This window comes from Ruminococcus sp. CAG:330 (assembly GCF_000437175.1).
Taxonomy (GTDB): Bacteria; Bacillota; Clostridia; order Oscillospirales; family Ruminococcaceae; genus Ruminococcus_C.
This window is the reverse complement of record NZ_FR898089.1, coordinates 57,672-139,240: the sequence shown is the minus strand read 5'-3', so window position 1 is coordinate 139,240 and position 81,569 is coordinate 57,672. Positions and strand designations below refer to the sequence as shown.

Annotated in this window: 71 protein-coding genes, 2 tRNA genes and 1 other annotated feature (2 of these 74 cut by a window edge); of the genes, 61 read left to right on the top strand and 12 right to left on the bottom strand. The window is 47.8% G+C overall.

Annotation, left to right across the window (positions count from 1 at the left end; translation table 11 throughout):
- Nucleotides 1–184, bottom strand: a binding site (T-box leader) (it extends 95 nt beyond the left edge of the window).
- A gap of 265 nt (nt 185–449) precedes the next feature.
- The gene (locus QZL66_RS10840) at nt 450–1,316 is read left to right on the top strand and encodes a dockerin type I repeat-containing protein (protein ID WP_022411739.1); all 867 of its coding nucleotides are present in this window, start codon (nt 450–452) and stop codon (nt 1,314–1,316) included.
- Between the two features lie 266 nt (nt 1,317–1,582).
- Here the strand turns inward: QZL66_RS10840 and QZL66_RS10835 are convergent, their stop codons facing one another.
- Nucleotides 1,583–2,506: a S1 RNA-binding domain-containing protein gene (locus QZL66_RS10835; RefSeq protein ID WP_022411738.1), complete on the bottom strand. Its 924-nt coding sequence runs from the start codon at nt 2,504–2,506 to the stop codon at nt 1,583–1,585.
- A 370-nt stretch (nt 2,507–2,876) separates the two neighbouring features.
- Between QZL66_RS10835 and QZL66_RS10830 the strand changes: the two genes are divergently transcribed.
- The 7 genes from QZL66_RS10830 (at nt 2,877) to QZL66_RS10800 (ending at nt 8,223) form a co-directional block, all read left to right on the top strand.
- On the top strand, nt 2,877–3,068 hold the full coding sequence (locus QZL66_RS10830) for a DUF951 domain-containing protein (RefSeq protein ID WP_022411737.1): 192 nt from the start codon (nt 2,877–2,879) through the stop codon (nt 3,066–3,068).
- 394 nt (nt 3,069–3,462) lie between these two features.
- Entirely contained in the window at nt 3,463–4,542 is a 1,080-nt protein-coding gene (gene prfA, locus QZL66_RS10825) for a peptide chain release factor 1 (RefSeq protein ID WP_022411736.1), read from the top strand.
- A 6-nt stretch (nt 4,543–4,548) separates the two neighbouring features.
- On the top strand, nt 4,549–5,562 hold the full coding sequence (locus QZL66_RS10820) for an L-threonylcarbamoyladenylate synthase (RefSeq protein WP_022411735.1): 1,014 nt from the start codon (nt 4,549–4,551) through the stop codon (nt 5,560–5,562).
- On the top strand, nt 5,559–6,203 hold the full coding sequence (coaE, locus tag QZL66_RS10815; RefSeq protein WP_022411734.1) for a dephospho-CoA kinase: 645 nt from the start codon (nt 5,559–5,561) through the stop codon (nt 6,201–6,203). The genes QZL66_RS10820 and coaE overlap by 4 nt, the downstream gene beginning before the upstream one ends.
- 106 nt (nt 6,204–6,309) lie before the next feature.
- Nucleotides 6,310–7,719 (top strand): aminopeptidase, encoded by a 1,410-nt coding sequence (locus tag QZL66_RS10810; protein ID WP_022411733.1) that lies wholly within the window; start codon nt 6,310–6,312, stop codon nt 7,717–7,719.
- A gap of 80 nt (nt 7,720–7,799) precedes the next feature.
- A complete protein-coding gene (locus tag QZL66_RS10805; protein WP_022411732.1) occupies nt 7,800–8,030 on the top strand; it encodes a hypothetical protein in 231 nt (76 codons plus the stop codon).
- A 7-nt stretch (nt 8,031–8,037) separates the two neighbouring features.
- On the top strand, nt 8,038–8,223 hold the full coding sequence (locus QZL66_RS10800; protein ID WP_293615075.1) for a DUF4250 domain-containing protein: 186 nt from the start codon (nt 8,038–8,040) through the stop codon (nt 8,221–8,223).
- Between the two features lie 50 nt (nt 8,224–8,273).
- On the opposite strand, the gene QZL66_RS10795 is transcribed toward QZL66_RS10800, so the two are convergent.
- On the bottom strand, nt 8,274–8,801 hold the full coding sequence (locus QZL66_RS10795; protein WP_022411730.1) for a shikimate kinase: 528 nt from the start codon (nt 8,799–8,801) through the stop codon (nt 8,274–8,276).
- A 201-nt stretch (nt 8,802–9,002) separates the two neighbouring features.
- Between QZL66_RS10795 and QZL66_RS10790 the strand changes: the two genes are divergently transcribed.
- Genes QZL66_RS10790 through cls form a run of 3 tightly spaced genes read left to right on the top strand, consistent with a single transcriptional unit; the run spans nt 9,003 to nt 12,078 of the window.
- Nucleotides 9,003–9,749: a FadR/GntR family transcriptional regulator gene (locus QZL66_RS10790; RefSeq protein WP_022411729.1), complete on the top strand. Its 747-nt coding sequence runs from the start codon at nt 9,003–9,005 to the stop codon at nt 9,747–9,749.
- Nucleotides 9,750–9,753: 4 nt separating this feature from the next.
- Nucleotides 9,754–10,509, top strand: coding sequence for a putative ABC transporter permease (locus tag QZL66_RS10785; RefSeq protein WP_022411728.1), 756 nt, complete (start codon nt 9,754–9,756; stop codon nt 10,507–10,509).
- 36 nt (nt 10,510–10,545) lie between these two features.
- The gene (cls, locus tag QZL66_RS10780; protein ID WP_022411727.1) at nt 10,546–12,078 is read left to right on the top strand and encodes a cardiolipin synthase; all 1,533 of its coding nucleotides are present in this window, start codon (nt 10,546–10,548) and stop codon (nt 12,076–12,078) included.
- A 70-nt stretch (nt 12,079–12,148) separates the two neighbouring features.
- Here cls and QZL66_RS10775 read toward each other — a convergent pair whose 3' ends face one another.
- The gene (locus QZL66_RS10775; RefSeq protein ID WP_022411726.1) at nt 12,149–12,787 is read right to left on the bottom strand and encodes a LexA family protein; all 639 of its coding nucleotides are present in this window, start codon (nt 12,785–12,787) and stop codon (nt 12,149–12,151) included.
- A gap of 629 nt (nt 12,788–13,416) precedes the next feature.
- Between QZL66_RS10775 and fumC the strand changes: the two genes are divergently transcribed.
- The 19 genes from fumC to QZL66_RS10680 all read left to right on the top strand — a co-directional run bounded on the left by fumC (nt 13,417) and on the right by QZL66_RS10680 (nt 34,301).
- The gene (gene fumC / locus QZL66_RS10770) at nt 13,417–14,793 is read left to right on the top strand and encodes a class II fumarate hydratase (protein ID WP_022411725.1); all 1,377 of its coding nucleotides are present in this window, start codon (nt 13,417–13,419) and stop codon (nt 14,791–14,793) included.
- A 45-nt stretch (nt 14,794–14,838) separates the two neighbouring features.
- Nucleotides 14,839–15,618, top strand: a complete 780-nt coding sequence (locus QZL66_RS10765) for a CoB--CoM heterodisulfide reductase iron-sulfur subunit B family protein (RefSeq protein ID WP_022411724.1) — start codon at nt 14,839–14,841, stop codon at nt 15,616–15,618.
- Nucleotides 15,619–15,630: 12 nt separating this feature from the next.
- Nucleotides 15,631–16,011, top strand: a complete 381-nt coding sequence (locus tag QZL66_RS10760) for a 4Fe-4S dicluster domain-containing protein (RefSeq protein ID WP_022411723.1) — start codon at nt 15,631–15,633, stop codon at nt 16,009–16,011.
- A 12-nt stretch (nt 16,012–16,023) separates the two neighbouring features.
- Complete coding sequence (locus QZL66_RS10755; RefSeq protein ID WP_022411722.1) at nt 16,024–18,024, top strand: CoB--CoM heterodisulfide reductase iron-sulfur subunit A family protein; 2,001 nt, start codon at nt 16,024–16,026, stop codon at nt 18,022–18,024.
- Nucleotides 18,015–18,455: a hydrogenase iron-sulfur subunit gene (locus tag QZL66_RS10750; protein WP_022411721.1), complete on the top strand. Its 441-nt coding sequence runs from the start codon at nt 18,015–18,017 to the stop codon at nt 18,453–18,455. Before QZL66_RS10755 ends, QZL66_RS10750 begins: the two co-directional genes overlap by 10 nt.
- The gene (locus QZL66_RS10745; RefSeq protein WP_022411720.1) at nt 18,440–19,417 is read left to right on the top strand and encodes a 4Fe-4S dicluster domain-containing protein; all 978 of its coding nucleotides are present in this window, start codon (nt 18,440–18,442) and stop codon (nt 19,415–19,417) included. Before QZL66_RS10750 ends, QZL66_RS10745 begins: the two co-directional genes overlap by 16 nt.
- On the top strand, nt 19,414–20,445 hold the full coding sequence (locus QZL66_RS10740) for a 4Fe-4S dicluster domain-containing protein (RefSeq protein WP_022411719.1): 1,032 nt from the start codon (nt 19,414–19,416) through the stop codon (nt 20,443–20,445). Before QZL66_RS10745 ends, QZL66_RS10740 begins: the two co-directional genes overlap by 4 nt.
- Nucleotides 20,442–21,302 (top strand): FAD/NAD(P)-binding protein, encoded by an 861-nt coding sequence (locus QZL66_RS10735; RefSeq protein ID WP_022411718.1) that lies wholly within the window; start codon nt 20,442–20,444, stop codon nt 21,300–21,302. Before QZL66_RS10740 ends, QZL66_RS10735 begins: the two co-directional genes overlap by 4 nt.
- 18 nt (nt 21,303–21,320) lie before the next feature.
- Nucleotides 21,321–21,995: a 4Fe-4S dicluster domain-containing protein gene (locus QZL66_RS10730; protein ID WP_022411717.1), complete on the top strand. Its 675-nt coding sequence runs from the start codon at nt 21,321–21,323 to the stop codon at nt 21,993–21,995.
- 15 nt (nt 21,996–22,010) lie between these two features.
- The gene (locus QZL66_RS10725) at nt 22,011–23,612 is read left to right on the top strand and encodes an FAD-dependent oxidoreductase (RefSeq protein ID WP_022411716.1); all 1,602 of its coding nucleotides are present in this window, start codon (nt 22,011–22,013) and stop codon (nt 23,610–23,612) included.
- Between the two features lie 248 nt (nt 23,613–23,860).
- Nucleotides 23,861–25,276, top strand: coding sequence for an alanine/glycine:cation symporter family protein (locus tag QZL66_RS10720; protein WP_022411715.1), 1,416 nt, complete (start codon nt 23,861–23,863; stop codon nt 25,274–25,276).
- Nucleotides 25,277–25,490: 214 nt separating this feature from the next.
- A tRNA-Leu gene (locus QZL66_RS10715) sits at nt 25,491–25,573 on the top strand.
- Nucleotides 25,574–25,607: 34 nt separating this feature from the next.
- A tRNA-Ser gene (locus tag QZL66_RS10710) sits at nt 25,608–25,699 on the top strand.
- 67 nt (nt 25,700–25,766) lie between these two features.
- A complete protein-coding gene (gene hydE, locus QZL66_RS10705; protein ID WP_022411714.1) occupies nt 25,767–26,828 on the top strand; it encodes a [FeFe] hydrogenase H-cluster radical SAM maturase HydE in 1,062 nt (353 codons plus the stop codon).
- A gap of 80 nt (nt 26,829–26,908) precedes the next feature.
- Nucleotides 26,909–27,748, top strand: coding sequence for a tRNA lysidine(34) synthetase (locus tag QZL66_RS10700; RefSeq protein WP_226942479.1), 840 nt, complete (start codon nt 26,909–26,911; stop codon nt 27,746–27,748).
- Between the two features lie 20 nt (nt 27,749–27,768).
- Nucleotides 27,769–28,587 (top strand): HesA/MoeB/ThiF family protein, encoded by an 819-nt coding sequence (locus QZL66_RS10695; RefSeq protein WP_022411712.1) that lies wholly within the window; start codon nt 27,769–27,771, stop codon nt 28,585–28,587.
- Nucleotide 28,588: 1 nt separating this feature from the next.
- Complete coding sequence (locus QZL66_RS10690) at nt 28,589–29,752, top strand: cysteine desulfurase family protein (RefSeq protein ID WP_022411711.1); 1,164 nt, start codon at nt 28,589–28,591, stop codon at nt 29,750–29,752.
- A gap of 288 nt (nt 29,753–30,040) precedes the next feature.
- Nucleotides 30,041–32,020 carry a DNA gyrase/topoisomerase IV subunit B gene (locus tag QZL66_RS10685; protein ID WP_022411710.1) on the top strand — a complete coding sequence of 660 codons (1,980 nt, stop codon included), beginning with the start codon at nt 30,041–30,043 and terminating at the stop codon, nt 32,018–32,020.
- 28 nt (nt 32,021–32,048) lie between these two features.
- Complete coding sequence (locus tag QZL66_RS10680; RefSeq protein WP_022411709.1) at nt 32,049–34,301, top strand: DNA gyrase/topoisomerase IV subunit A; 2,253 nt, start codon at nt 32,049–32,051, stop codon at nt 34,299–34,301.
- Nucleotides 34,302–34,380: 79 nt separating this feature from the next.
- Here QZL66_RS10680 and QZL66_RS10675 read toward each other — a convergent pair whose 3' ends face one another.
- Entirely contained in the window at nt 34,381–36,921 is a 2,541-nt protein-coding gene (locus QZL66_RS10675; protein ID WP_022411708.1) for a glycoside hydrolase family 44 protein, read from the bottom strand.
- A gap of 431 nt (nt 36,922–37,352) precedes the next feature.
- Between QZL66_RS10675 and QZL66_RS10670 the strand changes: the two genes are divergently transcribed.
- Genes QZL66_RS10670 through QZL66_RS10655 form a run of 4 tightly spaced genes read left to right on the top strand, consistent with a single transcriptional unit; the run spans nt 37,353 to nt 40,651 of the window.
- Complete coding sequence (locus QZL66_RS10670) at nt 37,353–38,417, top strand: SGNH/GDSL hydrolase family protein (RefSeq protein WP_022411707.1); 1,065 nt, start codon at nt 37,353–37,355, stop codon at nt 38,415–38,417.
- A 20-nt stretch (nt 38,418–38,437) separates the two neighbouring features.
- Nucleotides 38,438–39,718, top strand: coding sequence for an SGNH/GDSL hydrolase family protein (locus QZL66_RS10665; RefSeq protein WP_022411706.1), 1,281 nt, complete (start codon nt 38,438–38,440; stop codon nt 39,716–39,718).
- Nucleotides 39,719–39,732: 14 nt separating this feature from the next.
- Complete coding sequence (locus QZL66_RS10660) at nt 39,733–40,398, top strand: HAD family hydrolase (RefSeq protein ID WP_022411705.1); 666 nt, start codon at nt 39,733–39,735, stop codon at nt 40,396–40,398.
- A complete protein-coding gene (locus QZL66_RS10655) occupies nt 40,391–40,651 on the top strand; it encodes a hypothetical protein (RefSeq protein ID WP_022411704.1) in 261 nt (86 codons plus the stop codon). Before QZL66_RS10660 ends, QZL66_RS10655 begins: the two co-directional genes overlap by 8 nt.
- Before the next feature lie 43 nt (nt 40,652–40,694).
- Here QZL66_RS10655 and QZL66_RS10650 read toward each other — a convergent pair whose 3' ends face one another.
- The 3 genes from QZL66_RS10650 to sigG form a co-directional block, all read right to left on the bottom strand.
- A complete protein-coding gene (locus tag QZL66_RS10650) occupies nt 40,695–41,561 on the bottom strand; it encodes a pyridoxamine kinase (protein ID WP_022411703.1) in 867 nt (288 codons plus the stop codon).
- A complete protein-coding gene (locus QZL66_RS10645; protein WP_022411702.1) occupies nt 41,558–41,953 on the bottom strand; it encodes a metal-dependent transcriptional regulator in 396 nt (131 codons plus the stop codon). The genes QZL66_RS10650 and QZL66_RS10645 overlap by 4 nt, the downstream gene beginning before the upstream one ends.
- Before the next feature lie 122 nt (nt 41,954–42,075).
- The gene (gene sigG / locus QZL66_RS10640; protein WP_022411701.1) at nt 42,076–42,855 is read right to left on the bottom strand and encodes an RNA polymerase sporulation sigma factor SigG; all 780 of its coding nucleotides are present in this window, start codon (nt 42,853–42,855) and stop codon (nt 42,076–42,078) included.
- Nucleotides 42,856–43,578: 723 nt separating this feature from the next.
- Here sigG and QZL66_RS10635 point away from each other — a divergent pair.
- The gene (locus tag QZL66_RS10635; protein ID WP_293615059.1) at nt 43,579–46,695 is read left to right on the top strand and encodes a DUF2339 domain-containing protein; all 3,117 of its coding nucleotides are present in this window, start codon (nt 43,579–43,581) and stop codon (nt 46,693–46,695) included.
- A gap of 1 nt (nt 46,696) precedes the next feature.
- Nucleotides 46,697–47,557, top strand: coding sequence for a tRNA lysidine(34) synthetase (locus QZL66_RS10630; protein ID WP_022411699.1), 861 nt, complete (start codon nt 46,697–46,699; stop codon nt 47,555–47,557).
- A 48-nt stretch (nt 47,558–47,605) separates the two neighbouring features.
- Here QZL66_RS10630 and QZL66_RS10625 read toward each other — a convergent pair whose 3' ends face one another.
- The gene (locus QZL66_RS10625; protein ID WP_226942468.1) at nt 47,606–48,496 is read right to left on the bottom strand and encodes a hypothetical protein; all 891 of its coding nucleotides are present in this window, start codon (nt 48,494–48,496) and stop codon (nt 47,606–47,608) included.
- Nucleotides 48,497–48,531: 35 nt separating this feature from the next.
- On the opposite strand from QZL66_RS10625, the gene QZL66_RS10620 reads away from it, so the two are divergent.
- From QZL66_RS10620 to pyk, 4 genes are all read left to right on the top strand, one after another.
- Entirely contained in the window at nt 48,532–48,765 is a 234-nt protein-coding gene (locus QZL66_RS10620; RefSeq protein ID WP_293615053.1) for a hypothetical protein, read from the top strand.
- A gap of 14 nt (nt 48,766–48,779) precedes the next feature.
- Nucleotides 48,780–51,149: an ATP-dependent helicase gene (locus QZL66_RS10615; RefSeq protein ID WP_022411697.1), complete on the top strand. Its 2,370-nt coding sequence runs from the start codon at nt 48,780–48,782 to the stop codon at nt 51,147–51,149.
- Between the two features lie 33 nt (nt 51,150–51,182).
- Nucleotides 51,183–51,989: an amidohydrolase family protein gene (locus tag QZL66_RS10610; RefSeq protein WP_022411696.1), complete on the top strand. Its 807-nt coding sequence runs from the start codon at nt 51,183–51,185 to the stop codon at nt 51,987–51,989.
- A 141-nt stretch (nt 51,990–52,130) separates the two neighbouring features.
- Nucleotides 52,131–53,549: a pyruvate kinase gene (gene pyk / locus QZL66_RS10605; RefSeq protein ID WP_022411695.1), complete on the top strand. Its 1,419-nt coding sequence runs from the start codon at nt 52,131–52,133 to the stop codon at nt 53,547–53,549.
- A 116-nt stretch (nt 53,550–53,665) separates the two neighbouring features.
- On the opposite strand, the gene QZL66_RS10600 is transcribed toward pyk, so the two are convergent.
- From QZL66_RS10600 to QZL66_RS10585, 4 genes are all read right to left on the bottom strand, one after another.
- On the bottom strand, nt 53,666–54,598 hold the full coding sequence (locus QZL66_RS10600) for a PP2C family protein-serine/threonine phosphatase (protein WP_022411694.1): 933 nt from the start codon (nt 54,596–54,598) through the stop codon (nt 53,666–53,668).
- Nucleotides 54,599–54,903: 305 nt separating this feature from the next.
- A complete protein-coding gene (locus QZL66_RS10595) occupies nt 54,904–55,515 on the bottom strand; it encodes a DnaJ domain-containing protein (RefSeq protein WP_022411693.1) in 612 nt (203 codons plus the stop codon).
- A complete protein-coding gene (locus QZL66_RS10590; RefSeq protein WP_022411692.1) occupies nt 55,515–56,342 on the bottom strand; it encodes a DUF5685 family protein in 828 nt (275 codons plus the stop codon). The genes QZL66_RS10595 and QZL66_RS10590 overlap by 1 nt, the downstream gene beginning before the upstream one ends.
- A gap of 9 nt (nt 56,343–56,351) precedes the next feature.
- Nucleotides 56,352–56,756, bottom strand: a complete 405-nt coding sequence (locus QZL66_RS10585) for a zinc ribbon domain-containing protein (protein ID WP_022411691.1) — start codon at nt 56,754–56,756, stop codon at nt 56,352–56,354.
- Between the two features lie 263 nt (nt 56,757–57,019).
- Here QZL66_RS10585 and QZL66_RS10580 point away from each other — a divergent pair, with 263 nt between their 5' ends.
- From QZL66_RS10580 to pyrR, 21 genes are all read left to right on the top strand, one after another.
- Nucleotides 57,020–57,517 (top strand): NUDIX hydrolase, encoded by a 498-nt coding sequence (locus tag QZL66_RS10580; protein ID WP_022411690.1) that lies wholly within the window; start codon nt 57,020–57,022, stop codon nt 57,515–57,517.
- A 201-nt stretch (nt 57,518–57,718) separates the two neighbouring features.
- The gene (locus QZL66_RS10575) at nt 57,719–58,714 is read left to right on the top strand and encodes a glycosyltransferase family 2 protein (protein WP_022411689.1); all 996 of its coding nucleotides are present in this window, start codon (nt 57,719–57,721) and stop codon (nt 58,712–58,714) included.
- A 24-nt stretch (nt 58,715–58,738) separates the two neighbouring features.
- Entirely contained in the window at nt 58,739–59,674 is a 936-nt protein-coding gene (locus QZL66_RS10570) for a WG repeat-containing protein (protein WP_022411688.1), read from the top strand.
- A 109-nt stretch (nt 59,675–59,783) separates the two neighbouring features.
- A complete protein-coding gene (purE, locus tag QZL66_RS10565; RefSeq protein ID WP_022411687.1) occupies nt 59,784–60,281 on the top strand; it encodes a 5-(carboxyamino)imidazole ribonucleotide mutase in 498 nt (165 codons plus the stop codon).
- Nucleotides 60,282–60,369: 88 nt separating this feature from the next.
- The gene (gene purC, locus QZL66_RS10560) at nt 60,370–61,089 is read left to right on the top strand and encodes a phosphoribosylaminoimidazolesuccinocarboxamide synthase (RefSeq protein ID WP_022411686.1); all 720 of its coding nucleotides are present in this window, start codon (nt 60,370–60,372) and stop codon (nt 61,087–61,089) included.
- 3 nt (nt 61,090–61,092) lie between these two features.
- On the top strand, nt 61,093–62,514 hold the full coding sequence (locus QZL66_RS10555; RefSeq protein WP_022411685.1) for an amidophosphoribosyltransferase: 1,422 nt from the start codon (nt 61,093–61,095) through the stop codon (nt 62,512–62,514).
- The gene (gene purF / locus QZL66_RS10550) at nt 62,475–63,953 is read left to right on the top strand and encodes an amidophosphoribosyltransferase (RefSeq protein ID WP_369677375.1); all 1,479 of its coding nucleotides are present in this window, start codon (nt 62,475–62,477) and stop codon (nt 63,951–63,953) included. Before QZL66_RS10555 ends, purF begins: the two co-directional genes overlap by 40 nt.
- Before the next feature lie 30 nt (nt 63,954–63,983).
- On the top strand, nt 63,984–65,018 hold the full coding sequence (gene purM / locus QZL66_RS10545) for a phosphoribosylformylglycinamidine cyclo-ligase (RefSeq protein WP_022411683.1): 1,035 nt from the start codon (nt 63,984–63,986) through the stop codon (nt 65,016–65,018).
- Nucleotides 65,019–65,043: 25 nt separating this feature from the next.
- The gene (gene purN, locus QZL66_RS10540) at nt 65,044–65,670 is read left to right on the top strand and encodes a phosphoribosylglycinamide formyltransferase (RefSeq protein ID WP_022411682.1); all 627 of its coding nucleotides are present in this window, start codon (nt 65,044–65,046) and stop codon (nt 65,668–65,670) included.
- A 49-nt stretch (nt 65,671–65,719) separates the two neighbouring features.
- A complete protein-coding gene (locus QZL66_RS10535) occupies nt 65,720–66,433 on the top strand; it encodes an IMP cyclohydrolase (RefSeq protein ID WP_022411681.1) in 714 nt (237 codons plus the stop codon).
- A gap of 12 nt (nt 66,434–66,445) precedes the next feature.
- Nucleotides 66,446–67,627 (top strand): phosphoribosylaminoimidazolecarboxamide formyltransferase, encoded by a 1,182-nt coding sequence (locus QZL66_RS10530; RefSeq protein WP_022411680.1) that lies wholly within the window; start codon nt 66,446–66,448, stop codon nt 67,625–67,627.
- A 14-nt stretch (nt 67,628–67,641) separates the two neighbouring features.
- On the top strand, nt 67,642–68,928 hold the full coding sequence (purD, locus tag QZL66_RS10525; RefSeq protein ID WP_022411679.1) for a phosphoribosylamine--glycine ligase: 1,287 nt from the start codon (nt 67,642–67,644) through the stop codon (nt 68,926–68,928).
- A gap of 40 nt (nt 68,929–68,968) precedes the next feature.
- Nucleotides 68,969–70,810 (top strand): excinuclease ABC subunit UvrC, encoded by a 1,842-nt coding sequence (gene uvrC, locus QZL66_RS10520; RefSeq protein ID WP_022411678.1) that lies wholly within the window; start codon nt 68,969–68,971, stop codon nt 70,808–70,810.
- Nucleotides 70,723–71,394: a 16S rRNA (guanine(966)-N(2))-methyltransferase RsmD gene (gene rsmD, locus QZL66_RS10515; RefSeq protein WP_369677376.1), complete on the top strand. Its 672-nt coding sequence runs from the start codon at nt 70,723–70,725 to the stop codon at nt 71,392–71,394. Before uvrC ends, rsmD begins: the two co-directional genes overlap by 88 nt.
- 2 nt (nt 71,395–71,396) lie before the next feature.
- On the top strand, nt 71,397–71,894 hold the full coding sequence (coaD, locus tag QZL66_RS10510) for a pantetheine-phosphate adenylyltransferase (protein WP_022411676.1): 498 nt from the start codon (nt 71,397–71,399) through the stop codon (nt 71,892–71,894).
- A complete protein-coding gene (locus tag QZL66_RS10505) occupies nt 71,891–72,343 on the top strand; it encodes a hypothetical protein (protein ID WP_022411675.1) in 453 nt (150 codons plus the stop codon). The genes coaD and QZL66_RS10505 overlap by 4 nt, the downstream gene beginning before the upstream one ends.
- Before the next feature lie 173 nt (nt 72,344–72,516).
- Entirely contained in the window at nt 72,517–72,966 is a 450-nt protein-coding gene (locus QZL66_RS10500) for an Lrp/AsnC family transcriptional regulator (RefSeq protein WP_022411674.1), read from the top strand.
- 92 nt (nt 72,967–73,058) lie between these two features.
- Entirely contained in the window at nt 73,059–76,415 is a 3,357-nt protein-coding gene (locus QZL66_RS10495; protein WP_022411673.1) for a PD-(D/E)XK nuclease family protein, read from the top strand.
- Nucleotides 76,415–80,095 (top strand): helicase-exonuclease AddAB subunit AddA, encoded by a 3,681-nt coding sequence (gene addA / locus QZL66_RS10490; RefSeq protein WP_022411672.1) that lies wholly within the window; start codon nt 76,415–76,417, stop codon nt 80,093–80,095. Before QZL66_RS10495 ends, addA begins: the two co-directional genes overlap by 1 nt.
- 1 nt (nt 80,096) lies before the next feature.
- The gene (rsmA, locus tag QZL66_RS10485; RefSeq protein ID WP_022411671.1) at nt 80,097–80,963 is read left to right on the top strand and encodes a 16S rRNA (adenine(1518)-N(6)/adenine(1519)-N(6))-dimethyltransferase RsmA; all 867 of its coding nucleotides are present in this window, start codon (nt 80,097–80,099) and stop codon (nt 80,961–80,963) included.
- Nucleotides 80,964–81,178: 215 nt separating this feature from the next.
- Nucleotides 81,179–81,569: the 5' portion of a bifunctional pyr operon transcriptional regulator/uracil phosphoribosyltransferase PyrR gene (pyrR, locus tag QZL66_RS10480; RefSeq protein ID WP_022411670.1), read on the top strand. 164 nt of this gene lie beyond the right edge of the window; only the first 391 of its 555 coding nucleotides appear in the window; it begins with the start codon at nt 81,179–81,181; its stop codon lies beyond the right edge, outside the window.

Sequence of the window (81,569 nt, the reverse complement as noted above, 5' to 3'; positions counted from 1 at the left end):
AAACACCGCACTCATTGCTGCACAATAACGGGTGCATCCGGCATCGACTACTCACTTTCATTCCGAAAGCTTCCCCAATGCTGCTCCAGAGCTACCTTCCTCCACCTCGCTCAAAAACTCGCACCGACCGTTTTCTCTCTGTATCGCTGATGTATGGAGTACTCTTCTCTTTCTTTGCATTTGTTCTATTTTTCATTATACCGAATTTTTTTCCGCTTGTCAAGAAAAAATTCGAGAAGATGCGTTTTAATACGAAATGTGCATGGGATGAAAACCGGAGACAGCTTTCAAAGATGTTTAAAATTTCTAGAAAACAGTTGACTTTTTTGTGGAAGCATGCTATAATGAAACTGCGATTTTAAGAACCGATGCTTGCAGAAAAAGAAATATCGCCGGAAATCCGGCTTTTCTGGCTGCATTGGTTCGAAAGTGAAGGAATATGATTGTTTATGAAATTTTTGGAAAAAATGCTTTCTGTAGCACTTGCTGTTGCAATGGGAACAGGATGCATGGGATTTTCTGCATTTGCAGCAGATGACACAGCAACAGAGGCCACGCCAATTGCATGGATCTGCATTCAGGCAGGCAGCGATACACAGCGGCATCCGGCAGGCGCTGATAATCGTGATGAAGAAACCGAGAATGCAATCGGTTCCGCAGTAGAGCTCACTGGCGATGACAAATACACCGCATCTGTTACCATGGCAAATGGTTCCTCCACTGTGGAACTGCTGTTCCTGGAAACAACACTGAACGCTTGTGCCTATGCACCGGAGGGAACAGATGACCCCATTGCAAACGGCAGAATCAAGATGACCATTGAGTCGATTGAGGTAGTACATGCTTCCGGCGACACCACGAAGCTGGACTACATCGGACCGAGCACCGGCGCATTCCGCACCTCTGACGATGGTGGTTCTTTCATTTGCTACAACATCTGGAACACCCAGACTTCTCCGAAGGTTCGGGATATCCAGAGTGAATCCAAGAGCAGCTTCGAACCGGAAGGCGGACTGGCTGGTGGTGATACCATCAATATCGTGTTTACGATCACTGGCATGGATGCACCGGAAGTCAGCAAGGGTGACGTGGACGGCTACGGCGATATCACCATCGATGACGCTTTCAAGGTACTGCAGGAGTACTCCTATATTGCAGCAGGCCGTGGCGCATCTTTCACAGATGAAGAAAAGGGCGCAGCTGACGTAGATGGCGACGGCGATGTAACCCTGGACGATGCATTTGCAATCCTGTCCTACTACTCCGCAAAGGCAGCCGGCAAGGATGTCAATCCGAATGACTTCTTCGGAAAGTAAGAACCCGTCTTCACAAGCGTATACACGTGTCTTTTCGGCAAATTTTGCTGCATCCTGCGTGAAAAATACTTGCCGGGCGACAGCCCGCCTGCGTATTTTTGCCTTGTCTGCAACAAAATTATGCTCGAAAATCCACATATATTTCTTGTGAAGACAGGTTCTAAGAATGCTTTTTTGACAGCAAATAATTTGTGACAAAATACAGAAATGGCTCTCTGGCAGAATTGCGCAGGGAGCCATCTTAATATGTGCGTATATGGAAATGCTTAGGTAAAGTTTGTTTCAATGATGCGGGGTGATTCCGGCGGTGTGTACCGCCAGCAGTCGAGGTGTGTGGAAGATACGTAATAGCGAGGCGGTTCCGGCGGTTCACTGTTGTCAAAGACATCGATCAGAATCAGTTTGATTTTCAGCTTTTCCGGCAGAATGGATTTGATGTATACGCTGGCGTGCTGCCCCTGATGAGCGCCTTCGAACGGCTCCGCCAGTCCGGAGAGATTCGGGGTCAATTCCACAAACACCCCATACGGCTCAACCGAGCGAATGATGCCGGCAACCGTCTGTCCTGCGGAAAACAGCGCTGCATTTTCCGCCCATGTTCCCAGCAGCTCCCGATGTGTCAGGTGCAGCCGGCGAGGTTCTGTCTGCCGAATCATCACACGAATGGACTGCCCGACTGCAAAGCGATCTCTGGGGTGAGAGATGCGGGAAACCGAGATCATGTCAATGGGCAGAAGTGAGGGGATTCCGCAGCCGATGTCCACGAATGCGCCGAACCGCTCCAGATGTGTTACCACTGCCGGAATGATATCTCCTGCACGCAGCTGGGAGAGATAGTTTTCCCAGCACGCCTCCTGTACTGCACGGCGGGATAGTACCGCATAGGGTTCGCCATTGTCGTCCGTTTCGATGCGGAGAATTCGAAAGGCAACGGGTTTTCCGGCACGTGCAATCAGCGCAATATCCCGTGTCGTTCCATCCGAGATTCCGATTGCGCCTTCTTCCCGCGGAATCCATCCCCGCATACACGGGAGCTGCAGCATGAGATTGTGTTCATTGTCGCAGAGCGTTGTCCGTGCTTCTAAAATCGTTCCGTCCCGCATGGCACGTTCCATGGCGGAAACGCTGCTGAGCGCAGCACGGTTTTCTGCGGTATACAAGAGAGCGCCTTCCGGCAAATATTTGATCATTTTTGACCTCCTGACAAATCAATCGAATCCAGAAAATTTAGGTGGATGCAAAGCGCATGTAACTTGCTTTCAGTGTATGTGTATGCTACCGAAGTTATGACGTGCACTTCCAAAAACAAGAATTGGACATCACAAATTCTCGGAGCATTCACAGAAACAGAGGCTTCGTTTTTGCGGCAATTTTGACGTTCTCGAAAACGTCTGAAATTTTTATGGAACTTCACCGGATTTGTACCGTGTCTTTTATTGCTTTTGTACAAATACAAAAAATATCCCTCGAAAATATTGCCTTATGCAAAAAAATGGGGTATAATAGAATGTACTCATGATTTATTTGAGAGCACGTAAGATGGAAAGGATGGAATGGCACATGGATGTTCGTCCGGGAGATATTCTGACTATGAAAAAGCCGCACCCGTGCGGATGCAATACCATGCATGTCATCCGATCTGGAATGGACTTTAAGCTGCAGTGTACCAAGTGCGGCAGAGAGTTCATGGTGCCACGAAATAAAATAGAACGATACATCAAAAAGATTCAGAGAGATGCGGTAGAAGATTAAGCACCAATGTGAAGCGGTTACATTGCATGGAATACGGGATGTTCTGCAAAACTGCATGCTCTTATGTTATAGTATATATACATAAGTTAAACAAGACGACCGCAGGTGGTAAATGTATGGGATTTGATGAGTTATTAGGCATTGTCGAAAGCTTCTGCAATAGAGCTTCACAGGTAGCATTTGTGACTGTAGAAACCATCAGCACATCAGCAGGGATCGGTGGCCTCATCTAAAGTGATCGTATCTTTATGATACCAGATTTTCCGATTTTGTGCAAGTTTTATTTTTCAGGAGTTGTTTTGCGTTTTCGTGCATATACCAAACGAGAAGGAGTTCGCTCCGGGCAAGAACGGCAGTTTTCTGCTGAAACAGAAAGAAAGGTGAGAAAGTTCCTATGTTGGAAAAGCTACAGCAAATGGAAAAGAAATACCTCCAGATGGGGGAGAAGCTGATGGATCCGGCAGTTGTATCTGATCAGCAGGCATATGTGCAGCTGATGCGGGAGTACAAGCACATGCAGCCGATCATCGAAAAATACCATGAGTATCTTCAGGCACAGAAAAATTTCGAAGAGGCAAAGGAACTTCTCTCCGGCGGAGAAACGGATGCAGAACTACAGGAGATGGCGCAGCTGGAGTATGACAGCAGTCGGGAAGAGATGGATGCGCTGAAAGAAAAGCTGAAACGGCTGCTGCTGCCCAAGGATCCTAACGATGACCGCAATGTGATCATTGAAATCCGTGGCGGTGCCGGCGGAGAAGAAGCATCGCTGTTTGCCGGTTCTCTCTATCGGATGTATACAATGTACGCCGAGGCGCATGGCTGGAAACAGGAACTTCTCAGCGCCAACCCCACAGAGCTGGGCGGTTTCAAGGAAGTGAGCTTCTCCATCGTTGGAGAAGGCGCATATTCCCGCTTGAAATACGAGAGCGGTGTGCACCGTGTGCAGCGTGTTCCGGAAACTGAGTCACAGGGACGGATTCATACGTCTACGGTAACTGTGGCAGTTCTGGTAGAAGCGGATGAGGTGGAGCTGGAAATCAATCCCGCCGATCTGCGAATTGATGTGTTTCGGGCAAGCGGTGCCGGCGGACAGCATATCAATAAGACAGAATCTGCCGTCCGCATTACACACATTCCAACGGGATTGGTGGTGGAATGTCAGGACGAGCGAAGCCAGTATAAAAATAAGGATAGGGCAATGAAGATTCTGCGCTCCCGCCTATACGAGATGATGCTTCAGGAGCAGAACGAAAAAATCGCATCGGAACGAAAGATGCAGGTGGGAACAGGCGATCGTTCGGAACGAATCCGCACCTATAATTTTCCGCAGGGACGGATGACCGATCACCGCATCGGATTGACCTTGTATCGTCTGGAAGATATTATGAACGGCAATCTGGACGAAATATTAGATGCTCTTGCAACGGCAGATGAGTTGGCGCGTCTGGCAGGGCAGCAGGAAGAGGCGTAAAAACACGTGGAGACAAAGTTACTTTCAAATAGCACAGCAGACCTGCAGGAAGCAGCGCATCTTCTGAAAGAGGGAAATGTCGTCGGAATTCCGACAGAAACTGTCTATGGACTGGCAGCAGATGCCAGAAATCCGGAGGCGGTTCGGCAGATTTTTGCAGCAAAGGGAAGACCGGCAGACAACCCGCTGATTGTGCACATTGCAAAGCTGGAGGAATTGGAGAGCGTTGCAGTTTCCGTACCGGAACTGGCGCTGAAGCTGGCAGAAAAATTCTGGCCCGGCCCGCTGACCATGATTTTGCCGAAGCACCCTTCAATTCCCACCATTACATCGGGCGGATTGGACACTGTTGGCGTGCGGATGCCCTCGCATCTGGTGGCACGAAAGCTGATCGAACTCTCCGGTGTTCCAATTGCAGCACCTTCCGCCAACATCTCCGGCTATCCCAGTCCAACCACTGCACAGCATGTGATGCGGGATATGCACGGAAAAATCGCAGCTGTGGTAGACGGCGGGGATTGCTGTGTGGGCGTAGAATCCACCGTGATTGCCTTAGAGGGGGAGGATTCTGTACGGATTCTCCGCCCCGGCTATGTGACAAAAGAGATGCTGGAAACGGTCGTTCCGCATGTCACGCTGGACAAGGCGATTCTGCATCAGCTTCAGGAGGGACAGACCGTTCGTTCTCCCGGCATGAAATACCAGCATTATTCTCCCCATGCGCACGTTACCTTAATTGAGGGGAGGTGGCCGGAGTTTGCCGCATGGGTACAGCAGCACGCAGAAGCGGGAACTTATGCGCTGGTGTTTGACGGTGAGGGTGCTGATCTCTCCGTTCCGTATCTGACCTATGGAACCGGGGATGCAGAACAGGCACATCAGGTTTTCGCAAAGCTGCGGGAACTGGATGACATCGGTGCAAAACGGGTTTTCGTTCGGGCACCGAATCCCAATGGAATTGGACTTGCTGTCTATAATCGTTTGATTCGTGCGGCAGGATTTGAGGTGATACAGGTATGAACAGTTTAGACGGCGTGATGGTAGTCGGGCTTACCGGCCAGACAGGTGCAGGAAAAAGCACCGTATCTCGTGTGTTTGTCGAAAACGGATTCCGTTTGATTGATGCGGATGCCATTGCGCGTCTTGTTGTCGCATGCGGATCGCATTGTTTGGCAGATTTGCGGGAGTGTTTTTCCGATGTGATTTTGAAAGCCAACGGAGAACTGGACCGGCAGGCATTGGCAGCAATTGTTTTTTCGGATCACCACAAACTTGAGATGCTCAACACGATTATGTATCCATATATTGTAGGAGAGATTCTCCGCATGATCCACCACTTTTCCCAGCAAAACCACAAGATGATCCTGCTGGATGCGCCGACGCTGTTTGAGAGCCGTGCAGATGACTTCTGTGATCTGATTGTTTCGGTGGTGGCAGATGAGGAAATTCGAAAAAAACGAATCATGCAACGGGATTCCATTCCGGAAGGAGCTGCGCTCCAGCGTATGGAAATGCAGCTGCCGGAGTCGTTCTTTCGTTCCCATTCGGATACCGTGCTGGAGAACAATGGGAGCCTTCAGGAACTCTACGATTCGGCGCAGGAACTGGTGACGAAAATGATCTGCTATTATGAGAGCCAGTACGGCGCACTTTTGTGCTGAGATGAAATAAGATGGAAACGGGTGTCTGGGACACGCCAAACACCCGTGACATAGATTGGTAGAAGCGTCCTGCTTTTGCTGCAAAATACGATAGGAGGAATTATTTATGGAACAGGAACAGAAAGTGTCAGAAGCAAAGAAGGCCAAAGATGCACTGTTTTATCAGACAGAGCATGCTGCAAAGCGTGTTTCTCCGCAGGAGCTGGAGGCAAGCAATGCCTTTGCTGCGGATTATATGGCATTTCTGAATGTGTCTAAAACCGAGCGGGAAGCCGTTCATTTTGCAGTTGCGGAACTGGAAAAGCACGGCTTCGTTCCGTTTCAGCCCGGCATGGCGCTGAAAGCTGGCGACAAGATCTACCAGAATAACCGTGGCAAGGCAGTGATCGCTGCCGTTGTAGGCACTGCGCCGATTACAGATGGCGTGCGGCTCTGCGCAGCACATATCGACTCTCCCCGTCTGGATCTGAAGCAGAATCCTCTTTACGAGGACAGCGAGATGGCACTGCTCAAAACGCATTACTACGGCGGTATCAAGAAATACCAGTGGACTACAATTCCTCTTTCTCTGCATGGTGTGATCGTCAAGACAGACGGCAGTTCTGTCGAGGTCAACATCGGCGAGGATGCCGGCGATCCGGTTTTCTGTGTGACAGATCTGCTTCCGCATCTGGCACCGCAGCAGATGAAGCGTCCTGCAACGGAAATTGTCAGAGGAGAAGAGCTGAACATTTTAGTTGGTTCGATGCCGTTCAACAACGACAAAGAGAGCGAACAGGTCAAGCTGAACATCCTCAACATTCTGAATGAGAAGTATGGCATGAAGGAAGAAGATTTCCTCTCAGCAGAACTGGAAGCTGTACCGGCATTTCCGGTTCGTGACCTCGGCTTTGACCGCAGCATGATTGGCGGATATGGCCATGATGACCGTGTTTGCTCCTATCCGGCACTTCGTGCAATTCTGGATAGCGGCACGCCGGAGCACACAGCAGTGGTTATTCTGACCGATAAGGAGGAAACAGGAAGCGACGGCAATACCGGACTGTGCTCCTCGTATCTCCCGTATTTTCTGGAAGATCTGGCAGACTGCTTCGGTGCAAAGGGTCGCCATGTGATGCACGCATCCCAGTGTCTCTCGGCTGATGTCAACGCAGCATTTGATCCGACGTTCCCGGATGTCATGGAACAGAAGAACTGTGCATTCCTGAACCACGGCGTTTGCGTGACAAAGTTTACCGGCGCACGCGGCAAGTCCGGCACGTCGGATGCATCAGCAGAATTTGTGGGCACCATTCACCATCTGCTGAGCAAGAACAACGTGGTATGGCAGACCGGCGAGCTTGGCAAGGTAGATGCAGGCGGTGGCGGAACGGTTGCAGCATACATTGCAAATCTGGACATTGACACCATTGATGTTGGCGTTCCGGTGCTCTCGATGCACGCCCCCTATGAGGTTGTGGCAAAGCTGGATGTCTACATGACCTATCGTGCATTCTGCGCATTTATCGCTTCGTAACTTAGAGCTGGCATAGGCTCTGGAAAAAGCGCTGGCGGAAACAGAATCCGCCGGCGCTTTTGAATGAAGAGGTGTAACAAATGGGATTTTTTCACAAGAAGAAAAATGTGCTGCCGATTCCGGATGGATTTGCACCGGATTCCATTCGGGTGGAGTCCAGCATCTGTACCGGAGAAACCACCATCGGCTTTTATTCTCCGTCAGAAAAACGGCTCTGTTATGCGGAGCTTGTGAAAAGTCCGGCGGAAATTCAAGCATTTTATGCCAAATACGGGGTTCCCCTACCAGTGCATTGTGAGAAGAAAGGGTGAAGAAAAAATGGAAATGCCAAACGATCCGTTCATTTTGATGAGCTATTTAAACACACAGCTGCGAGATCACTATGATTCCTTTGCAGAGCTTTGCAAGAGCGTGGGTGCTGATGCAGCAGAAATCGAAGAGAAAATGAAGACCGTCGGATATTACTACTGTGCGGAGCAGAATCAATTCCGTCCGGGAAAATAACACAGAAAAGGGCGTGGCTGGAAATTCCGGCTACGCCCTGATTGCATTCTTTAACTTTTGCTCTGCTGACCCAAATACACCTTGACAGCACGTAGCAAGCGCCGGTTGCACTCCTGCACGGAGCATCTGGTCAAATCAACGGTGATGTCTGCGTATTTCTCGTACAGCGGACAGCGCTCCTGATACAGATCCATCAGCGTCTGACATCCGCCACGGCAGACAACTCCGCGAGTCACCATATTTCCGACACGTGCCGTCAAATCGCTGTAAGCGTGCTTGAGATAGATCACTGCACCTGTTTTTTTTAGATACTGCATCGCCTCGTCATGGTAAATGGCGCTTCCGCCAGTTGAGATGATGGCGTGATTGGTATGGATGGACATCAGAACTTTTCCCTCTCGTTCGATGAACCCCTCTGTCCCGTGAGCTTGGATCAACTGCATCAGCGTGTGATGATAGGTGTCCATGATCACATCGTCGGTATCAATGAAATGATAGGAAAGCTCGTCCGCCAGTGCTTGTCCAAGTGTGCTTTTTCCGGAACCAGGCATTCCGATCAGAATGAAGTTCTGTGTCATATCTGAAAACGCTCCTTTGCAAATATTGTGGATATCTTATTTATTGTATCATATTACAGCGGGAATTTCAAGTGCTATTTGCTGTTTTTTTGACGCTTTCGCCTTTGAAATAAAAATGTGTGCCGGATTCTCTTTTCAGAATCGGTTGCATTGCTGGATAAAGTATGGTATAATAGATGAAAAAGAAAGGAGAAGGTTATCATGCGTGAGGAACAGGCAGCGTATCGCTGTATCGTGGAGGAACTGGCGAAGCAGATCTGCTCCGGCACTCTGTGTCAGGATGCTCCGCTTCCGTCTGTGTCTGTCATTGCCAAAGAACTGTCCCTGAGAAAGCGTACGGTGCGCAGCGTGATCAAATCACTGAAGACAATGGGAGTGGTAGAAACCAGAAAGGGGAAGGGCGATTTTCTTGTAGGGAATGTCTCAGAAATCCTGAGCAATTTGCTGCACGTTATGCTGCTCTTGCAAAAAATTTCTCCCATTGAAGTGTGCCAGCTTCGCTGTGCTGTGGACACTGCTGCTTATCCGCTTGCGTTTGCCAGACGTGACGAATTGGATTTGGAGGAACTCAGAGAACTGCTGGAACAGATTCAGCTGGGGAGCTTGTTGGACAGCATTGCAGCAGACCAGAAATCCCATCAGTGGCTGATGAAAGCCTCCGGTAATCAGCTGATGATTTTTATGATGGATTCCGTCTGGGAGATTTGCTCCACACAAATGAACCTGATTTTGTGCGATGGCACAGAGGAACTGCACCAAAAGCAAAAGAATACCCACGAGATGCTCTATAAAAGCTTTTTGATGAACGACATGCAAATGGGCTTACGTGCCATTCAGCTGCACTACGAAGAAATTAAACAAGTTATCAAACGACTGGAAGAACGGAACGCCGGAAAGATTTGGCTCTCTGGCGGAAAGCGTTCGGAATTGTCTGAAAATCACAGGTGAACTTATGAACTTATTTTTGACGCTCGCTTTTTTGTTTTGTATCGGCAGTGTTCTGGGCTGGGGCTTAGAAGTGCTGTTTCGCCGATTTTTTTCCGCCCATCACTGGGTGAACCCCGGTTTTCTGGTAGGGCCATACTTGCCGCTGTACGGCTCTAGCCTGTGCATCCTTTATCTCTTGGCGATGTTGGAACCGCTGATTCCTGTGGAGAATGCATGGGGGAGAAAGCTGCTGCTGTTTGTGCTGATGGCGCTTGCCATTACGCTGGTGGAATACATTGCCGGTCTGATTTTTATTCGTGGCATGAAAATCAAACTCTGGGACTACTCGGAACGATGGGGAAATATTCAGGGGATTATCTGTCCGCTGTTTTCTTTCTTCTGGGCGATTCTCAGTGCAATCTACTATTTTTTGATTCATCCGCACATTCTCAGCGCACTGCACTGGCTTGCGGAAAATCTGGCGTTTTCTTTCTGTATTGGTTTTTTCTATGGTGTATTCGTCTTGGATTTGGCATACTCTACGCATTTTATGGTGAAGATTCGTGCATTTGCAGCAGAGAGCGGAATCGTTGTCCTGCTGGAGGAATTTCGTGAGGATGTCCATGAGGCGTTCCGAAATCATCGAAAGAAACCGCGCTTTTTCTTTTCCATGCACACCGGAAAGCCTCTGAGAGAAACATTAGAACAATATCGGAGTACACATTTCACCTCAGAGAACCGAAGCTGGAGACGAATCTTGCCGCAAAAGAAAAAGAAGTAGACAGACTAATCTGTGCGAAAAAAGGGGGATCGACACGTGAAACGAGCAATAAAACGAATTCTAAAAATGATGACGAGTCGGGTTGTTCTGACTGGATTTCTGATTTTGTTGCAGCTGGTCTGGTTTTTGGTTCTGTTTTTTCAGCTGACCAAATACGCCTCTTGGATTGATAAGGGATTGGTTGTTTGCAGTGTGTTTGTAGAACTGTATATCATCAACAAATCCGGAAATCCCTCTTATAAAATCCTCTGGCTGCTGCTAATCGGCACGCTGCCGGTGCTGGGAACGCTGCTCTACCTGCTGTTTGGCGATAAGCGTCCCTCCAGACGGATGCGGCGGTATCTCTATCATGGAAAGTGCGTCATCTCCTCCAAACGAACATGGAATGACAGTGCATTGGAGCAGATTTCGCCTCGGGTATCCTCGGTCAGCTATTATCTGGAACGAAGCGGATTCCCCGTCTGCGAAAATACCCAAGTGCAGTATTTCTCTGTTGGAGACGACATGTTTCCGGAGCTGCTGCGGGATTTGCAGCGTGCGAAACATTATATCTTTATGGAGTATTTCATCATTTCCGACGGGGTGATGTGGAACTCCATGAAAAAGATCCTTAAGGAGAAAGCAGCAGCAGGTGTTGAGGTGCGGTTTATCTACGACGACCTTGGCACCATTGGCTGCATTCCAAAGAATTTTCGAAAGGAACTGACAGAGGCTGGAATTCAGGTAATGGCATTCAATCCGTTCCGTCCCGCCCTGTCTGCGGTGATGAACAATCGCAGTCACCGGAAAATTACAGTCATTGACGGCTATATTGCCTATACCGGCGGACTCAACCTTGCAGATGAATATATCAATCGCAAGCAGCGTTTTGGCCACTGGAAGGACACAGCAGTTCGTCTGTATGGAGATGCTGTTTTCAATCTGACGGTGATGGAACTGGAACTGTGGAACGCTTTCCATGAAACCACAGACAAAGTGGAAGATTACCGGCCGCATCGCTATCATCCGGAGCCGTTTCCAACAGATGGCTTTGTGCAGCCCTACTGCAACTCACCCTTTGAAAACGAGACCTTGGCGCAGGACGTCTATCTGGATTTGCTCTCACAGGCGGAGCGGTATGTCTACATCTTTACGCCATACCTTGCCATTGACGACGAGATGCAGCGGGCACTCTGCCGCACATCCATGCGCGGTGTTGATGTGCGCATTGTAACGCCGGGAATTCCGGATAAGAAAATCGTGTATTCGCTGACACGCTCCTATTACGAAACACTGATTCGGGCAGGCGTGCGAATCTATGAGTACACGCCGGGCTTCATCCATGCGAAGAGCTATCTGGTGGATGATAAAATCGGCATTGTCGGAACCATCAATATGGATTACCGAAGCCTCTATCTGCACATGGAATGTGCGGTAATGCTGATCGAGTGCAGCGCACTGGAAAAGCTGAAACTGGACTGCATTTTGACACTGGAACAGAGTCATCGTGTCACATTGCAGGACTGCAAACGGCGTCGGAGAAGCCGGCTGTGGTACGCCATTCTTCGGACGATCAGTCCGCTGCTTTGATTTGCGGCAAACGAAAACGGAGAGGATTTTCCAAGAAATCCTCTCCGTTTTTTTGTGTTCTCGTGGATTATTACAGCAGACTCATAAAGGCGATTGCCTTGCCGAGAATGTGCACGGTTTCTAATTCCTCTCCTACGTACACCAGAGGCGGGTACGCCGGATTTTCTGCCACCAGCTGAAGCCGTGCCTGCTTTCTGTCGAAGTAGACTCGTTTCAGCGTTGCCTCGTCGTTGATGATCACTGCGGCGATCTCGCCGTTTTCCACCATGGGCTGACTGCGGATGAACACCGCATCGCCGTCATAGATTCTTGCGCCGGTCATGCTGTCCCCGTGGGCGAGCAGGCAAAAGTCTGCGTGGATCTCGTCGCTTGCCATCAGAAAGCTGCCGCGCTCTTCCTCGGCGAAGATCGGCTTTCCGCAGGCAATCTCGCCCAGAATAGGAAACTGTTTCAAGTGGACAGGACGAATGTTCGGGAACTTTTCGACGAGCTCCGCAGTGCTGTTTGGATTCTCGTACCCCAACAGCCAGGCTTCGTTCACCTCTAAGGCCTTTGCGATACGGCGCAGCTTGTCCTCCTTTGGACGGAATGCGCCGGAATAGTACTGGCTCATCGTAGAACGTGAAATCCCAGTCATTGCGCATAGTTCGGCTTGAGTGATGTTCATTCGCCGCATTGCTTTTGCAAGACGTTCTTTGAATGTATCCATCCGTGCGTTCCTCCTGTCTGAGAGCCTGTGTGCTCTTCAAGAATAAAATCATTTGCATTATACCATATCAGCAGCGAAAAAACAAGTCTGTTTCTGAAAAATTCAACAGCATTTGCCAGAAGTGTTGCTTTTTGTTCTTGCTGGAAATATCATGCAGAAAAAATCTGCGGAGTTTCGCCGGATTTTCGGAAATGTTAGTCGCAGCTTTCGCAAAGCCCCTGCGCTTGTTCATATAAAATTTGCGAATCTATCTTGCAAAATAAGGCGGAATATGTTATAATACAGAAGATAGTATATCATGAGGTCTGTTTGACACGGACGGAGCAGTATCTGGTGTCAGGCCAATGATTCTTCTGTCAAATGGTTTCCCGCTCGGACAGGGCGGGAGAAACGGAAAAAGCAGATTGGAATCCGATCATTTTTGCAGTGCAGGTGCAGTGGGTTCGCAGATGGTTCTGCGGACAAGCAGCTGCTGTGTATTCTGCTGCACTGCTGCTGGAATGGCGGCAGTTTATCTGCTTTTTGCCGGACACAAACAATGAAACCGATGACGGAAGCTGGCGTATCTCAAAACGACATGTGGCTATCCAAGAATGGTTTCGGAAATTTTTAAAATAGGAGAGATGAACATGGAGTATCGCATTGAACATGATTCGATGGGCGAAGTGAAGGTACCGGCAGATAAGTACTGGGCTGCACAGACAGAGCGCAGCCACGAGAACTTTCTGATCGGTGTGGGCATTGAGACAATGCCCCGTGAGATCACACATGCATTCGGCATTCTGAAAAAGGCTGCTGCAATTGCAAACCACAAACTGCGGCCGGACAAAATGACGGATGAAAAGCTGGCTGCAATTTCTGCTGCTTGTGATGAAGTGATTTCTGGAAGCCTGAACGAGCATTTTCCGCTGGTTGTATGGCAGACCGGCAGCGGCACACAGTCGAACATGAATACAAATGAGGTAATTGCAAACCGTGGCAATGAGATTGCCGGTGCAAAGCTGCTGCATCCGAATGATGATGTCAATATGAGCCAGTCCTCGAATGACACATTCCCTACAGCAATGCATATTTCAGCTGTTCTGGCAGTAGAAGACCGTGTTCTTCCGGCAATCGATACGCTGGTAGAAACCATGCGCCGTCTGGAAAAGGAGCATGAGGGAATTGTAAAGAGCGGCCGTACGCACCTGCAGGATGCAACTCCCATCAAATTTTCTCAGGAGATCAGCGGCTGGAGAACTTCTCTGGAACGTGACCGTGAGATGCTGGTTTCCGCTCTGCCGTATCTGAAGACACTGGCACTGGGCGGCACCGCAGTTGGTACTGGTCTGAACACCCCGAAGGGCTTTGATGTAGAAGTTGCAAAGGCGGTTTCGGAACTGACCGGCAAGGAATTTGTCACCGCAGAAAACAAGTTCCATGCGCTGACCAGCAAGGACGAGATCGTATTCGCACACGGCGCTCTGAAGGCACTGGCTGCGGACATGATGAAGATTGCAAACGACGTTCGCTGGCTGGCAAGCGGCCCTCGTGACGGCCTGGGCGAGATTACCATTCCGGAAAATGAACCGGGCTCCTCCATCATGCCGGGTAAGGTAAATCCAACCCAGTGCGAACAGGTGACCATGGTTGCAGTTCAGGTTATGGGCAATGATGTTGCAGTTGGCATGGCTGCTTCTCAGGGTAACTTCGAGCTGAACGTATTTATGCCGGTATGCGCCTATAATTTCCTCCAGTCTGCAAGACTTTTGGCAGAATCCATCATCTCCTTTAATAAGAACTGTGCAGTTGGTATTTGCGCAAATCGTGAAAAGATGCACCACAACCTGCATAATTCGCTGATGCTGGTAACAGCACTGAATCCTTATATTGGTTATGAGAACGCTGCGAAAACTGCAAAGAAGGCGTTCCATGATAATATTTCGCTGAAGGAAGCCTGCGTTGCGCTGGGATTCCTGACAGCAGAGCGGTTCGACGAAGTGTTCCATCCGGAGCAGATGGTCTGAACCGTGCGCACAAACGCAAAAATTTGAAGGAAAGGTAGTTTTGCTATGACATACAGTTATTTTCCGGGCTGTACCTTGAAGACCAAGGCAAAAGATCTTGATCACTATGCCCGGATTTCTGCTGAAGCACTTGGCTTTACCCTGGAAGAACTTCCGGATTGGCAGTGCTGCGGCGGTGTGTATCCGATGGCGAAGAATGAGATTGCTACCAAGCTCTCATCCATTCGTGCATTGGCAAAGGCAAAGGAACTGGGTCAGCCGTTGGTGACGCTCTGTTCCGCATGTCATAATGTGATCAAACAAGTCAATCACGATATGCAGACAGATGCGAATATCATCCTGAAGGCGAACAATTATCTGAAGCTGAGTGAACCGTATCAGGGAGAGACAGAAGTCCTGCATTATCTGGAAGTTCTTCGGGATAAGGTTGGATTTGACGAGCTGAAGAAAAAGGTAGTCAATCCGCTGAAGGGTAAGAAGATTGCCGCATATTACGGATGTCTGCTGCTGCGTCCGGGTAAGACCATGCAGATGGACAATCCGGAGAATCCGAAGATTCTGGAAGATTTCATCCGTGCGATCGGCGCAACACCGGTGCTGTATCCCATGCGGAATGAGTGCTGCGGCGGCTATCTGACACTGGATCAGAAGTCTGTGGCAGAATCCCGCAGCAATAAAGTCATGACAAGTGCTGCAGAGCACGGTGCTGAGATGGTCATCACAGCATGTCCTCTGTGTCTGTATAACCTCCAGAAGAATTCCGGTTCTGATCTGCCGGTTGTATACTTTACCGAGCTGCTGGCTGAAGCGCTCGGCTTGAAATAAGGAGGAACGGAAATGGCAGATTATAAAGAGCTCGTTCTGACAACGAGCGGTGTCAATCCGCTCAAGTGCATGCGATGCGGTAAGTGCAGCGGTACTTGCCCGTCTTATGATGCAATGGAGTATCATCCGCATCAGTTTGTATATATGGTGGAAAAAGGGGACATCGAAAAGCTGATGGCTTCGAAGTCCATCTATACTTGTCTTTCTTGCTTTGCCTGCGTAGAACGCTGTCCGCGTGATGTGGAACCGGCAAAGTTGGTGGAAGCAGTCAGATTGGCTGTCATCCGTCAACAGGGACAGAATCATCTGAAGTCAGAGCAGATTCCGGAAAAGCTGGATGACGATCTGCCGCAGCAGGCAATTGTCAGTGCATTCCGGAAATACAGCAAATAAGGAGGCATAAAAATGCGGAGAATAGGTGTTTTTGTATGCCACTGCGGTACGAATATTGCGGCAACTGTCGATGTAAAAACCGTTGCAGAAACTCTTGGCAAAGAGCCGGCAGTTGTTTTTTCGACAGACTACCCCTATATGTGCTCAGAGGCAGGCCAAAACATAATTAAGGATGCGATCAAGGAACATCAGCTGGACGGCGTTGTCGTATGTTCTTGTTCCCCTCGTATGCACGAAGCAACGTTCCGTAAGACGGTTTCGGCAGCTGGTCTGAATCCCTACATGCTGGAAGTTGCAAACATCCGCGAGCAGTGCTCGTGGATTCATAAGGATATTCCGGAAGCAACTGCCAAGGCAATTGTTCTGGGACGTGCTGCTATTGCAAAGGTTCTGCTGAATACCCCGCTGATTGCCGGCGAAAGTCCGGTTACTAAGCGGGCACTGGTCATCGGCGGCGGTATTGCAGGTATCCAGACAGCACTGGACATTGCAGATGCTGGCTATCCGGTTGATATCATTGAGAAAGAACCGACTATCGGCGGTAAGATGACACAGATCGATAAGACATTCCCGACACTGGACTGCTCTTCTTGTATTCTGACACCGAAAATGGTAGAATGCGCACAGAATGAGAATATCACCATTTATTCTTATAGTGAAATCGAAGCAGTTACCGGTTTTGTCGGCAACTTCAGCGTTAAGATTCGCCGGAAGGCTCGTTATGTTGACGAGAATAAGTGTACCGGATGCGGTGCATGTACCGAAAAGTGTCCGGTTAAGAATGTACCGGATGCCTACAACCTGGGTTTGAGCAACCGTCATGCTGCATACATTCCGTTTGCACAGGCAATCCCGAACGTTGCCGTTCTGGATGCGACTCGCTGCATCAAGCTCACAAAGGGCAAGTGCGGACTGTGCTCTACAGTTTGCTCCGCTGGCGCAATCGACTACGAACAGAAGGAAACCATCGTAGAAGAGAAGTACGGTGCAATCGTTGCAGCAACCGGTTACAACCCCATCAACATTGAGGGCTACGATGAGTTCGCATATTCGCAGAGCAAGGATGTTGTCACTTCTCTGGAATTCGAGCGTATCCTGAAGGCAGACGGCCCGACCGAAGGTCACCTGCAGCGTCTGTCCGATGGCAAGCAGCCGAAGACACTGGTATTCGTACAGTGCGTCGGCAGCCGTGAATCCGGTTCTCAGCATGGCTGCGGTAAAGAATACTGCTCCAAGATCTGCTGCATGTATACCGCAAAGCACGCAATGCTGTGCCGTGAAAAATATCCGGATACCGATGTCTATGTATTCTACATCGATGTTCGTACGCCGGGTAAGAACTACGATGAGTTCTATCGCCGTGCCGTAGAACAGTATGGCGTACACTATATTAAGGGCATGGTCGGCAAGGTTTGCCCGAAGGCAGACGGCACACTGGATGTTCAGGCATCTGACCTGATTTCTAATGAGCAGCTGCACATCAATGCAGACATGGTCGTTCTGGCTGCTGCAATCGAGCCGGATAAGTCCGCTCGTCCGCTGGCAACCATGCTGACAGCAAGTATGGATACCAATGACTTCTTCACAGAAGCACACGCAAAGCTGCGTCCGGTAGAGTCTCCGACGGCTGGCGTATTCCTCTCCGGCGTTTGTCAGGGTCCGAAGGATATTCCGGAAACCGTTGCACAGGCTGGCGCTGCTGCTTCTAAGGTAATCGGGTTGCTGGCAAAGGACAAGCTCTCCTGCAATCCGTGCGTTTCCCACTCTGATCCGATGAAATGTAATGGATGCTCCTCTTGTGCAAATGTTTGCCCGTACGGTGCAATCACATATGAGGAGAAGGACTTCAGCCGTCGGAAGGATGGCTCTATGATCCGTCGTGTGGCAGTTGTCAATGAGGCAGTTTGCCAGGGCTGCGGTGCATGTACAGTTGCCTGCCCGTCCGGCGCAATGGATCTGAAGGGCTTCGCAACCAGTCAGATTATGGCGGAGGTAGATGCAATATGCAAGTAAATCAGGAATTTAAACCGAAAATTGTCGCATTTTGCTGTAACTGGTGCTCCTATGCAGGTGCAGACCTGGCAGGAACCAACCGTTCCAGCTATCCGGCAGATGTCAAGATCATTCGTGTACCTTGCTCCTGCCGTGTGAATCCGCTCTTTATCCTGCGTGCATTCCAGCGCGGTGCGGATGGTGTAATCCTCTGCGGATGTCACCCCGGTGACTGCCACTACACCACTGGTAACTACTACGCACGCCGCAGAATGACGCTGCTGTTCTCCATGCTGGATTATCTGGGCATTGAGAAAGAGCGTACCCGTGTAGAGTGGGTATCCGCCGCAGAAGGTGCAAAGTTTGCAGCAACGATGAATGAATTCGTAGAAACTATCACTGCACTGGGCGAGAACAAGAGACTGGAGGATCTGAGATGCAAAGCGAAATGATGAAAAGAGCCTCCGAGCTGTTGGCAGACGGTACAGTTGTTCGTGTTCTGGGTTGGAAAAACGGTGAGTTTGTCTATGATCCCACACCGGCTGTGTTCGATTCTGCGGAAGCTTTGGAAAAGGATTTTGTATATCACGATTTTTGCGGCAGTAACCTGTCGAAGTATCTGATCAAGCTGTCGAAGCTGGAGGGCAAGACACTGGTTTTCCTGAAGCCGTGTGATTCCTATAGCTTCAATCAGCTCCTGACAGAACACCGGATCAATCGGGACAATGTCTACATCATCGGCATTCCGTGTGATGGGAAGCTGGATCCGGATACCGTTCGTGCTTCTGGCGCAGAGGGTATTCTGGGCATTTCCACTGATGGTGATACGGTAACCGTAGATACCATGTATGGCGATGTTAAGCTGAACAAGAAGAATTGCCTGCTGGAGCGCTGCCAGGTATGCAAGAGCCATAAGGTTGTTGTTTATGATGAAATGCTGGGCGAGAATGGCGAAGAAAATCCGGAGAGCGGCCGTTTCGATATGGTAGAGAAACTGGAAGCTATGACACCGGATGAGCGTTTTGCGTTCTGGCGCGGCGAATTGTCCCGCTGCATCCGCTGCAATGCTTGCCGTAACATTTGTCCGGCATGTAGCTGTGAGCAGTGTGTATTCGACAATCCGGCATCCGGTGTATCGCAGAAAGCTGCTGCCGATTCTTTCGAAGAAAATATGTTCCACATCATCCGCGCTTTCCACGTAGCTGGTCGTTGTACCGACTGCGGTGAGTGCTCCAGAGTATGTCCGCAGCACATTCCGCTGCACCTGCTGAACCGTAAGTTCATCAAGGATATCGACACATACTATGGCGATTATCAGGCTGGTGCGGAGGCTGGAAGCCGTGCACCTCTGGTCAACTTCACCAAGGAAGACTGCGAACCCAATATTGTATATAAAGGAGGCAGCAAGAAATGAAAAGAGTATCTCGTTCAGATCTGAATGCATTGTTGGCTGCCATCGCCGGTACAAAGAAGCTCTATCTGCCAGTGGCAGACGGTGCCGATGAAAAGCGGGGCGCAAAGTATGCCGTATGGACTCCGGAAGCAGAATATTGTCCTGCTGTCAACACCGTTCGCAGCGCAAAGGACTTTTTCTTCCCGCAGGTAGAAAATATGGTAAACTTTAAGGTGAACGGAAAGAAAATTGAAGTGGATGACATCCGGACAGAATGCGAGGATTTCGTGATCTTCGGCGTGCGTGCCTGTGATGCAGCAAGCTTCAAGATTTTGGACAGCGTTTATCTGTCAGAACCGGTGGATACTTACTATCAGAATCGCCGGGAACATGGCGTTGTTATGACAATGGCATGCAGCAAGCCCAGCGAAACCTGCTTCTGCTCTGTATTCGGCATTGATGCTGCGGAGCCGGCGGGGGATGTTAGCTGCTGGATGACAGAGGACAGCGTTTATCTGAAGGCAAACACCGAAAAGGGTGAGGCACTTCTTGCTGCTCTGCCGATGCTGGAGGATGCTGCTGACGATGCAGCAGATGCTGCGAAGGACGCAACCAGAAAGGTTCTGGAAAAGCTGCCCCTGAAGAATCTCTCTACCGATAAGTTCGGCGGAGATAAGCTGATGGAACTGTTCGGCTCCGATAAGTGGGCAGGACTTTCCGAGGCTTGTCTGGGATGCGGTACCTGTACTTTCGTATGCCCGACCTGTCAGTGCTATGACATTCGGGACTACGATACTGGTCACGGCATTCAGAGATTCCGCTGCTGGGATAGCTGCATGTACTCTGACTTTACCAAGACAGCCGGCGGTCAGCCACGTCCGACACAGCTCGAACGGTTCCGCCAGCGGTTTATGCATAAGCTGGTTTATTATCCGGCGAACAATGACGGTGTTTTTGGATGCGTTGGCTGCGGACGCTGCATGAAGAGCTGCCCGATTTCCATGAACATCGTAAAGGTCATGAAGACTTTAGGGGAGGGTAACGCATGAGACAAGAAGCTTTGATTCCAAAAGTCGGCGTTGTAACTGACATCCGCCAGGATACCCCTGATGTAAAGACATTCCGTGTGGTTGGTCTGGATGGCAACAAGCTGTTCGAACACATGCCGGGTCAGTGCGCAATGGTTTCGATTCCCGGCATCGGAGAGGGTATGTTCTCCATCACCTCTTCTCCGACGAATAAGGAATTCATGGAATTTTCCATTAAAAAGTGCGGTTGTCTGACAAGCTGGCTCCATATGATGGACGTTGGGCAGGAAGTTACCGTAAGAGGACCGTTGGGAAAGAACTTCCCGGTAGAAACCGTTCCCACTGAGGAAAACGGCAACTATGGTCTGAAGGGTAAGGATCTGCTGTTCATTGCCGGCGGTATCGGTCTGGCTCCGCTCCGTTCGGTAATCAATTATTGCCGTGACAAGAAGCGTGAAAATCCGGATGCCTATGGCTCTCTGCACATCATTTACGGTTCCCGTTCCAAGGATGATCTGGTAGATTATCAGGAGATTCTGGATGAATGGAGCAAAGACTGCAAGGTAGACCTGACGATTGACCGGGAACAGGAAGGCTGGGATGGCCACGTTGGATTCATTCCGAACTTTGTCAAGGAACTCCAGCCGGATCTGAACCGTACTGTTCTGATCTGTGGACCTCCTATCATGATCAAGTTCACTCTGGACGGCTTGAAAGAGCTCGGATTCCAGGAGACGCAGGTTTATACAACAATGGAACTTCGAATGAAGTGCGGTATCGGCAAGTGCGGTCGCTGCAACATCGGTGACAAGTACGTTTGCAAGGATGGTCCGGTATTCCGGTTTGATGAGCTGTCCGAGCTGCCGAATGAATATTAATGGTAAAGGAGAATTCACATGGAACAGATGGTTAATGTGTTCGTGATGGGCAAAAAGTACGAGGTACCTGCCAGCCTGACCATCATGAAGGCTTTGGAATATGCCGGCTATAAACTGGTTCGCGGCTGTGGCTGCCGAAATGGTTTCTGCGGTGCCTGTGCAACAATTTATCGTGTTAAGGGCGACCGTGAACTGCACACCTGTCTGGCATGCTCGACACAGGTTGTAGAGGGTATGTACATCACACAGCTGCCCTTCTTCCCGCTGATCAAGGAGATCTATGACATCAACGAGGTTCGTCCGGACGAAACCGTAATGATGAAGAACTATCCGGAGATCTATTCCTGCATCGGCTGTAATGCATGTACCAATGCATGTACACAGGGTCTGAATGTTATGCAGTATATCGCATATGCACAGCGTGCAGAATACGCAAAGTGCGCAGAAGAGTCGTTCGACTGCGTAATGTGCGGTGTATGTTCTTCCCGCTGCCCGGCAGGCATTTCTCATCCGCAGGTTGCAATGCTGGCTCGTCGTCTGAATGGTAAGTACATTGAACCGAAATGTCAGCATCTGGCAGACCGTGTCAAGGAAATTGCCGAGGGCAAGTGCGAAGAGGCAATCCGTGCAAATATGGCACTGAGCGATGCTGAGATTCGTGAAAAGTACAACAATCGTGAGATTGAGAAGTAAGGGAGGTGCGGTATCATGTATACGGAAGAAATGCTGGAATCCATTAAAAAGGTAGAGGCAAAGCGTGCAGAGAATGCAGCAATGGAACCGAGAAGAATGACCGCAGAGGAGAAGGATCAGGTACTGCGTGAAAATCATCCGGACTATCGTCAGGATCAGTTTGACGTGCTGACCGTTGGCCCGAATAAGGGCGAAAAGGCACCGAAGGAACTGGTAAAGATGCTCCAGTCGGATAGCCGTCTGAAGGACAATCTGCCTGACCTTTCCTGCCCGGATTATGAGACCGACGTTCTGATCATCGGCGGCGGCGGCGCTGGCGCTTCTGCTGCAATCGAGGCAGATAATGCCGGTGCAAAGGTTATGATCGTAACTAAGCTGCGTATTGGTGATGCAAACACCATGATGGCAGAAGGTGGTATTCAGGCAGCTGATAAGCCGAACGATTCTCCGGCACAGCACTTCCTGGATTGCTACGGCGGCGGTCACTTCGCAGCAGATAAGGAACTGGTTTACAAGCTGGTAACAGAGGCTCCGGATGGCATCGAGTGGCTGCAGGATCTTGGTGTTGAGTTCGATAAGGACAAGGACGGCAACATGATCACAACACACGGCGGCGGTACTTCCCGCAAGAGAATGCACGCTGCAAAGGATTACTCCGGTGCAGAAATCATGCGTACTCTGCGTGATGAAGTGCTGAACCGTCAGATTCCGGTTGTTGACTTCACTTCTGCAATTGAGCTGATCATGGACGACAAGGGTCACTGCGCAGGTGCAGTTCTTCAGAACATGGAAACCGGTGAGATCCTGATTGCAAAGGCAAAGGTTGTTATCATTGCAACTGGCGGTGCAGGCAGAATGCACTATCAGGGTTTCCCGACCTCGAACCACTATGGCGCAACTGCAGACGGTCTGGTTCTGGCATATCGTGTGGGTGCTCCGCTGCGTGAGCAGTACACCCTGCAGTATCACCCGACCGGTGCTGCATTCCCGGAACAGATTTTCGGCGCACTGGTTACCGAAAAGGTACGTTCTCTGGGCGCAAAGCTGGTAAACGTAGACGGCGAAGTCTTCATGAACCCGCTGGAAACTCGTGACGTAACCGCTTCCACGGTTATCCGTGAGTGCCGTCGCGGCAAGCAGGTAAACACTCCGACCGGCGGTCAGGGTGTATGGCTGGATGCTCCGATGATCGATATTATTCATGGCGAAGGTACCATCGAGAAGAGAATTCCGGCAATGCTGAGAATGTTCCTCAAGTATGGCATCGATATCCGGAAGCAGCCGATGCTGATCTACCCGACTCTGCACTACCAGAACGGTGGCATTAAGGTTGGTACCGACAGCCAGACCAGCGTAGAGAACCTGTTCGTAGCAGGTGAGGCTGCTGGCGGTGTACACGGCGAGAATAGACTGATGGGTAACTCCCTGCTGGACGTTATCGTATTCGGCCGTAACGCTGGTAAGTACGCTGCTGCAAAGTCGAAGACCGTAGAGGTTGGTAACCTGACGCTGGAGCACGTTGCAAAGTTCGAAAAGGAACTGGCAGATGCAGGTATTCATCCGGATACTGTTTCCCCGATGCTCCTGCCGGACTACGCACGCAAGGTCAATGACTAATTTCGCAAAAAAAGTCTAATATCAGAAAAAGAAGCTCTGCTGTGTTGTTTCTTAACTTCATGGCAGGGCTTTTTTTGAAAAAGAAAGAAAAATTGAATATTTTACAGTATCTTTTCAGAATATCTTTATTTCTGTTTGTAATGTGAATTGCAAAATATTTTGAAGCATGGTATAATATAAAAAAATTTCTTTCCGGGTTGGTTTTCATCGCCGATCCAAATATATTTTTCAGTAGGGAAGTGGTAACATTGGATTTGTTGACGAATGTCATCAAGCAAGTGGATGCGTGGGTGTGGGGACTTCCTTTGATTATCCTTATCCTCGCCTGTGGAATTTGGCTGACCATTCGAATGGGCGGGCTTCAAATTCGCCATTTGGGAAAAGCACTGAAGTTCATGGTAAAAAATGAGGAAACTGGGGAAGGCGAAGTTTCCAGCTTCGGCGCACTGTGTACGGCGCTGTCTGCAACAATCGGAACAGGCAATATTGTTGGCGTAGCAACTGCAATTGCAGCTGGTGGGCCCGGCGCATTGTTCTGGATGGAAATTGCAGCGCTGTTCGGAATGGCAACTAAGTACGCAGAGGGTTTCCTTGCGATTAGGTACCGTACTGTGGACAAGGATGGCCATTATCTCGGCGGTCCGTTCTATTACATCGAAAACGGAATGGGCTCTCGTGGGAAGTGGCTCGCAAAGCTGTTTGCAGTGTTTGGAATGCTGGCGGGTCTTCTTGGAATCGGTACGATCACACAGATCAATGGAATCACCTCTGCGGCAAACAACTTCTTTGATCCCGATAAATCGCACATTGCATTCACGCTGTTTGAACAGAATTATACCTGGACCACAGTCATCATGGGATTGATTATTACCATTTGTGCTGCATTGGTTATCATCGGCGGTTTGAAGCGAATTTCTCAAATCTCTCAGGTCGTTGTTCCGTTTATGGCGATTGCCTATGTGCTGTGCTGCGTCATTTTGATCGTATGCAACATTGGTGCAATTCCACACGCTGTAGTTGAGATTGTTCGCAGTGCATTCGGTATGGATGCCGTTGCAGGCGGTGCGCTTGGCGCAATCATCGTTGCCATGCAGAAGGGTATTGCCCGTGGTATTTTCTCCAACGAAGCCGGACTCGGTTCTGCGCCGATTGCAGCAGCAGCAGCACGGACAAAGGAACCAGTTCGTCAGGGTTTGGTTACCATGACGGGTACCTTCATTGATACCATTGTTATCTGCACCATGACCGGTCTTGCCATTGTTGTTTCCGGCAAGTGGAGCAATCCAAATTTGCAGGGCGTTGAGATTACTGATGCTGCCTTCCAGTCGGGGCTGCCGTTCCCCGGAAAGGTGTCTTCGTTCATTCTGATGGCATGTCTGGTATTCTTTGCGTTTACTACCATTCTCGGCTGGAGCTACTATTCTGAGCGTTGCCTGACATATTTGCGTGGTAAGGCAAGCCATACGATGACACTGATTTTCCGGTGGCTCTATATCGCAGCCGTTTTCATTGGCCCGTATCTCACGGTTGAAGCGGTTTGGGATACTGCGGATGTCTTCAACGGTTTGATGGCATTCCCGAATATCATCGCACTCCTTGCGCTTTCCGGCATCATTGCTGCAGATACCAAGCAGTATTTTGCGGAAAAGCGGCATTTGAACTAAACACATTTGTTGTTTCATTACAAAAATCCCCCCTGAAAAAGGTGCTGTCCCATCTTTTCAGGGGGATTTTTTATGAGAATCGGTTTTGTTTGGATATTTTCTTTTGATTTCATTTTTATTTTACAAAGAATAAACAAAATAGCTTATTTCAAGTGTTGACAACCTTCGATTTTTTTGCTATAATAATAAAGCTGAATGCGAGAGATGCAGAAATGCGAGTGTGCTGGAATTGGCAGACAGGCACGTTTGAGGGGCGTGTGCTTCGGCGTACGGGTTCAAGTCCCGTCACTCGCACCACGCTTCCAACAAGCAGGAAGCGATAGCATAAGATGGACAGGTGGTTGAGCTGGTCTAAGGCGCACGACTGGAACTCGTGTATACGTTAATAGCGTATCGAGGGTTCGAATCCCTCCCTGTCCGCCAAAATGAAAGACTTCTAGAGAGTTTCTCTGGAAGTCTTTTTTCTATCATAATGAGAAATGGGGATCATATGTTCGTAGTACAGGAATCGATTCGAAACAGCATCCATCAACTGAAGCATGCACAGACGATTTCCGACAAGGAGCTTCGGGTGCTTTTGGAACAGAGCAATGCAGCAACAGATGACATGCTGTTTTCCGAGGCAGATCAAGTTCGGCGGGAACGATATGGCACGGCGGTCTATCTTCGTGGCTTGATCGAGTTTACAAACTATTGTAAGAACAATTGCTATTACTGTGGGATACGTCAAGGGAACACCCGTGCTGTGCGGTATCGTTTTGAGAGAGAGGAGATCCTCTCCTGCTGCGAAGAGGGATACACGCTGGGATTTCACACCTTTGTCCTGCAAGGCGGAGAGGATCCGTTTTACACGGATAAGGAGATCTGCGAGATCGTATCCGCCATTCGGGAACGCTTTCCGGATTGTGCAATCACCCTCTCCATCGGAGAAAAGCCGAGGGAGAGCTATGCCGCATATTTTCGTGCGGGAGCAAACCGCTATCTTTTGCGGCACGAAACTGCGGATGCGTCGCATTACAGTAAATTGCATCCGGCGGAGATGCACTTGTCCAATCGGAAACGCTGTCTGTTCGATCTGAAAGAACTTGGCTATCAGGTGGGTTCCGGATTTATGGTTGGCTCTCCATTTCAGACAACAGATTGTCTGATTGCTGATCTGCGTTTTTTGCAGGAACTGGATCCGGATATGATTGGAATTGGGCCATATCTGACCCATGCAGATACGCCATTTTCCCAGTATCCAAACGGAAGTTTGGCGCTGACGCTGCGCTTGATTGCGGTTCTGCGCCTGATGTTTCCGCATGCGCTCATTCCGGCGACAACAGCGCTGGGAACCATTCATCCTAATGGGCGAGAACTGGGACTGAAAGCGGGGGCGAATGTGGTGATGCCGAATCTCTCACCGGTTCGTGTGCGAAAGTGGTACTCCCTGTACGACAATAAAATTTGCACAGGTGAGGAGTCCGCACAATGCCGTGGCTGCTTGGAAAATCGAATTCGTTCGGTGGGATACGAAGCCGTGACGGACATCGGCGATGTGAAACGTTCTTGATGCCGTATTGCTTTTTGAGAACGAGTGTGCTATAATAGGAAACAGATGTATTTCATATGTATTGTATCAAATGAGGTGTAATGATGACAGAGCAAGATAAGTATGAGCTTTCCATCACAAAAAAATATAAGAAGTCCATTTGGAGTCGGTTTATTAAGGGAATTAAAGAGTATCAGCTGATTTCAGAGAACGACAAGATTGCGGTCTGTATTTCGGGCGGAAAAGATTCTATGCTCATGGCGAAATGCATGCAGCGGCTTCAGAAGTACAGTGATGTTCCGTTTGAAGTGGTTTTTCTGGTCATGGATCCCGGTTATAATGCAATCAATCGGCAGAAAATCGAGGAAAATTCCAAGCTGCTGAATCTGCCGATTCAAATTTTTGAGACGAATATTTTTGATGTTGTGGCAGATATTGATGACAGTCCGTGTTATCTTTGTGCACGGATGCGGCGTGGCTATCTCTACCAGAACGCAAAGGCGCTGGGATGTAACAAGATTGCACTGGGGCATCACTTTGACGATGTCATTGAAACTATCCTGATGGGCATGCTCTACGGCGCACAGGTTCAGACGATGATGCCGAAGCTGCACAGCAAGAATTTCGAGGGAATGGAACTGATTCGTCCTCTGTATCTGGTGCGTGAAGCAGACATTATCGCTTGGAAAAATTATCATGACCTGCAATTTATCCAGTGTGCCTGTCGTTTTACGGAAAACTGTACCATGTGCGACAATGGCGGCGGCGGTTCGAAACGGCAGGAGATCAAGACGATGCTGCGGGAACTTCGGAAAATCAACAAGAATATCGACATGAATATTTTTCGCAGCGTTGAAAACATCAATTTGGAAACAGTAATTTCCTATCATAAGGGTGCGGAGTCGCATCACTTTTTGGATGATTACGAGGAAACCACTTGAGGAATCGGGAGGCGATCTAGATGAAGCAGAATCCGGAGGAACTGGAACGATATGCCAGACAGTGTGTTATGCCGGAAATCGGCGAGGCAGGGCAGGAGAGATTGGCAGAGAGTCGGGTCTTGGTAGTTGGTGCCGGCGGTTTGGGAAGTCCGGCAGCGTTCTATCTGGCAGCAGCCGGCGTTGGAACCATTGGCATTGCAGACGGAGATGTTGTTGCCTGTTCCAATTTGCAGCGCCAGATCTTGCACACAACGGAGCGAATCGGCATGCCAAAGACAGCCTCTGCACAAAAGACGCTTTCCGCACTGAATCCCCATGTTCATGTGGTTACGCATCCGTTTTATCTTAACGAGCAGAACATTTTGTCTGTGATACAGTCCTATGACTTCGTGATCGATGCAACCGATCGCATGGAGAATAAGCTTTTGATCAACGATGCCTGCGTTCTTGCAAAAAAGCCGTTTGTCCATGCCGGTGTACTGCGGGCAGGGGGACAGATTATGACCTATGTGCCGGAGCAAGGGCCGTGCTTCCGCTGTATTTTTGAGGACATGCCGGAAGAGAAGCTGCCCAGCTGCGCTCAGGTGGGGGTTCTCGGGATGACAGCAGGAATTGCTGGCAGCGCACAGGCGATGGAGGCGGTAAAATATCTGCTTGGGACAGGAGAACTGCTGGTGGGAAAACTGTTGACGTTTGACGGATTTTCGCTGCAAGTTCGCATACTTCCGATTCCGCATCGTGCGCCAAATTGTCGGGTGTGCAGTTCCAATGCCGACATCAAATCGCTTGCCTGGTATGGAAAATATCGAAAATCCGAAGCACATCATGAGGTGAGATAGCATGCAGGAAAAAGAACGAGAGAACGCTGTGAATGAACAGCAGATTTATCTGGACTATGCTGCCAACACGCCAGTAGACCAGTGTGTCTTGAACTGCTATTGTCAGGCTGCTGTAACGTACATGGGAAATCCAAACTCCAAACATCATACGGGACTGTCTGCCAAAGAAGCCATTTCCAGAGCAACTGCACATATGGCAGAACTGCTGCAAGTTCAGCCGGAGGAATTGATTTTCACAAGCGGTGCCAGCGAGTCCAACAACCTTGCGATCAAAGGAATTGCGCACACGAAACGGCACACTGGCAAGCACATCATCTCCACTTGTCTGGAACACTCCTCCGTTAGCGGTGCGCTTACCTTTTTGCAGGAGCAAGGTTATGAGATCGATTTGGTGCAGATTCAGGAGGACGGCACCATTGACCTCTCGCATTTGAAGCGCCTGCTGCGGCAGGATACCATTTTGGTTTCGATTTGCGCTGTGGACAGTGAATTGGGAACAGTTCAGCCGATCTCAGAGATTTCGAAAATACTTACTGGTTATCCCAATTGCACCTTCCACGTAGATGCCACACAGGCAGTGGGGAAAATTCCGTTTTCCTGTGCGGATGCCGATTTGGTAAGCTTTGCATCCCACAAATTCTACGGGCTTGGAAGCAGCGGTATTTTGTACAAGAAGCAGCCGGTGATTCTGGAACCGCTGATTCACGGCGGTGCAAGTACCACCATCTATCGAAGCGGCACGCCGGATACGGCGATGATTCTGGCAATGGAGTGTGCGCTGGAACTTGGACTGTTGAATTTGTCAGAGCATTACGCCCAAATTCAGAAGAAGAATCAGTATCTGCGGGAACAGCTCGTAGCTTATCCACTGGTGCTGATAAATAGCCCTCAACAAGCGATTCCCCATGTGCTGAATCTCAGCGTAAAGGGTGTAAAGGCTGCTGTTTTTCAGCAAAAGCTGGACGAAAACGGTGTGGCAGTTTCCACAAAATCCGCTTGCTCTGTGCCCAATACACCATCACGTGCAGTCTATGCCGTAACGCATGATCGGAAAAGAGCGATGTGCTCTTGGCGTATCAGTTTGAGCCACTTGACAACAGATCAGGAGCTGCAGCGCTTCCTGGAAATTTTCCGAAAGTGTTATCAGGAGCTGACAAACGCATAATAGGATTTGAATGGCTGATCTGCCTTGTCTGGCGGATCAGTTTTTTATGTGTACCCACTGTTCTTGTTTCTAAATTGTGCGTATTTTGAGAAAATCAACAATTTTTGACGATGAAATCAAAGATAAATAGTGTATGATTTTGTGGTGCAATAAAAAACTTGATTTTTTGAGAAGAATGTGGTATGATAGGAATGTTTCTATGAAAAAGCGGGCTTGGAAAGAAGCCTTTTCTTTTTCGGCAGATTTGCAGCGGCAAGTCTGGCATTTTCTCGAAGAAAGGACAAGAGTATGGCGAAAAAACAAGGCTACGATAATGAAAGCATTACAATGCTGAAAGGACCGGATAAGGTAAGAAAGCGTCCTGCTGTTATTTTTGGCTCTGATGGACCGGATGGATGTGCCCATTCCATATTTGAAGTGATCTCGAATTCCATTGATGAAGCTCGTGCGGGCTATGGCAATAAGATCGTTGTCACACGGTATCAGGATCATTCTGTAGAGGTGGAGGATTTCGGCCGTGGATGTCCTGTGGATTTCAACAAGAATGAGAACCGGTATAACTGGGAATTGGTGTACTGTGAATTGTATGCCGGCGGAAAATATAACGCAGATGATGATAACTACGCCTATTCTCTTGGATTGAACGGACTTGGCCTTTGTGCCACACAATTTGCCTCTGCCTATATGGATGTGGAGATTGTGCGAGATGGATATCAGTACAACCTGCACTTTGAAAAGGGGGAGAATGTAGGCGGACTGAAGAAAGCTCCCACAAAGAAGAAGCAGACGGGAACACGGACACATTGGAAGCCGGATTTGGAGGTTTTCACGGAGATCGACATTCCGGAAGAATATTACTGCGACATCCTCCGGCGACAGGCTGTGGTAAACCCAAATCTGCTGTTTGTCTACCGTAATGAGGAAGCCGACGGTTCTTTCACGGAAAAGCAGTACCTGTATGAGAATGGCATCGCCGATTATGTGCAGGAGATTGCAGGAGATGCTGCACTGACTTCCATCCAGAACTGGAGCTGCCAGCGTGAGGGACAGGATCGCAGTGACAAGCCTATGTACAAAGTCAAGCTGAATGTTGCGCTGACATTTTCCAACCGCATTCAAAAGATTGAGTACTACCATAACTCCAGCTGGCTGGAGCACGGCGGTTCTCCGGAAAAGGCGGTTAAGCAGGCGTTTGTGTCTCAGATCGACAGCTACCTGCGACAGAATGGAAAGTATCTGAAAAACGAGGCGAAAATCACATTCGCCGATGTCGAGGCTTGCCTGATTCTGGTTTCCTCCAGCTTCTCCACCCAGACGAGCTACGAGAACCAGACCAAAAAGGCGATCACCAATAAATTTGTCTACGAGGCAATGACGGAGTTCCTCAAGCACCAGCTGGAAATCTATTTCATGGAAAATCCGGACGAGGCAGATAAAATTGCACAGCAGATTCTGGTGAATAAGCGCAGTCGGGAGAGCGCAGAGCGCACCCGTTTGAACATGACAAAAAAGCTCTCCGGAACCATTGATGTGACCAATATGATTCCGAAGTTTGTGGATTGCCGCAGCAAAGACCTTTCCCGTCGGGAACTGTACATTGTGGAGGGTGATTCCGCATTGGGTTCGGTAAAAATGGCACGAGATGCGGAGTTTCAGGCGGTCATTCCGGTGCGTGGCAAGATTCTGAACTGCCTGAAAGCAGATTACGGAAAAATTTTCAAGAACGACATCATTACAGACATCATCAAGCTGCTGGGATGCGGTGTTGAGGTAAACACCAAGGCCAACAAGGAGCTTTCCACATTCCATCTGGACGGTTTGCGCTGGAACAAGATTGTTATTTGTACCGATGCCGATGTAGATGGATTCCAGATTCGCACACTGATTTTGACCATGCTGTATCGTCTGACACCGACGCTGATTGATATGGGCTATGTCTACATTGCGGAATCTCCGCTGTTTGAGATCACCACGAAGAAACGGACGTATTTTGCCTACACGGAAAAAGAAAAAACGGACATCCTCAAGCAGATTGAAGGAGAAAAGTACACGCTGCAGCGCTCCAAAGGTCTGGGCGAAAATGAGGCGGATATGATGGCGCTGACCACAATGAATCCGGAAACTCGCCGTCTGATTCGTGTAACTGCGGCAGAGGTCGAGCAGACCACGGCGATGTTCGATTTGCTTCTGGGAGATAACCTGCAGGGCAGAAAGGATTTCATCGCCCAGTTTGGCAGCGACTATCTGGAATTGGCAGATATCAGCTAAATAATCGCTGAGATAGAAAGGAGCTTCTATGGCACGAAAAAAACAATCGGAAAAACCAAAGAGACAAGCAATTCCGGATGCCTATATTGCAGGGGCGGGAATCGTAGAGGAAGAGAAGATCACAGATACCCTGGAAAAAAATTACATGCCCTATGCTATGAGTGTGATTATTTCCCGTGCATTGCCGGAGATCGACGGCTTTAAGCCGTCCCATCGGAAGCTGCTCTACACCATGTACCAGATGAATCTGCTGAATGGCGGATTGACCAAGTCTGCGAATGTGGTAGGACAGACCATGCGTCTGAATCCCCATGGTGACAGTGCAATTTACGAGACAATGGTTCGTCTGGCAAGAGGAAACGAAGCGCTGCTGCACCCCTATGTACAGTCTAAGGGAAACTTCGGTAAGGCGTATTCCAGAGATATGGCGTATGCAGCATCTCGTTACACGGAGGTAAAGCTGGAGCCGATTTGTCAGGAGCTGTTTCGGGATATCGACAAGGACACGGTGGATTTTGTCCCAAACTATGACAACACCATGCAGGAGCCGACGCTGTTCCCGACGACATTTCCATCAGTGCTGGTCAACGCCAACGTGGGAATTGCTGTTTCCATGGCGAGCAGTATCTGTCCGTTTAATCTGGCGGAGGTCTGCGAAACTTGTATTGCTGTTCTCAAAAATCCGGAGCACGACTTGATTTCCACCTTGAAAGGACCGGATTTCCCCAGCGGCGGATATCTGTACTATGACGAAGACGAGCTGAAAAAAATCTATGACACCGGTCGTGGCAGTGTTCGGGTTCGTTCTAAGTGGAACTATAACAAAGAGGATGGCTGCCTGGAAATCACAGAAATTCCGTACAGCACCACCATTGAGGCAATCATCGATAAAATCGTGGACTGCATCAAACAAGGGAAGCTGCGGGAAGTCTCCTATGTGCGTGACGAAACCGGCAAGGATGGCTTGAAAATCGCCATCGATCTCAAGCGTGGAAACGATCCAGAAAAGGTGATGCAGAAGCTGTTCCGCCTGACCCCATTACAGGACAGCTATTCCTGTAATTTCAACATTCTGGTCAACGGAAAGCCCCGTGTCATGGGCGTGCGAGAGATTTTGCAGGAGTGGTCGAACTTCCGGCTCAGCTGTGTCAGCCGGCGCTTGCAGTTTGACCTGAAAAAGAAAAAGGAAAAGCTCCACCTGCTCTTGGGCTTGAAGCAGATTCTCTTGGACATCGACAAGGCTGTTCGAATCGTTCGGGAAACCGAGGAAGAGGCAGACGTTGTTCCTAACCTGATGATTGGATTTGGCATTGATGAGATACAGGCGGAGTACGTCGCTGAGATCAAACTGCGCCATTTGAACCGGGAATACATCCTCCGCAGAACACAGGAAACGGATCAGCTGCAAGCCGACATCAAGGAGATCGAGGAAACGCTGACAGACCCGAAGAAGATTCAGAAGATCATTATTTCGGAGCTGAAAGAAACTGCGAAAAAATACGGACAGCCGCGAAAGACACTGTTCTATTACGCTTCTGACCTTCAGGGCGAACAGGAGGAGGAAGAGATTCCGAACTATCCGGTACACCTGTTTCTGTCCGAGAGCGGTTACTTCAAGAAAATCCTGCCGGCTTCTTTGCGCATGAGCCATGAGCAGAAGCTGAAAGAAGATGACCGGATGGTGTGCCATCTGGAAACCACCAATCGCATTGAGCTGCTGTTTTTCACCAGCCAGCAGCAGGTGTATAAAACACGTGCCAGCGAATTCCAAGAGGTAAAGGCGAGCGTTATGGGCGACTATGTTCCGGCAAAGCTAGGCTTTGGCGATGGGGAATATGTTGTCCAGATGATTGCAACCATGGATTACAGCGGAGATCTGCTGTTCGTTTTTGCCAACGGAAAAATTGCTCGTGTGCCATTGTCCTCTTATGCGACAAAGACAAACCGCAAGAAGCTGCAAAATGCGTACAGCGACAAGTCACCATTGGTACAGGTGCTGCAAATTCCGGCAGAGGATGTCGCATGTGATGTATTTGTGCGGACAGATGGCAATCGTGCAGTGCTGCTGGATGCCAGCTTGATTGCGGCAAAGGCAACTCGTGACACGCAGGGAGTACAGGTGCTGACCCTAAAGGCAAAGCATGTAGTTTGCGAAGCGTGTCTGCTGGATGAAGAGCAATCAGCGCAGCTGAAAAAATATCGGGTCAAGACGATTCCGGCAACTGGCGGTCTGGCAAAAGACCTGCCCAGTTCCGGACAGATGACACTTCTGTCTGAATAAAACAAGCGCCAAAAAGGCAGCCCTCAGAGAAGAGGACTGCCTTTTGCGGTTGGAAAAGTGTTTGGAAAATCAGAGATGCTTATGCAACCGGAATGTTGTTTACCAGATGCACAAGAAATTGCAACAGCGTCATGCTGTCGTCACTGCTGAGGATGTTGTCCTTCTTGCAGTCGGCATTCGCTTTTGCCTGCTCATTCAGATTTACCTGTCCGGCAACCGCCTTGTTGAGTATAACGGCATCGGCAAGGGAAACCTCGCCATCCTGATTGACATCTCCGCACAGGGTGGCTTCTATCGGATCGATAGGTTCCGTTTGCTGCGAAGTGGTGGTTGTGGTAGTTTCAGCGGAATCCGAAGAAGATACCGTAGTTTCCGACGCTGTCTGTGTCGTTGTCACAGTCGTCTCTGCTTCTGAACTGCTGGATTTCGATGTTGTGCTGGTTTCTACTGCTGTTGTCGTTGTTGTTTCTTCTGTGGTGGTAGTGGTTTCCGGTATTGTTGTCGTGGTGGTTTCCGAAGAACCGGAGTATTCATAGACCAGTGTGATGGAATTGAAGGTTACTGTTACGTCAGTGCCCTTATCTCCGCCCTTTTCGGAGGATTTCCACCAGTTATCCTGCAATTCTGCGTAGGTATCGTTGCAGACTGCGCTAACTTCTTTGCTCTTTCCGTCTACCACAATGGAGAACAGTTCATCGAACGGAATGATCGCATCTGCGGTACCGGCATTGTAGGAGAAGGATTTGCTTGCCCACTGTTCCTTTGTCTCACCGCTGGGGATAACATGATTGAAGCAGAGTCCGCCGCCGCCGCTGATCCAGCTGGAACCGGCGTTAGAGGTTGCTGTGGTGTTGATGATGATTTCCTTCAGGTGTTCCTTGTCGCCAAGTGGAATTATCTTGAATCCGTTCTCAGAGAGTTCAAGGTCGTCCCAGTTGTAAATAACTTTTTCGGTACGGATGTCCGGTTCTTCCGGATAAGTCACATCGGTTTTTTCATCAGAGATGACAATCTGTGCAACGGAGAGCGGAGGAAGTTCTACCTTTACCTGATTTCCATTCACATCGTTTTGAATGTCCAGAATTTTGATGTCGCTGCTGTCCTTGGTAATGGCATAGACAACGGCGCTCTGATAATCTACACTGCTGCCCTCCAGAGAAATGACCGCATTTTCTGTGCTGGAACTGCTCTTGTTGGAGAGTGTTGCTGTGACAGTTCCCTCGTCGTTTCCCTGAATGGAGGCGAAAACAGCTGCCTTGGAGAGGTCCTCAGATTTGGATTCCACCAATGTGTTGCCGAATGCGCTGCCCTTTCCGTCGTAGTTCGTGTAGAGGTTGAAAGCGGATTCCACATAGGGGCATTCCGGAAGTGTACCCCAGTATGTTGCAAGGTATACTCCCTGATCTGCGAATGCACCCAGCGCCTCAGTTTCTGCGATGGCAGAAACAACAGACTTGCCGGTGTTCTTTTCGTCGGAAATGTTGGCAAGATTGTACTCTGTCAACGCCAGCTTTGTACCGGGATAATACTTTTCAATGGACTCCTGCATTCTGGTCAGGAACGGAAAATACTGTCCGAAATAGGGTTGGAGCCAGCTTTTCTCCTTGTAGTCCGGGTCGTACAGGCTTCTTGCAGCCTGCAGGATGCCCTCATCGGTGCTGCAATCCTGTGCATAATAGTGAACGTCCACCGCATCCAGAAGGCGAGTACCGTAGGTTTCCTCCGCATCTGCCATTTGTTTCAGGTAGAAATCCATGTACCAAGTATAATCATTTTTGACTGCATCCCATTCCGGATCGGTATACTCCGTACTGTTTCCGGCTTGAATGCATGGCAGGATTCCCCAAAACGCCGGACCATATACCTCTGCGTTCGGGTCGATGCTTTTGACGACACGGGAAAGTGCGATTGTCTTTGAAATCAGCTCGTTGTTGGACACCGTTTCGGCGTGAATCAATGGGTGTGTCTGATTCCACAGCACTGGTTCGTTGTCCAGATTGTATCCCTGAATTCCGGAAGCAGTAGCGGAATTTCCCAGTGTCTGTACCAGATAATTGACATACTCATCCATGTAGACAGTGCCGTCTGTTGTGTCCGGTGTCAGAGAAAGTTCTCCGTTTTTCTGAAATTCCACCTTGTCCCAGCGGGAGGACGGCGCAGCCTGGATGTCCTCAACAGTTCCGGCCTTGTCCGCTGCAACATATCCAGCCATTTGCAGCGTGGTCATCTTGTACGGAACATTGTACTTCTGGCAGCTCTCCGAAAGCCGTCTTGCTGCGTAGCCGGGACCGTCGGAATCGTCACCGATGTTGGTATCTGAGCTGTTGATCCAGTCGTGACCGGCGTTGGAGTAGTTTGTCTCCCAGTTGTAGCCTGTGTAGCGATTTCCGCCCTGTCGTACCGCACCAGCGGTAACGTTGCGCAAATTGTTGGTGTTTCCATATTCGTTGACACCGTAGATATAGGGGCTGATTGCTTTCTTTTCTCCGTTTAGATTGACGGAAATGTTCATGTCATAGCTGTCTGCGGCATGAACAGGTTGTGTTGCAGCGATCTGAGAAGCACAGGAAATGGTCAAAATTCCTGCGACCAGACCGGCAAGTGTTCTGCGACGTATCAAGTCAATTCTCCTTTCCAAAATAAAACCGATAGGTACATAAATTTAATATATCATGAAACGAAAGCTTTGTCAAGCGATTTCTATGGTTTTTTCTGAAAATCTTGATTTTTATTGTTCAAATTGCAGAACTTAAAGAAAAATCATTACATGACATATGATTTTAAGCTGGATTGTTGAAAAATATTATCTATAAATTTTTGTTTCTACTGAGATTTATCTATAATTTTCAGGTATAATAAAAATGAAATTTTTGAGTTTACATAGGAATGGAGGAGAACCAAATGAAATCTGTGCGAAAAAAGCAACCCGCTGCGCTGCTTTTGGCAGCCATGCTTGCACTTCTGCCGTCTTGCGGAAATTCCGCATAGAAGAAATCGGAAGAAAAATCGCAGGAGCCGACGCTGTTCGATACCTATGTTTCCAATACTGTTGTGGCAACTGGAAATAATAAGACCATCGATTCTGCGGAGCACGTGACCTATCGTGCATGGCTTCCAGTAGAAGCTGCCGGCTCGTTTGAATATTGCTTTTATTTTTCGAACGCTGTGGACTCCACGTGGGAGGATGGGAGCACATCTTATGCCGGAAAGTCCGGTGGGAAGTATACCATTGAAAGCGCTTCAATTGCCGATGGCGGGACAGAATTCGATCCGAATGTGGAACCGGATTCTATGGAAGCTGTGACTTTTTCCGGAAACAGTCAAAAGGAAGTCGCGCCAGATGAAACGTTTTGGAGCGATCCGGTAACACTGGATGTGCCGGAAAACCACTACCTGCTGTGGGAGTGGACGGTAACAGGAACAGAAAGTATGTCCAATATGACATATGCTTATGCTGATCAGGGGAACGGCAAGGGCTTCAACTATGTCAATGAGATTCCGCTGCCCCAGCTGTTCGGCTGCAAGCGAGAGGTAAAGACGAGAATCGTTACGCTGGGTGACTCTGTGACACAGGGCTGCCAGACTTCGGACAATGCCTATCAGTTCTGGGCGGCGCAGACACTGGATCAGCTGGGAACAGAAGACTATAGCCTTTGGAATCTGGGACTTGGCTATGCAAGAGCAACGGATTGTGCTGCGGGCGGTGATTGGCTGAACCGTGCAGTGGCGGGAGCAGATTTGATTACGGTTGCGTTTGGCACCAATGATATCATCAGCGGGCCATATGGCGGTTCTGGCCATGCGACCGCAGCAGAGATCGAGGACGCAGTTCGTACCATCACCAAAAAGTGTACCGATTCCGGAGTGCAGACCATTGTCTGGAATTCCCCGCCTTTTGATTTGTCTGCGGAATTGGAACCGATCCGAACGGAATATAATGCAACTGCGGCGTCCATTGCTGCGGATTGCGGTGCACAGTTCTTTGATGCTGCATCGCTGTTGGCGGATCCGACAGATGCCTCCAAAACCGTGTACGGACAGCATCCCAATGATGAAGGCGGAACGGTTTTGGCAACAGCTCTGGCAGAGAAGATTCGTGAGATGAAAAACAAATAAAAGAGAAGGGAACGAGAATCATGATGAAGTTTCGATGGATTTCTGGAATTACCGCATTTTGTCTGGCGGTTTCTGCAATTTGTGTAGGCACACACTTTTCCGCTGCAACTGCTTCGGCGGAAGAGCCAATTCGCATTCTGGCGATGGGGGATTCCATCACAGATGGCTATATTAACGGCGACAATGGCTATCGTAAGTATTTCTGCTATGATATGCAGCAAAAGGGCATCACCAATTTTGATATGGTTGGCCCTCAAAACAATTGGACCAACACGGCAACCTATACCATGTCAGATGGAACGGTAATTACTTACGATCCGGCACATGCAGGATACAGCGGCTATACCATTCAGAAGACAGACGGATCCTCCCGGTCTGGTTTGAGAGAGACCATTTTCGATACCACATATTATGACAGCAACACCAGCGGAAATATGCTGGAGGTTTACGATCCCAATATCATTATGCTGCAAATCGGTACCAATGATGTGCTGGATGCCTGCAATGATGGAATTACTGATCGTCTGGAGTCGCTGATTGATGCAATTTTGCCCTATTTGGACGAGGATGGAGATATGCTCTTTGTATCTACCATTCCGGATATTGATGTTGCACAGCGGTTGGATTGGCTGGGCGCTTATACTTGGAAGTATGGTCTGGATTACACTTCAGATCCGGAAACATTCACTGCAAAAGTACAGGAGAGCATCGACACCTATAACCAGTCCATTGCGGAGCTGGTTGCAAAGAAACAGGCAGCAGGGGAGAAAATCCGGTTCGCCGATGTGCATAGCGTTGTGGATGTGCAGACAGGACTGCAAGATGGCGTGCATCCCAATGAGGCAGGATATGCCTGCATGGGAGAGCATTGGGCAGATTTGATTTCCAGCTACCTGACCGAAACGCCGTCAACGTCAACTACGACCACCACTGCTACTACTACATCTGAAACAACGGGAACCACTACTACCACAGAGACCACTTCTTTGACCACAGAATCCACTACCGAGACAACCTCTGAAACTATTACAGAGTCTACGACCTCGGAAACAGAAACCAGTGCCGAAGAAACCACAATTTCTACTTCGGAAACAACGGTGACCACGACAGAACCGACTTCGCAGAAAGGCGATGTAAACTTGGATGGCACAGTGCAAATTGCAGATGCAGTCAAGCTTTTCCGGTATCTGCTGGGAGAGGAGCGCCTTTCCGATGCTGCTTACGATCAGGCGGAACTGACTGGGGACGGCTTGGTCAATGGATTTGATCTGGCATCCCTGAAACAGCAGCTGTTTCGCTAAAAAGGAGAATGTCTATGATTCGTGGTGTAATTTTTGACATGGATGGTCTTTTGCTGGACACCGAGCGGATTTATTTTTCCTGTTGGAAGAAGAGCGCGGCCGAATTTGGATATGTGCTTCCGGATGAATATGCATTGGCCGTTCGCAGCTGTTCCAAGGACTATGCTGCGCCTTACTTCAAGCGGGTGATGGGAGACTCATTCGACTATTTCAAGGTTCGGGATCGCCGGCGGGAACTGGTGGCAGAAGCCATTCAAAAACAGGGTGCTACACCAAAGCCGGGCGTTTCGGAGCTGCTGCAATTCTGTCAGGAAAACGGAATCCGAACCGCAGTTGCAACAGCGACTGCCAAAGACCTCGCCGTGGAGCGTTTGAAGATGGCTGGGATTCCGATGCAGTTTTCCATGATCGTCGGCGGCGATCAGGTACAGCACGGCAAACCTGAACCGGAGATCTATTTGCGGGCTGCCGAGGCATTGCAGCTTAACCCACGGGAATGCGTGGCGATGGAGGATTCCCCAAATGGAATTTATGCGGCGTTTTCAGCAGGATGCCGTGTGATTATGGTACCCGATCTGACACAGCCGGAACAGTGCTTTCAGCCGCTGCTTCTCGGCGTTGCCCAAACCATAGACAAGGCGATTCCGATTTTGGAAAAGGAGGTGTGCGCACATGCGTAAAAATCCGGTATCTGAGATTTTGGACATTCCGCAGTTCTCCTATTTTGAGTTCCAAAATCCGTTTAGCGGGAGCTATGGAACGTTGAGCTATAAAATCACGCCCTCCGATTCTGCGCTGACCGTGCAGATTTGGCATAGCCGGCTCTGTTCCGAGAAAGCCGAGATTGAAGAGGAAAAACAATACCCCATGAATCTGGATGGATTCCACGAACTGATTCAATGGCTGGAGATGAAAGTCCCCGGCAGAGCATAAAAAATCCCATTGCTGAAATGGCTTCAGCAATGGGATTTTTGTATTAAGCGTGAATCTCGCTGGTGTAGGAGACAAGCTTTCCGATGCAGGATTCGAAGTACACACCGTACCACGGTGCTTTTTCACGTGGCAGCGTGCGCAGATCAGGCAGCGTTGCCTCAATGGTATCCGCTGTGAAATTGACAGCAATGGAGAGCGCCTGCTCCAAGGATGCGCCACGAATCAGTGCGCCGGAGAGTACACTGGCAAAAATGTCGCCGGTTCCGTGCATGGGTTCCGGAACATGATTTCGGAACGTCTGATAGAAATGATCGGACTTGCTGTCATAGGCGACAGCGCCGTGATTGGTATCATCATATTGGATGCCGGTGATGACAGCAGACGAGCAACCGAGAGCAGTAAGCTGGCGGAGCATGTTGTGTACATCAGCTTCTGTGTAGTTTTCCGGATAGGGAATCCCCAACAGAAGAGAAACCTCTGTGAGGTTTGGCACAATGACATCTGCTTTTTGGCAGAGCTGTCGCATTTCTGCGACAAAATCCATGGTGAATCCGGCGTAAAATTTTCCAAAATCGCCCATAACCGGATCGACCACAATTTTAGTATTGCTGCTGCGGAATTGGTCGAAGAAATTGGAGACGATCTGTACCTGCTCTCTGGAACCGAGATATCCGGTGTAAATGCCGTCAAATTCCAGCTGTAAGGACTTCCAGTGCTGTGCGATTTTAGGAATGTCCGCAGTCAGATCCCGAAAGGTGTATCCGGTAAATCCGCCGGTATGTGTGGAAAGCACCGCTGTTGGGATCACCGCTGCTTCCACACCCATGGCAGAGATCAGCGGAAGCGCAACAGTGGAGGAGCATTTTCCAAAGCAGGAGATGTCTTGAATGGTGACGATGCGTTTCATCATGATGCCGACTCCTCTGTTTCTGGTGCTCCTTTGGATAAAACGTGCTGTTTAATTGCCGAAAAGCTCTCTGCGCTGATGACATGTTCCATACGGCATGCATCTTCTGCAGCAGTTTCCGGAGATACGCCAAGGGAGATAAGCCAGTTGGAAATCAGCGTATGCCGTTCGTAGATGGTTTCTGCAATGACCAGCCCCTGCGGTGTCAGGGAGATGTTGTTGCTGGAATCCACGGTGATATAGCCGTTCTCACGAAGATTGCGCATGGCAACGCTGACGCTGGGTTTGGAAAATGACAGTTCGTTTGCAATGTCAATGGCGTGTACACTGCCGTGGCGGTTGCGAAGCACTAGGATCGTTTCCAGATAATTTTCAGCAGACTCTTGAATTTTCACTATATTCCTCCATTCATTGATTCGAATGCACAAAATCTATCAGTATATTTCATATTATATCATAAGGAAATGAAAAAAGCAAGCCCTGTTTTCTGCATGTGGTATATTTTAAGGAGCGTCAGCTATATTTTACTCGCTTCACGAATCTTTGTAATTGCGCCCTTTTCCAATCTGGAGATCTGCGCTTGGGAAATGCCGATTTCTTTTGCCACTTCTGTCTGCGTTTTTCCCTGAAAGAACCGGAGGTAGAGGATATTTTGTTCTCGTTTTCCAAGCTTTCGAATTGCTTCCCGAAGTGACAATTCTCTTATCCAGTTCTCTACGGTATCCTGATCGCTGATCTGATCAAGAATATAGAGGGTGTCTCCGGTATCAGAGTATACAGGCTCATACAAAGACATTGGCTCGCTGATGCTCTCCATGGCGATGACGATATCTTCCTGTTTGGCACCGGTTTTCTCTGCAATTTGAGCGAGTGTCGGTTCTTTTTGGAGCTGTGTGGTAAGCTGTTCTTTTGCCTGCATCACCTGATACGCAAGATCCCGAAGAGAACGGCTCACCTTGATCTGATTGAAATCCCGCAGATAGCGTCGAAGCTCTCCGCTGATCATGGGAACGCAATACGTGGAAAAGCGTACTTCTTTGGAGAGATCAAAGTTGTTGATGGCTTTCATCAGCCCCACTACACCGATTTGAAAAAGATCATCCATGTCCTCGCCACGTCCGGAAAATTTCTGAATGACGCTGAGCACAAGGCGCAGATTTCCCTGGATCAGCTTGTCCCGTGCCTCCTTGCTGTTGGTTTCACGAATTTCACGGAGCAGTTTGATTTTCTCTTCTTCCTTCAAAACCGTCAGTTCTGATGTGTTTATGCCAGAGATCATCACTTTTTGAAATGCCATAAGAAAATTCCTCCTTGCCTTGTTATATTTCCCTGTTTTCTAGAGCATCATTCATGAAAAAGACGGAAATCCTTGACATTTTATGTGGTATCTGATACAATAGAGAAAATGTTTGTCACAGAAAGAGGGTTATCTATGGAGGATCAGTCCGCCCGCATTCAAAGCGTTAAGGCACAGATACAGGCACTGGAAATGGAACTTTTCCGGCTGCAACAGCAGCAAGCGCAATACGAAACAGAGCAGCGCAGGAAACAGCAGACGGCAGCCGTTACATCGCCTGTTCCGCCGCAACCATGGGGAATGCCTGCTTCGCAGCCGCTCTCACCACCGCAGACAAAGCCGACGAAAAAAGATTGGGACACCAAGTTCGGACGAAATGTGCTTGGCATTCTGGCATCAGCATTGATTTTCATTGGTGTTATGCTGATGACATATGCCGCTTCGTCCAGGATAGGGCAGATGCTGGGCGTATTTGCATCCGGCGGTTTTCTGACTGCGGTGGGCATTTTCGGTGCCCACTGGAAGAAAAATTTTCGAACTTCGTTCCTGACTGTCGCCGGATGCGGTGTGGGAATCCTATATCTTGGAATTTTGCTGACATATTGGTATTACCAGTGGATTCCACCACTTGCGCTGTATGGTCTGTTCTTGCTTTGGGCGGTCATCGTCTTTTTGATTTCCCGAAAACAGTCCGCTGTGTTTCGTGTGATCGGACAGGTGGGAATGGTCGTTGCGGTCTTTTCCTCCATCGGTTATTCCAGTCACACACCGGGGAATGGAGATCTCTCTCAATATGCTGCACAGATCCTCTGTCTGTTTCCCTACTTTCTCCTGTCCGCTCTGTTCTATCTGTTTACAGCATGCTCCGATGCTAAGCCGAATCGGATTGCCACATTTTTGCTGAATCATTTCTGTGTGTTTTTGCTGGAGATACAGCTTCTCCTTTTACAGATAAGTCCAGATGCGGATCAGATTCTTTTCGCAGGACTTTCAGTGCGCACATTGATCTGGCTCGGTGCCGGTTTGCTGCTCTTGTTCCTGCCGTTTCAATATTTCTGGGAGACATACCAGTGGAGAAAACGGCAAAAGGGAACAGATTCAATCTGGTCGCTGCACTATCTCACCACATTTCTTCTGTGGATTCCGTTATGGCTGCTGCTTGCTGCTGCACTTCCAGTGAACACAGCAACACAGTGGATACTGTTTTTCGGCAGCATTGCAGGAATCTTGGCGTTTTGGACTGCTGCCCAGAGAACGCATACCGTTCAGGGCATCTATCAGCTTCATTTGATGTTGACAATATTTGCTGTTTTGCTGCTCATCCTTAATGCACCGCAGATGCAGATAACAAATGTTCTGCGCCTTTTCACGTGGCTGTTCCTCCTTGCATTTTTGACGATTCTGGGATGGCGCAAACACGCATCGTTTTACTTGCAGATCTCCTATGCTCTGTTCCAGCTGTTCACGTGGCTGTTTGTGGTATTTGCCGTTCCCTCGGCGTGGAGAATCTCTGCATGCTTCTATTGCTTTGCCGGATTTTCCCTGTGCAACTGCGGGATGCTCTTTGTGTGCCGTCACATGCAAAAAGGCCAAACTCTTTCTAAACTAACCCGTGTAATTCATGGAATTGGCATGGTGACATGCTGGGCTTTTCAGCTGAATCTTGAAATGACATGGTATCAGAGAGCTTTGATTGCTCTTGTGGTTCTTGTTATGTATACGGTCAATTCTGAAGAACTGCTGCAAGCGACATCAGCGAGAATGGCGAAAGAACTCTGGTGTTGTGCCAAGCATGCAGCAATGATCTGGTTCGTGGTGCACATTTTGCAGCTGCCTTTGCTGGTTGTTTTATTTGTCTGGGAAGCTTTGATTTTGGGCAGAATGTTTTTCGGCATTCGTAAAAATCGCAAGGGGATTCGAATTTCCGGCTTGCTTTTGCTGCTATCCACATTGTGCATTGAAATGGCAACATCGCTGACAGAACGGACGATTTCCCGCTTGATCTGTGCGGTAATTGCGCTGATGACATTGCTGTTTTATCACCTTTGGAGCAAGAAACCTTCTGAAAAAAGTATTGCATTTCTCAAAAAATACGGGGCGATTCCAGTTGCAGTTCTTTTCTGCGATTGTTTTTGGCTGATAAACCGAAGCGCTTCCCCAGACGTTCTGAGAGAACTTCTGCCGCTGTGCATTGCGCTTATCATGTTTGCCACTGGCTGGATTGGAATCACTTGGAAAAAATTCCAGCATTTCTTTTTCCAGCTTAGTGGAATTGGCGCGGTAACTCTACTATACGCTCTCTGGAATCTCTTCGAATTCTGCTCCTTGCAGGTCTTCCCATGGAGCTATTTCCCGTGCCTTTTGTGGGTTGGCTGTGTTTGCATTCTGGCGAGAAAACGAGAGTCGCTGTTCCGCCCCATCGGAGTCCTTGGGGTATGCTGTACTGTTTTAAGAAACATTATTTGGCTTCGTTCGCATTTCGCAGCATTTTCGTCTGATGCTGCAACACAGAACTGGAATCTCTTGCTGTTTGTTGGCTATGCCGTACTCGCCTTTGCACTTCTCACAGGCACATCCCGCCGAGATGCGAAGCGGTATCCGCTGTTGGAAATGATTTGCCATGCAGGTGTTGTTTTTGCCCTCCTGTTCCAGATCGATGCGCAGGTTTCGGACGATATCCGGCAAACGCCTATTGTGTGTATAGCACTTGGACTTTTGCTGTTATCGATTTTGTTCCAATATTTTTGGAGAATGTACAAACTCAGGCATTTGCAAGTGGCATCAGATGTGCGATGGACTTCTCTGTTCCTGCCGACTTTTGCACAGCTGTTAGTGCTGCTGGGATTCTGGGCATGGCATGCAGGAACTTCTCTGGCGGTATTTGGTGGAAGTGCGATCTTGTTGGTTGCTGTTTGGCACATCACACAGCATCGCAGAATGCCGACGCAATGCTACTGCGTAAACTTTTGTGGAATCATTGCAGCGGTGAGCGGATTTCTCCTTGCCATGCCGGAACATTTTTGGGCAGCGAAAAACTTGCTGTGGTTTGCCTTCCTTGGCTATCTTTTCCTAACATCCAAGAGCATGCATCAGAGAAAGTTCACACAGATTGTCTACGGTCTATTTTTGTTCTGTTCGTGGATTCCGCTGCGTGCAATACCACCGCTTTGCAGCATGCCGGCAAATCAGTCATTTTGTTGGCTGTATGTGATTTTTGCAGCGGTTTTCTGTGTGGCAATGCTGCATTTTCGCTGTGTCCGAAAGAATGATCCGTTTTTCTGGCTGCACATGAGTTATCGCATGATGCTTCTGCTTGTGGGAACTGTGCTTTTACTGGGAAATGGCGCAGAAACCTCTCTGGAAGTTTCGTTGCCGGAGAAAATCGTGCTGGCGTGTGCGGTAACTGCAGTGCTTTTGTCTTACTCCTATTCACTGCTGAAAAATCCCACAAAGCGAAAAGTACTTTCTGCCTCCGGACGGGAATTTCTTTTTGGATTGCAGCATGCGCTTCTGTTGCCGTTGCTGCTCTATGCGTTCCACATTCCCAGCATTTTGTTGAGCTGTGGGTTTTTGTGTCTGGCAATCGGATATATTATACTTGGCTTCTGTCGCCCCTATCGTGTTATCCGTGTGTTCGGACTGGTTCTCGTGATGATCAGCATTTGCAAGCTGATTCTGCTGGATATCTCTTACGACCAGCTTTTCCTGAGAGCGGTAAGCTTCCTGTTCTGCGGAGCACTTTGTCTGGGAATCAGTTTCTTTTATCACTACATGATGCAAAAGTACAGGAAAAAGGAATTGGAAGTCGTAGGAAATCAAAAAGGAAGTGTAAAAAAATAAAATGAAAGAACTTTCAAGAGCGCAGGAAATCGACCGCAGTATCATTCGGGAATTTCGTGTTTCCATCTGGAATGCATTTACCAAGGCGGTGAAAACGTATGAATTGATTCAGCCGGGAGATCGCATTGCAGTTTGTGTATCTGGCGGAAAAGACTCAATGCTCATGGCAAAATGTATGCAGCATTTTCAGAAATATGGGAACATTCCGTTTAAGTTGGAATTCCTGTGTATGAATCCCGGATATGCGGAGGAGAACTGGAATCAAATTCAAAAAAATGCGGAGATTTTACAGTTGCCTCTGCGCACATTTCAGACGAGAATTTTCGAGGTGGTAAATAAGCAGGAACGGCATCCCTGCTATCTCTGTGCCAGAATGCGGCGGGGACATTTGTACGAGGCAGCCAAGAATCTCGGCTGTAACAAGATCGCCTTGGGACATCATTTCGATGATGTCATTGAAACCATTCTCATGGGGATGCTCTATGGTTCTCAGACGCAGACAATGATGCCCAAACTGCATAGCGCAAACTTTTCCGGAATGGAATTGATTCGCCCGCTTTATTTCATGCGGGAAGCCGATGTCATCCAGTGGGCAGAGTTTCACCATCTGAAATTCATTCAGTGCGCCTGCCGGATGACGCAGGAGCATCCGGAGCAGGAAACTGCTTCAAAGCGCAAGGAAACCAAGGCGCTGATTGCCCAGCTGAAAAAGACCAATCCGGACGTGGAAAAGAATATTTTTAACAGCGTCTGCAATGTCAACCTCCGAACAATCATTTCCTACCACGATGGAGATGAATATCATCATTTCCTGGATCACTATGCAGATGGACTGCCGCTGACCGGCGGTTCTAAAGCCTAACTCAAAAGCACCTCTGGCAACGCTTGAATTGTCGGAGGTGCTTTTGAATTATTGCAGGATGCGGATTTGTTTCTGAAAAATTTTTCCATTCCATTGGCTGAAGCTGGAAAACGCCGCAAAAAACTCCTGTGACTCCGGTACTGCTATGGTTTCCTCCGGAACTGCATCTATGAAAAAAGGCAGCTTTGTCTGTGCGCCGGTGAAATATGCCACATATTGTGCCAGATAGACGACATCGGCGAGATTCAGCATCCCGTCATGATTGGCATCTCCGACAGAACAGGGAGTCGCCTCTCGGTTTTTCCACAAGAGCAGGGCATCCTTTTGCGTGAGCCGAAAATCGTCGTCGAGATCTCCCAAGACTTTTTGAAAGTGATAGGCGTAAATGCGCTGGAGACAATATCCCCGTGTAGTGGTTTCTGTATCTCCAAGATAGGATGCATAGAGAGAGCCAGAATCCAAGAGGTACAAGCGCTGTTCTGTGGTGTCCACAGTGTCAACCAAAACATAGTGATCGCTGCCAGAAGCTGTGGTCATCTGAAGAATGTACCCCCAGTCATTGCCGGAACCTGTTTGAGCGCAGTATGTATATGCCTGCTGGATACGCTCTGAAATAGTTCCCGAAAAATCATCAAATTCCGTTAGGACAAGAAATTCGGAGTATACTTCTGCAATGTGATCGGTCTTGACCAATTCCGGAGAGAGCAGCTGATGGACAAACGTAGTGTAGTAGGTATAGGAATCCGTCAATCCGTCCACTCCATCCACCGGAAGATTATATCGCACTGCCATTTTTGCCAGTGCATAGTTTAGACAGCCGTCTTGGTCAATGGCTGGGGTTTGCGTATCAGGTACAGCGAATTGCGTCCACGAGGCATAGGCTTCTGCTGCCGGAAGATCGGCAGTGTTTCCTCGCTCAAAGCTCTCGGCTTGTCCCAAAATCGGTGCGAATCGGAGAAACACAAGAAAAAGAAATGGAAAAACAAATACTTGAAACGTTCTCACAGAATATCCTTCTTTCTCAAAAATTTATGGCGCATGAAATAGGATATGCAGTGCGTTCTGCAATTAGAACCGTTTCACAGATGATTTTAGACAGAAAAAAAGACTTCTTCCCAGTGATTTGCGATGGAATTGTGAAAAATTCCGGTGCGCTCTTTTCAAATGGAAAAAGATATGCTATAATAGACAGAGTGAAATTCCAATAGAACGGAGAAAGCGTATGACAGAAACAGAGTGTATTGCATTAAAGAGAAGTGCGTTTGAAACCTATTTTCAAGAACTGAATGCGCAGCAGCGTCAGGCGGTATTTTCTGTAACAGGACCGGTCTTGGTGCTTGCCGGTGCCGGAAGCGGTAAGACGACCGCTATCATCCAGAGAATCGTCAATATGATTCATTTTGGGGACGGATATATGCAGGCTGATGCCTATCTCTCTGCGGAGGATGCAGCATGGCTGCGAGAATATCGGGAAGGCACTGTTCCAGCGGACTTAGAGCGAATGCGTGAGATTCTGGCAGTCCGTCCAATCCGTCCGTGGAACATTCTTGCGATTACGTTCACCAATAAGGCAGCAGGGGAGATGCGTGCAAGACTGGCGTCCACATTGGGCGAAGAAATGGCAGGACAGGTGAATGCATCTACATTTCATTCTGCCTGTGTCCGGATTCTGCGGCGCAGCATTGCACTCTTGGGATACGGAAATGATTTTGTCATTTACGATACGGATGATGCCAAACGTCTGATGAAAAATTGCCTTGCGGAGAATAATGTCTCAGAAAAACAGTTCCCGCCCCGCACGGTGATTCAGGAGATCAGCCGTGCTAAAGATGCGATGGTTTCTCCGGAGCAAATGCAGGAGGATTCAGCTGGTGATTATCGAAAGATGATGATTGCAAAATTGTATGCTGCCTATCAGCGCCACTTGCAGGAATCCAATGCGTTGGATTTTGATGATATTATCTATCTGACTGTGGAGTTGTTTCAAAAACATCCGGAGGAACTGGAAAAATATCAGGATCGTTATCGCTATGTACTGGTGGACGAGTATCAGGACACCAACCATGCGCAGTATCAGCTGGTATCGCTTTTGACCCGTCAGAACAAAAATCTCTGCGTTGTTGGAGACGATGACCAGAGCATTTACCGGTTTCGTGGCGCAACCATCGAGAATATTTTGGGATTTGAAGCGGAGTTTCCAAATTGCAGCGTCATTCGTCTGGAGCAGAACTACCGTTCCACACAGACTATTCTGGATGCGGCAAACAGCGTGATTGCCAACAATGAGGGACGAAAGGAAAAGCACCTTTGGACAGAACTTGGCACAGGTGACAAAATCGTCTGGTATCAGGCGGATGATGAGGCAGATGAAGCTGCATATGTGGTGGAATCCATTCAAAAGTCGGTGCAAAATGGCGGTACCTATGGAGAAAATGCCATTCTCTACCGAATGAATGCCCAGTCCAATGCGCTGGAGCGTGTCCTGATTCGAAAAGATATCCCGTACCGCATTTACGGAGGAACACGGTTCTATGACCGTAAGGAAATTCGGGATATGATTGCATACATGAGTATTGTAGAGAATCCCAGCGACATTGTTCGATTTGGTCGAATCGTCAATGAACCCAAGCGTGGAATCGGAGATGCAACGGTTGCGCTGATCGAAAACATCACAAGTGATCTGCATGTATCACCGTTGGAAGTGATGCAAAATGTGGATGACTATCCCGTACTCTCAAAGAAAGCGCAGGCGCTGAAAAAATTCGCACAGATGTGGACGGATTTGCAAAACGCTTCTTTGAAGATGACTTTGGAGGAGTTTCTGGACTATTTGCTGGACAAAACCGGATATCGCACGGCGATGCAGGCGCTCGGAGAAGAGGGTGAACTCCGTTTGGAAAATATCGAGGAATTGAAATCCTCGATGCACACTTATGAGGAGTCCGCAGAGGAAGCGACATTGAGCGGATTTTTGGAGGAAATTTCTCTTTACACTGATGTTGACAAGTATGAGCCGGATCAGGATGTGGTGATGCTTATGACGGTTCACTCTGCCAAAGGATTGGAATTTTCCAATGTCTATCTGGTAGGCATGGAACAGGGTGTGTTCCCTGGCATGCGGAGCATGGATGTCAAAGACGATGTGGAGGAAGAACGCCGGCTTGCTTATGTTGCCCTGACACGAGCCAAAAAGCACTTGACCATTAGTACCACTTCCAGCAGAATGCTGTTTGGAATGACCATGCGAAATCTTCCCTCGCAATTTTTGAAAGAGATTGATTCCAGCTTGATTGCGGTGGAGAAGAAGCAGCGTCCGTTTGGACAAAAAGCGGTTTCCAGAGCACCGGAACCGGTGCAGTCCATGTTTCTGCAAAGACAGATGACAGCCCAGAAATCGGCGAAACCCAGTCCGTCTGGAACAATAGATCTTCGGGTTGGTGATCGAATTCGGCACAAGACATTCGGTGAGGGCACGATTCTGTCGATGGAGAAAATGGGAAATGACACAATGCTGGAAATTGGTTTTGATCTGGTTGGTACTAAAAAGATTATGGCGAATTTCGCAAGATCCAAATTTCAGAAATTGTCTTGATGAAATTTGTGTTGCAGGAAAGAAGGAATCAATGTGAAAAATGGTTATCGTATAACAGATTCACATGCGCATATTTTTCCGGATAAAATTGCAGAGAAAGCGACAAATGGTATCTCCACATTTTATCATCTTCCCATGGAATACCACGGGAGAGTTTCCGAGATGCTGGAAAATGGGCGGGCTGCGGGAGTCGATCGGTTTTTGATTTGCTCTCCGGCAACCACCGTGACACAGGTGCATTCGATCAATGCGTTTTTGGCATCGTGTGAGGCAGCGTATCCCATGTGCACCGCATTTGGAACACTTCATCCGGCATCGGAGAATTTGGAAGAGGATTTTGAGCAACTGCAGAAGCTGCACTTGCACGGCGTAAAACTGCATCCGGACTTCCAGCGTTTTCCCATTGATGATCCGGCTGCTTATCCGATGTATGATATGATACAAAGTGCTGGTCTTCCGATTCTGATGCACATGGGAGATGCACGTTCTGACTTGTCCCATCCCATGCGATTGGCAGTGATTCTCCGACAATTCCCACGGCTCCGCATCATTGCTGCCCATCTGGGCGGCTGGGGGCGCTGGAAAGAGTCACAGGAAATTCTGAACGCCGATGAGCGGATACGCTTTGACACCAGCAGCAGCCTGCCGTTTTTATCGGTAGAAGAATCTGTTGATTTGATTCACCATTTTGGTGCGGAGAATTGCTTTTTCGGCGTGGATTATCCCATGTGGAGTTATCCGGAAGAACTGGAACGATTTTTTGCATTGCAGCTGTCGGATCTCGAAAATCGGGGAATTTTGTCTGAAAATCTAGAGCAGTGGCTCGGACTTCATGTGTAAAAGCATGTTTTGGCTTTCGATTATAAAGAAACATCGCAAATACTTTCAATAAAAATAACTTTTCATTTTCCGGATTTTGTGGTATACTATTAGAGTAAGGCAAATTTCATGGTGAAAAAGAGAAAAGGATGCGTGAATATTATGAGAAAAACAAAAATTGTATGTACGATCGGGCCGGCTACCGATGATGACGCAATCATGCGTCAGATCATGCTCTCTGGCATGAATGTAGCTCGCTTTAATTTTTCCCATGGCGATCATGAAACTCATCAGAAGCGGTTCGAACAGGTTTCCCGTCTGCGGGAAGAACTTGGTTTGCCGATTGCAACACTGATGGACACCAAAGGCCCTGAGATTCGTCTGGGACGCTTTGTGGATGATAAGCCGGTTACCATTGAAACAGGGGATACGTACACTTTGACAACAGAGGATGTCCTCTGTGATGAACATGTGGGAAGCGTGTCCTTTAAAAATCTCCCGCATGATGTGAAGCCGGGGGTACACGTACTGGTTAATGATGGTGCGATTGAAATGGTTGTTGAGAAGGTAACTGCCTCCAAAATTGTTTGCCATGTCATTCACGGCGGTGTACTTTCTAACAACAAGGGCATCAATGTTCCGGGTGTGCAGCTCTCCATGCCGTATTTGAGCGAGAATGATAAGAACGATTTGGAATTCGGCGCAAAGATGGGATTTGACTTTATCGCAGCAAGCTTTGTCCGGACTTCCGCAGATATCGACTATCTGAGAAAATATGCGCAGAGCCTCGGCTGGTTTGATGTTCGCATCATTGCGAAAATCGAAAATACAGAGGGTGTCCGCAATATCGACGAGATTCTGGAAGCATCCGACGGTATCATGGTCGCACGTGGCGACCTGGGCGTTGAGATCCCGTTTGAGCTGATTCCGTCTGTACAGAAGAAGCTGATCCGAAAGGGCTATCAGGCAGGCAAGCAAGTCATCACAGCAACACAGATGCTGGAGTCCATGATTTCCAACCCCCGTCCGACCCGTGCGGAGATCACAGACGTTGCCAATGCCATTTATGATGGTACGAGTGCAATCATGCTCTCCGGCGAAACCGCAGCTGGCTCATATCCGGTTGATGTCGTGCGCACCATGGACTTGATTGCACGCACCACGGAGGATGACATCGACTATAAGGGCATGCATTCCGCAAGCCGTACCAAGAAGAGCGATGACATCGCCAACGCTATTGCCCACGCTACTGTAACGACTGCACATGATTTGGATGCTGCTGCAATTTTGACAGTTACCATGTCGGGTGTGACTGCGCGGGAGATCTCGAAATACCGTCCGTACTGTCCGATCATCAGCTGCACTGTCAATGAGCGGGTACTGCGCCAGATGAATCTGAGCTGGGGCGTTTATCCGGTTTTGGTTGACGAAGTTTCCAATACGGATGCGCTGTTTGATGCCTCTATTCACGCAGCGTTGCAGTCTGACATCGTTACCAAGGGCGACATTGTTGTCATCACTGCCGGCGCACCGGTTGGTGTGTCGAATACCACAAACATGATGAAGGTAGAGCGCATCTAAGCACGGAAACCTGTGCCCAAAATTTTACTTTCAATCACAAAAACAGTAAGCAAAAAAGCACACGTATCCTTGAAATACGTGTGCTTTTTGTTTTGTGTGGCATTCCTGAAAAATCGTCAGGATTCTTCTGCCGATGCAACCGGTAACACTTCCAATACAATGCAAGTGACATTATCTGCGCCGCCATTTTGCAGCGCTGCCTGTACCAGTACGGCTGCTTCGTTAAAGTAATTCTGAGAGAGCAGATCAAAAATTTCGGTGTCGCTGCACATATTGGTCAGTCCATCTGTGCAAAGCAAAAATTTGCTTCCCATTTCCAAAGGAACCAGAGGCCTGCTGTCCGCATTAAGCCCTAGTTTTTTGTGGTCTGACCCAATGAACAACGTTAGCCGATGCTGATCCGGACTCTTTTTTGCTTCCTCTTCTGTGTAGATTGCAGCATCTACTTTTTGATTGGCAACCGTATGATCCCTTGTCAGACGAGTCAGCCCATCTGATTTATAGCGATAGATCCGGCTGTCACCAAGGTAGTAGAGCTTAATAGAATCTCGCAGAAAGTAGAGCATGGAAAATGTAGTTCCGCCTGTTGTGCAATGCTTTTCTGCAAGCATGTCACAAATTGCGTCGTTGGCTTCTGTGGTAAACGAGGAAACCAGCTGATCCAGCATACGTGTCCCGTCTGCATATTTCAGTTTTTTCTCGTATTTCCGAAGCTTTTGCACTGCAATTTCGGAGGCAACTTCGCCGTAAGCGGCACCGCCCATGCCGTCAAAAACCGCAAAACTCATGCCGTCGGCATTGCGAATGGTATACGTTGCAGAAAAATCATTTCGGAAGATGTCGTTCATATATAGACCTTCCAAATAAAAATTGTCCTCGTGGTTTCCACGAACCTTTCCGATATGCGTGGCAACGGAAACACGCAGACAATAGTCTGTCAGGCCGGAATGAAAAAATGGTTCTGTCGATTCTCCAGGGTAGTTGCCGCCATAATAAAAAAAATGATTTTGACTGCGATCTTCATCTGTATTTTTATGATTGAAAAACATCACAGATTCTCCTTACGAATAGACATTTGACATATCCAGTCATGTTATGCCTGCCAACGGATGAAAAGGAAAGACAGGCAAAACAGAAAATCTTATCGGTGATTTTCTGGAAAAATGGACGTTTTGGAATCAGTCTGCATCTCACTGTTCCCAAAACGGTAGAAGTACTACCCAATTTATTTTATCATATTTTCAGAGGAAAGTAAACACCTTCCCGGCAAAAAATGTGATTCTCCATGCATTTTTTTCGAATCCTGCATTTTTTTCAAATTTTCTTGTGCAATTCTTCCAAAGAAAATGGGCGCTTAGGAACAGCCGAAGCAGCAATTGCAAACTGCATTCAGAATCAGATTGGCAGCACAGCAGCGGACACATTCTGAGTTGAACGAAGAGCTGTTTTCCAGATAGGGCTGCTGCATTTGCTGGTAGGAATAACCGGAGAACTCCAGCTGCCGGACAAGGTTCTGATATTCCGGATTCGTCGGTTCCATCTGTGCGGCAGTTCTTGCATACTGAATCGCTGTTGCATTGTTGCCGGCACCGGAATGTGCGACAGCACTAACATAATACCACTGTGCGGTTCTCGGCTGGATATCCTCCAAAACACGAATGGCTTCTTGGAATCGTCTGTTTTGGATGAAGTTTACCGCTGCTTGAAGGTGAAGATCGTTTTGGTCGCTGGTGCTTCGGCTCTGACGGAATCCGTCATATCCGCTGGATTGGCTTCCGCCCTGCCGCTGGTCCATAATGGTTTGGTATGCCTGCTGAATCTGCTTGAACTTTTCCTCGTAGGCAGCTGCGTTTGGATTTCCGACGTTTGCATCAGGATGGTACTGACGGCTCAGCTTCCGATATGCTTTTTTGATTTCCTGCTCTGAGGCATTGCGGGAAATGCCCAATATTTCATAAGGATCCATTAGTTGTCCTCCTGTTTCTTTTTGGTATAGAATCGTGTCCAGATGCCGGCGTATAAAATGTTTCGCAAAATGTCGGCATATTTCAGGATAGGAAGCCGTTCAAATTCTGCAGCGCAGGAAGATGCCATTAAGCGCAGAAGATTTTCACAGACTTTTGGAAAATCTGCTTCCTGTGCTGCAAGAAATCGAAGCGGGTTATAGCAATTCTTTTTTTGATCTTTTTCCAAATCATCATAGGCATCTAAAAGATAGACGAATTTCCCTAAGAAAAAACCGATCTGGAATAACGATTCTTTCCATATGTCCTCTTTCCAAGCAAAAATTTCCCCTAAGATTGCACCGAAGCATCCTGCCGGAAGATCCGAATTGGACTCTTGTGCTTTTTCATAGTGATGAAGCTGCTGCAGATGCGTTTGAATTTTCGCTGTTTTTTGAGGATACTTTTCTTGCGCCTGTTTATAGTCCCTGGATAAGAAATCGGCAGCAACTTTTCGGGTAAATTTACGCTCGTCATTCCAGTCGTCTATGCATTTTTCCCGATACAGGAGCAGACTCATATCTGCTGCATAATCAATGACCGCACTTTTTTTCTGAAGCTGTTTGCAAAATGGATGCGCAATACACCTGCGTTTTTGCAGTTCTTCATTCGGCTCATACAGACCGGAGAGCAGTAAAACCAGAAATGTCATGTCATAGCTGATAGTGCATCGTGCCAATGAGCCATACTGACGGTGCAGTGCCTCGCACAACCCGCAATAGCAGGCACGGTAGTCATCGTATTCCCGAAACTTTAACTCGGGTTTTAGAATGCGTATATACCCGTACATTGCTGTGATTTAACTCCGTTTCATAAATTCTTTGTGGCATTTTGGACAGGTGACGCTCACCTTGCCGTGACCTTTTGGAATGCGCAGCTTTTGACCGCACTGAGGACACGGAAAAATTCGATAGATTCTCCGCACTCTCTTTTTCTCCGGACTTTGAAATATGCCAAAAACTTTTTCCAAGCCAAGCTCGAACTTCCGATTTTCAGCAACTCGTGCCTCAATGTTTTTGGAGAGAATGCGGTAATATGCGTAGATGAGAACCAAAAAGGCTGGAATGTCCAGAATTCGAAGCTGAAGAAGCGCTGCAATTACAATGAGAACTAAGAATGCGCCCAGCAGAAAAAGATTTAGCTTATCATTTCCGCCGTATCTGCCCTGCATCCATTGGGAGTATCGTTTTTTCAAATCTGGCATCGAGCATCCAACCTTTCTGTTTAGAACAATAAGAATTTTGCGTGGTGCAGAATCTATTGTGAGAAGCTTTGCTTACCAGTATACCATATTTTTTCCAGAAAGAAAAGTGCTTTTTCGAATTTTCATCCAATTTTCAGAATATTCCGGGGAAAAGGGAACGAATTCCTTAAAAATCAAATTTTCACTTGACGAAATTATAGTTTTCATGCTACAATATAGAATAGAAGAAGTCATATGAATTTTGCGAAAGAGGTTGGATTGCAATGGAAGAATGGATGGATGTTTATGATGTGTCTGGAAAAAAGACGGGAAAAACAGTACTGCGGGGGTCTTCACTTCAAGAGGGAGAATATGTCCTCTGTACGCATGTCATTCTCCGAAATTCGGACGGTCGCTTTTTGATTCAGCAGCGCTCAGCAATTAAGGCAACCAGACCCGGCGTGTGGGATATCACTGCCGGTGCTGTAGATGCCGGAGAAAACAGTCTGGACGGTGCGCTTCGGGAAGCGCAGGAGGAAATCGGGCTTCAGCTGTCACGGGAAAAGATGCAGTTCTTATTCCGAGATCAACGGAAACATACATTCCATGATGTCTACTATATCTGCATGCCGTTTACATTGGAACAGTGCAAAATGCAGGAATCTGAAGTGCAGGCGCTCCGATTGGCGGACAAAGAGTCGTTTTTTGCGCTGCTGCAAAGTATGACATACCGTTCAGACAATTACAAGAATCGTCTGATTTCTTTTTTGCGTGAAATTTGAACGTGCTTGCAGGACATTTGTTTTTGAATTTGAAAAAAATATTCCTCGCAAGGTCTTGTAAAGTGGGGAAAAAGGTGGTATAATAAAGAAAGCGTGTCGAACGAAACGGAACAGTGTTCTCGAAAAAAAGATGCGGACTGATTGGAATGCGGCGTGGCTTAAAATGTTAGAGCCTTTGCCGGATGACAGAAGGGGATGACTATGAAAAAAATTTCTGTTGTAGTGCCCTGCTATAATGAGCAGGAAGTGCTGCCGCTTTTTTATACAGAGATTCAAAAAGTAATGACGGAAATTCGGCAGGAGCATCCGGATACGGATTTTGAGTTGCTTTTTATCAATGATGGTTCACGGGACGGAACGCTGTCTAAACTCCGGGAACTGGCAAAAGCAGATTCCAGAGTACGGTATATCTCGTTTTCCCGGAATTTTGGAAAAGAAGCCGGCATGTTCGCCGGTTTGGAAAATGCATCGGGTGATTATGTCGTTGTCATGGATGCGGATTTGCAGCATCCGCCTGCATTTTTGCCGAAGATGTATAATTATGTGCTCAGCGGTGAATATGACTGTGCCACAACAAGACGCGTGAGCCGAAAAGGAGAGCCAAAGCTGTTGTCATGGTTCTCCCGAAAGTTCTACAAGATCATGAACAAGATTTCTCAGACGGAAATTGTAGACGGTGCACAGGATTTTCGCTTTATGACAAGACAGATGGTGGACTCTATTCTCTCTATGCGGGAATATAACCGGTTTTCCAAAGGTATTTTCAGCTGGGTTGGATTTCGCACCAAATACATTGAGTACGAGAATGTGGAGCGTGCTGCCGGGACGAGTACATGGTCGTTCTGGAAGCTGTTCCGCTATGCGCTGGAGGGATTCTTTGCATTTTCCACAGCGCCCCTTGCGCTCTCTTCTTTCCTCGGTGTCATCAGCTGTCTGCTGGCATTTGTGATGGTGATTGTTTTCATTATTAAGACAATCTTCTTCGGTGAAACCGAAAAGGGCTTCCCAACTTTGATTTGCGCCATTTTCTTTATGGGCGGCTTGCAGCTGTTCTGTACCGGAATTTTAGGACAATATTTGGCAAAAACTTATTTGGAAACCAAAAAGCGTCCGATTTACCTGGTCGCAGAAACTGAGAAAGACATTCCACGGGAATCAGAGACAAAAGAACAAGGGACAGAAAAGGAAGCAGAATAATGCGTGGTGCAGGAGATCTGTTATATGAATAAACACACCAAACTGCTCATGGGAATCCTAATAGTTGTATTGGTTTTATTGGTAATTGCAACGGTTAGTTTTTCTCTGGATGTTTCGAAAAGTTCAAAGGAAAATCACGTACAGTCAGCAGACGACAGTGTGAGCTCTAATGGAAATCGAATCACAGAAAATGAAATGCATATGTATGGTGTGGCAGATTCTTCGGGAAATATGGTCATTGAAGCCATGTGGAAGCACTTGTATTTTATCGGTACTGACTATGTTGTGGCGACGCAAACAGAGGCGGGCGGCGGTCAAACCGGAATTTTGGATTTGGAGGGAAATGTAATCGTCCCTTTCGTCTATTCCGAAATTCAAACGCTGACATCTTCTTTTTATTTGGCATCGTTTGCAGATTCTAGTTGCGGACGGTTTGTCTTGTATGACGATTCGTTTCGTGCGGAAAACGCCTGCACATGGGATGACTGCCAAGCAGAAAAAGATCAGATCACATTGAAAAAAGGAAAAGATTCTTTTTCTTTTGTGATTTCTGATGATACATTGACGCTGAAAAAGATGGAGTTGATTCGAACCGATGAAAATACCGCTTTTTCTGTCAATTATGATGCGGCTCTTTCCATTGATCAGCTGTTTCCGAACCAATGGCGTGCTATGGCGGATGTAGTGCAGCAGTGTCTGTCCCTGCTTCGCACACAGGATACGGAATCTGTGGCAAAAATCACAGATTCTGAGCATGAAAAAAGTGTCCTGCAATCTTTTGCAGTGGAAAATGCGGACTCGATCCAATGGGATGAGGATATCTACCTGTCCGAAAATGAGGCTGGCTCTTTTGTGTGGCAGATTGGATTCCAAAAAGGAGAAAGGCATTACACCTGCATCATGAACATTGCAGAGGAAACAGATGGAACTTGGATGATAACAGGATTGCAGATCAATTAGAACTGCGGCTCTGTTCATGATCTGTTTGATTCTTTTGAACAGATCAATATAGAAAGCGTAGAAATCGCCCGTGTGGCGATTGTTCAGCTTGAAATCAGGAGGAATTCGTATGGCAAAAAAAGTAGCAGTAATTATGGGAAGCGACAGCGACCTGCCAGTTGTTAAGGGTGCATTGACAGAACTGGACCATTTTGGAATTTCCTACGAAGTGCATGTCATGTCGGCTCACAGAACGCCGGCACTGGCAGCAGAATTTGCAGGGAACGCAAAGAAAAATGGATTTGGTGTCATTCTGGCAGCAGCTGGAAAGGCAGCACATCTGGGCGGCGTTCTGGCTGCGCATACCACACTGCCGGTAATCGGAATTCCAGTAAAGTCCTCGACTTTGGATGGATTGGATGCACTGCTGGCAACGGTTCAGATGCCGAAAGGCATTCCGGTGGCTACTGTTGCAATTGATGGTGCAGCAAATGCAGCAATTCTGGCTGCACAGATGCTTGCTCTGTCGGATCCGGAAATTGATGCCAAGCTGGAACAGATGAAAGCGGATATGGAACAGGGCGTAAAGGAAAAAGACGCAAAGATTTCGGCAGAATATCATTCCTGATGCTGCTGATTGAGAGTCTGTTTCAGCAGATTTGCTGAGAATGGATTCTGATTTAAATTGTAAATTAAAAAATATGGAGGAAACAAAAATGGCGAACTGGGAAAAGAAAGAACAGCTCTATGAGGGCAAGGCTAAGAAGGTATTCGCAACACAGGATCCGGAAGTTGTAATTGTAGACTACAAGGATGACGCAACCGCATTCAACGGTGAAAAGAAGGGCACAATTGTTGGTAAGGGCGTTATCAACAACCGCATGTCCAACTACATCATGAAGCAGCTGGCAAAGGAAGGCGTTCCGACTCATCTGGTAGAGGAGCTGAGCGATCGTGAAACCGCAGTCAAGAAGGTTTCCATTGTTCCGCTGGAAGTGATTGTAAGAAATGTAGCTGCCGGCAGCTTTTCTAAGCGCATGGGCGTAGAAGAGGGTAAGGCACTGCTCTGCCCGATTGTGGAGTTCAGCTACAAGTGCGATGAACTGAACGATCCGTTCATCAATGATGACTATGCACTGGCACTGGGTTTGGCAACACAGGAAGAAATCGACACCATTAAGAACTATACTCGCAAAGTTAACGAAGTTCTGAAGAAGTTCTTCCTCAGCATCGGCATTCGTCTGATCGACTTCAAGATTGAATTCGGACGCCTGGCAGATGGCACCATCATTCTGGCAGATGAGATTTCTCCGGATACCTGCCGTCTGTGGGATGTTAAGACCAACGAGAAGCTGGACAAGGATCGTTTCCGCAGAGATATGGGCGGTACCGAAGAGGCTTATCATGAAGTCATGAAGCGTATCTTTGGAGAATAATCAATGGGTGGATTTTTTGGCGCAGTTTCCGCCAACGACTGCATTTCGGACGTTTTTTTTGGAACAGACTATCACTCTCATCTTGGAACAAGACGTGGCGGCATGACATCTTATGCAAAGGAACTGGGATTTCAGCGGAACATTCACAGCATTGAAAACTCTCCTTTCCGGACAAAATTTGAAAAAGATGTAGAAAAAATGAGGGGCAATATTTGTATCGGCTGCATTAGCGATACAGATCCTCAGCCGATTATGGTGCGGTCCAAGCTGGGACTTTATGCAGTTTGTTCTATCGGCGTCATTCAGAATGCCAGAGAGCTTTCCGAAGAGCTGCTGGAAAATGGATGCGCCAACTTTGAGACAATGAGCAGCGGAAGCATCAATTCCGGTGGCTTGATCGGTGCATTGATCGCACAGAAGTCCTCTTTTGTGGAGGGCATCCGTTATGCACAGGAAAAAATTGAGGGTACCATGTCTCTGGCAATCATGACAGAGGATTCAATTCTTTGCGCACGAGACAAAAGTGGTCGCCTTCCCATTTTGATTGGAGAGCGTTCCGATGGATATTGCTTTTCCTTTGAGTCGTTCGCCTATCAGAAGCTTGGATATGAGACGTGTCATGAATTAAAGGCAGGAGAGATCCTGAAGCTGACAAAGGATGGCTACGAAATTTTGGCGGAGGGAACCGATCAGATGAAAATCTGTACGTTCCTCTGGACATACTATGGATATCCCACTGCCTGCTACGAGGGCGTAAACGTGGAGCTGATGCGGACACGAAACGGCGAGATCATGGCAGAGTCGGATATGAAAAACGGAAAGCTTCCGGACGTGGATTTTGTTTGCGGTATTCCGGATTCTGGCGTTCCCCATGCCATTGGCTATGCCAATAAGAGCGGAATTCCGTTTGCTAGACCTTTTATCAAGTACACCCCGACATGGCCGAGAAGCTTTATGCCGACAAATCAATCCATGCGGAATCGTGTTGCAAAAATGAAACTGATTCCTGTTCCGGAATTGATTCGCGGAAAGAAGCTTTTGTTTGTAGATGACAGCATTGTAAGAGGCACACAAATGCGGGAAACGGTAGAGTTTCTCTATGAAAACGGTGCGAAGGAAGTTCACATGCGATCTGCCTGTCCGCCGATTATGTATGGCTGTAAATACCTGAACTTTTCCAGAAGCACATCTGAGCTGGAACTGATTGCCAGACAGATTATTGATGAAAACGAGGGAATTGCAGGAATACAGTACATTGATGAGTACAGCAATGCTAATACAGAACGCGGTAAGCTGCTTCGGGATGAGATTTGTCGGCGGTTGAAACTGACATCTTTGGAATTCCAGTCTTTGGAAGGCACGATTCAAGCAGTCGGAAAACCGGAATGTCACCTGTGTTCCTATTGCTGGAATGGAAGGGAATGATTGAGTTGATGACAGGACTGCATGAGGAATGCGGTGTATTTGGCGTTTATTCTCCGCGGACGACAGACGTGGCAGCAATGACTTATGCGGCACTCTATGCGCTGCAACATCGTGGACAGGAGAGCTGCGGAATCGTTGTAAATGACAGAGGAATTTTTTCACATCATAAAGATCTCGGACTGGTACCGGAAGTATTTCATCATGATCAGATTGAAAGACTCGGACAAGGGAATATTTCGATCGGTCATGTGAGATATTCAACTACCGGAAAGCCAAGCCGTTCTAATGCGCAGCCAATCGTTGTGCGTCATGTGAAAGGACCGATGTCGATTGCACATAACGGAAATCTGGTAAATGCACATGAATTGCGAAAAAAATATGAGCTGAAAGGCGCTATTTTTCACACAACCAATGATACAGAAGTCATTTCTTATGCAGTGACGGAACAGCGTCTGAAGCGTTCCTCTATTGAGGAAGCTGTAGAGTATGCGATGTATGATCTTCGTGGCGCATATTCGCTGGTTGTGATGTCGCCGCAGAAATTGATCGCAGCACGGGATCCTAATGGCTTCCGTCCGCTGTGCATGGGAAAGTGCAAGGATGGCAGCATTGTCTTTGCATCGGAGACCTGTGCACTGGACAGTGTGGGTGCTGAGTTTGAACGGGAAGTAGAACCGGGAGAGATTGTTGTCGTGGACAGCGAGTCAGTCCGCTCCATTCGGACGCATTGCGGAAGAAAACCCAGTCTTTGCGTTTTCGAATATGTTTACTTTGCCCGTCCAGATTCGGTGATCAATGGATGCTGTGTGCATGATGCGAGAATCCGTGCCGGAAAGCTGCTGTGGAAAGAGCATCCGGTAGAAGCGGATGTAGTCATCGGTGTTCCGGACAGCGGTTTGGATGCTGCGCTTGGCGTTTCGCAGGCTTCCGGAATTCCTTATGAAGTTGGTTTTGTCAAGAATCGTTACGTGGGGAGAACATTCATTCAGCCCTCTCAGAAAATGCGGACAGATTCTGTTCGGATCAAGTTGAATGTCGTAAAAAGTGTGGTCGCTGGGAAGCGTGTCATTCTGGTGGACGACAGTATTGTGCGTGGCACGACCTGTCAGCGGATCGTAAATCTGCTGCGGGAGGCTGGTGCACGGGAAGTGCATATGCGGATCTCATGTCCGCCGTTTACAAACCCCTGCCATTTTGGCGTGGACATTGACAGCAAAGAAAATCTGATTGCCTGTCAGATGACCATTCCGGAAATTTGTAAACATATTGGCGCTGACACATTGGGATATTTGAGCATAGATGGGGTGCAGTCGCTGGCATCGCCGGAAATGAAGCCCATGGAGGGATTCTGTACGGCATGCTTTACTGGCAACTATCCCATCGAAGTTCCAAAGGAAATGCCAAAGGATAAGTTTGAAAAGAAGATTGGCGAAGAATAACAGGACAAAAAACGGAGGTAAAACGAAATCATGGAGAGCTATTCAGAGAGCTATAAAAAGGCAGGCGTAGACGTCACCGCTGGCTATAAGGCAGTCGCATTGATGAAGTCCCACATTGCCAGAACCATGACGCAAAATGTTTTGACAGATATTGGCGGCTTTGGCGGTCTTTATGCACTTGACGTAGCTGGAATGCAGCAGCCGGTATTGGTTTCCGGTACAGATGGTGTCGGCACAAAGCTGAAAATCGCCTTTCTGATGGACAAACATACCACAATCGGTATTGACTGCGTGGCAATGTGCGTAAACGATATCATTTGCTGTGGTGCAAAGCCGCAGTTCTTCCTGGACTACATTGCACTGGGAAAAAACGTTCCGGAAAAGGTTGCAGCAATTGTTTCCGGTGTGGCTGAGGGCTGCGTACAGGCAGGCTGCGCACTGGTTGGCGGCGAAACTGCCGAGATGCCTGGCTTCTATCCGGAGGATGAGTATGATGTCGCTGGTTTTGCCGTTGGTGTGGTGGATCGGAACAAGATTCTGGATTCCAACACACAGAAGGCTGGCGATGTGCTGATCGCCCTGCAGTCCAGCGGTGTACATTCTAACGGATATTCTCTGATTCGGAACGTATTCACCGTAAACAGCCAGAATCTGGCACGGTATTTTCCGGATCTGGGTACCACTCTTGGCGAGTGTCTGCTGACACCGACCAAGATCTATGTGTCTGCAATCCAGAGCCTGCTGCAGGAAGTTCCTGTAAAGTCTATTGCACACATCACAGGCGGCGGCTTCTACGAGAACATTCCCCGTGCACTGAAGAAGGGACTTTCCGCAAAAATCAACCGTAATGATGTTCAGGTTCTCCCGATTTTTGATCTGATTGCAAAAACCGGAAACATTCCGGAACATGATATGTTTAATACATTTAACATGGGCGTTGGCATGATGGTTTGCGTTTCTGCGGAAGATGCAGACCGTGCAGTTCGTGTACTGAACGAAGCCGGCGAAACTGCCTATGTGCTGGGTGAACTGGTAGAGTCTGACGAGGGCGTTATTTTAGGATAAGTTTGTACGAAAGGCGGTGCGGAAGGTGAAAAATATTGTTGTACTCGTTTCCGGCGGCGGAACGAATTTGCAGGCTTTGATCGATGCGCAGAAAGCTGGAAAAATTCCGAACGGCCGAATCACTTGTGTGATTTCGTCAAATGCAGATGCATATGCGCTGGTACGTGCCAAAGAAAATGGAATTGGAACACGGGTGCTTTCTCCGAAGTCCTATCCGACAAAGTCTGCGTATGCGGATGCGCTTCTTGAAGCACTGTTTCAGGAGTATGCGGATTTGATCGTGCTGGCAGGCTTCATGACCATTCTGGATGAAAAGGTTATTCGTGCCTATCATAATCAGATCATCAATGTACATCCGTCTTTGATCCCGTCTTTCTGTGGTGCCGGCTACTATGGGCTTCGTGTTCATGAGGCAGCGCTGGAGCGTGGTGTCAAGTACACGGGTGCGACGGTGCATTTTGTCAATGAGATTGCAGATGACGGTCCGATCATTTTGCAAAAGCCGGTTGCTGTACAGCCAGATGATACGCCTGAAATTTTGCAGAAGCGTGTGATGCAAGAGGCAGAGTGGCTGATTTTGCCGCGAGCAGTCAGCTTGTTCTGTGACAATAAATTAGAAGTAAAGGGAAGAACTGTTCGTGTCCTGAGCTAAAGTGTTTGGCATGGGAGATGAAAGGGTTTGTTCGTGCAGGAGGAATTCTATGAAAATGGTATCTTTGCAGCAGGAGCTGCAGCAAAATTCCTATCCGGGCAGAGGCATTGTCCTCGGCTGTTCTCCGGATGGACGTTATGCAGTTTCCGCTTATTTTATTATGGGACGAAGCGAAAACAGCCGAAATCGTGTGTTTGTCATAGATGGTGACGGAATCCGTACTCAGGCGTTTGATCCGTCTAAGATGGTGGATCCCAGCCTGATCATTTACGCACCGGTTCGTGTGCTTGGCGACTATACAATTGTTACCAATGGCGATCAGACCGATACGATCTATGATTTGATGAAGGTAGGAAAGACGTTTGAGGAATCGCTGCGCACACGGGAGTTTGAGCCTGATGCGCCGAACTACACACCGAGAATTTCCGGATTGATTGACCAGACAAATCATGGCTTTTCTTATGCGCTTTCCATTTTGAAGAGTGCAGATGGCGATCCTGCTTCGTGCCAGAGATACACTTTCACTTATTCCAATCCCCGTCCCGGCATCGGTCATTTCATTCACACCTACGAAAATGACGGGAATCCGCTGCCCAGCTTTTCTGGGGAGCCGAAAAAGGTGGAAATTTCCGGCGATATCGATACATTTACGACTATGCTTTGGAAAAGCCTGAATGCGGACAATAAGGTTTCTCTCTTTGTTCGCTACATCGATTTGAAAACAAATCAGGCTGAAACACGTCTTATTAATAAGAACCAGTGAGGAGGTTCCCCTATGTCCAATGAAATGCAGTTGAAATATGGATGCAACCCCAACCAGAAGCCTTCCCGAATCTACATGGAGGATGGTAGTAGTCTGCCAATTACCGTACTGAACGGTAAGCCCGGCTATATCAATTTGCTGGATGCTCTGAACGGCTGGCAGCTGGTTTCTGAATTGAAGGAAGCTACTGGCATGTGTGCAGCAACTTCGTTTAAGCACGTATCTCCGGCTGGTGCAGCAGTTGGCACACCGCTTTCGGATACGCTGAAGAAGATCTACTTTGTAGATGATCTAGGAGAACTTTCTCCGCTGGCATGTGCTTATGCACGTGCACGAGGTGCAGACCGCATGTCCTCTTATGGCGATTTCATTGCGCTGTCGGATGTCTGCGATGTGCCAACCGCAAAGATGATTCAGCGTGAGGTTTCTGATGGTATCATTGCGCCTGGCTATGAGCCTGAGGCACTGGAAATTCTGAAGTCCAAGAGAAAGGGCACTTACAATATCGTTCAGATTGATGCTTCCTATCGTCCGGCTGAATTGGAGCGGAAGCAGGTGTTCGGCATCACATTTGAACAGGGTCATAACTTCCTGAAAATTGACAAGGATATGCTCCAAAATGTTGTCACCGAGAAGCAGGAAATCCCGGAGGATTATCAGCGTGATCTGGTGATTTCTCTGATCACATTGAAGTATACCCAGTCCAACTCCGTTTGCTATGTCAAGGATGGTCAGGCAATTGGTATCGGCGCTGGACAGCAGTCTAGAATCCACTGCACCCGTCTTGCCGGAAATAAGGCAGATATCTGGTGGCTGCGGCAGCATCCCAAGGTAATGGGTCTTCAGTTTGTAGATGGGATTCGCCGTCCGGATCGTGACAATGCCATTGATGTGTACATTTCGGATGAATACATGGACGTTCTTGCTGATGGTGTATGGGAAAACACCTTCAAGGTGAAGCCGGAAGTGTTCACAAAGGAAGAACAGAAGGCATGGCTGGCACAGAACACCGATGTTTGCCTCGGATCGGATGCATTTTTCCCGTTTGGTGATAACATTGAGCGTGCACACAAGAGCGGTGTTGCGTATATTGCAGAGCCGGGCGGATCGATTCGTGATGATCATGTCATTGCAACTTGCAACAAGTACGGCATTGCAATGGCATTTACCGGAATTCGTTTGTTCCACCATTGATCGGAGGTTGCATCATGAAAATATTGGTAGTTGGTGGCGGCGGCCGTGAACATGCAATCATTATGAAGCTTGCGGAAAGTCCGCAGGTAGACGCACTGTATTGTGCTCCCGGAAATGGCGGGATTGCAAAGTATGCGGAATGCTTTCCGGTAAAGGCAACTGATATTGATGGAATTGTTGCGCTGGCAAAAAAACTGGAAGTAGACTATGTCTTTGTTGCACCGGATGATCCGCTGGTAATGGGCATGGTAGATGCATTGCAGGCAGAGGGGTTCCATACATTTGGCCCGAAGAAGAATGCAGCAATTCTGGAGGGGAGCAAGGTCTTTTCCAAGGATTTGATGCAGAAGTACCATATTCCGACTGCGGAGTATCATGTATTCCACACACCGGCTGATGCGCAGGCATTTTTGAAAGAGGCGAACACCTATCCGACTGTCATCAAGGCTGATGGTCTGGCACTTGGAAAAGGCGTTGTCATTGCGCAGAACGAGGAAGAAGCTTTCGCTGCCATTTCATCCATTATGGAGGATAAAATTTTCGGAGAGAGCGGTTCTCAGATTGTCATCGAAGAATTTCTCACAGGTCCGGAGGTTTCTGTTCTGAGCTTTACGGATGGAAAAACCGTTGTTCCGATGGTATCCTCCATGGATCATAAGCGTGCGCTGGACGGAGATATGGGCCCGAATACTGGCGGTATGGGAACGGTTGCACCGAATCCGTACTATACGCCGGAAATTGCCAGGGAATGTATGGAAACAATTTTCCTGCCGACGATTCATGCCATGCAGAAGGAGGGCAGACCGTTTCAGGGCTGTCTGTATTTTGGCTTGATGCTGACACCCAAGGGGCCGAAGGTAATTGAGTATAATTGCCGGTTTGGCGATCCGGAAACGCAGGTAGTTCTGCCGCTTCTGAAAACAGATTTGGTGGAGATCATGCAGGCAATCTGGGAAGAAAAGCTAGATCAGCTGGAAATCCAGTGGAAGGACGAGAGCGCTGCATGCGTTGTTATGGCAAGCGGCGGCTATCCCAAGAAGTACACCACTGGGTTGCCAATCTCCGGTTTGGATGAAAATGGACAGATCGAAGGCTGCTTCGTTTACCACGCCGGAACAAAACTAGAAGGTGGAAAAATCCTGACTTCCGGTGGCCGTGTGCTGGGCGTTACTGCAACCGCAGATTCCTTGCGGAATGCACTGAAAACGGCATATGCTGGCGTGGAAAAAATCACATTTCAGAATGCACATTATCGAAAGGATATTGGTCAGCGTGCACTAAAAGCACTGCCGGAATTGTAATTTGGAAATGCAATAAAAGAAAAGCACTCGGAGGCGTTGTATGAATTTTCGTTTACCTGTTTTACGGGAAAAAACCACAAAATTGACAACGGCTCCGGGCGTTTATTTGATGAAAAATCAGCGGTCAGAGATCATCTACATTGGGAAAGCCAAGAATCTGAAAAATCGAGTGACAAGTTATTTTCGAGAATCTGCGGATCATACACCAAAAGTGGCGAGTATGGTTGAGCACGTATACGATTACGATTTCATTGTTACCGATTCAGAATATGAGGCATTGGTTCTGGAGTGCAGTTTGATTAAGCAGCATCAGCCCAAGTATAACATTCTGCTGAAAGATGATAAAGGGTATAGCTATTTGTGTTTTTCCCACGAAGCGTATCCACGGTTGACTGCGGAGAAAAATAAGCAGAAAGACGGCGATTATCTTGGTCCGTATATGAGCGGCTTTGTCACACAGGAAACGGCACAGGAGACAAACCGTGTATTTCGCCTGCCAACTTGTAACCGCCGCTTTCCACAGGATTTCCGAAAAGGTCGTCCATGTCTGAACTATCACATCCAGCAATGCATGGGTGTTTGCCGTGGGAATATTTCGCAGGAAAGCTATGCGGAAATCATTCGTCAGGCGAAGTCCTATATTCAGATGGGAAGCGCAGATTCTGTAAAGCGAATGCAGGAGGAAATGGAAAAAGCTGCGGAAGCATTGGACTTTGAACGTGCAGCGATGCTGCGAGACCGTATCTCAGCAATTTCAAAAGCAGGGGAAACTCAGAAGATTCTGGATGCTGCATTGCAGGAGGCCGATGTGATCGCCATGGCGGAGAACAGTGGGATGCAGTGTGTTTCTGTTCTGCGATATCGTGGGCGGAGATTGTTTGACAAGGAACCGTTTTTCTTTCGGGAAACGGTGTCACGGGAAGAACTAATAGAGTCTTTTTTGATGCAGTATTATGAGCATCGAAGAACGGATATCCCCAAAAGCATTGTCTTGGAATTTTCCATTCCATCACAGGAGGCGTATGAAAAGCTTTTTTCTGATTTTGTTGGGAAAAAGGTGTCTCTCACAGTGCCGCAGCGGGGAATACTCTGCCAGTTTGTACAGTTGTCCAGAAACAATGCCAGCGAAGAACTTGCCATCCGGTTCAACCGGACTGCAAAGGAAGTGCAGGCGCTGGAGGAACTGGGAACAGCGCTGGGACTCTCAAAACCGCCGCAGTACTTGGAAGCCTATGACATTTCCAACCTTTCGTCGACTTCTATGGTGTGCGGAATGGTTGTGTTTGAAAATGGGCGTCCGCTCAAGCGAGCCTATAAGCGGTTTCGGATGAAAGAACATGTGACGCAGGATGACTACGCCTGTATGCGTGAGGCGATTACCCGCCGTTTGGAGCACTATCGTGCACAAGATGATGAGGGCTTTGCAAGACTGCCGGATTTGATTTTGCTGGACGGCGGACAGGGGCATGTGAACACGATTCTTCCGGTGGTACAGCAGTTTGGTCTGCCGATTCCAGTGTTTGGAATGGTAAAAGATCAAAAGCATCGGACTCGTGCAATTTCCAGTGTGGGCGGTGAAATTTCGCTCTCCTCAAACTGTGCTGCATTTCACTTGCTGACGAGAATTCAGGATGAGGTGCACCGATTTTCTGTGGCGTATATGCACAGTCTGCATGCGAAATCCTCCTATCAGCTGGCATTGACAAAAGTGCGTGGAATCGGAGAGAAGAAGGCACAGAAGCTTCTGCTCCATTATAAGACCATTCTGCAGATGCAGAAAGCTACACCAGAAGAATTGGCAAAGGTTGCAGGTGTAAATTTGAAGATTGCACAGGAACTCTATGCTGTTGTTCAGGAGATAAGTGCTTCCTCAAAAGCATAGGAAATATTTCAAATATCAGAAAGGAAGAAACAGATATGCGTGTCATTGCCGGAAGTGCCAAAGGACGAAAACTAAAAACCCTAGAGGGAATGGAAGTACGGCCGACGACAGACAAGGTAAAAGAAGCTGTTTTTTCCTCCATTCAATTTGATTTGCCCGGTGCAGAAGTGCTTGATCTCTTTTCCGGCAGCGGTCAGATGGGAATTGAAGCGCTGAGCCGTGGGGCGAATCATGCTGTTTTTGTAGATCGTGCAGCAAATTCTCTTCGTGTCACGCGAGAAAATCTGGAATCGCTTCAATTTCTTTCCGACGCTTCGCTTCACCAGATGGATGCGCTTTCTTTTCTACAATCTACGACAGCACAGTTTGATATTGCCATTCTGGATCCGCCGTATCGCAAGGGAATCCTCATGCAGGTTTTGCCGTTGCTGGAAAGCAAAATGCATCCGGACGGAATTGTCATCTGTGAGCATGAGACGGGATTAGAGCTTCCAGAAAACGTGGGCATGCTTTGCTTGACCAAGCAGCGGAAATATAGCACAATCACAATTACCACGTATCTGTGCAAAAGGGAAGAGGTGTAATCATGGAGCGAATTGCTGTGTGTCCCGGAAGTTTTGATCCGGTTACCATCGGGCATCTGGACATCATCACAAGAGCCTCGAAGCTCTTTGACCGTGTTATCGTTCTGGTTTCAAAGAACATTATGAAAACAAACGAAAGCTTTACGCCGCAGGAACGGAAAGACATGATTCTTTGTGTGACAAAGCATCTTTCTAATGTGCAGGTAGATATTTCAGACGGACTTTTGGCAGATTATGTGAAAGATGCCGGTGCAATTGCCATTGTAAAAGGACTTCGGGCGGTAAGTGATTTTGAGTACGAATTTCAGATGGCACTGGCAAATCGAAAGCTGTACGCAGGCGCAGAGACGGTCTTTTTGACGACTACTGCGGAAAATATGTATCTAAGTTCCAGCGTAGTCAAGCAGATTGCAACATTTGGCGGTGATATCAGCCACTTTGTTCCCCCTGAGATTTTAGAATTGATTGAAAAACGATTGGTAAAGGAGAGGCTCTCATGACAATTGAAGAAATTTTGAGTGATATGGATGATCTGTTAGAACGTTCACGGCCGATCCCGTTTGCACCTCATAAAGCTGTGATCGATGCGGATCGGATGCGGGAACTTTTGAACGAAGCACATCTGAACATTCCGGCAGAAATCAAACGTGCGAAGCTAATCGATTCAGATTGTGACCGAATCATTAATGAGGCAAGAAGCAAGGCAGAGGCAATTGTACAGGAGGCGGAAGCCCGTGCAAAGCGGATGCTTTCCGAACAGGCAATTTTGCAGGAGGCAAAACAACGGGCGCTGGATATGCTGACCAAGGCGCAGAATGGTTCAAAGGAGATCAAGAGCGCAGCAGAAAAGTATGTCGATCATTTGCTGACTGATGTGGAAACCTATTTGCAGAATGGTTTGCAGGAAGTAAAACAAACAAAAAGCAGAATTGAAGGCGTAAAAAAATAATAAAATTAAGTTTTGAAAAAGATTTTATAAAAAAGAAAATGTACGTCCACATTTTTTTGCTATACTAAAAGAAATGAAAGAGGCCATTTCAAGATACTGTCCAATTACGATTTTATCGTTTTACTTTTGAAATAAATGTATTCGGCCGCCATGGGAAAGGATGAAGTACGTTCATGGATAAAATTGACGCCATGCTCATTACACTGCTGCAGGAAAATGCAAGAGCGCCGCTGAAATTGCTGGCTTCCAAGGTGTTCCTCTCTGCACCGGCAGTTTCTTCTCGAATCGATAAGCTGGAAAAACAGGGAATTATTTTGGGATATAATACGATTATTGACCGTCAGAAATTGGGATATCACATCACAGCGTTCATAAACTTGGAGCTCTCGGCGGATCAGAAATCGGAGTTTTATCCATTTATCAACAGCTGTCCGAATGTGCTGGAATGCAATTGCGTTACTGGTGTCTATTCTATGCTGATCAAAGTGGCCTTTCCGTCCACACAGGAATTGGATACTTTTATTGGGAAGATTCAGAGATTTGGAAATACTTCGACGCAGATTGTGTTCTCTACGCCGGTTCCGCATCGAGAGATCATTGTTGAACCGAATACCAATCTATAAAATCGTTTTGTCTTGAATTTTTATTTTGCCGCAGTGGAATAGTACATTTCGTCTATTTGCTGCGGCTTTTTTCATAACATAGGTGGTGTAATATGATAAAGTTTATTCTCGGTGGCGCCGGATGCGGAAAATCTACAGCATTGATTCGCAAAATTCAGCGTAAAGTGCAGGAAGAAGAGGAAATCCTGACATTGGTTCCTGAGCAATTCTCTTACGAGTTTGACAAAAAACTCTATCACATCCTGGGTGCAAAGCAATTTAATCGTTTGGAAACACACAGCTTTAAATCTCTAGCACGTGCTATTTTCCAGCGTTACGGAAGCACGCCGGATGGCAAGGAAAATGCAGATGATCTCACACGAACTGCACTCCTGTATCAGGCAATTCAGCAGGTTGCTACTCGGGAAAATAAGCTAACCATTTTGAAAAAGCAATGTCAGCAGACTGCATTTGTGGATGAGGTTTCCATGCTGCTGTCCCAGTTTCGCCGGAGCGGTATCACGCCAGCGTTTCTCTACGAGAGCTGCGGCACATTAAATGGCCGTCTGCTGGAGAAAACCATGGATCTGTTCCATATCTATCAGGCATATGATTGCTTGTTGGAAGCACATCACCTCAAGGATGTGGAAACTGAACTGACAGAAGCAGCAGCAATTGCCAACGGGCAGGATGCGTTTCTGGGAAAAACACTGTTCCTCGATGAGTTTGAGAGCTTCACAGAGGATGAATACGAACTGCTGCAAGTGCTCTTTGCGTTATGTAAAGATGTGGTGATTGCACTGCGAACGGATGAAAAAGAGCAGAAACCATTTTCGCTATTTGAAACCGTAAACGAAACACGATACCGGCTCTCCAGAATGGCATCAGAACTACATATTCCAGTGGATACCCTGTATTGTAATACGGCATACCGTTTTCACACGCCGGATCTCGCATGGCTGAGCCATCATGTTTTTCGGAGTACAGCTGCATTTTGTAATAAGTCAGAACAAATTCATATTTTAGAAGCTTCTACGCCGAATGAAGAAGCGGAGTTTGTCTGTGCAACGATTCGGCGGCTGTTGGCACAGGATCAAGCCCTGCGCTGCCGGGATATTGCAGTGCTCACCAATCAGTTTTCCGATTACCAAAGTGTGCTGGAAACTGCAATGCTGCGCTATGAGATTCCGTACCATATGGATGAGAAGCAATCCATTTTGCATGCGCCGTTGATGATATATTTGCACACCCTATCCAGTCTGATGCAGAAAAAACATCCAAGTACGGAACTTTTGATGCGCCTTGGAAAGACTGGCATGACAGTATGCACGCTATCGGAAATCTCCATTCTGGAAAATTACTGCTACGCTTGGCAGATCGACGGAGCAACGTGGGAGAAGCCGTTTACCGGCGGTGATGCTGAAGTAGCCGAGAAACTCCGGCAAAAGCTTTGGACACCGTTTGAAGAACTGAAAAAATGTTGTAAGGGTACAAAAGAAGGTGCAGCATATTGCCGTATTTTCTATGACTTTTGCATTGCACAGGGCGTGGAGGAACGGTTGACAGAGCAGCTCTCGCATATTGCCGAGGAATCTCAGCGAATGCAGGCACAGGAGGACTGGAATCACGTTTGGAATAGCTGGATTGATATTCTGGATCATATGGAACAGCTGTATGCGGATGTTCCCATGGAACTCTCAGAATTCTGTACCATTTTTCTGGCACTGACCAAGCACATTCAGCGTGTTGTTCCGCCAAGAACGCTGGATGCTGTAATGATTTCTCAGGGAAGTACAGCACGTCTGAATGCGCCAAAAATCGTTTTTCTCCTTGGTGTTTGTGAAGGAACTTTTCCGGCTGCTGCAAGCGGAAATGGCATCTTTTCAGAGAAAGACTTTTTGAAGATGGAAAAGGTGAAAATCCCAGTCGTCAAGCCAAAGGAAGCACAAATGGCGGATGCACGCCTTGCTGCCTATAAGCTGCTCTCCGCTGCTTCCCATACGCTTTACTTAACATATCCGTTGGTCGATATCACACAGCAAAAGTGCTATCCAGCTTCCGTCCTGCTCCAAATCCAGCGGATGTTTCCACGGGCAGAAGCGCTAAAACAGCAGTGCATTGCGTTTTGCGGCTCTTATTATGCGACAACATTGCATGCCGCCTATTATCGCTATGTACAGGATTATTCTGAATATGGCTCAGATACTGCCAGCATTGAAGCAGTTTTGATGCAGGATCCATTTTATCAAAAGCGCCTGCTCCATTTGGAAAATCTTGTGCAAAACGGGAAGGAAAATCCAGAGGATCCGCTGTTTCAAGTGAAGAATCCGGATTTGATGCAGCGATATTTGGGAAATAGCATCCAGCTTTCCGCCAGTGCGCTCAATCGGTATCAGCTCTGTCCGTTTCAATATTTTTGTCAGGATATTCTGCATCTGTTTCGCCGGCAGAAAGTGCAAATGGCTGGAGCTGGAAGCGGCAGTATGATTCACTATTGTCTGGAACAAATTCTAAAACAATATGACCGAGATGCATTTCTGGCATTGACACCGGAAAAACTGCTTTCAAGTACGGTACAGTATGCCGAAAAGTTCTGGGAAAATGAAATGGGCGGAGATTTCTCGAAGAGTTTTCGGGAGCAGGCAGTGTACTCCCATGTGGTTTCTGGAATGCAGGAGCTGATGCGGCATTTGCAGGAAGAATTCTCTCACTCTAAATTTTATCCACGCTATCTGGAATTGCCCATTTCCCCGTCCTCAAAGGATTTTCCGCCAGTGGATTTACGCACAAGGGATGGTCAAAAAATCTGCTTGACCGGAAGCGTGGATCGTGTCGATGTTTGTCAGGAGGCAGACCAGCTGTGGGTGCGTGTGGTGGACTATAAGAGTGATGCAAAACAATTCTCTATTGGAAACCTGCTCTATGGTTTAGATTTGCAGATGCTGATTTACCTGTTCACGATTACATCACCCCAAACACTCCTCTCTGCAGCAAAGCCGGCAGGTGTGCTATATATGCCTTCCGGCAGTGCGCAAAGCGGATTGGTGCGAGGGGAAAACGGCTCTGTGCAAGAGTATTTCGAGAAGACCTATCGCATGAACGGTGTGCTTTTGAAAGACGCCAACCTGATTTCCTTGATGGAACCGGACGGAAATGGTATCTACATTCCGGCGCAGCTGGATGCCAATCATCAGCTGATTGAAAAGTCTGGAACATTTGTGACATGGGAACAGATGAAACATCTGCGGGAATATGTTTTTCAGCAAATGATTCACATGGCAGAGCAGATTTATCACGGTGAGATCGATGCGAATCCGCTTCGCCTGAAAGAAAAGAGCGGTTGCACGTATTGTAGTTATGCGGCAATTTGTGGAAATGCAGGCCAGACGCATGGAAGATGTCTGGAAGGTAGAATGAGTGATCGAGAAAAACAGATGCTGGCACTGCTGGAAAAGGGGGAAGATGCATAATGGCATGGACGGAACAACAGGAGGCGGCGATTACCACAAGAGATTGCGGTCTGATCGTATCAGCTGCTGCCGGAAGCGGTAAGACATCTGTGTTGGTAGAACGTCTGCTTCGCATTTTAATGGAGGAAGATCCGGAAAAGCGTGTTCCGGCAGACCGGATGATTGTTGTCACCTTTACCAACGATGCTGCTGCGGAGATGAAAACAAGACTATATCAGGCGTTGGATTTGCAGATCGAACAGCATCCGGAAAATAAATGGCTGTATCAACAGCAGATTTTGCTGCAAAGTGCGCATATTTCGACCATTAGTTCTTTTTGCTTTGATTTTATTCGAGATAATCTTAGCGACAACGGCATCACTGCTGGATTTCGCATTTTGAATGACACAGAGAGCAAGCTGATGGAGTCAAAGGCAGCAGATGCGGTTTTGAATCAGTGGTATACAGCGCATTCGGAGGAGATGAAAATTCTTTGGAATTGTTTCTGCGAGAAAAACGATACGCCTATTGAACGAATTTTGCTGGAGCTGCACCATTTCTTTGGCTCTGTTCCGTTTCGGGAACAGTGGCAGAAGAAAGTTCTCTCAGAGTTGGAAAAACCGCTGTCGGAAACGGTATATCACAAAAAGTTTCAAGAAAGCTTTGAACAGCTTCTGGAAAATTCTCTGGATGATGCACGGGAAGCAGTGGATATCGCCTCTGGTCTTTATGATACTGTGAAAGACAATACCGTTCTCCCATGGGTGCAGGAAGATCTTCGCTGTCTGGAAAAGCTGAAAATGCAGCTTGATGCCGGAGAAAGGGATACATCGCTGCTTGGAACTGCATTGCTGGAGAAGAGAAAATCAAGAAAGGACGGCAATAAGCGGTATCCAAGAGCAAAAAAGAATATTGTCAGTACGACAGACTATGATACCGTAAAAGCACTTCGGGATCGCTATTCGGTGGCGGAAGACCAGCTTTGTGAGATGATACAGAGCATTTTCCCTTATGAGGAATTGGACATCGCACAGCATCGCCAGCTTGCACCCATTTTCTTTTCATTGGAAAAGGATTTGTTTGATGCGATTTGGGAGATGAAGGTACAGCAAAACGTCCTTGGCTTTGATGATGCAGAACGCATGGCGTTGGAACTGCTTTCCCAAATTGACAAAAACGGAAAACTGCAGCCGTCTGCTCTGGCGAAAGAAATGGCGGATTTTTATCAGCTGATTATGATCGATGAATATCAGGATTCCAACAACAAGCAGGATGATATTTTTAAGTTGATTTCGAGAAATTGCATTGATCCGAAAACAGGCGATTTGCGATACGGGGAAAATGTTTTTCTGGTGGGAGATGTAAAGCAGGCGATCTACCGGTTCCGCTTGGCAAATCCGCAGAACTTTGTTTCCGCCATTCACTCTTCTGCAAATTCATCCAGTGTTTGTAAACATATCTCCTTGAATCGAAATTTTCGAAGTGTTCCCGCAATTCTGAATTTTGTAAACTATACTTGCGGTAATCTCATGTCATTGGACTGCGGAGATGTACAGTATGACGATGGAGAGGCGCTTCAGGCGGGCACTGCAATTTCTGCGATTTTGCCAGAGGAGGAGCAGGCAGTGCATGTTGCAGTGCTGCATGAAAATGCAGATGGCGATGTGCAGCAGCAATATGTGATACGGCAGATTCAGAAAATGATTCAAAACAAAACCGTAGTTGCACAGAAAGATGGAACGCTCCGCCCCTGCGAATACCGTGATTTTTGTATTTTGTTGCGAGATCACACGTTATGCCATGAGTTTGCGCATGCTTTGGAACGAGCAGGAATTCCGGTGCGTGGAACAGAAGAAAAGGGATATTTACAGGCACGGGAGGTTAGCTTGCTCTTGGATATGCTGCGTGTCCTGGATAATCCGCTTTTGGATACTTCTCTTGCAGCGATTATGCTTTCTCCGATGTTTTGGTTTACGGCAGAGGAATTGGTACAACTGCGGATGCTCTCCAAGAAGTCGAGTCTATACGCTGATGTTTGTATGGCAATCGGCGTTATGCCGGCAGAAAAGGAATCATCTGCGGCATATCGGAAGGAACTTCCGGAACTTTTGCTGCAAAAATGTCAGGAGCTCTATCAAATTTTACAGCAGCTTCGTCAGGATGCTGCGCTGATGACGCTGGAAAATCTGATTCATCGAATTTATGATCGAACCGATTTCCTGTCGGTTATGCAATTGACACAAGACGGAGAGCGAAAGCGTGCAAATTTGAATATGCTTTTGCAGTATGCACGGCAGTATGAGGAGAATCAGACATCTTCTGCCGGAGGTGTTTCAGGATTTTTGCGGTATATTGATTGGCTGGTGGAGAGCGGTAACGATTTTCAGCAGGTTGCGCCGAGTGCCGGAATTGAGAATGCGGTTGTCATTAAAACTATGCATGGTTCCAAGGGGCTGGAATACCCATTTGTCTTTTTGGGAAACTTGAATCGGAATTTTTCAGGAAACGAAAAGCGAAAGACAGCGCTGTTTTTGGATTCCGGAATGATTGGCTTTCGAATCAAGAACCCAGAAGAATACACAGAGGCGAAAACATTGCCATACTTGGTGCTGGAGCAGGAGATTGAGAAAAAGTCAAAGAGTGAGGAACTTCGGTTGCTATATGTTGCAATGACCCGTGCCAAACAGCAGTTGTTTTTGCCATTGGTTCAAGAAAAGCTGTATCAGGCAAAGAAGTATAAACTGGACGAATATGCGAAAGACATTCTGCCAGACGGAACGCTTCCTGCTTCGCTGGTTTTGTCAGCCAAAACCATGGCGGATTGGATTTGGATGTGTTTGGTTCTCTCTAATGATGCGACGCTTCAGAAGATCGTCAAACTTCCAGAAAAGAATTGGGATACACCGGCATGGATGGAACATCTTCAAATACAATATGAGGACGATTTGCCAGAGGTGATTGCAGGGGAAACAGAAACGCAGAAACATCTGCCGGATGCGGATCCGGCAGTCACTTCGGAAATCCTGCATATGATTGAGTTTCAGTATCAGTCTTCTGATGTGGAACGTGCCTCCCTGCTTAGTGTTTCTGCAATACAGGAATCACAGAATCACAGTGCACCGATTTGGAAAAGACCCCAGTTTTTGCAAAAGACGAGAAAGCTTACCGGCGCAGAACGTGGTACGGCAATTCATACCTTTTTTCAATATGCGGATTTTAAGCGGGCAGAACTGGATGTGCCAGCAGAAATTGGACGACTTCAAACCCATGGATTTTTGACAAAAGAGCAGGCTGCTGTGGTTCAACCAGAAACCATACAGTATTTTTTCAAGGATCCGATTTACCAGAGTATCAGAAGTGCAAAGCGTATTCTGCGGGAAAAGAAGTTCCTGGTATGTTGTAAGGATTTGAAGCTTTCTCCAAAGATGGAGGCTGTTTTGCAACAGTATCAGGGCTCTGACAGCATGATAAAGGGAATCATCGACCTTGCGTTTTCGGATGGAAAATCCTATACGCTATTGGATTATAAGACAGATGTGATTTCTTCGGAGGAACAGCTGATCGAACGATATCAGGAACAACTGATGCTCTATCGTGCAGCGCTGGAATGTATTAGCGGAATACAGGTTAAACAGTGCTATTTTTACAGCACGCATTTGCAGCGGAGCATTGAAGTGAAAGAATTGGAGGAAGAGAATTGATATGATGGATTTGACGGAGAAAAAAAGCGTGCATGCATTGCTTGCAAGACATGGATTTCATTTTTCCAAAAAATTTGGTCAGAACTTTTTGATTGATGATTCTGTTTGCCCGAGAATTGCGGAAGAGGGAAATGCGTGTGCAGGATATGGCGTGCTGGAAATCGGTCCCGGTATTGGGACGTTGACACAGCAGCTGGCGTTGCGTGCGGAAAAAGTTGCGGCAGTCGAGATTGACACACGGCTACTTCCGATTCTACAGGAAACCGTTGGAAAGTTTGAGAATCTGCATGTGATACAAGGGGACATTTTGGAGTATGATATTCCGGCACTGTTGGAGCAGGAGTTCTCCGGACTTCGATGTGCGGTTTGTGCCAATCTGCCCTATTATATTACTACGCCGATTCTGATGCATCTTTTGGAGAGCGGTGCTGCGATCGATACCATTACCGTGATGGTGCAGAAGGAAGTCGCTGAAAAGCTGACTGCTAAAGTGGGAACAAGAGAATCTGGTGCAATTACTGTTGCAGTCAATTACTATGGTACGGCGGATATCCTGTTTCCTGTGTTGCGGGATAGTTTTCTTCCGCCGCCGAATGTGGATTCGGCAGTGATTCAGATTCAGGTGAAACAGCGGTATGCGGATATCACAAAGAATCCCTCACACTTCTTTGCAATGGTCAAGAATGGTTTTTCCCAGAGAAGAAAGACGCTGGTCAATGCGCTTTCTGCGACTATGGGATATGAAAAGCAGATGCTGATTTCAATATTGGAGGAAATGGAACTTCCGGAATCCGTTCGAATGGAAAAGCTGACAATGGAGCAGCTGATCTCTCTGAGCAATGCGCTTTCAGAAAGAGCAGTCGTGTAGATTTCATTGCAAAAAAGAAAAATCTCAGAAATTCAAAAAAAGTACTGGACAAATCGGTTCAAGTGTGGTATAATAAGCAATGATGAATCCTTTAAGTTGATCCCGTGAGGTTGACAAGGCGCTTCAGAAATTATAGCATACTCTATTTTTGCGATGTTGTAGTGCCTGCCCTGTCTGCCTGATGGGACAGGCATTTTTTGTTGCGGGAGGTGCGTATGGAAAAGAAAGCTTTGATTATGGATGAGAATGCGATTCGCCGTGCGGTGACAAGAATCACTTATGAGATTCTGGAGCGAAATCGTGGCGCTGAAAATCTTTGTATCATCGGAATCCTGTCCCGTGGCGTTGTGCTTGCGGAACGGATTGCCAAAAAGATATTCGATCTGGAACAGGTGCAGGTGGATTTCGGTGCATTGGATATCACCCCATATCGTGACGATCTTACCGCGGACGCATCTCATGCAGAACAGAGCAGCATTCACTTCCCTGTGCAGGATAAATGCGTGGTGATTGTAGACGATGTGCTGTATACCGGAAGAAGCTGCCGTGCGGCAATTGATGCGATTTTAGCTCTTGGCCGTCCGCAATGTATGCAATTGGCAGTGC

Excerpts from the sequence above, each read along its gene's own strand:
- QZL66_RS10615 (WP_022411697.1), top strand. The coding sequence starts at position 48,780 with ATGACAGAAACAGAGTGTATTGCATTAAAGAGAAGTGCGTTTGAAACC.
- sigG (WP_022411701.1), bottom strand. The coding sequence starts at position 42,855 with ATGGCATTTCAAAAAGTGATGATCTCTGGCATAAACACATCAGAACTG.
- QZL66_RS10535 (WP_022411681.1), top strand. The coding sequence starts at position 65,720 with ATGAAAATGGTATCTTTGCAGCAGGAGCTGCAGCAAAATTCCTATCCG.
- QZL66_RS10835 (WP_022411738.1), bottom strand. The coding sequence starts at position 2,506 with ATGATCAAATATTTGCCGGAAGGCGCTCTCTTGTATACCGCAGAAAAC.
- QZL66_RS10750 (WP_022411721.1), top strand. The coding sequence starts at position 18,015 with ATGCAAGTAAATCAGGAATTTAAACCGAAAATTGTCGCATTTTGCTGT.
- QZL66_RS10665 (WP_022411706.1), top strand. The coding sequence starts at position 38,438 with ATGATGAAGTTTCGATGGATTTCTGGAATTACCGCATTTTGTCTGGCG.
- prfA (WP_022411736.1), top strand. The coding sequence starts at position 3,463 with ATGTTGGAAAAGCTACAGCAAATGGAAAAGAAATACCTCCAGATGGGG.
- QZL66_RS10740 (WP_022411719.1), top strand. The coding sequence starts at position 19,414 with ATGAAAAGAGTATCTCGTTCAGATCTGAATGCATTGTTGGCTGCCATC.
- QZL66_RS10655 (WP_022411704.1), top strand. The coding sequence starts at position 40,391 with ATGCGTAAAAATCCGGTATCTGAGATTTTGGACATTCCGCAGTTCTCC.
- QZL66_RS10765 (WP_022411724.1), top strand. The coding sequence starts at position 14,839 with ATGACATACAGTTATTTTCCGGGCTGTACCTTGAAGACCAAGGCAAAA.
- addA (WP_022411672.1), top strand. The coding sequence starts at position 76,415 with ATGGCATGGACGGAACAACAGGAGGCGGCGATTACCACAAGAGATTGC.
- purF (WP_369677375.1), top strand. The coding sequence starts at position 62,475 with ATGTCACCTGTGTTCCTATTGCTGGAATGGAAGGGAATGATTGAGTTG.
- QZL66_RS10650 (WP_022411703.1), bottom strand. The coding sequence starts at position 41,561 with ATGATGAAACGCATCGTCACCATTCAAGACATCTCCTGCTTTGGAAAA.
- QZL66_RS10500 (WP_022411674.1), top strand. The coding sequence starts at position 72,517 with ATGGATAAAATTGACGCCATGCTCATTACACTGCTGCAGGAAAATGCA.
- QZL66_RS10755 (WP_022411722.1), top strand. The coding sequence starts at position 16,024 with ATGCGGAGAATAGGTGTTTTTGTATGCCACTGCGGTACGAATATTGCG.
- QZL66_RS10830 (WP_022411737.1), top strand. The coding sequence starts at position 2,877 with ATGGATGTTCGTCCGGGAGATATTCTGACTATGAAAAAGCCGCACCCG.
- QZL66_RS10760 (WP_022411723.1), top strand. The coding sequence starts at position 15,631 with ATGGCAGATTATAAAGAGCTCGTTCTGACAACGAGCGGTGTCAATCCG.
- coaD (WP_022411676.1), top strand. The coding sequence starts at position 71,397 with ATGGAGCGAATTGCTGTGTGTCCCGGAAGTTTTGATCCGGTTACCATC.
- pyk (WP_022411695.1), top strand. The coding sequence starts at position 52,131 with ATGAGAAAAACAAAAATTGTATGTACGATCGGGCCGGCTACCGATGAT.
- QZL66_RS10690 (WP_022411711.1), top strand. The coding sequence starts at position 28,589 with ATGCAGGAAAAAGAACGAGAGAACGCTGTGAATGAACAGCAGATTTAT.
- QZL66_RS10660 (WP_022411705.1), top strand. The coding sequence starts at position 39,733 with ATGATTCGTGGTGTAATTTTTGACATGGATGGTCTTTTGCTGGACACC.
- QZL66_RS10575 (WP_022411689.1), top strand. The coding sequence starts at position 57,719 with ATGAAAAAAATTTCTGTTGTAGTGCCCTGCTATAATGAGCAGGAAGTG.
- QZL66_RS10735 (WP_022411718.1), top strand. The coding sequence starts at position 20,442 with ATGAGACAAGAAGCTTTGATTCCAAAAGTCGGCGTTGTAACTGACATC.
- QZL66_RS10745 (WP_022411720.1), top strand. The coding sequence starts at position 18,440 with ATGCAAAGCGAAATGATGAAAAGAGCCTCCGAGCTGTTGGCAGACGGT.
- QZL66_RS10570 (WP_022411688.1), top strand. The coding sequence starts at position 58,739 with ATGAATAAACACACCAAACTGCTCATGGGAATCCTAATAGTTGTATTG.
- fumC (WP_022411725.1), top strand. The coding sequence starts at position 13,417 with ATGGAGTATCGCATTGAACATGATTCGATGGGCGAAGTGAAGGTACCG.
- QZL66_RS10530 (WP_022411680.1), top strand. The coding sequence starts at position 66,446 with ATGTCCAATGAAATGCAGTTGAAATATGGATGCAACCCCAACCAGAAG.
- QZL66_RS10680 (WP_022411709.1), top strand. The coding sequence starts at position 32,049 with ATGGCACGAAAAAAACAATCGGAAAAACCAAAGAGACAAGCAATTCCG.
- QZL66_RS10595 (WP_022411693.1), bottom strand. The coding sequence starts at position 55,515 with ATGGATCCTTATGAAATATTGGGCATTTCCCGCAATGCCTCAGAGCAG.
- QZL66_RS10630 (WP_022411699.1), top strand. The coding sequence starts at position 46,697 with ATGAAAGAACTTTCAAGAGCGCAGGAAATCGACCGCAGTATCATTCGG.
- QZL66_RS10635 (WP_293615059.1), top strand. The coding sequence starts at position 43,579 with ATGGTCGTTGCGGTCTTTTCCTCCATCGGTTATTCCAGTCACACACCG.
- rsmA (WP_022411671.1), top strand. The coding sequence starts at position 80,097 with ATGATGGATTTGACGGAGAAAAAAAGCGTGCATGCATTGCTTGCAAGA.
- QZL66_RS10725 (WP_022411716.1), top strand. The coding sequence starts at position 22,011 with ATGTATACGGAAGAAATGCTGGAATCCATTAAAAAGGTAGAGGCAAAG.
- QZL66_RS10695 (WP_022411712.1), top strand. The coding sequence starts at position 27,769 with ATGAAGCAGAATCCGGAGGAACTGGAACGATATGCCAGACAGTGTGTT.
- QZL66_RS10620 (WP_293615053.1), top strand. The coding sequence starts at position 48,532 with ATGGAAAAACAAATACTTGAAACGTTCTCACAGAATATCCTTCTTTCT.
- hydE (WP_022411714.1), top strand. The coding sequence starts at position 25,767 with ATGTTCGTAGTACAGGAATCGATTCGAAACAGCATCCATCAACTGAAG.
- QZL66_RS10580 (WP_022411690.1), top strand. The coding sequence starts at position 57,020 with ATGGAAGAATGGATGGATGTTTATGATGTGTCTGGAAAAAAGACGGGA.
- QZL66_RS10800 (WP_293615075.1), top strand. The coding sequence starts at position 8,038 with ATGGAAATGCCAAACGATCCGTTCATTTTGATGAGCTATTTAAACACA.
- QZL66_RS10685 (WP_022411710.1), top strand. The coding sequence starts at position 30,041 with ATGGCGAAAAAACAAGGCTACGATAATGAAAGCATTACAATGCTGAAA.
- QZL66_RS10840 (WP_022411739.1), top strand. The coding sequence starts at position 450 with ATGAAATTTTTGGAAAAAATGCTTTCTGTAGCACTTGCTGTTGCAATG.
- QZL66_RS10505 (WP_022411675.1), top strand. The coding sequence starts at position 71,891 with ATGACAATTGAAGAAATTTTGAGTGATATGGATGATCTGTTAGAACGT.
- QZL66_RS10775 (WP_022411726.1), bottom strand. The coding sequence starts at position 12,787 with ATGGATACATTCAAAGAACGTCTTGCAAAAGCAATGCGGCGAATGAAC.
- QZL66_RS10795 (WP_022411730.1), bottom strand. The coding sequence starts at position 8,801 with ATGACACAGAACTTCATTCTGATCGGAATGCCTGGTTCCGGAAAAAGC.
- uvrC (WP_022411678.1), top strand. The coding sequence starts at position 68,969 with ATGAATTTTCGTTTACCTGTTTTACGGGAAAAAACCACAAAATTGACA.
- purD (WP_022411679.1), top strand. The coding sequence starts at position 67,642 with ATGAAAATATTGGTAGTTGGTGGCGGCGGCCGTGAACATGCAATCATT.
- QZL66_RS10785 (WP_022411728.1), top strand. The coding sequence starts at position 9,754 with ATGAACTTATTTTTGACGCTCGCTTTTTTGTTTTGTATCGGCAGTGTT.
- QZL66_RS10700 (WP_226942479.1), top strand. The coding sequence starts at position 26,909 with ATGATGACAGAGCAAGATAAGTATGAGCTTTCCATCACAAAAAAATAT.
- QZL66_RS10495 (WP_022411673.1), top strand. The coding sequence starts at position 73,059 with ATGATAAAGTTTATTCTCGGTGGCGCCGGATGCGGAAAATCTACAGCA.
- QZL66_RS10790 (WP_022411729.1), top strand. The coding sequence starts at position 9,003 with ATGCGTGAGGAACAGGCAGCGTATCGCTGTATCGTGGAGGAACTGGCG.
- QZL66_RS10590 (WP_022411692.1), bottom strand. The coding sequence starts at position 56,342 with ATGTACGGGTATATACGCATTCTAAAACCCGAGTTAAAGTTTCGGGAA.
- QZL66_RS10805 (WP_022411732.1), top strand. The coding sequence starts at position 7,800 with ATGGGATTTTTTCACAAGAAGAAAAATGTGCTGCCGATTCCGGATGGA.
- purE (WP_022411687.1), top strand. The coding sequence starts at position 59,784 with ATGGCAAAAAAAGTAGCAGTAATTATGGGAAGCGACAGCGACCTGCCA.
- QZL66_RS10810 (WP_022411733.1), top strand. The coding sequence starts at position 6,310 with ATGGAACAGGAACAGAAAGTGTCAGAAGCAAAGAAGGCCAAAGATGCA.
- purM (WP_022411683.1), top strand. The coding sequence starts at position 63,984 with ATGGAGAGCTATTCAGAGAGCTATAAAAAGGCAGGCGTAGACGTCACC.
- coaE (WP_022411734.1), top strand. The coding sequence starts at position 5,559 with ATGAACAGTTTAGACGGCGTGATGGTAGTCGGGCTTACCGGCCAGACA.
- QZL66_RS10730 (WP_022411717.1), top strand. The coding sequence starts at position 21,321 with ATGGAACAGATGGTTAATGTGTTCGTGATGGGCAAAAAGTACGAGGTA.
- QZL66_RS10555 (WP_022411685.1), top strand. The coding sequence starts at position 61,093 with ATGGGTGGATTTTTTGGCGCAGTTTCCGCCAACGACTGCATTTCGGAC.
- QZL66_RS10585 (WP_022411691.1), bottom strand. The coding sequence starts at position 56,756 with ATGCCAGATTTGAAAAAACGATACTCCCAATGGATGCAGGGCAGATAC.
- purC (WP_022411686.1), top strand. The coding sequence starts at position 60,370 with ATGGCGAACTGGGAAAAGAAAGAACAGCTCTATGAGGGCAAGGCTAAG.
- QZL66_RS10600 (WP_022411694.1), bottom strand. The coding sequence starts at position 54,598 with ATGTTTTTCAATCATAAAAATACAGATGAAGATCGCAGTCAAAATCAT.